Below are 115343 nucleotides of genomic sequence, written 5' to 3' on the forward strand. Positions count from 1 at the left end.
GTTTCATCATAATTTCTGAACTGCTCTTCTTTTTTGTCAGCATTGATGTTTTTTGGATCTGGATAACGGATCAAAATATCCTCTTCCCACTGATCAAGGTTTTGCAACGGATTTTGGTTATCCTTTGAAGATGCGCTTTGGTTTCTCATAAGGCTAGAAATTGATTAGTTTAAAAATTTTAGTTGGTTAACTAGGTTAAAGTTGAGTTTTTGAAAGCTTAAAATTTTATGTTTTGCCAACTTTATTTACTTAAACGATTACGTAAATCCTTGTCTAGAATTGCGGAATATGAATTAAAATGTTTAAATTTAAATAGTTGATATAGGTTTTTGATCTCGCAGATGGCCCTTTTCTGCCTAAGGTGTTGGCGAGAGAAATACGCAAAAGAAAAAAAATAAACGTTGATATTACGATTATTTCATATTTTCGTTTGCGGCCTGATATTTATTCAAATAGGAGAAGATATCGGCTTGCTTAATCAGCTAAATGTTTTGAACATCAACTTCGATGGTTATATCCGTATAGCCAAAAAGCTGCTGTTTTTGATTAAGATGCTGGTAAAAAAGAGGAAGGCTTTGGTATATCGCATTCTCGCGGTAAAGGCCAGGTAAACCTCAAAAAACTAACAAACAAATTTTAAAGACATGGCAGAAGCAGTTAATATTAAGCGGTTGGCTCAAGAGTTGAATATTTCAATTGCAACCGTTTCTAAAGCTCTTAACGACAGCTATGAAATCAGTTTAAAAACTAAAAATAGGGTGTGGACCTTGGCTAAGGAACTGAATTACACGCCAAATCCGGCCGCCAGTAACCTCCGGAGCAACAAAACCAAAACTATTGCGGTAGTTATACCCTGCGTAGCAAATAATTTTTTCTCCTTATCCATAATGGGAATTGAAGAAATAGCCAGACAGTATGGTTACCATGTGCTTATTTATCAAACCCACGAAAATATAGAAGCAGAAAAAGCCTTTACCAACAGTTTGTTAAACGGGCGGGTAGATGGCATTCTTACTTCAGTATCGAGCAGCGAATATAACAGTGAATATTATGCCAATCTGGTTAAGAAAATCCCTTTGGTGTTTTTCGACCGGGTATATGAAAACCTGGATGCAGTTAGGGTAACTACTGATGATTATGAAATTGCTTTTCAGGCTACAGAACATTTAATTGAATGTGGCTGTACCAAAATTGCCTATTTATTTGGACTCGAAAATCTTCCGGCGGGCAAGGCAAGGTTTGCAGGTTATCTGGATGCACTGAAAACACATGGAATAACTTTTATGGAGCAACTTGTTGTTAAATATCATGACGGTGAAGAATTTAATCTGCAGCAGATAAAGGAATTGCTTGGGAAGCATAAACCAGATGCACTTTTTTCTTCTATTGAAGAATTTATTATTCCTGCTTACCGCGCCTGCAGGGATTTGAGTTTACAGATTCCAAATGATGTTAAAGTACTCAGTTTTTCTAACCTGAGTACCGCTGAGCTTTTAAATCCTTCGCTCACTACAATTTCGCAACCTGCTTTCGAAATTGGGCGTGAAGCAGCAAAATGTCTCTTCAAAATCCTTAACAACAAACAACTGGATGACGAACAGAATATCATATTGAAATCGGTGCTGACCAAGCGCGAATCTACAGGCGGTTAAGCGGATAAATCTATATTATTGTTGCCCGATGGGCGAAAACGTTTACGTAATTAAATAATCGAATTAAACCCTCAACATTGGGATTTTTTCTGATTTTTAGAAAAAACCAGATGTAAAAAAAACCTTATGAACCACTTGTCTGCATTCGATTATGCTGTTTTTTTGATGTATTTTATTATTGTTTCGGCATACGGCTATTGGGTTTATAGGAGTAAGAAAAAAAAACGTACGGATACCAAAGATTATTTTCTGGCAGAAGGCTCACTCACCTGGTGGGCAATTGGTGCATCCATCATTGCTTCTAATATTTCTGCCGAACATTTTATTGGTATGTCGGGTTCGGGGTTTGCCATGGGGCTTGCCATAGCCAGTTACGAATGGATGGCTGCCGCCACGCTAATTATTGTAGCTATATTCTTTCTGCCTATTTACATTAAGAACAAAATTTACACCATGCCACAGTTTCTGTCTAACCGTTACAATAATACGGTAAGTACATTAATGGCTGTTTTTTGGTTACTTGTTTATGTATTTGTAAACTTAACTTCCATTTTCTTTCTTGGTGCCATCGCTATTGAAACGATTACAGGCATTCCTTTTAATATATGTATTATTTTCCTGGCCATTTTTTCTGCCATTATCACCCTGGGCGGCATGAAGGTAATAGGTTATACCGATGTAATACAGGTTTTTGTTTTAGTGACAGGCGGACTGATTACCTGTTATATGGCGCTTAAACTTGTATCTGAGAAGTTAGATGCACCCAGTGTTTTAGCCTCGCTTCCTTTATTGCGCAGTGAAGCATCTGACCATTTTCATATGATATTTTCGAAAGGAGATAAATTTTATAGCGAATTGCCAGGTATTGCCGTACTGCTAGGCGGTTTGTGGATCAATAATTTAAATTACTGGGGCTGTAACCAATATATTGTTCAAAGGGCATTAGGAGCTGATTTAAAGACTGGGCGCAATGGCTTAATATTTGCCGCATTTTTGAAATTACTTATTCCGGTAATTGTTGTTATTCCTGGTATTGCGGCTTATGTGCTTTATCAGCGCGGTTATTTCCAATCCGAAATGCTCGATGCAGCCGGAACCGTTAAACCCGATCATGCTTACCCGGTACTCATGAATTTATTGCCTGCAGGGATAAAAGGACTGGCCTTTGCTGCGCTCACAGCCGCCATCGTAGCTTCGCTTGCTGGAAAATGTAATAGCATTGCCACTATTTTTACACTGGATATTTACAAGAAGTTTATCAAGCCCGAAGCTTCAGAAACACGATTGGTTTCGGTTGGTCGCTGGTCTGTAGTTATTGCATCTTTAATTGCTATTGTTATTGCTCCGGCATTGCGTAGCTTCGATCAGGTTTATCAGTTCATCCAGGAATATGTTGGCTTTATTTCGCCAGGTGTTTTTGCTATCTTTTTACTAGGCTTTTTCTGGAAGAAAACCACTTCGCGTGCAGCGCTTATCGCTTCTTTATTAACTATCCCTTTATCAACTTTTTTTAAATTCCTGCCTACTATAGCCAGTGGTGCTATTGCGCCGATTCCTTTTTTGAACAGAATGTCGTGGGTATTTGTGATTATACTGGGTTTAATGGTTCTGGTAACATTAACCGATCCGAAAAGTAAAGATAATCCGCAGGGACTTGAAATTGACAGCAGCATGTTTAAGGTTACTCCGGCATTTACCATCGCTTCGGTTATTATCTGCGGTATTCTTGCCGCACTTTATACCGTTTTTTGGTAAGTGAATCTTTACTTAAGTCAGTTTATTGTGTTTATTATTAATGAATTTAAAAAAAATGAAGGTTAAAATTTTACTCTTTTTTGCGCTGTTGATTTCTTTCGGTGCGCTGGCCCAAAATAAATTATATAATATTAAAAACTATGGTGCGGTTGGCGATGGTAAAACCAACGATGCAGTGGCTATCCAGAAAACTATTGATGCCTGTTCGGCAGCTGGAGGTGGACAGGTAGTTATACCAGCTGGTTATGTGTTTTTAACTGGCCCGTTTAACTTGAAATCGTTCATTGATTTAAGGGTGGAAGGGGGTGCCAAGTTACTGGCAATTCCTGACGAAAAGCTGTATACCCAAAGTGCTTTTAGAGAAAATAAAGGCGAGGGTACCATCTGGATTGGTGGAGAAAAACTTGAACAGGTAAGCATTAGCGGAAGCGGTGTAATTGATGGAAATGGGATTTCGTTTATGGGGGAGGAGCTTAGCGACTCCTATGTATTAAAACCCTTTAATATTGTAGATCCCCGGCCACATCTGCTTACTTTGATCGGTTGTAATAAATTGAATATAGATGGGGTAACTTTTCAGAATTCAGCGTACTGGACAGTTCATTTGGTTGGCTGTAATGATGTATCGATATCGAATATAACGTTATTAAACAGTATAAAGATCCGTAATAGTGATGGCATTGATCTAGATCACAGTAAAAACGTCCGGATTACCAATTGTTTTATCGAATCGGGCGATGATTGTATCTGCTTAAAGAACAGGCGCGAGTTTGAAGAATATGGTGCCTGTGAAAATATTGTGATCAGTAACTGTACCATGACTTCCAGTTCATGCGCCATCAAAATAGGTTCTGAAAATATGGACAGGATCAGTAACGTACTTATCAATAATTGTAATATCAGGAAGAGCAACCGAGGCATTGGTATTCAAAACCGTGATGAGGGTACAGTAAATAATGTGATTTTCTCCAACCTATTTATCGAGTCGAAACTCTTTTCGGATGTATGGTGGGGCAAGGCAGAGCCGATTTATATTACCGCTTATCCAAGAGCAACCAGCAACAATAAAGACGCTGGCTGGCGTTTGCCGAAGGGGCAAACCAAAGGCAGGGTTGGAGCAGTTAAAAATATTTATTTCAGTAATATCCGGTGTACGGGTGAAAGTGGTGTGTACATCAGTGGCGAAAGTCCTGATAAAATTTCTGATATCTATTTTGACCAGGTTAGTGTTTACCTTGATAAAACAACAAAAGAAGCAGGTGGGGTATATGATCGTAGGCCAAGCAATGTTGAAGGACTCGTTAAAAGTGCAATTGCAGGATTTTATTTTGAAAATACCGGGTACATCAGCTTACTTAACAGCAATGTAGTATGGGGTACAAATAAGCCAGACTATGCTGGGAAAGCCTTAGAGAGAAAGAATGTTAGTAAAATTAAAACAGTTAACTTTAGCGAAACTACAGTGGGTAAATAAAAAACAGAGGCTTAATTTATTAGATAAAAGCCAATATATGTAGCATAAGAAATGTATGTTAAAAAGGATAAACGTATTGGTTGATCTACCCGATTTTGGCACTATAGAGTTGCCCTTGGTTTATACAATGAGCATGGAAGGAAGTAAAAAAGGTACTTGTTTGGTCAACTGTAAGATAGTGCTTAGTGCCGAAAATTTGCCTGAATGGTTATTAACCACAACTTTTAGTATTGTTTATAGTCGGGCGGAGGCTGAAAATGCAAACATTGTTTCAGTGAGTGCCGATAGCGGAACCACAAACCGCTATCATGAAATAATGCTGAGCATTGTATCGTCGTATATTAAGCTTAAAGAAGATCGTGTTGGTTTAAATTAGTTTCTGGTGGTAATTTAAGGTGTAATTACTTAATTTATTGAAATTCAGCTTGTTGTTTAGTGTTCTTGGCCGGGATTTCAGCCAATGCAGCATTAATTTCATTGATGGTTTTAATACTGAAAATATGTCGGCCCATAAACCATCTTTTGATTTCATCTGGATTAATATCCAATATATAAGCAAGATCGTTTTCTGTCGAATTCTTTTCTGCAAGTACTTCTATGGTTTTATTAGCAACCTCGAGGTTTAGTTGTTCTAGTTTCTCAATTGCAGGATTTCCGGTTTCTTCCAACCAGATAGAAACAAAATCGTTTTCTTTCATTTTATTCTTTTTTACCATTTAGCACAACAGCATGCTTAACCAGCGATTATCCGTTTGGGCGGCAAATTTAATGATTAGGCCCATTATTACAAACCAGAATCAAAAGAAAGATAATAAGGCCGTTATTAATGGTGTATCCTTAATTAACTGGATGATTGTACTTATCTTAGTGCTTAGTACAGCCAAAATTTATCCTAAAATAGGCTTCCTTTTCGATTATTTTTTTGGCCTTGCTTATATTTCTAAAGTTTAAATTAAATCAATTGTAAATGGCATCAGATCAGAAATTCGTAGACTTTATAATCGATCAGATCGATTATTCTGAACATGTTATCTATAAGAAAATGTTTGGCGAATATGGTTTGTATTTTGATGGTAAGCTATTTGCACTTGTGTGCGATAATAAGCTGTTTGTTAAGCCAACTTTAGCCGGCAGGGCGTATATAACAGATGTTGTAGAAGCACCGCCTTATCCGGGTGCAAAAAACCAATTTCTAATCGAGGAACGGTTGGAAGATCGCGATTGGCTAAAAAAACTGGTAAACATCACAGTAGCTGAACTGCCTGAACCCAAACCCAAGAAAAAGAAATAAAGGCAGGGTTTAACTTTGTTTCTAATGCAGAGATGACTAAAAAACTGGTTAGTTGTAGTAGTGGTACTTAAATTAAGTAACAAGCTTGTTTTATTGCCCTGAATTAACGGCTGCAGAGCTGACACAGGATTACTGTAGTATATATTTTAGCTATATTGGAACTATGAAAAATTTATTCCTGTTTCTATTATTATCACTTTCTCTTCGTCCTTTATTTGCACAACAAACGCAAAAACCGATGCTTTATGGCAACAGTTGGATGGCCATTACCGGAAAGCCAATGGCGGCCACAGCGGGGGCAATGGTTTTTCAGCAAGGAGGAAATGCAGTTGATGCGGCATGTGCTATGTTGGCAGCCACTTGCACCATGTGGGATACCCTGAGCTGGGGAGGAGAAACACAAGCGCTGATTTATAACCCGAATACAAAAAAGGTGATTGCCATTAATGCAATGGGGGTTGCCCCAACCGGAGCTACCGTAGCCTTTTTTAAAGCTAAAGGTTATAGTTTCCCACCAGAATATGGCCCTTTGGCCGCCACTACACCAGGTACTCCCGGTGGGTTAATCTACATGTTGAGCAAATACGGGAGCATGAGCCTGAAGCAGGTTCTGGCGCCTGCCATGCACATGGCTGCAGGTTATGCCATAGAAGCACAGGCGGCAAACAGTATGGAGCGCGATAAAGAATTGATTAAAACCTGGCCTTACAGTAAAAAAGTGCTGTTGCCGCATTTTGGCGAAAAACGCGAAGCGCCAGAAGCAGGTGAGGTTTTTATTCAGAAAGATTTGTTGGCCACGTTAACCAAAATGGTTGAAGCAGAACAAGCGGCGCTGAAGAAAGGTAGTTCCCGAAAGGAGGCATTAATGGCTGCTTATGATCGTTTCTATAAAGGAGATATCGGGCAAGAATTTGTTCGCGGAAGTAAAGAACAAGGTGGTTTAATTACCATGGACGACCTTGCTAAATGGAAACCGCTTGAAGAAGAAGCACTACGTACCGATTATAAAGGCATTGAGGTATATAAATTAAAACAATGGACACAGGGACCGGTTTTGCTGCAAGCTTTGAATATACTAGAGAATTTTGATCTAAAGGCAATGGGGTATAACAGCTCAAAATATATTCATACTGTTTATCAGGCAATGAACCTGTCTTTTGCTGACCGTGATTTTTATTACGGCGATCCAAACCAAAATCCTGCTGAACCAATAAAAGGTCTGTTAAGTAAAGATTATGCCAAACAGCGTGCATCACTTATCCAGTTTGATAAAAATGATGCAAACATAGGTCCTGGCGATCCTTACCCATATGAAGGGAAGAAAAATCCTTACTTAAATCTGTTAAAAAGTAGAGGTTTTAACCTTGATACAGCTAAACGTAATTTTGCCCCAAAGCACGACCTGGGCAACAATACGTCAAAAGAAATTTATGAAGACCGTTTATGGCGGGGAACAACATCCATCGAAGCTGCAGATAAAGCAGGTTGGGTGGTATCGGTTACCCCAAGTGGTGGCTGGCTTCCGGCCTGTATTGCTGGTAATACCGGTATTGGAATGAGCCAGCGTATGCAAAGCTTTGTACTCGATTCTGCCTTAAACCCCTTTAATGTTGTTGCACCGGGCAAGCGGCCAAGAGTAACCTTGTCGCCTTCATTGTTTATCAAAGATGGTAAACCTTTTGTATCTGCCGCAGTTCAGGGTGGAGATACCCAGGATCAGAACTTACTGCAGTTTTTTTTAAACATGGCAGAGTTCGGTATGAATGTTCAAAGGGCAACTGAAGCAGCGAACTTTAACACCAATCAGCTCTGGCTTTCTCTCGGTGGCACAAAAACGAGCGATAGAGAACCGAAGCCTGGTCAGATCTTGTTAAATGCCAATACTAAAGAGGAGGTGCGTACTGAGCTGAAAAAAATGGGTTATACACTTAGTTTCTCAGAACGTACCAGTGGCCCCATTAATGCCATTTATTTTGATTGGAAGCACAATAGTTTGCAAGGTGGCTCAAGTAACCATGGCGAAGATTATGGTATTGCCTGGTAGTATATTGGTTTGATGAATAATAGGCGCTACATTTTTTATTCATGCCTAAAAATAACACTTTGGTCTTCGGCTCTTTTTGGTTTCGATATAGTAGCCAACTGAGATTTCGTGTGAGCCATAGTCATAATTACTCAGTTTGTTAAGGCTGTAATCATAACCATAGCCAATGCGCAGATTAGATCTTATAAACAATTCGCTGATGAAACCAACTGCAGCCCTACTGGTTAATCCAGACTGCAGGTTATCTTTTGGATAAATTTTTACTGAAGTGCGGTAAACTGCACCGAGCCAGAAACGCTCTTTCACAAGTAAAAAGGCATTTAAATCTAATGAGGTTGGTCCATGTAAATCGTCTTTAATTAAAAAGGTTGGTTTAAAAACAAAATCTTCATTTACGGGTAAGGCAACTCCTGCACTTAAATAAAAATGAGGCTGAATTTTAACGTTTAGCGAATTGTAATCGTCAAATACAGATAAGGTTTTTGATAAGAGATTATTTGCTGAAAAACCGATAAAAAATTTCTCATTTGAATAATGAATACCAGCGCGTATATCGGGCATGGTCTGGCTTATTGATCCAATTGGGATACGGTTATCGCCAGTTTCAATCGGATCTAACAAATTGCCGTTTAAGGCTGTCTGTATTACACCTATGCCTAAACCAAATGCGAGGATATTGGTTTCAGTACGATCGAGTTTTATCCTGTAAGCGAAGTTAGCTGATGCATTTAAAGTATTTTGTGCACCTATTTTATCTTTGGTTACAATCATCCCGAGGCCAATACTTTCGTCATTTATAGCTTCATCCGCTGATACAGACAAGGTTTGTGGTGCTCCCCGGACACCTGTCCATTGTGCTCTGGCAAAAGCCTGCAGATAAAGCTCTTCCTTATAACCCGCATAGGCAGGATTGATGTACATGCCATTAAAAACATATTGTCCAAACTGGGCATCCTGCTGTGCAAAAACTTTAACAGATGATATCGTAATGATCAAAACAAGAAATATCCTTTTTAAAATGTTCATGTCTGTATTTTGTTTTATTTACCTGATTACCGTTACATAACCTTTGTAATCTTGCCAGTCAGTTGTTCCATTTCTAACTTTAACCACATAGAAATAGGTTCCATCTGCTAATCCCGGAGCCGTCCAGTCGTTCTTGTAATGATTAGATTGATAAACCGTGCTTCCCCAGCGGTTAATGATCGTTACTTCGTTCGATTCAAAAGATTCCAGATGTTCAATATAAAAAGTGTCGTTCTTGCCATCCCCATTAGGCGTGAAAACATTTGGTATTCTTAAACCTGAAATCTCTTTTTTATCGGTTGATGTGTTATTGGCCAGGTTAGGGTCAAATTCTGTTGCAGTGACGGTTGCAGTATTGGTTACCATGCCCGATTGTTTGGATTTTACTTTGATGACCAGTTCGGCAAACTTGCCATTGGGCAGTAAGGGAATGCTCCAGTTAATGGTTCTGCTTAGCTGATCGTAGCTTGCTGCTCCATCAGTTGGCTGGGCCAGGCTTTCTAAAGAGAGGTTATCCGGAAGCGCATCCTTAATCGTTAGTTGGGTGGCATCATCTGTACCATTATTTCTAACGTTTAGGTAATATTCAAAAACCTGGTCGCTTACTACAATTTTCGATTCTGATCGTTTTGTTATGGCTACATCAGCAATAAGTTGTGGTAGTACAATAACTTTTATTTCGTCGGAGATTTCAGATACACAGCCAAATTGATTTTCACTAGCCACTTTATAAATGCCAGCCGTTGCAGTAATGAGGGTTGATTTCTTTTGCCCTTTTATTATCACATCATCCTTATACCATATATATGAAGCTGCCCCAACCGAATTTGCACGCAAAACCACTGACGACCCTTGCCTGATCGTAATGGTTTGCTGCCCATCGGAAGCAATATGGCACATTGCTGTTTGAATAAAAAACAACATCAAGGCCAATGACAGAAAGGAGGATATCCTTAACCTCATTTATATAATAATCAGAAAAATGAAAATCAGCCTAGAAAGTAACTGCTGTTGCTGTACCAGTAATGGTTCCTGGCGTAATGGTTGGTTTTACAGGCTTAGCCGTTACCGTAACATCATGATCTGCCCACTGTGGACAATATTTATTGCCATTAATTACATAACCTACTTTTAACCTATGTGTTTTTGTTCCAACAGTTGCCGGAGCCGATGGCGTATAATCTTTTGATGTAGCACCTGTTATAGCCGTTTCTACGCCTCCTGTTACCGTATACCATTGGTAGGCCAAATCTGGAATGTTGGTGGCATCAGGATTGGTAACAGCACCAACTTGAGCCAATGGACTTTCCAGACAGAAATCAGCAGGTGTAAAATTAACCACCAAAGGTTGAAGCACATATACCGGAATTTCCTGTAATTCAGACTCGCAGGATCCTGGCGTACTTGATTTAGAACTTAAATAGTAATAGCCTGTGTTTAAATTTGCAGCTGGAATTTTTCCTGCAATAAGAGGAACGCCTAGACTTGGTGATGTCGTTTGTGTTGCACTATATTTCACTATCCAGTCTGCACCAGCTGGAGGAGTGGGCAATGTAAGGTCTGATCCCTGGCAAAATAAATTAACGCCACTTGTGGTGGGTAATACCTGGGCCGATACGGTTGAAAATGTGCAGATTACCAAGAATGTAATGGCTAAAATTGCTTTTGTAATTGAATTGTTCATGGGGACGATTTTTTGTTTGATTAATATTGTGAACTAGTTTGTACCAGCACATGCGGTGCTGATGGTTTTGGATTTATTTTAATGTTGAAATTAATTTGAGTACTGCAACCCGCTGCATTTTTAATGGTCAATACACCAGAATGAACACCTAATGCAGCATTGGCTGGAATATTAAGCGGAATATTTCCGGTCGGTAAAGGTTGATTGTTAACCGGATCAAAATCTAATGCATTCCAGGTAATGCTATATGTTGTTGGGTTGTTTAAAGCGTTGGTATACGGGAGAGATAATGTGGTAAAACCCTGGCATACTTCGGGATCGGCACCCAATGTTAAAGCTGGAAGCGCGTTTACGATTACAATAAAATCTGTTGTTTTCTCCGCGCAGCCCTTTGCAGTGGCCGTTATGGTGGCTGTTCCTGTAAATGTATTATCCCAGGTTACTTTACCACTGTTTGCGTCAATAATACCCGCCGATAAGGGTAATAGGGAGTAAACTATGCTTGTGGCATTTGTTGCTGTTGCTACGTAGGTGTCGGTTCCCGTACCAGCACAGCGTTTATCGGTTAATCCACTATTAAAAACCGGAATACTTACATTTCCATTTACCGTTATTGAACCGGTTGTAGTAAATGAAGCTCCTGTAGTATTGGAAACAGTATAAGTTTTTGGTGGGCCTGCAGTAGTTGGCGTACCTGAAATGGTAACTTTTTTAGGAGATGAGCTATTGGTGTAGATTATCCCGGCTGGTAAACCTGTAACTTGAATACCGTTTGAACCTGATGGAATGCTGATAATAATATCGTTCATGGCTGTACCCACACATACTTCTCTATCTTTAGAACCAGTTATGGTACTCACCGAGCTCTGATCGTTAGTGGTTACCTGATCGGGCTGCGAACCCGTAATCGTTGCGGTGTTAATATTAGTTCCTGTTGCTACAACTTTTGCTGTGATGCTTAAGGAGATACTGGCATTACTGGCTAAATCGCCAATAGTCCATATACCTGTAATAGGATCATAACTCGTGCTTGATGGCACTATGCTCGATACATAAGTAAAACCGCTGGGAAGCAGATCCGTAACCGATACCCCAACTGCATTGCCATCGCCCAAATTTTCGGCCTTAAGCGTAAATACCACATTGCTGTTTAACTCCGGATAAGCGATATCAACTGTTTTGGTAATGGCGCGGTCGATATTACAAAGTGAAATCTTTAAGGGGAGAGAAGGTGCACTCAGCCCGCAATCTAAACTATAACTCACCGAATAATTGCCAGATGTACTAGCCACATAAGTATTGGTATTTGCGCCACTTATCGGAACTTCGTTAAGATACCATTGATAATTGGAAGCATTTGGAGTTGCTGTAAGTGTTGCTGATGCACAGTTGGTTTGTGATACTACTGGCTGAGCGCCCTTTTCGGGAAAACGTGAAATGAAATTAGACATCGAAAAAGCACTACTTTGCTGTACCATAGAAACAGTGAGCCTGCTGGAACTTGTTATTATAATTGTACTTGGCGATCCAATATCAGCACGTGTAAAACTAACTAGAGATAAGCCTGTACTACCTAAGGATTTACGGGTACCAATACCTGCTATAGTTTCTATATCCGTATTGTTGTAAAGCGGAGTGCCATTTGCATTAAGATAAATTCTATCTGCACTACTGGTAATGATATAGCCAAAGTAATCGAGGTTGGTAGTTTGAACGTAAGCAGTAAACTTTGAGGTTTCAACTCGCTTTGATCCCGAGCAACTGGATATTGGGACTAAGGTAGCCACATCTACTTCACAACCTGCACCGCCAGAAGCGCCCGCTGTGCCTGAAAAAACTTCAATATTTTTTGTTGCTGAAATCCAGGTCGAAGAATATCTTCCTGTATTACTTGCGGGGTCATATGGGCTACTCAGATAGCCATGATTAAAGGTTTGTTTATCTCCCGCTTGCGCCAAATTGTAGGTTGTGGTACCTTTTTGAATGCCATTTTGATCAAAGTGTATCACTGTAAAGCTGGTGTTTGCCTCAGTTGCAATTACGGTAGTTTGCTCTGCAGTCATATTACCCTCACCTCTAACCACCACATATTCCTTACCTAAGGAGGCAATAGGCGGAATTGGATTGTAGGCACCATCTCCACAGCCTCCGGGAGCATCCAGATCGGCTGCGGTATTCATTACCGCCGATCCTGACGATTCTACCAAGGTTCCCATTGGGGCATTGAATAAATAACTTTGTCCGGCATTTAATGTTGCCTTTGCTACACCAGCTATTTTAACAATCGTATTATTTTCGATGGCCATAATGCTATAGATCGGTGGATGAGCATTATTGGCAAGATCACCGTCCCGATAATAACCTACACGAAAAGACGTTCCAATTGCGGCATCACCAAAACTAAAAAGAGAGGCATTACCCTTAATATCTGTATCCGTACCGTCAGTTCCTAAATTATCTGAAGCAACGTTTCTTAAATTAACTGAAATAGATCCGGTGGCTTCTATAATTAATCCGGCTCCGCTTATAACGGTATTCAACGGGTGCGCAGGTACATCTTTAGGTAATCCGCTAAAGCGTTGTACGTAGGGCGTGCCTTGCACACAAGTAAAGTTAAATAATATGGTACCATCACTTTTTTTTATTGTTCCGGTAACAGTTCCAATATCTGATGTAATTACAATCTCGTTGGCTTTGCTCCAGTATTGCCATGGTGCAGGGGCGATATAATGTTTAGAATAGCTGCTCGCAGGTAAACGTTTTGTGGTGTTTATGTAGGCTTTTGAAGAAAAAGTGAAAGGTAAATTGTTAAAGCCAGTATTTGTTATGGTTTTAATTTCATTGCGCGCAAATGCAATATTTGCTGAGCAGAGCAATATTAATCCCAATAATCCGTTAAATAAAAATAGCAGAAAAGCCTTAATCATAAATAACCTGTTAGAACCCATACATGGCTTAAACATGGAACTTTAATTTATTAAAGGCGGAGTGCGTTTTAATAAATTATAGCATAATAAACCACTTACCTATGTAGGTCAGGTTTTGGTTTACTGTGTATTCTAATGTGTCAGTTTGTAGGGCTCTTTTGGTCGAAAGTAATTAAAAAAATGCACTAAAAAATACCCTTAATATTAATTTTTAATGCGCTTTAAAGCTGTTTAAACGTAGTTTTTGCATAAATTAAATTGCCTGTATTTCTACGGATACGCCTTTAATTAAAAACTGATTATCTTCTTTCCGGATATTTGAATTTTATTAGTATGCAATTTGTTTGTAATCAATTAATTATGACGTTTTTTGAGGGGCTAGGATTATAATAAAAAGCGTTTTAAAGAGAAAAAATGATTTTTCTATAAAAATGATACAATTGATGTGAAAATATTAACCTTATCTGTAACTTAAAATCTATATATCATATTGTTTTGATTTTCATTTAAGCCATGTGGTTGCTATTTGCTGTGAAAATTAAAAAACGGTTAACTATGGATAATATCATTGAGCACAATAATTTTCATGGTAAGGTAACGCCCGATAGAGTTAAGACTGGTGCTGAAAATATTTTGTAAACGATTGAACCCAAAATCTTTGAACTCGAAGGTTTTTGGACTTATCACTATATTCAGCATTAAATTTGCATTTCGAATAAACTAACTGGCTTATGGTGATAATGTGCCGGAAGCTGATCGGTATTGCTTAGCTCATATAGTCCCAAAAAATCAAATCCAAATTTTTGATAGTGTTGAATAAGTCCCTCATTTTCACCAACGGTATCTAATCTAACAAAGCGTTTAGCATTTGCTTTGGCGTACTCTTTTGCCCAGCTTACAATCGTGCCAACCAGGTTCTGCCCCCTGAAATCAGGATTTGTGGCTATGCGGTGAATATAGATGGCTGGGTCGAGGTTCTTTTCTTCCCATATCTGCGGATCGCTAAAAGTAGTGGCCCAAATACAGGCTACCTGTCCGTTAATCATGATTTTCCATTGCCTGTTTTCCTTAATTTCTGTTTCGATCAATGAAAGTTCAAATTTGGGCCAATGAACGCTATATTTCGTTTTCTGGAAATCGGTTGCGATTTCGTATAAGCGGAAAATTTCTGCTATATCGTGTATTGTACTATTTTCTATCTTCATGTTTATGGCTATAGGTTTTTAATGAATGGAGCCAGCTCTCTTTCAACAGCATTGTTGCTATTTTCTAGCTGGGTTACAATGTTTTTTCGTTCCTGTTCTGATTTGTTCTCGCTTAATTTTTTAACTCCCTGAAGATTGCTTACCTCTATCTCGAAAGCTACAATTCCCTGCATCATACCTCGTTTAAATTTTTCTGAAAGACTATCCCATTGTACGAGATATTCTTTTTCATAGTACGTAATCATTTCTTTTAATGCCTGTTCTTTAGCTTCTTCATCGCTAATAATATCGGCTTTTCCATAAGCATGCACGCTAATATAATCCCACGTTGGTACACTTTCATATTTTTCGTAATGGCTAGGAGAGATATAAGCGTGTGGCTCGGCGAATATAATAAGTGAAGTATACTGTTCAATATATTTCACTTGTTCATTAGCTTTTGCAAAGTGACCACTAATGAACACTTTCCCGTTTTTCTCGCTTACAACAAAAGGTAGTTGAGTGGCTATGGGTAAATTATTGTAACTGGTAATGATCGTGGCAAAGCTATATCTCTTCATAAAGGCAATTTGCTCACTTTGGTCATCAAACTTAAAACTATTGGATATCAACATTTTTATTAAATTTTGAAGGATAGATTATGATTATTTAGCAAACTTTTTTGAGCCTGCAACACAGAGAATTACGCCCATTGTAATGGCTAACATACCCATACTTACTTTTTCATGGAGCAGGGTGGTGGCAAGGGCCAATCCAAAAAAGGGCTGAAGGAGCTGGAGCTGTCCAACTGCTGCGGTTCCGCCCTGTGAGAGACCTCTGTACCAGAAAATAAAGCCAATGAACATGCTAAAGAGCGAAATATAGGCAAGGCTTAGCCAGGCAGCGGTACCTACCTCGGCAAATGAAACTGGTTGATAAATGAACATTAATGGTAACATTAATGGGAACGAGAGCACCAATGCCCAGGAAATTACCTGCCAACCGCCCAATGTTTTAGATAATTTTGCACCTTCAGCATAACCAAGTCCGCATAGGACTATTGCCAATAACATTAAAATATCGCCGATTGGTGCAGCATTAATCCCTTGATAAATGGCATAGCCAATCACCAGAAAGCTGCCCACAATTGAGAAAAACCAGAATATAGGTTTAGGACGTTCGCCTCCCCGTAAAACGGCAAAAGCGGCTGTAACCATAGGTAAAAGGCCTAAGAATACCAGCGAATGTGCCGAAGTAATGTGCTGCAAAGCAAGAGCACTTAACAGCGGAAAGCCAATTACTACACCCAGCGCTACAATTATCAGCGAGATTAAATGTTTGGTTGATGGTCGTTTTTCTTTAAATGCAATTAATACACCAAGTGCGAGCAGTGCAGCTATAGAAGCACGGGCAACGGTTACAAAAATAGGGCTCATATCCATTACTGCCAATCTTGTGGCTGGCATAGAACCGCTAAATATAATTACGGCGATAAATCCGTTAAGCCAACCACTCGAAATATGACCTTTATTTGGGTTAATTACTGCTTCTTTCATGTTTTTTGATTTCTTAATTCAAAGGTGCAAAGGTAAAAGCGATAAATACAGTATCAGTTTTGTACATTTGTATGGGTACAGTTTTGGTGATTATGGAAAAGGTTTACAGGTATAATGAAATAGTAAGTGGAATTGCCACACAGATTAAAGACGGTATTCTAAGAGCTGGAGACAAACTCCCCTCTGTTAGAATGCTCTGCAAAGAATATGCAGTAGGCATGAATACGGCAAAAAGGGTATTTTTGGAACTCGAAGCCCAGTCGCTGGTTGAGGTCAAGCCACAATCGGGTTTTTTTGTAAGTAACCATAGGGTAGAGCGGCTTCCACTACCTGCAGTTAGTAAGCCGTCGCTAATTGCAAATCATCATGAACCGAGCGAGCTGAGTAGCCAGGTTTATTCTAGTATTGGTCGGAATGATTTAACCCTTTTTTCAATTGGTGTCCCATCGGGTAGCTTATTGCCATTGGCAAAACTCAAAAAAGAGATAATTTATGCCACACGGGCGCTTAAAGAAGGAGGGACAGAATATGAACCACTTCAGGGTAATGTTAAGTTGCGTAGAATGGTTGCAGTACGGTCACTAGCTTGGGGAGGAAATCTTCATGAAGATGACTTGATTACTACTGCTGGAGGAATGAATGCACTAGCTTTTTGCTTGATGGCCTTAGGGAAGCCAGGTGATACAGTGGCCATAGAAAGCCCTTGTTATCCCGGAATTCTTCAACTGGTGATTAGTTTGGGTTTAAAAGTACTCGAATTGCCTACGCATCCGGTTACAGGCATTGAAATAGATGCGCTGAGGAAAGTGGTATCTAAAATTGATATTTGCCTTTTAATACCTAATTTTAATACGCCATTGGGCAGTTGTATGCCTGATGAACACAAAAAAGAAGTCGTTCAGCTTTTGGCTGCAAATGATATTCCGCTCATTGAGGATGATATTTATGGTGATCTTTATTTCGGTACACAACGGCCAAGATGCTGCAAATCATTTGATACAGCAGGTAATGTGTTGTGGTGCAGCGCAGTTTCGAAAACCTTGGCGCCAGGCTACCGCGTGGGTTGGGTAGCACCCGGAAAGTATAAAGAAAAACTACTTAAGCTAAAACTGGTACATGCCATTGCCTCAACTTCTGTTATTCATGAGGCCGTTGGTAATTTCCTCAAGACTGGGCGGTACGATCGCCATTTGCACCAGCTCCGGCGTACCTTACAGCACAATTATCAGCATTTTATAGATGCAGTTACTGAATATTTTCCAGAAGGTACAAAAACAACCCGACCGCAAGGCGGACTAGCCATATGGATAGAATTTAATAAGGAAGTTGATACTGTAAAACTGTATGAATTGGCAATGAAACAAAAAATCAGTATTGCTCCAGGCCCTATGTTTACGCTGCAAAATCAATATCAGAACTGTATGCGCTTATGTATTGGCCTTCCATGGTCAGATGAGCTTAAATTTAAGCTGAAACAGTTGGGTAATCTGGTAAAAATGATGTGATCTAATACGATATTTGTATGCTTGATTAAGAATTTGCACTTTCTGGTTCAGGAGTGTTCGGTGTTTCGCCTAAGGGCGCTATGCCACAAGCTGCCCATATAAATTTAAAAATATTTAGAAATTCGCATTGAATATCCCTGTCAGATTGTATTTCGTTTTCCATGTTGTGCCGCTTTAATCTGATTATAAAACAAAGAAAGGCTAATTTTGTGTTAGCGAAGATAATCTCTTAATGTAAGTATACTGTTGCGTAAATGTTAAGGATTTAGTTGTTGGTTTAAGAACATTAATGTTTAATTTTAAGAGATGTTTGTGCTTGAAGAGGTAAGAATTATAACGAATAACAACGATCCGCTCCGGTTTTCTTTCTGCATTCTTCACAAGTAGTATAGGTTATACCTGTTTCGCTCCATCCACCGTCTTTTCTTTCGAAAACACAAAATTCTCCATCAATTTTTACACATCTTAATGTAGGTAAGAAAAATAATTTATCTCTCTTAGCCTTTTTTTTTCTCAATTTTTTCATCATTAATATACTAAGGTTTCAAAATAATGGTGTCTTCATATCTCATAATAAGCGATACCTTATCTCCTAATACATCGTCAACTGATATCACTAATGCCTTGTTGTCGCTTAGCTGATTGTCTTGGGGGAGTACAACTTTTTCAATCCGAAGGCTGTCTGATTTAAAGTTGGAGCCATATTGTTTATCCAGTAAAAAATATAGCTTGTTATTTTTCCTATTCGAGGGGGTATAAGTTGTGCCTTCAGTAGTGATACTAAAAGTTTCATCCGCAAGGAGATAGGGGCCAGATGCACGGTTGTCTAAAATTCCGTAATAAAAAGGGCTAAAACCTGTGGCAGTATCGGTGTCTAACCATGGCCGCTGTACTGTGAAAAATAAAAAACTATTCTTGTTTCCGCTTTTTGCATCAAATAAAATGAGGTAAACATCGTACTCGCTTTTGCCTCCACGATTATAAGAAGTAAACTCATTTTTCCGCTGTTTACTTAGCACCGCCCAGTCTACAAAATGATTCTGCTCCATCCATCCTTGAAGAAAACCTGCTTTATATACTCTGGCACTGGTGGCATTTTTTTCGGTGGCCAGTATAGATTTGCTTTTGCTGATCACATTTTGCAAAAACGTGTTATCAATATTTTTATTAAAGTTAAACGGATGTTTCCTGACTGTGCAAGAAGAAACCACGGCCGCCAATATAAAAATAATGAACCTGCTACTATTTAACTTTAACATAATTGATATTATTAAATGATCCACCAATAAAAACCCTGTTCACATCGTTATTTGGGTGCAAAGGCATTTTGCCAATTACGTGTATAAGATCTTGAAAAGAAAATATAGTTCCGTTTTCGCCTACCCTTAACGAACCCAAAACACCCGCATCAACACTAAAATGTTCGTTTAGTCCAATCCTAAGATGATATTGAGAACTGTTGTAATTCGAATCTTTTTTTCTCCTCGAATGGTCATCGGTAGACTGAGAATATGGGGGGACATCTATACCGATAATTTCAGAGAGTTCGAACAAAAACGGCTGGTAACCCGTAAACTGATCGAAACTTAACTCGCCATAGTTAAAACCTTTGCGGGAATGTACGAAGAACGAACCACCACCTGTCCACCAGCGATCAAAACCATCACCAATGCCAAGCCATTTTACAGGCGCAGCACCATCATTATAATAATTAAAGCTAAGTCCTGGTCCCGAAAGGGTAATCGAACCCACAACCTGGTTACGCCGATGGTTATTGAATACAATATTGGTAGAGAGCAGGCCGAAATAATTGTTGTTTAGGTTGATGTTGTAGAAAGCTGAATTCTGCATCGTTCGTATCAGTTTCTTATAACTCAGCGGATTGCCGCCATATCCGGCAGATATAGCGTTGGTAAAGTCGATTTCAATATTATCAATCAATGGATTCAGATTGGTACCTACAGTTCTTCTGTATATAGATATACTGCCACCATAATTGGCAATAAAGCTATTTTTATACTCAGCACTCACTGCAAAACCGCCATAGAGGTTTACGCCAGGAAAAGTTTGCTTTTTTCCGTAATTAAGATTTAAATTAAGTCCGAAACTGAAATATGGTGCATAAACCCAATCTTTTTGAGCATAGGTATTACCATTAAAAAGGACTAAAAAGGCAAGCGTAATTAGGTATTTCATGGTAGAGCGGCTTAGATAATCAAGTTGTCAATATGGTAAGTTATCTTTACTTCCTTTAATCAGATCGTATCTGACTTAATTTAGGTTGTAACAGTAGTTTGTATCGGTTACGCAATTTAATTAATGTGGTACAGAATACAAATACCCAATGGTAGGTATTTAAGGTTTTTTTGTATTTATAATTAGATTTTATACCCATTATTGGGTATTGGAATCTATCAGGGGATCCGTTATATTTACGTATTCGATAACAGTAAGCGCTGTAGGTTAAAGCGAACTGTTATTTTCGATTGAGTGCTGCATATTTTTCAATTGATTTAATATTACCAGTATATCCCCATGCGGATTTTGTGCTGTGCCTTAGGGTATTTCATCTAAACCTTTCAACTCATGAATATCTCTGTTGCAGATTTACATTGCCACCCTTCTATGAAGCCTTACGGGCGTAGTTTTCCTGATAGGGTACCTGGTACTGATCCATTAATAAAAGACTGCATTTATTTTTATGGTAATCCACCATTTGTAAAAAAGATTCTCAATAAAATTTTAGGTATTACCAGCTTTCCTCAGGCAGGTATTCAAGCGCTTGAAAAAGGAGGTGTTGGACTTATTTTCTGTTCACTTTATCCTTTCGAAAAAGGTTTTGTCAGAAAAAATGCTTTACCGGGTGATTTAGTTGCCGATAGTGTAAACCTAGTTACTGGCATCGGAAAAGAGCGTATACATTATATTCAGGATCCAAACAATGGGTATTTTACCGACCTGGAAAATGAATATGCTTTTTTAAGAGCTTTAGATGGAAGAGTATTCACCATTGGGTCGAAGAAAATCAGGTATGTATTGTTAATGGATTTTCAACATATGGCTCAAAGCCAAAATGATGAGGTATATACCGTATACATCGGATTGTCTTTTGAAGGGATGCATGCGCTTTACAATCGCTTTGAAGATGTAGGGAGCGTTGATCCTTTGGTAAAACAAAGTTTAACGGATAACCTGGCTAAGGTAAAAGCCTGGCCACACTGCCCGTTGTTTATCACTTTTGCCCATCATTTTTATAATGGATTATGTGGACACGCTGCTAGCTTAACTGATTTTTCTGTGAAGCTGATCACCAATCAAAGTGTGATGCTTGGAAAAGGACTTAATGCATTGGGTAAGGATATGATCAGGGCATTGTTATCCAAAACAAATGGAAAGCGAATCCTTATCGATATCAAACACATGAGCATTGCAGCCAGAAAAGAATATTTCGAGCTTTTAGATCAGGAATACAGCCATGAGCATATACCAGTAATTGTTAGCCACGGCGCAATATGTGGCGATGAGCATGCTTACAACTGGTTCTTAAGTGCCGATATCAACTTTTCTGATCGGGAAATTGTACTTATTGGACAAAGCGAAGGGCTGTTTGGAATACAATTAGATGAAAGACGTATTGCCAGTAGCCATGAAATTGCGCTATTTAGAAAGCACCTTGGGAGCGAGGCAATTTTACTCCATGCAGCACTATTTGTTTGGAGACAGATCCGTTATATTGCAGTGTTGCTTGATATTAATAGGCTTCCGGCCTGGGATATCCAATGTTTAGGGAGCGACAACGACGGTATTGTTAATCCGATTGATGGGATATGGACCTCTGCTGACTTTGGATTGCTAAAAGACAGACTTCTTATCCATGCAAATGCCTTTGTTGAAAATCCTGATTACAACATGTCGATGCCGGCCAATTTGATATCAGGAGAAGAAATTGTAGAGAAGTTTATGAGCAAAAATATGCTCAGTTTTATGGAGAAAAATTTCAGATAAGTCTAAAAGCACTATTAACCTAAAGAAAAATGATATGAACCACGATCGTGAAGCCATGGATCCGGTAATAAAAAAAGATCTTATCGATAAACTGCTCAATAACACAATTACAGTTAACGAGCTGATTAAACTCAGGCCAGAAATTAATGAGTTTGACCTTTCTGATATTATTCAGCACATCTACGATCTTAATCTGGAGCAAGTGCGAAAAATAGCAGCGTTAGCACCTGTTATGGCTAAAGTAGATGCATTAAAAAACAGCCAGCGTAATACCCGTTTTATAAAAAAGGTGAAAAATAATTTCCGTAAACACACGGCTAAACATAATGGCCTTAAAAATAGGGTAGTGGTAGTAGAGGGCGATTCGTGGTTCAATTATCCTATTCTTTTAAGCGATGTAATAGACTGGGTTGCTATGGAAGAGAATATGGCTGTTTATAGCCTGGCTTCGGGTGGTGATTGGCTGATGAACATGGTTAGTGCCAAAAAGTATGTAGAACAACTTTCTACGCTTCAACCCGATGTATTTATCATTAGCGGGGGAGGAAACGACCTGGTTGGAAACAGGAGGATAGCAGCCATGGTTACACATAAAGGAGATTCTAATGAGTTTGAAAATAGTGCTTTTGCAAAATATCTCTATGAAAAGGCGGCTAAGGCACCCGATAAACCAGAAGATTTTAAGCGGGGCACCCAGTTTATATCCAAAGATTTTTATGCTTTGCTGGCCTTTTTTCAGCTCCAGTATTACTTTATTATAAATGGGATTCTTACCGGAGGTAAAGGCAAAGGTGAAAACGGTAAATTTCCAGGAATACAGATTATTACACAAGGTTATGATTATGCCATTCCAAGCGATAAAAAAATAGCAGGATATAATCCACTCAAATGGTATCGGTTGTTTGCACGAACCTTTCTCGGACATGGAGGATGGCTAAAAACGCCCCTGCAGCTCAGGGGTATTTATGATCCCGAAGATCAGCGCAAAATTGTTTATGCCATGATTTACCTCTTTAACGAAATGATGATTGATATTGGGCGCATTTTTAGCGAAATGTTAGGTGAGAATCGGGTATTCCATATCGATTCTAGAGGATCAGTTGGTAAAAACGGCTGGACAGATGAATTACATCCATTACCCCAGCATTTCAAAAAAACAGCAGCAGCCTTTATCCACTGTATTAACAACCCTAATAAAAATGGAACTGCAGTTGTTGAAGTTCTACAACACCAGGAAGGAGGCAAAAAATGAAAAAGATATTAATTTTAGTATTTATCATCATTTGTGGGGTGATGTCTTTTCAGGGAAAGATACTTCAGCAATTCAGTGGAAAAGGAATCATCAACCTAGAGCTTGCCAAGAAAGATACAGGAGTGGAAATTATTGCGCTTTGGAGTGACACGCTTTACGGAGACCAAACACTTTTAAACCTGGCACAAAAGAATACACACTTCGATTTTCTGTTTATTTTTGTATACGTAGTGCTTATCATGACGCTGTCTAATGCACAAATGCAAAGAGAAAAAGCAAGTTGGTTAAATGAATTGCTACGGCTTAATTTATTTCTGGCATTCTTAATCGGCTCACTCGATGTTATTGAGAATATCAGGCTACTGCACAGTTTTCATCACCCTAGAGATATAGCCGAATTTTGGAGAACAGATTTTATTGCCTGGCCAAAATTTGTGATAGCAGGTTGGGTAATTTTAGTCTATGTTTTCTCGATAATTAAAGGGTATTTTAATAAGTGATTTTGTTTGTTATGAGTGCTAGGTGTTCTACTGATTATCTCTTATACAGAAGCCCTTCTTCAGTTCGGAATGACGAAGTTAAGATTCAAAATTATCATTAAAGGATTATTAGGAGATAGCAGATATATCTTTGATTCTATATAGAATGACCAATCAATAGTTAAATTTATGTTAGTTTGTCGTCATAAATCAGATTTATACATCATCCTGAAAGTAATTAACAAAAAGCGTAGGAAGAAGCTTTTGTGTTAAAAATCGTAACTTACTTATCTTAATTCTAGCGGTCAAATGATAATTTGCTCAAAAAGCTAGGCTAAATGATCTGTTTATTGCAATAAATCATCTTCTTTTTACCAAAACACAATTTCTCCAATCCAAATCTGAAGTTCAACTTCATTATAACTTCATAAATCTGTATTTATTTCGCTTTCGAATTAAATCATTGCGTAACCATAATTTATTGAAATCAATTAAGTATCTACAAATCTATTGTAGGCTGCTTTTCATTATAAATTGGTTGCCAAGGGAAACTAATTAGAGAAAAAAATAAATCAGATTAAAACCACTCAACAAAAAAAAATGAAAAGAGTTGTCATGTGCTTAGGCTTGTGTACTTTGCTTTACGTAACGGGTTGTACCTCGAAGAAAGAAGAAAAAGAAGAAGTAGCCACTTATGCGGTAACCACACCGTTAAGAATGGATACTTCGTTTACCAAAGAATATGTTTCGCAGATTAAATCTGTTCGGAACATCGAAGTTAGAGCCCAAGAAAAGGGCTATCTCCAAAATATTTATGTAGATGAAGGTCAGCATGTAAAGGCAGGCCAGCTATTGTTTAAGATTATGCCAAAAGCGGCACAATCTGAACTGGCAAAAGCACAGGCCGAAGCCAAATCAGCAGAAATTGAGCTGGAAAACACCAAATTGCTGTCTGATAAAAATATTGTTTCTAAAAATGAACTGGCTATGGCTAAGGCGAAATTGCAATCAGCAAATGCCGAAACTTCATTGGCCAAATTCCATTTATCCAATACGGAAATCAGGGCACCTTTTGATGGGACCATTGATCGTATTCCTTTAAAGCTGGGTAGCTTGGTTGATGAAGGTGCTTTGTTAACCAGTCTTTCAGATAACAGCCAGGTTTTTGCTTATTTTAATGTTTCAGAACCGGAATACCTGAATTACCAGAGTGCAGCAAAAGTAAAAGGACAGCAAGAAGTGAGCTTATTATTGGCGAACGGCGAATTTCTCAAATCTAAAGGTAAGGTAGAAGTTATTGAAAGTGAATTTGATAATGAAACCGGGAATATTGCTTTCAGAGCAAGGTTTAATAATAGCGATAATCTGCTTAGGAATGGCGAAACTGGTAAAATCCAGATGGTTGTGCCTTTAAAAAATGCCATCATTATCCCTCAAAAGGCCACTTACGATATTCAAGACAAAACCTATGTTTTTGTGGTTGATAAAAACAATAAAGTACACTCAAGGGCGATTACCATTGCTGGAGATATTTCCGATTTATACATCGTAGGCGATGGCATTACCGTTGAAGATAAGATTTTGCTTGAAGGTGTACAGAAGGTTAAAGATGATGATAAAATTGCCTTTAAATTCCAGCAACCTCAAGAAGTGTTGAAACAATTGAGATTGAAAACAGAATAATCTAAACCCTTCTATACTTAATTTATGTTTAGTAAATTCATACAAAGGCCTGTCCTTTCTATCGTAATATCACTTGTTATTGTGTTTTTGGGTGTGCTGGCCATTAGCTACCTGCCCGTTACACAGTTTCCTACTATATCCCCTCCCAAAGTAAATATAACTGCAGAATATCCGGGAGCGAATAACGAATTGTTGATTAAATCTGTAATTATTCCACTTGAGCGTGCACTTAACGGTGTACCGGGAATGAAATACATTGCATCTGATGCAGGTAATGATGGTGAAGCATCTATACAGGTGGTATTTAACCTGGGTACCGATCCCAATCAGGCCTCGCTTAACGTGCAGAACCGTGTAGCAGCCGTTACCAATAAACTTCCTCCTCTGGTAATCCGCGAGGGTGTAAAAATCACGCGAGAAGAGTCTAACATGTTGATGTACATCAACCTGTATAGTAAAGACCCTAAAATGAACCAGAACTTTCTGTATAACTATGCCGATATCAACTTGCTTTCGGAGCTTAAAAGGGTTGATGGTGTAGGTTTTGCCGATATTTTGGGTGATAGGGATTATGCCATGCGTATCTGGTTAAAACCCGATCGTATGCAGGCTTATAAAATCTCCGTTGATGAAGTAATGAATGCCCTTGAAGGGCAAAGCTTAGAGGCCTCGCCTGGTAAAACAGGAGAGAGTTCGGGTAAACGCTCGCAGGCTTTTGAGTATGTATTAAAGTACTCAGGCCGTTTCAGTACCAAAGAGGGGTACGAAAATATCGTGGTTAGAGCTACACCTAATGGGCAATTGCTCCGCTTAAAAGATGTGGCAGATGTAGATTTTAGTGCTTCGGCTTACAATTTATATTCTACTTTAAATGGAAAAGCATCTGCGGCTATCGTGTTAAAACAATCGTATGGTAGTAATGCAAGTCAGGTTATTAAAGATGTGAAGGCTAAAATGGCCGAAATTAAATCTGCTTCATTTCCAAAAGGTTTAGATTACGAGATCAGTTACGACGTTTCCAAATTTCTGGATGCATCTATAGAAAAGGTAATCCATACTTTGGTAGAGGCCTTTATCCTAGTGGGTTTAGTGGTATTTCTGTTCCTTGGCGATTGGCGTTCAACTCTTATCCCAGCCATTGCTGTACCAGTATCGTTGATCGGAACGTTTGTATTTATGCAGTTCTTTGGCATTACACTTAACTTAATTACCTTATTTGCATTGGTGCTTGCCATTGGAGTTGTAGTGGATGATGCAATTGTGGTAATCGAGGCAGTGCACGCTAAGATGGAGCACGATAGGCATCTATCGGTATTAAAAGCTACACAACAAGCCATGAAAGAGATTGGTGGTGCCATTATCGCTATTACCTTTCTAATGGCATCGGTATTTATTCCGGTAGCTTTTATGTCGGGCCCGGTAGGTATTTTCTACCGTCAGTTCTCTATTACCATGGCAACGGCGATTATCCTTTCAGGTATTGTAGCCTTAACACTTACACCTGCATTGTGTGCCATTATGTTGAAGAATAACCATGGATCGAAGAAAAGGAAGACTCCTATTGATCGCTTCTTAGACGGTTTTAATAATGGTTTTGCCAAACTTTCGGGTAAATATGAACTGGTGTTAACCAAAGTAGTAAGCCGTAGGATATTAACTTTTGGTATACTAGTAGCCTTTTGTTTAGGTATTTGGGGATTAAGTGGAAGTGTACCTTCAGGTTTTATTCCGAACGAAGATCAGGGAATGGTTTATGCCATTATCCAAACTCCTCCAGGGTCTACTTTAGAACGTACCGATCAGATTGCTGAGAAACTGCAGAAAATGTGCGAAGACATTGATGGCGTAAAGTCGGTTTCATCTTTGGCAGGATACGAAATTCTAACAGAAGGTACAGGATCTAACTCTGGTACCTGCTTAATTAACCTTAAAGACTGGAGCGAACGTAAACACTCTGCGCAAGAAATTATTCAGGAACTGGAGGAAAAATCAAAATCTATACCAGGTGCAGCTATCGAATTTTTCCAACCACCAGCGGTTCCGGGTTATGGTGCTGCGGGCGGTTTCGAACTCCGTTTATTGGATAAAGCAGGTAGCGGCGATTACAAAAAAATGGAAACCGTTGCCAATGATTTTGTACGCGAGCTGAACAAACGCAAAGAGTTATCATCTGTGTTTACTTTCTACAGTGCCAGTTTCCCTCAATATATGTTGGATGTTGATAACGATCTTGCCCAACAAAAGGGGGTAAGCATCGATAATGCGATGAATACCATGTCTACTTTTGTAGGTAGTGATTATGAAACCAGTTTTATTAAGTACGACCGTCAGTACAAGGTAATTGTACAGGCCTTACCTCAATACAGGGCTTTACCAGAAGATATTTTAAAACTTTCGGTTAAAAACAACCGCGATGAAATGGTGCCTTTCTCGGCCTTTATCAAAATGCGGCGGGTTTATGGTTTGTCGGAGATAACCAGACACAATATGTACAATGCTTCTGAGATCAGTGGACAAGCGGCTCCGGGTTATAGTTCTGGTGAAGCGATTAAAGCCATTACAGAAGTAGCACAGAAAACATTGCCAAGAGGATTTGGTATCGATTGGGCTGGTATCTCTAAAGATGAGGTATCGAGAGGTAACGAAGCCATTTATATCTTCCTGATCTGTTTGGGATTCGTTTACCTGGTGTTGGCAGCACAATACGAAAGTTTTATTTTACCTCTTTCGGTTATCCTTTCTTTACCAGCAGGTATTTTTGGGGCTTTCTTATTCTTAAAATTATTAGGATTGGAAAATAACATTTATGCACAGGTAGCCATGGTAATGTTAATCGGTTTGCTGGGTAAAAATGCGGTGCTGATTGTGGAGTTTGCTACGCAGCGGCATGCCCAAGGCGCGTCGGTACTAAAAGCGGCAATGGAAGGCGCAAGCGTGCGTTTCCGACCAATTTTAATGACCTCTTTTGCTTTCATCGCAGGCTTGATCCCTTTGATGATCGCAACCGGACCAGGTAAGATCGGTAACCGCACCATTGGTTCGGCTGCTGCAGGGGGTATGCTTTTCGGTACCATTTTCGGGGTAATTGTAATCCCTGGCTTATATTATATATTCGGATCAATTGCAGCAAAACACAAGCTGATCAAAATTGAAGAAGAACATCCATTAACTGAAGAAATTGAGAATAATGTTTAAGAATAATCTTTATAAAGGCCTTGGACTGGCATTAATATGTGCTGCATATACCGCCTGTAAGTTACCTGAAGTAGCCCAACGCGCCGAAAATAAAAATGTACCTGTGAGCTTTAACGGCTCACAGGATACAGTAAGTACAGCCACTATCCAATGGCGTAAGTTTTTTACTGACCCCAATCTGGTAAATCTGATCGATACTGCATTGAAGAATAACCAGGAGCTGAATATTACCCTGCAGGATATCGAGATCGCGAAAAACGAAATCAAAGCTAAAAAAGGGGAACTTTTACCAAGTGTAACCTATGGTGTTGGTGCAGGCTTTGATAAAGTGGGCCGTTACACCAGTTCGGGTGCTGGCGATGCTTCTACAGAAATTACACCAGGCAAAGGGGTACCAGAGGTATTACCCGATTACCACTTTGGTTTACAGGCCAACTGGGAAGCCGATATCTGGCACAAATTGCGCAATGCCAAAAAAGGAGCCATCAGTCATTATTTAGCAACAGTAGAGGGCAAAAACTTCGTAGTAACCAATTTGATAGCTGAGATTGCAAATTCATATTATGAACTGTTGGCCGCTGATAATCAATTGGAAACGGTAAAAAAAACTATTGAGCTGCAAAGCAATGCATTGGAGTTGATGAAAATCCAGAAACAAGCCAGTAGGGTTAACGAACTTGCAGTGCGTAAATTTGAGGCTGAGGTATTAAGCTCTAAGAGTTTGGAATTTGATATTCAGCAGGATATTACCGAAACAGAGAATAAAATTAATTTTCTGTTAGGTCGTTTTCCTCAGCCCATTATTAGGGATAAATCTAGCTTTATTGATCTGGTGCCGGCAACTGTAAAGTCGGGTTTACCTTCGCAATTATTAGCTAACCGTCCTGATATTAAACAGGCTGAGTTAGAACTCGCTGCCGCTAAATTAGATGTTAAAGTAGCTAAGGCACAGTTTTATCCATCATTGGGTATTTCTGCAGCAATTGGTTATCAGGCTTTTAATCCTTCATATTTATTGAGAACGCCAGAATCGTTAATATATTCTTTAGCAGGAGATCTGGCAGGACCGCTCATTAATCGCAATGCCATTAAGGCCGAGTATTTAACAGCAAATGCAAAACAGTTGCAGGCTGTTTACGATTATGAAAAAACAATCCTAAATGGTTATATCGAAGTGGCCAACCAGCTATCGAAAATCAGTAACCTGCAAAAAAGCTACGATCTCAAATCGAAACAGGTTACTGCACTTACCCAATCAATCGATATTTCTAACGATTTGTTTAAATCAGCCAGAGCAGATTATTTTGAGGTATTAATGACCCAACGTGATGCTTTGCAATCGAAGTTAGAATTGATCGAAACTAAAAAACAACAGTTAAATGCTGTAGTAGATATCTATCACGCCTTAGGTGGGGGATGGAATTAGGTAATAGTTTAAGTTCATTACCGTAATAGTATAAATAAGAATAGTAATCAAGCAATTCTTATTTGCACGGGCTGCTTCAATTTTTTGGAGCAGCCTTTTTTGTTATGCTGAATGGCGTTAGAAATCTCTTTTATTTCTGACCAAGGATACACAGAACGCACGGATTTGACTCCATGATATTAACTATTGTGCCAGATGTTACCGCTTGACACTATAAAAGCTATTCCATTTGTAAATAAGCCATGACCGGATCACTTTTATTACCAATATTCGCATTTAAGTATGATATTTAAACATGAAACAAATCTTCCTAACCACTGCTATTCTATTTTCTCTTATTTTTCAAAAAGCCATGGCGCAAAACAATACCCCAGCCGTTTTAAATCACATTGCGGTTTATGTAAGTGATTTAAAGCAATCGACCGTTTTTTATGAAAGCGTGTTCAACCTTAAAATCATTCCCGAACCTTTCAAAGATAATCGCCATACCTGGTTTACTTTAGGTCCAGCCGGACAGTTGCATTTAATCCAGGGTGCAAAAGGAAATGAAGTATTTGATAAAAATGGACATTTATGTTTCAGCGTTCGTTCTGTTGATGACTTTGTAAAAAAGCTAAACGCCCAAAATATCAGCTTCGAAGATTGGGCTGGGAAAGAAAAAGGAATTACCTTGCGGGTTGATGGCGTAAAGCAGATTTATTTTAAGGATCCGGATGGACATTGGCTGGAAGTAAACGACGCCAGGTAAATTTTTTGGTACGTCAGAACTTTGTTTTACCACATCGTTTATATTTATTTCTTATCCCATAAGTCTATGAAACTTAAATATTTTTATGCATTTTTTTTGATCGTTGGTTTAATCACCCAATCAAAAGCACAAAACGAAAAAGTTGAAGCGGATTTTAAGCAAATAATGGAGAAGTTTAGCGCAGTAGGGGCTGCAGTGGCTGTAGTTAAAGATGGCAAGATCATTTATACCCATGCTTTTGGCTTAAAGGATTTAGAAAATAAAAAACCTTTAACAAATCAGGATATTTTCAGGATTGCTTCGATTTCTAAATCTTTTTCCGCAACATCCATTATGCAACTTGTAGAAGCTGGTAAAATTTCTTTAGATGATGATTTTGGTGATCTGGTTGGTTTTAAAATCAGAAATCCAAAGTTTCCCGATCAGAAAATTACATTAAAAATGGCTTTGTCGCATACCTCCGGTTTAAACGATTCGCAAGGTTATTTAAATCTGGATGTGATCAATCCGGATAAAAATCCAAACTGGGCCAAATGTTATAACGATTATGCCCCAGGAAGCAAGTTTGATTATTGCAATCTTAATTTTAACCTGATTGGTGCAATCATCGAGAAGAAATCGGGAGAACGCTTTGATAATTATGTAAAAAAACATGTGTTGAAACCCTTAGGGCTCTATGCAGGTTATTGTGTCGACTCTTTAGATAGTACCCGTTTTGTTCATTTATACGAATATCATGCCGATACAAAAACCTATACCCCCTCACCAACAGCTTATGCACCTCGGAGAACTGAAATTGCAAATTATATAATGGGTTATAGTACACCTGTTTTTTCACCAACAGGCGGGATGAAAATTTCGGCTACTGATTTGGCCAAATACATGATCATGCACATGAATTATGGCACATCAAATGGTGTTAAGATAATTAATAAAAAGAGTGCAAAAAAAATGCAGACTGCCTTAACCGATGATGAAGGGTATGGCTTGGCCATCCGGACTGCGGACCACCTGATACCTGGGGTAAAGATGAAAGGACACACCGGTTCAGCTTACGGTTTGTTTAGCACCATGTTTTTTAATCCGAAAGAAAAATTTGGCTTCGTAATTATTACTAACGGAATAAATGCAACCTATACTGATGGTTTTCCCGATTTCAGCCGTGCTGCTATTAATACTTTATACCAATCTTTTTTTAAATAGGTTAAAGCAGGTTAGACAAACCATTCTTATGAAAGAAAACAGTTAAAGTGCTAATGCCGGCTTTTGGATGGTTTACATTATTTCCTTTTACTTTTTGGTTGAAAACACTTTTAACCGGTAGCAGATCAATTAAATGTGCAGAATCGGTAATAGGTTGGTCAACCGCTATCGCATTTTTGCATTCATTTTTATCATCCATATTGTTATTGTTGATTCACAAACCTTTGATAAGTACTTCCAGATTTAACTTTTTCCATCATAAAATGTTCCTTTAGTTTGGAAAATTCCATGCTATGCAGCGCTTTTACTGCTGATTTAAGTGTTTCAGTGCTTATGCCCAATCTGGCAGCCCAATAATTGCGGTCTTGTTCATCTGCAATGTCGATAAATTCTTTTCTTGCATTCATCGAATTAAGTTGATATTCCATTTTTATAAATTTTGGTTAGTAATATTTATAGAAACAGAATTTATCCCTTTTGGTTTTCGGGTTTTGTCAACAAATTCTCAAAAAAATATATTATAAAATAATAATAAACTTAGGTTTAATCAAAAATTGGTTTTTAAACCTTTAAACTGCAGTTTAAAAGAGATTTAGGTGCTCAATTAAATCTCTTTAATATTCAGAAATTACCCCCAAAAAGAGTAGTATTTTCCTTACAAAATATTAGGAAATATCAATTAGCATTTTTATTATTGTATTGTAATGTAATTTTTACAAATGCTGAATCGTTTTCAAACCAGAACTACAGATCTGTCTCAACGCCCAAAATTTTATCAGGATAACCGTTTTGTCTTATTTCTTTGGGTATTGATTACGCTTATTTTTGTGATCGATTCCTGGGCAACACACCGGTATAATAACTACCTCATTTTTGAGAATACTTTCAGGAACCTTCTACACGAAAAATCTCTTTATGCACTATACCCTGCTTATCACGATGATGCCAATCACTATGGACCTGTTTTTAGTGTTTTAATTGCACCGTTTGCCTTAATGCATAACTGGATTGGCTTATTATTTTGGAACTTATTTAATTGTTTCCTGCTTTTTAAAGCCATTCAAACCTTGCGTTTAAGTGAAGATAATAAGGTCGTTATCGGTTATATCGCCATACCCTGTTTAATAGAATCGATGCTTAACCAGCAGTTTAATGCAGGTGCAGGTGCATTGATGATATTGAGTTATACGCTAATAAATAAAGATAAGGGGATATGGGCAACACTTTGTATTGTACTGGGTACATTTATTAAACTTTACGGTATTGTGGGGTTAGTATTTTTCTTTTTTGCAAAGAACAAGCCAGGGTTTATTTTATGGTTGATTGTGTGGTCTGTGGTATTATTCTTACTGCCCATGCTTATTGCTTCTCCTGATTACGTGATACATTGTTACGTAGATTGGAAAAACTCTTTGGTAGGTAAAAATATGGTCAACGTGTTGGGTGGAGGGATCGATATTTCCATTATGGGTTTCTTTAGGGAACTGTTTGGTGAGAAGAAAATACCGAATTCTCTATTTCTGATCCTCGGTGCTATATTGTTTATGTTGCCATTTATAAATGTATCGCGTTTCAAAAAACACAGATTCCAATTAATGATCCTGTCTTCGGTATTGATTTTTCCGATATTATTCAGCACAGGAGCAGAAGACTGTACGTTTATTATTTCTATTGTGGGGGTAGGCGTATGGTATGTTAAAGAAAGTAACCAGGCTATGAAAAAGGTATTATTACCTATTTTACTTGTTATTACATGTAATTTCCCACTATTATTATTTCCAGTCTTTGCCAAATCACACCCGCTATCTTTGGCTATCATCAGTTTGCCTTATTTCCTGGTATGGTTAAGGGTTATTTATATGGCTACCAATAATAGGTTCGCCTATGCCGAAGAAACAGAATCAGATATGGTTACTGCGCTAATAGATTAAGTTTTAAAATTTTATTTTTTAAAGGTTTTAACGCCCGTTTGAAAAAACGGATGTTAAAACCTTTTTTGTTATCGGGCTGTTTTATAACTACCTAATCAAAAATAGTTATGGATGATAAACAAAAAAAAGGTGGTGCTGATCGGGCAAGGATCAACATTAACGAAGGTTATGAGCTAGATTATTGGTCTAACAAATTTGGTGTGAGTAAAGACAAACTAAAAGCCGTAGTAGAAACGGTAGGTACTTCAGCCGATGCAGTTCAAGATTATTTAAAAAAGTAAAATACTAATTATGAGTCTGAAAAAGTATGTTTCCAAACGCGATTTCTCAAAAACTACCGAACCAAAATCGGGTAAAAGCAGCGATCGGAATAAATTACATTTTGTAATCCAAAAACACGATGCTTCGAGATTACACTACGATTTCAGACTCGAAATGGAAGGTGTTCTGAAAAGCTGGGCCGTACCGAAAGGACCGTCAACCGATCCGAAAACCAAACGCTTAGCTATGATGGTAGAAGATCATCCATACGATTACAAAGATTTTGAAGGCATTATCCCACAGGGCGAATATGGCGGCGGAACAGTGATTGTATGGGATGAAGGAACTTATGAGCCTATAGAAGAGATTAAAGGCAAAAAAGCGCAGGAAAAACATTTATTAAACCAATTAAAAGATGGTTCTTTAAAAATCAAGTTGAACGGAGAAAAGCTACATGGTGAGTTTGCACTTGTTAAAACACATGGTATGGGTGAAAATGGCTGGCTGTTAATCAAACATAAAGACAATTACGCATCTACAAAAGACATTACCAAAGAAGATAAATCTGTGCTTTCTGGAAAAACTATTGAAAAGATGGAAAAAACATCCGATAAGATTTGGAAGGCCGGAAAAGAGCAGGACTTAAAAACTGGAAAAAAAAGCCTGACGCAAAAAGTAAAGAAGGAAATCAAGCCTGTGCGCGATGAAGTAACCGTAGATATAAAAAATATATTAAAAAAAGCACCCAAAACTACTATTCCAAAGGGCATAAAACCAATGTTGGCCACCCTGGTCGACGAACCTTTCGACGATGCAAACTGGCAATATGAAGTAAAATGGGATGGTTATCGGGCGCTGGCATTTATCAATAAAGGAAAGGTTGACTTGTTATCAAGAAATAATAAATCCTTTAACGAAAAATTCTATCCCATCTACGATCTGCTTTTGGGTTGGAAAATAAATGCGGTATTTGATGGTGAAATTTTGGTGTTAAATAACAAAGGTATATCTAATTTTGGTTCACTGCAGAATTGGAGAAGCGAAGCGGATGGAGAACTCGTTTTTTATGTGTTCGATATCCTCTGGTACGAAGGTAAGAACGTAATGGGGCTTCCTCTTTATCAGCGCCAAGCCATATTAAATGAAGTTCTGCCAATTAATGATGACCAGGTACGCTTAGGGAAAGTTTTCAAAGCCAGTGGTGTCGATTTCTTTGATGCAGCAGAAAGGATGGGCCTGGAGGGGATTATTGCAAAAAAAATAGATAGCACCTATACCCCAAGTTATAGATCAAAAGAGTGGCTTAAAATTAAGGTGCAGAAACGGCAAGAAGTAATTATTGCTGGTTTTACTAAAAATGCTGATACTACGAAACCTTTCAGCTCTTTGCTCTTGGGGGTGTACGAAAAGGAAAAATTACAATATGTAGGCAAAGTAGGTACAGGATTCTCAGATAAACTTCAAAAAACAATGATGGAGCAGTTTAAGCCTATTATTGTGGATAAAAGCCCCTTCGAAATTATACCCGATGTAAATAAACCTTCGCGCTTCAGACCAAATCCACCAAAGGCAAAAGCAACCTGGTTAAAGCCAGAATTGGTATGCGAAGTTGCTTTTGCTGAAGTAACTAGTGATGGCGTTTTTCGTCACCCTTCTTTTCAGGGGATGCGTGAAGATAAAAGCGCTAAAGAAGTTGTTAGAGAAGTGGAAATGCCAATAGAAAAAATTGTTGACGATGCTAAAGAGCAAAATCCACACGCACAGGCAATAAAAGCACCAGAAGGTAAAAAAACTAAAACTTTGCTGAACCCGAAAGATGAAACACAGGTGAGGAAAATAAAAGGCCACCAACTTAAATTTACCAACCTGAGTAAAGTATATTGGCCTGAAGATAAAGTAACTAAAAGGGATATGTTCAACTACTATTACCAGGTTGCTGAATATATTTTACCTTACCTGAAAGACCGTCCGCAATCGCTTAACCGTTTTCCTGGCGGAATACATGGCCCTAGTTTTTACCAAAAAGATGTAAAAGGAAAAGCACCAGATTGGGCCGAAACTTTTCCTTATGAAAATGGCGAAGGTGAAAAAAAAGAATACCTGGTTGGCACAGATGAAGCTTCCTTACTCTGGATGGCCAGTTTAGGCTGCATAGAAATGAATCCATGGTTTAGCCGCGTACAAAAGCCCGATTATCCCGATTACTGTGTAATTGATTTAGATCCTGATAAACATACCTTCGACCAGGTGGTTGAAGCTGCGTTGGAAACTAAAAAAGTATTAGATGCCATAAACGTTCCAAGTTATTGTAAAACATCAGGCTCAACCGGGATGCATATTTACATTCCCTTAAATGCCAAGTATAATTATGAACAAAGCCAGATGTTTGCCAAAATAGTAGTTAACCTGGTGCACAATCAAATACCTGAATATACCTCACTTGAGCGTATGATAGCTGCGAGAAAAGGAAAGATGTACCTCGATTTTTTACAGAATAGGCCAGGGGCAACCATAGCCGGACCTTATTCGTTACGGCCAAAAATTGGTGCAACCGTATCAATGCCCCTGCATTGGGATGAAGTTAAACCTGGCTTAAAAATGAAAGATTTCAATATTTTTAATACCATAGATCGCTTAAAAGTTGAAGGTGATCTGTTTAAAGGGGTATTGGGCAAGGGAATCGATTTAACAAAAGCGATCGATAAAGCTAAAAGTGTTTTTGGATAAAGCTCACGATCTTTTCTTAATTCATTATATTTGGAAAAAATTAAAAAATGATTGCGCACCACGTTTTATTTTGGCTAAAAGCCGACACCACCGATGAGCAGAAAGTTGCTTTCCGCAACAGCTTACAAACATTAGAAAACATTGAAGTTGTGAAAACTTTTCACATTGGCGTACCAGCACCGATTGAGCGTGCTGTTGTAGATACTACTTATACCTTTAGCCTTCTTTTATTTTTTGACGATTTGGCCGCACACGATATTTATCAGGTACATCCTTTACACAAAGCTTTCTTAGATGAATTCAGGGTTTACTTCGAAAAAGTTATAATTTACGACGCAGAATAAAAGAAATACCTCCGGCAAAATCGGAGGTATTTCTTTTTATGGCTTATTTTATAAATCAAATTACTGCGTTTGGTACTTTTTATATGGTTATTAAAAGAATTGATTAAGATGGTTATTTAAAAAACAGTTGATAGAGAAGAAGGTTATTATTTTACCAGACCATGGTATATTTTTTTGCTGGAATAAATGAATTTTATTCATGAGTAGGATTTATGTAATTATGTTTCGCTAATTAACACTACAATTATGTATATTCGTTACTTATTTATATGTAATTTATAGTACTACAAAACAAAAATGTTTATTTTTACGTAAATACGCTAAACTGCAATCTTATGGAAAAAACAGCTACATTAATTAAAAGAGCATCGCTTAACGTAAATCAGTTAGATAATATTAAAATTGGTGATTTATTGTCTGATGAATACGGTAAATCGGGTAAAGTATGTGAAATCGAGAAAGTTAATCGTCATGGCGAATTTCACTATTACTTTAAATTATTTAAATCGGGCACAATCTTAATTATCCTTTAGTTCCTTTGTCGGTCTAAACAACTCTGCCATTATTCTTGTTAAGAAACAAAGAGTGGTGATGGACGATGTACAAGCGATTGTCTATTTTTTAAAAAACAAAAAGCTCCAGATTTACCAATCTGGAGCTTTTTGTTTAAGCAATTCTTATAATTAGAATTTATAAGATAATGTAGTTACAAACTGGCGTGGAGCAATAGGATTTACACTGTAGTTTTCATGAACGAAATAGTTTAACTCATTAGTGATGTTTGAAACTTTGGCAAGAAGCGAGAATTTTTTCCAGTTGTATCCTGCAGAAAAATCAACGGTGGTGAATGCGCTTAACGGAATCAGCCTCAAAACTGGTGCATTTTTAGCATCGTTCCAGCCTCCGTTACGCTTGCCTGTATAAAATGCAGAGGCTCCCAATTTTAAACCTTTTACTGCACCTTCCTGGAAAGTGTAAAATAAAGTAGCATTTGCGGTATTTTTGGTAGTGCCTACTAAACGCACATCCTCAATCATTCCTATAATATCAGGAGTATTGGTGTAGCGCATAAAGTTGTAGCTATAACCAGCAGTAAGATTTAATCCTGGTAAAATAGAGCCCGTTAAATCAATTTCGACACCATCACTCGATGTAGTTCCATTTAATTGTTTTATGTTGGTATTTGAGTTAAGATTACCATTTTGGTCAAACATTGCAGTTTGTGCAGTGTTGCTGTTCTTAATTTTATAATAAGTTAAATTAGCTGATAGCCTACCTCCAAAGAAATCATTTTTTATACCAGCCTCGTATTGGTCTACCAACGATGGTGGTAGCGCGGCATAATAAATGTCGGTACCGGTGTTGGTTATAAAGTTGTTAGCATAACTTATATACAACGAAGTAGTTTTAAGAGGCTGATATATCAATCCCAACTTAGGAGAAAAAGCATCATCAAACTTTGTAGCACCTGGTGTTGTAACCCCAGTTTCTAAGTTTAACGCCCTCGAACTTGCATTTTTTTGATCTGTATAACGCAAGCCTGCCAATACTTTAAATTGTTCAGTTATTTCTATTAAATCCTGAACAAAAGCACCATATCTATAAGTTGGAGCAAGTGTACTTGTTATCCCAAATGCTTCAGGCATTATCCCGGAGCCATAATAGGTAGTTGGATCGAATACATTAACATTACCATAATTTAAGATAGTGATGTTAACCCCCTTAGCATCTTTACCATATGCAAAGGCATTGCTGGTTACCCTCGATTGATCTGCATCTACGCCAAACAAAACAGTATGTTTAATGCTTCCTGTATTAAAACTTCCATTAATATTAATCTGTTGATTGTAAGTATATTCTTTACTTAGTGCTCTCGAAAGATTTCGGGTAGAAATACCTGCTGCATTCGCTTGGATACGTTCTGATCCATAATAATTTCGGTTATAGGCCTGGAAAGATCCAATTGCATTTAATTTCCAGTTTTCGTTAAATTTATGCGTTAAATTCGCTTGAGCAGTAGTGGTATTCGTTTTATTGTAAGCCCATGGTGTATTGATGAATTTATCGCGGCCGAAATCTACAATCTGATTATTCACGGACCCTACCCCAAAATCTGGAGTGAAATCACTTTTCAAATAATCTCCTTGAACCAAAACCTCAGTCTGTTCACTTACCTTATATAATAACGATGGGTTAACGTAAAAACGTTTTGATTTTACAAAGTCTCTAAAACTTCCAGCATTTTCGTAAGTACCAATTGCTCTAAAAGCAAGTTTCTTTGATATTGGACCATAAAGATCAACTGTCGGTTTGTATTGATCATAACTACCGGTTCTCATGCTTACCTCACCGCCATTTTCAAATTTAGGTTTCTTAGTAACCATATTCACAACAGCTCCACCCGTTACACCACCATAAAGCAAAGCAGCACTTCCTTTTAAAACCTCTACTGATTCTAGTGTACTCGCCTCCGGACTACCACCAATAGTTGTTCTTGCACCATTTTTGAAAATGTTATTGCTACCTAGACTATAGCCCCTTGCGAAGAAGTTTTCACCAACGGCCCCGCGATTAGCACCTAAAGCTACTCCATTCACATTCTTCATTACGTCGCCTAAGCTATTTACCTGTTGGTCAGTAATTATCTGTTTGCCGATAATTTGTACTGCCTGTGGAAGATCCATAGGCGCAATGGCAATTTTGCCTAAGTTGACTGGCTTTCTGTTGGGTGTTTTATAACCATTAATGGCTACTTCATCTAATTGCGACAAAGACTCCGCAATAGTGAAATCAGCATTTACAGTCTCACCTGCAACCACTGTAACCGATTTTTCCTGAGCAGAAACACCAACAGCAGATGTTTTGATTGTATAAGTACCAGGAGTTATATTTTTAATCGTGAAATTACCTTTCTCGTCTGTTTGTGTTGTTTTGCCAGTGTTTTTTAAACCAACGCTTACATAACTGGCAGGATTACCATCACTCGTTTTAATCGAGCCAGAAACAGACCCATTTTTACTTTGTGCCATAATATTTCCCGTTAAAAACAGAAAAAAAGCTATAAAATTTAAGAGGAAAGTAAAATTTTTATTCATCTTTATTTAGATTAATTCTTATTTGGCGCAAAGAAAGTGTTTTTGTGTCGCAATAGCAAAATAATTTTTATTTATTCTAAATAAGGTTTGTAAGCATGAAGGTGACCCTGTTCATTTTGTTGATGGAGCAGATGGAGGATATACACAAGCCATAAGAATCCTTAAACAGAAAATATGCGGTTGTACGATAAATTTAATAATTTAACAGCTTAAGCAAACATTTGCCAAGGCCAGGTTGTATGATACTTAGTATAATTAATTTTATCAAAAAGATCAGCATAATCGGTTTTTAACATTTAAATGCAAATGGGAAGTTATTCAAAGGTTTTAAGTCATAATCAACTTTTAGAGGTTCTTTCCTTATCAAAAGCTGCAACAGCAATATACACTTCAGAACAAATTGTAATCGAAATGGCCAACGATGCCATGATTGCTTTTTGGGGTAAAGACCGCTCCGTTATCGGCAAACCTTTAGAAGATGCTGTGCCCGAGTTAAAGGGGCAGCCTTTTATCAATATGCTGAAAAATGTGTTGTTAACAGGCATTACAGATAAAGGTGATGCCATTCCGGCTGAAACTATAAGGGATGGGAAGTTACAAACCGCTTATTATGCCTATGAATACCGGGCCATTAAAAATGAGTCTGGAATACCTTATTGTATTCTTCACACTGCCAGCGATGTTACCGATATGGTAAATGCGAAAAAAGCCATTCAAGAAACTGAACTACAAAGAGAAGCACTAGATCAGGAACAAATCTTAATCGCTGTAAAGGAAGAACAGCAAAAGAATGATTTTATCAGTATGGTAAGCCATGAGTTAAAAACACCCTTAACTTCTATTAGTGCTTACATTCAATTGATGCAGAATCGACATTTAAGCGATCCTTTTGTTGTAAGTACCTTAGATAAAGTTCAAAAACAGATCCGGAAAATGAGCTCAATGATTGGCTCTTTTTTAAATGTATCACGTTTAGAATCCGGAAAAATACACTTGAACCTATCTCATTTTGACCTCGATAAGCTCATTAGTGATGTTGTAGAAGATCTGAGATTGATTCACTCCACTAATCAAATTACTTTTGTAGAAGGGGAATCTAAATTAATCCATGCAGATAAAGATAAAATTGGTTCTGTTATTTCAAATTTGATTAGCAACGCTGTAAAATATTCAGATTGGAGCAGTACTGTTTTGGTTCAATCGGTAACCAGAGGTAATAAAGTGTGTGTTTCTGTAAGCGATCATGGCATTGGCATCCAAGCGCATGATATGGAAAAGCTTTTTGATCGGTTTTATCGTGTCGAAAACCAGCAAACTAAAACCATTTCGGGTTTCGGGATAGGTTTATATCTGAGCGCAGAGATTATAAACTTGCACCACGGTAAAATTTGGGTAGAAAGTAATTATGGCGTTGGTTCTACCTTTCACTTTTCGCTTCCTATTAAGCCCTAATCACAAATTAAAAGCCTAATCCCGCCTGATTAACCGCTGCTGAGGTTTCGGCTAGTTTAAAAAACAAATGATAGAGTGACAAATTACGATGAATCGTTATTTCGACAGGAGCAAAGCGAAAAGGAGAAATCTTTGAACTATGTTTATTGGATTGTTGAAAGATTTCTCCTCCGAAGGAGTTCTTTTGGAACACTCTGTCCAAATTGGGATTGATTTTAACTATTTAAAATTTCATCAATCAGTTTTATTTCAGTATCACTAAATTCTATATTATCTAAAGCTTTAATTGAATCAGTAATTTGCTCTGGTTTACTGGCTCCTATCAATACTGTGGTAATTCTATTGTCTTTCAATATCCATGATAAAGCCATATGCGCTAATTTTTGTCCGCGAGATTTAGCAACATCATTTAGTTTAGCAATTACAGCTAATTTCTCTGGTGTAATATTACTTTCTTTCAAAAAAATACCACTTGTAGCTACTCTCGAATCGGAAGGAATGCCATGTAAATATTTATCAGTAAGTAAACCTTGGGCCAATGGCGAAAATGGAATACAACCCACACCATTTTGTGCCAAAACATCAAGTAAGCCATTTTCAACCCAACGTTCAAACATCGAATATTTAGGCTGATGGATTAAACATGGAGTACCGTTATCTTTAAGGATTTTGATCGCTTTTGCCGCTTCTTCTGCTTTATAATTCGAAATGCCAACATATAAAGCCTTTCCCTGTTGAACCAAGAGACTTAAAGCCCCCATAGTTTCCTCAAGTGGGGTTTCAGGATCTGGACGGTGGTGGTAAAAAATATCAACATAATCCAGTTTCATACGTTTTAAGCTTTGGTCTAAACTAGAAACCAGGTATTTTTTCGAACCCCAATCGCCATAAGGACCATCCCACATCGTATATCCTGCTTTGCTTGAAATAATCATTTCATCACGATAGCCCTTAAAATTTTCATGAAGGATTTTTCCAAAAACTTCTTCAGCCGAACCAGGAGGCGGGCCATAATTGTTTGCCAAATCGAAATGAGTAATTCCATTGTTAAAAGCGGTATAAATTAAGTTTTTGCTGTTTTCAAAAACGTTAACATACCCGAAATTATGCCATAAACCCAACGATATAGCAGGCAGTTTTATGCCACTGTTTCCACAACGGCGATATAGCATTTTGTCGTAACGATCTGTTGAAATGATTTGATTCATATTTGGAATTTGATTGCCGCAATAATAATCAGTTTTAGCGGATTTTAATCGATATTGGTTAATATTATCTTCTTCAAATAAACAAAACGCTGAAAGTTTAATTAAGCGGTATAGCAATCCTCATGCTGAGACTGTTTCAATATGTAATATTTAGCTCGTCTTTTAAAAAGATCCTGAAATTTAGAAAGGCGATTAAAATAAATCAAAGATTTTTAATCGTTCTACGTTTTGTTATCAACACTTCTACAAATTGTATCATTGCTGATTTCTAAAGCAAATTATTGTTAATATATACTTCTGCTAACTTCTAAATCGTTTTATTTGTAAAGATAAGTGATATACTTATATTTAAAATTATTATTAAAATCTAAACCAAGTATCCATTTTATGAAACTACAATCATTAACGAGCCTGGCTGTGCTAGTGGCTATTAGTATTGCATCGTGCCAATCCGGAACCAAAAAATCTTCATTTTCAGATAGTTTAAAAAGCGATTCAGTAGCAGTTGTAAAACTTGCTGCCGATTCTTTTAAAAAGGAAATTGATGGTAAACCGACAGCATTGTATACCTTAAAGAATAAGAATAATGCAGAAGCCATTTTTACTAATTATGGTGGGCGCCTGGTTAGCTTACTGGTACCGAATAAAAATGGTAATTTGATTGATGTGGTAGTGGGTTTTAAGAGTGTTAATGATTACGAAAAATCAACCGAACCTTATTTCGGCGCAACTATTGGCCGGTATGGCAACCGTATAGCAAAGGGCAAGTTTACGCTTGAAGGTAAAACCTATTCGTTATTTACCAATAACGGACAGAATACGCTTCATGGCGGAAAAAAAGGTTATCAATATGTGGTTTGGGATGCCAGTCAGCCCAATGCCAATACTTTAATGCTTCATTATTTATCAAAAGATAGAGATGAAAATTTCCCCGGTAATTTAGATGTTAAGGTAACTTACACATTAACAGATGATAATGAACTAAAAATGGATTATGAGGCTAAAACAGATAAAACTACAGTCGTAAATTTAACAAATCATGCATTTTTTAATTTAAATGGCGAAGGAAGCGGTGAGATTTTGAACCACGAGGTACAGATTTATGCAGATGAATACACACCTGTTGATTCTACTTTGATTCCGACGGGAAAAATTGAAAAGGTTAAGGGAACCCCGTTCGATTTCACCACTGCAACCACTATTGGTGCTCGGATAAACGATAAAAACCAACAGTTAAGCTTCGGTAAAGGTTATGATCATAACTATGTGCTAAATAAAACCAAAGCGATGGGCATGTTTCATGCGGCTACTGTTAAAGGAGATAAGTCGGGAATAGTGATGGATATTTATACACAGGAGCCGGGCCTGCAATTTTATAGCGGCAACTTTATGCAAAGCAAAAATATCTTTAAAACTGGTGCTAAAGATGATTTTAGAACAGCACTTGCATTAGAAACACAACATTTTCCAGATTCACCAAATCAACCCGCTTTTCCATCAACGGTTTTAAAACCTGGGCAGGTGTATAAAACAAGCTCGATATATAAATTTACCAAATAATTGTTTTGGCAATTGCTACAATGATCAATAAATACGGTCTGCAGAAATGGAGGCCGTATTTACTTTAGAAAAATTCTTGTAAAACGGGATCTGTATAATCTTCTATAAAAGAAATAATGTTGTTGTAAGCTGCAAATTCTTCATTAGTGTGCATAGTGGTGAGTACAACACATTTCATTCCGGCATTTTGAGCTGCTTCAACACCTTTTGGTGCATCTTCAAAAACTATACATTCACTGGCTGCAACGCCTAAAATTTCAGCTCCCTTACTAAAGGTTTCCGGATCTGGTTTACTATTTACCACATCTTCGGCGCTAACTATGGCTTTAAAAAAAGAACGGATATTTAAATTATCAAGTACAAAATTGATATTGAAGGGAATAGCTGCCGATCCAATAGCCATTTGAATGCCTGATTGTTTTGCCTTTTCCAAAAAATTGCCTAAGCCAGCTATTAATGTTAAATGTTTTTTATAAGCTGCTTGATATCTGTGTTCTTTTTCGATAGAAATCTGATCAATCTGTTCTTGAGAGAAATGACCAACACCAAAAACACGTTCTAACAGATCTTGGTTTTTTCCATACATCTGTTTTTTAACTGCATCGAAGCTAATGCTTGCTCCTAAATCTTTTGTAAGTATGTTATGCCAAGCCTGATTGTGGAAAGCCATATCGTCAATCATGGTGCCATTAAGATCAAAAATAAAGGCTTTGGGTTTATTGTTCGTCATGGCGGCAAAATTATCAGATTTTTTTTATGATTTAGTTAAAATATTGTGATCAAAACGAAAATTTAATGAATAACTTATTCCTTAAAGTGGTGCCAAAAACGGATGATGTGAAAAATAAATTTTATAAAACTGTAATTTTTGGGCTGGTACACTCGTTTTTATATTTGAAAATCCGATATTCAGGTAATAACTTATATAGTTTTAAAATAGGGGGATAAATATTATGACCGCTGTACATTATGACATTGATCCTCTTCTCAAATATTTAAATGAACTACAGCCATTAAGAAAAGAAATAATTGAGCGGGTAAAGACCGAAACATTCAAGATTTCTGTGCGTAAGAATGAGCTTTTGTCTAACCTTAGCGATATTAGTGGCGATTGTTTGTTCTTTATTGTTAAAGGGGTAGTGCGGGCTTTTGTGCTGGATGAAGGAAAAGATATTACCGCCTGGTTAGCGGATGAAAATCACCTGATCGGGAGTATTCGAAATCCAGGGACGCTTATCCCGACTTATCAGGAGCAATATCAGGCGCTGGAAGACTCAGAACTACTTATACTCTCGTACCGTTTTATTGACGATATGTACACACAATTTCCTGAAACCAATATTTTAGCCAGAAAATTATTGGCTATAAATTACCATATGTCGCAAGAGCGATCTATCTTATCGCGAATCCCTTCAGCCGAAATGAGGTATAAACAGTTTAAAATCGGATATCCTACTATAAAGTCTAGGGTTCCGCTAAAATTTTTGGCGAGCTATCTGGGGATGCGAATCGAAACTTTAAGCAGAATCAGAAAGAAAGAAAAACTAGGAGAAAAGAATTAGTTCGTTTTCTTTTTAAAGTAAAAATAGCAAAGCGGGAAAAGGCAGATTAAGCCTAACAAAAAACCACCAACTGTATCGGTAAACCAATGTGCACCCAGGTAAATTCTGGAAGGGGCAATGGTAATTATCAAAAACATCGATAAATAAGTTACCAGATTTCTGGTTAGCTTTGGCACATCTTTCAAAGTAGTCATCAAAATAATTAAGAACCCAAAAAAGAGTGTGTAAGAAAGAACATGCCCACTTGGATAACTTTGAAATCGGTTTACTTCCACCAGTCGTACGTAAAATGCAGTAGGGCGTGGCCGGTTAATTACATTTTTTATACCCAGAATAATTAATCCAGATAGTAAAACTGAAGAAATGAATAGTCCCTCGCGTTTATATTTTTGCTGATAAAATATGATTGCCACTACCACTACCGAAAGTAAAGAATAGGGGAGTTCGCCAAAAAAACTGATAGCCAACATTAACTTATCTAACCAATCTGCATGGTACCGTTGAATAAATAACGAAGTTTTAATGTCAAAATCAAGTATGGGATGCTGCGCAATAAAAAAACTTAGATAAGCAAAAGCAGCAACTAGTACAAAGAGTATAAAAATTAGCGTATTTCGTTTTAAAAGCATGTGTGTAGGTTGATGGAAGCCTAAAACTATGGATTTTATGCCAATAGAAATAAAAAAATCCAAGCTTTTTAAATTAGATGCGCTTAATAGCCGAAATTGTTAAAAAATATTATCTTTATGACTTTAACGAATCTCACATGGAGGAAAATCATTCCACAGCAGGTGCGCCACAAAGCCATTTTAACGAAATCCTGTGCGCAAACTGTCAGGTAAACGTATACGAGCCTGGTTATACCATTAATTTATGTGCTGATTGCCGGAAAAGTTTAATTAAGTATCCCATACCCAAATGGATTAAATTTTTCGCACTTGGCATCTTAGCGGTTATGGTGATCAGTTTGGTGCGTACGCAGCAATATATCTCTGCTGCAGTCCATTTAGGTAAAGCTGAGAACGCAATAGATCAAAAACATTTTGTAACGGCACAACGTGAGTTGAGTTTAGTGTTGAACAAGTTCCCGAAAGATTTCAATGCCAATGCTTATATGATGGTTGCAAGTGCCTATAATTTTGATTTTGAAGCATACCAGATCGCTTTTGACAAGGTAGCAGATATAAAAACAGAGGATCAAACTTTATTGAGCACGGTAAATGCGGCCTCTGAATATATTGCCCAATCGTTCCCTAAGGATACGTTGATGTATAAACGTATTGTTGCCGTTGCAAAGGATAAAGAAAAATTATTGGCACTGGTAGATAGTACCGACGAAATTGTATTAAAAACGCATATCGCCAATTTTTTATTCGAAACAAAAGATTATGATCGGGTTGATAGGATTGTAAACAAGGTCTTGGAGGTTGATCCTAATTTTTATCAAGCTTTGAGTTTGAAAACTGCTGTTAAAAGAAATACAGCCAAATATGATGAAGCTTTGGCCCTTTGCGATCGATTATTGGCATTTAATGCTGAAGATATTTATGTTTTATCGCAAAAGGCAAGGATTGAACTTAAACGAAAACATGATAGAGAGGCTGCCGTTTTTGCTTCAAAAGCCCTGACCCTCGATCCTGAGAATGATAGTGCTATTGAAGCTACGGCAATGGTAGACTATTTTGCCGGCAGGAAAAAGGAAAGTTTAGCGAGTTTGGCAAAAATAAAGGCCCACGAAACCCACTCGGGCGATAGTACTATATCGAAGCGTTTATCACCCATTATTTTGGGTTCAGAAATTTATAGGTAATTAGAAGATAAGATTATGTTTGTTCCAGGTATATTAATCAGTATCGTTACTTTTCCAGGTGTAATTGTGCACGAGCTTGCTCACCAGCTTTTTTGCAGGTTATTTAAGGTTCCAGTATTTGAAGTTTGCTATTTTAGACCCGAAAATCCAGTAGGTTATGTTTTACACGAGCCCGCAACAAAGGTTTATCAAACAGTATTTATTTCTGTGGGGCCTTTTATTATTAACACGCTCCTATGTTTTATTATTGGTTTTTCGGCTTCGCTGCAATTTAAATTCGATTCGGCCAATGTTTTAGATTATTTGCTGATGTATCTGGCCATTTCGATCGGTGCGCATGCATTTCCAAGTACAGGTGATGCAAACAGTTTATGGAATGCGGTTGTAAAATCGAAAACTACTTCCTGGTTGTCTAAAATTGTGGTAACCCCTATAGTCGGTTTTATATACGCCGGTGCTTTGGGATCTTTCTTTTGGCTTGATATTATCTATGGAGGTGCCGTAGCTTTAGGCTTACCTTATCTAATCATTAAATTTTTAGTGTAAGAAAAACTACAAGACTAAAAATATTCATCAAGGAAATAAAACTATTCATCAAGGAAATACGCCTATCCGTATAATTCGTTATGATATATTAAAATGATTTTTAATCTTCGAACCAGATAATAAGGATATCTATGCTTACGAGGTTGGCAGGATTAATTTCCTGCCAGCTGAAGGAGCACCCCATTCTACAATTTACTCATAAATTATACTTTTTGTATTAACGCTCCGGCCGAAGCTTACCTCCTTTAAATTAGGAGGTGCTTAGGTTGATAGGTATTGTGTGCCTCAGCCATCTTGTTTTTAAACAATTTACAGCCATTGATGGTTTTCTTAAGTATGGGGCCTAAGCCATATAAAGAAGAGGATATTAAAGTTCCCCGCTTTGAAGAAAGTGCTGGTTTTTACACCACTACGCAACGAAGTAAGAACATGTCTAAAATTAGGGCAAAAAATAGCCTGCCTGAGTTGAAACTTCGTAAGGCGCTTTGGGCTAAACAAGTTAGGTTCAGAATCCATCCTAAAAATTTCCCTGGTAAACCAGATTTGGTTATCAATAAATACAGGCTCGCCATATTTGTAGATGGCGATTTTTGGCATGGATACAAATGGGATGAAAAGAAGTCGACCTTAAAAACAAATGCTGGTTTTTGGATTCCAAAGATTGAACGAAATATACAACGCGACAAATATATTAACCAACAGCTAAGCGCTAATGGTTATACCGTAATGCGGTTTTGGGAACACGAGGTGAAAGAATGTTTAACTGCCTGCGTTAATCAGATTTTGCTTTATATAGAGGCAGCTAAAACGGCAATAATACCACAATCTGATGATTAAGCTGTTTATTTTACAATAATCTGCTTCGGATCAGTAACTAAAATCTGTTTTTTACCTTTAAAATCTGATACGATGCCAGTAACACAAATTTTATTTCCCATAAACATACTTGAAGGTTCTGAAGGGAATTTATGCTCATCTTCTTTATTTATGACTACTGTAAGCAGTTCTTTTGGATAAGCACCACCTAAATTAATTAGCGTTAATTTATCTAAAGCCTTTGCACTATATACTGAATCGCAAATGGTTACATTTTTACCGATGTATTGTGCGGCATCTTTAGCTAATACCAGTGTTTGGCTCTTTGCATAAAATGCCATGGCCATTGGCAAAAGAAAGAGAAATAATTTTTTCATAGATGGGATGATTTTAAATGAAAATTTAACAACGCCAAAACCATTAGTTTAGCCTTTGCAAAGGTAAGGTGAATTTGATAGAATTAATAACTAAAAGCCTAACAAGCGCAAATATTACATGGAGTAGATTTTATGTTGAGCCGGAAATTTGCTAAATTGTAAGATAAATATTGCTAGCCAAATATTTTTTCTGTTTATATGAAAGTAGACTACATTGCATTATCTGTACCGATATTTTTTATTCTGATCGGAATAGAATTGGCCTATAACTTTTATAAAAAACTAAATTATTATCGGTTTAATGATAGTATTGCCAATTTAAGTCAGGGTATAGGGCAGCAACTTACCGGTATTTTTATGAAAACCGCATTGTTTTTTGGTTATAAATACATTTTTGAGCATTGGCGTTTATTTGAATTACCCAAGACAATATGGGTTTGGATCCTGTTATTTATTGGTGTCGATTTTTTCTATTATTGGTTTCACCGGATGAGCCATGAAATAAATGTTTTATGGGCTGCACATATTGTACATCACCAATCAGAAGAATACAACTTAACCGTAGCGCTACGGCAGAGCTGGTTTCAGGGCTGGTTTAGCTGGATATTTTACCTGCCATTGGCTTTCGTTGGTTTTGATCCCATTATGTTTTTAACATTGAGCGCTTTCAATACTTTGTATCAGTTTTGGATTCATACCAGGGCCATTAAAAGCATGGGCTTTTTGGAGTATGTTTTAAATACACCATCACACCATCGGGTACACCACGGCTCTAATCCAAAATATATTGATAAAAACCATGCCGGTACACTAATTATCTGGGATCGCTTTTTTGGAACTTTTCAGAAGGAAGAAGAAGCGGTTTATTATGGTATCACCAAACCTTTAGCCAGTTGGAATCCCGTTTGGGCAAATCTTCATTATTGGAATGATTTGGTTAAAACAGCAAAGCAATCGCCTAAATTAAGTGATAAGATTAAAGTTTTTCTTAAACCTCCGGGCTGGTTTCCATCACACCTGGGTGGATTTCAACCTGCACCTGAAATAAATATAGAAACCTATAAAAAATATAATCCAGGATATCAATCAAAGTTAACAGGTTATGTTTTATTCCAGTTTTTGATCGCTTTAGCTGCAGGCGCTACAATATTGTTTTCTTATCATAAAATGGAAAACGTTCCTTTAGTTTCTGGAGCGGTTTTTACACTATTCACCTTAATTAGCTGTGGCGCGCTGTTAGAAGGAAAGGCATGGCAAATTAGGTTCGAATATTTTAGGCTGCTATTAGGTGTTCTGCTGATTTTGTTTTTGAATTTTCCGGTCGGATATCAAGTAATTTTTGTGGCTATCCAGTTAATATCCGTAATTTGGTTTTTTAATTTGCAAAAGGCAAATCCTGATTCTAATGAAGACTAAACTATTTTCATTTATATTTTTCCTCGTATTTGTAATTCAGCTATATGCAGAATATGCCAATAATATTGAGCTACGTAATTTCTCTAAACCACTAATTGTGGTGGTACTTTTGGTGTGGCTTTATCTCAGTACAAATTTGAAGGGGCGTTTTCACAAGAGAATTTTTGTCGGATTAATTTTTGCATGGATTGGCGATATTTTGCTGATGTTTCAAAGCGATAAATCAAGTTTTTTTATATACGGATTAATTGCCTTTGTAGCCTGCCATATTTTTTACATCAGGGCGTTTACACTCGATCATAGATCGAATCCTAACCACAAAACGCCTTACTTTTTGTGGGCAGTAGGCGTTTTTGCCATTTTTTGCTCTGGCCTGTTTTTCTACCTGCAGCCAAAACTAGGCGCAATGCAGTTCCCTGTTTTAATGTATGCTATTATTATCACAGTTATGGCTATTATGGCCGTTAACCGATATGGGAAAGTGAACATTTTCAGTTTTAAACTCATTTTATACGGCGCCTTGTTTTTCTTATTGTCAGATAGTGTGTTGGCTGTGAATAAATTCGCTCAGCCCATTCCGCAGAGCGGAGCTTTAATTATGGCAACCTATATGATTGCACAGTATCTAATTGTTTATGGAACAATTTCGCGGCAGCTAGTAGTTACAAGAACTGAAGTATAATAAATTTACGTAAGCCATTTAAAGCGGTATCATCCTGCTCCGAAACTTCGAGATCAGGATCTTTCTTGCCATAAAAGATGCTGAAACAAGTTCAGCAAGACGTTGATATCCTTTGAGGTATGCAATTTGTCGAGTATCATGTAAATCTGAGGTTTACATTTGCAGTTACTTCTTTTCTCTATCCAAAACCGTAAAAGTTTGCACCAGCCTTTCTCCGTTTTCATCAACGAGGGTTAAAGTATGTTTACCAGGGGGCGGACTAATAGCCAATTGATGGAAATTAGTGGTAGTGCTTACATATTCATTATCAATATGCCAATATATTTTAGCACTTGGATTTCTATGTGCTGCATTAATCACAATTTTACCTCTTGTTCCATCTAGCTCTAAGGGAATGTAAACTATTGCATTGTTTTTCGGATAAATTACCTCCATTGCACTATTTCCACCGGAGAGGTCACAACCAGCCTTAAAAGGAGGGAGGGATTTATAATCACTATTTTTTATTTTGTAATAATATTCCATTGCTGGTGGTAAAATAAACCAGCTTTTGTGTTGCATATGTGTTATACTTTCACATTGGTCGGTAACCCTAAAAGTGCCTGTTCTATCTAAATGAACCAATTTGTGAAAAGGACAAACAGCAGTCTTTTCTCCTGAAACTGGTACAAGTTCTTGTGCTACTTCAGTACAGTATTCCCCTGCTTTGTAACCACTTTTTTTACATATATTAAGCTTTTTGAGTTTAGTTGTGGGCGTTTCGAACCATTTTCCATTGGGTAATAACCTGAAAATATCAAAGAGTACTGGTGCAGCTGCTTCTATTCCAACAAGACCAGGTCTGCCTTCGCCATCGGCATTGCCTACCCAAACGCATACTACATAATTTGGGTTTAGACCTATAGCCCAGGCATCGCGGAAACCAAAACTTGTACCTGTTTTCCATGCTATCCTTTGCGATGAGGAAAATTGTTCCCACAAACCTTCATCACCCGGGCGCATCACTTCTTCCATGGCATTAAAGGTTGCCCATATTGCACCATGATCTAAAAATGAATTGCGCTGATAGTCTTTTTCTTCTTTGGTTTTATTATTAAAGTAGCTTGCCTGTTTATAATCTTCAGGATTATAAAGGCCTTTATAGGTGTTAAAATGGTTTAGCGTACGTACCATGCCCATGTAGGTGTTGGCCAGATCCCACATCGTAACTTCACTACCACCCAAAATTAGCGATAAACCATAATGATCTGCTGGCTGATTCAGTGTTCCTATCCCAAGTTTTTTTAATTTATCGTAAAAACGTTCGTATTTATATTGCTGCAACATTTTTACTGCAGGGATATTTAAGGAGCGGCTCAGCGCTTTATCAGCAGCAATGGCACCGTCATAACCCAGATCATAATTTTGTGGCGAATAGCCCGCTATTTGAGTCGGAATATCTGGAACCAGGGTGTGCGGCAATATAAAGCCATCACTCAGCATACTGGCATAAAGCAAAGGCTTTAGGGTACTGCCAGGACTTCGTGGTGCTTTAATCATATCCACGTGGCTTTGCAGTTCGGTATTTTCTGGCTGATAGATATTTCCTACATAACTTACTACATGACCTGTTCTGGTATCGAGCACCAAGGCAGAAATATTGTTGATGTCGTTTGCCCGATAGCGGTTATTGTACCGTTTTAATGTGGCATTAACTTTTAGTTGTATATTTTCATCCAATGTAGACGTAATTTTTGTAGAAGAGATTTTAAGACTCGCACGTTCTACTTTAAAACGGTTCAATAGATGTGGCGCATTTTGAGGTAAGGGCATGGGTTTGCCTGGAACCGGTTCTAACTTAGCTAAATTTGCGGTAGCCTGATCGATATATTTTAATTTAGCCAGCTTATCTAATAAATCATTTCTTTTTTTAATCAATCTCGTTGAGTTTTTACCAGGATGGACCAACGACGGACTGTTAGGAAGAACGGCCAAAGTGGCCATCTCACCCCACGAAAGTGTTTTAGCATCCCGACCATAATATCGCCAACTTGCAGCCTCCAGGCCCACCACGTTACTTCCAAAAGGAGCGTTGGCAGCGTATAGGCCAATAATTTCTTCTTTTGAATATTTTATTTCTAAGCGTAAAGCTAAAATCGCTTCCAATAATTTTTGCCAAATCGTTCGGTCTTGTTTTCGTGATAAACGGATAACCTGCATGGTTAATGTACTGCCGCCACTTACTACACTTTTTGCCTTCCAGTTTTGCCGCATGGCTCTGCTCATGGCCAATATATCTATGCCAAGGTGGTTATAAAAGCGTTTATCTTCAAAAGCAATAATACAATCCTTAAATTTTATCGGAACGCTATCAGCTACTGGGAAACGCCACTGTCCATCGCTGGCAATTGCAGCACTTAATAAATTACCATTGCTGGCCTCGATAACATAGGAGGTGGGCGTTTTGAAAAGTTTTGATGGTAATGAAAAAAGGAAAGCCAAAAGCAGTGCAAAGCAGGTGAAATCGGAAATAAGGAAAGCTTTTGGGATTTTATTCATTTAATTTTTTAAGAATAAGAAACCTTGCAGGTTTTTAAAACCTGCAAGGTTTAAACTAATTTTTTATTCTACTTCACCACCTGCACCCATTTACCAGCTTCAGTTGCCGAAATATCGTTATTGTACATTGCTTCACATTGAACAGCCGATAAATAATATTTGCCGAGATAAGATGCGTTAAGCAATACCTTATAAACCAAGCTTTCGCCTTCCCTTACATTAAAATAAGTGAAAACGCGATCATCCCTAATATCCTGATAAGTAAAAGGTGATGAAGCTAAAATACTCTGGTTGTCATTTACACGGGTATTGATAATTTCCCAACCTGAAGGGAAAATCTGTGTTAGCGCCATTTGTTCATAATAGCCCATTCTGCCAGGATTTTTTACAGTTACTTCTGCATAGAAATCTGTTCCTTGCTTTAAAGTTGTCGGGTCCAGTACTTTACCGTTTAAACGTTTGTAAGTCACGCTCATATCCAATACCTCTGGTCGGTTTGGCAAAAAGTTATTCTGACCTGCAACTGGTTGTCCTTCTAAAACCAAACGAACAAACAGTACATTATTGCCATTGTTGGTAACTGAAGCCATATTTCCTTTAAAGGTTACAGGTGTACTGTTGATGTATTGATTTGAACTTACAGGTGCCGATTTTCCATCCAGTATATACTGATATTGCAGTTTATTTGCCGATTGATTTGAACCACAGAATTTAGCGATAGCCAACAAGCTATAAGCGGTTGTTTGTGTGCTGTACCAGGTATTTTCGCCTAATTTTGCAGCTAATGGCTGTAATAAACTTGCGGCTTTTGCTTTCTGACCAAGTAGGGTTAGGGTTTCTAAAATCATAGCTTCATCACGTACATTCGAGCCATAAGTTCCACCCAATTGTTTGTAAGCCTGAATGGATGTATCTAAACCTCTGATCATATTTTGGGCAACATCATTTTGACCAGCCAATTTATAAGCAGCAGCCAACCGCCATTTTGCAGCGATTGATAAGTATTCAAAAGCTTTTAAACGGTTCATTGCTGCCATTTCAGGTTTTTTAGCTAAGGCAAGCATATACAAACGATAGGCCTGGGATAAGTCTCCTCCATAAAAATTATTACTGTTCGGTGCCCAGTTTGCTGCTTTTGATTTTTGATAGCGCAATAGCTCATCTAAAAGACCAACAGGAAGGGTATAACCAGCATTTTGTGCTTCAACCAAGAAATGACCGGCATAATTGCTTCCCCATTCATCAGAAGTGCCTTCTCCAGGCCAGTAAGACAAACCACCATCTGTAGTCTGGAAGCCTTTAATTCGGTTTATTCCGGCTTTAATGTTTTTCTCTGTAGTTGCTTTTTGTTGTTCATTCAACGGACTTAATCTATCAAGGAATAATTGGGGGAATATACCCGAGGTAGTCTGCTCTATACAGCCATGCGGGTATTGAATAAGATAACTCAACCTTTTGCCAAGGCTGATTGCAGGGATAGAAGAGACCTCTAGTGAACCAGAATTTGTTCCCGTCATACCGATTGGTAAATAGTTAACAGCCCATATGGTATGCGGTTGAACAGTTGCTGATACCACATTAGTTACGTAAGGATTTGGATTTCTGATATCCATTTCCACATCATAAACTGTTTTTTCAGCGCCACTTTGCGCAATCACTTTTACTTTGGCAATACCTACTGTGTTTGGTGCTTTAACTTCAAAATAGGTCATTTGTTCACCTGTTTGTTTGTAGTAAAGCTGCTGTTTGTTAGTGCCTTGAACAATTAAATTACTTGCCTGAAGTTGTACTGATACATTTTTTAGGTTATTCTCTGTGGCAAAAACGGTTACTGGTAAGGTGAAACTTTCTCCCGGACCGATAACCCTTGGCAAAGTAGCCAAAACCATTAACGGCTTTTTAACCTGAACCGACTTTTCGGTAAAACCATATGCGGCATCCTGTCCGGCAACTACCATAGCCCTTACCGCACCAATATATTGTGGTAATTTAAACTTGTGTGTTTTACTTTCGCCTTTGCCAATGGTAAATGGCCCCATAAATTTAACCACTGCTTTAAAACGGTTGGCTTTTGCTGGATTTAAGTTCTTGTTGATACTACCATCACCACCAATGCTTAAAATGCGTTCTAAATTCCCTCCCCATGCGCCTAACACATAGTCGAATAAATCCCATGTTTTTACACCCAAACCTTCGCGGGCATAAAATGCACCATGTGGATCAGGTGTTTTAAAACGTGTTAAGTCTAATAAACCTTCATCTACGAGGGCAATGGTATAGGTCATTGCTTTGCCGTTCTGTTCACCAACTGTGATGGTGTTTTCGGTTTCAGGCTTGATTTTATCCAACATTTTTATGGTTGGTTTTAGGATGGTTTGCGGGTCTTCTACCGAAAGAGGAATAGCGCCGTACATCCTGATTGGTAAATCGTTTACCGTTTGTGCATGCGGCTGTAATAAAGTGATATTGGCAAAAACATTAGGTGCCATCTCTTTCTCCGCTTTGAACTTAAATTGCGTTTGTCCGGCTTTGGTATCTACCCAGAAGGTTTTTAATACCCGGCTTCCATTTTCAATGGAGATTAATGCTCTTCCATTTTTGCCTGTTGGTATGGTTAAGGTAATATCTTCTCCAACCGTGAATTTTTCTTTATTGGCAGTGAAAGATAACATAGACGCCTCTGTTGGGTTGCTGCCCTGTTCGCGCTGTGCCCAGCCCGGCCAATCTATATAAACAGATTTTCCGGTAACATGTCCACCATTTACATCGCGTACTAAAATCAGATAACGGCCCCATTCTGGTTCGTCAACACGTAAGTTCCAGCTTCCCTTTCCGTTGAATAAGTTTACCTGATGACTTTCTACCAGTTTGTTATATTGGTTTTGGGTAAAGTTGGCATAAGTATACTGGTCATCCTGTTCCCACCACCAGCGCCATTGCGTTTTATATAATTCAACCTGAACGGTTTTGGTACCGCTTAACAGTTTTCCATCGGTATTTACATTTACAATTTCAACTTTATGCTCTTTCCCAGTAACTAACATACCGCTTAAACGGTCGCCTTTTTCGGGCCGAATACCTAAATAACTGTTATACACATGATAAGGTATACTAAAATTATCGATACTGAAATTACCCCCTGGTTCGAAAACTTTGGTGGTAAAGTTTGCCCTTAATACACCAGGAGCGGTATTGTTTTCATTGAGGTTGGTGTTAATCTGAGCTGTACCGTTCTGGTTTAAAGTACCTTCGAAAATGGTTTTAACCTGCGATTGGAAGTTAACCGTAGGGTTATCAAAACTAAAACCTTCAAAGCCTTTAAATTTGGTTTCGGTAGTGTTTAAGTTTACATCAACCTTTGCTTTTAAGTTTTGTGCAACGGCACCGAATAACCATTTGGCAGATAGTGTAGCGGCTGATGTTCCAGCGCTTAAATATGTTCTATTACCAACGTTGAAATCAATTTTCAAGCGGTTTGGCATTACGGTTTCAATTTTTAAGGTTTTGGTAAAAGTAGCTCCACCTGCTTTAACTTTGGCCATCCAGTTGCCGGTAGGAGCAGTACTTTCTGTAGCGGTTTTAAAGGTATAGAATCCATTTAAAGGTTTGCCATTGATCAATCTTTTGTAAAGCTGACCTTTGGGATTATAGAACTCCATGGTTACAGGATAATTGGCAGGAAGTTTTTTTAGTTTATCTTCCAGAACGAAAGAAACAAATAAACTATCTCCTGGTCGCCAAACGCCGCGTTCTCCATAAATAAAACCTTTTAAGCCACTTTGAACTACATCGCCACCCACATCGAACCTGCTTAAAGGCAGTGAGCTTCCATCGTCTAATTTAAGATAGCCACGTTCTGAACCATTTTTTGCGATCAATAAGAAAGGCTGGCGTTTTAGGTCAAAACTTGCAAAACCATCACCATCAGTTTTTGTCGTAAAAATGATCTGTTTTTGGTAATCCATCAATTCAAGGTTTACACCGCTTAATGGTTTTGCGGTTAATAAATCGGTTGCCACAATGAGCATGCTGTTATCGTTACCGCGTTTGGCTACCAAACCTATATTTGAAGCAATTAAGTTTCTGCTGGCCCAGCGCTGGTTGGTGTAAAACGATGGTGTACATGGATTATCTTTATCATTCCACCTGTAATTTGGTGGGTAATAATTATTGTAACGCTGCCAGAAATCATCGTCCTCATCAATTTTTTCACCATAACCTTCATAATCTCCATATTCAGCATCATCATCACTACCATTGGCTTTTTCTTCTCCGGTTTTACAATTGTAGGCATTGTATTCCTGCCTGAAAGCAATGGTAACCCTGTACATTGCACCAGGCTCTGTACGGATCATCTTGTCAAGATCGAGGGTGAAACGGTTCTTTTTATGGAGGTTAAGTGCCTTATCTTCATCTAATCGCACTGTTTTTTGCAGAATAGGTTTAGCTACCCTACGCAGTTCGTTACCATCTTTATAGCTATTGGTTTGGAAAAACTGCGGTATGTTGTTTTCGTAAATTTTAATTACCGTAACATCAACAGCCTTTAAATTAATCGCTTCGAAAGGTAAAACCAGCTTTCCGGAGTTGGGTAAAATCGTACCTGCACCAGCTATGGTAACCGATGGTAATTTATCTTCGAAAACAAGGTTGGCCATTTTGCCATTAGCCAGTTTTTTGGCATTAATATTCTCAACGCCCGCATTTACATTCAGCGCATAATTGCCCTTAAGTTCTTCTGCTGCATAAACTTTAACCTGACTGGCATCAATGGTGTATCTTAGATCGCTCAGATTGCCGAGTGTTATCATGCCCGTTAAATCCTGGCCAACGCCAATCGGTTCAGAAAACTGTACCAATGCGTAATCTTCTTCGCCCTGAATAGCCTTCATGTCCAGGATTTCGAATTTATTTATTGCCGGAACACGCACTTCTACGGTTCCTTTTTGTTCAGCATCAATAGCATCGCCGTCCCAATCTATTTTTAAAGTTTGATCGTTTCCGGTTTTTTTAATACTGTCGATAGTAAATTTCGAGGTGTTTTTTGCCGGATCATGCTGCCATTTGATTTTTAATTTTTGGTCAAAATCCATTGAAACCGCTTTCTCTATTTTGCTGGTTTCTTCCACATCGGCAGTGGCCACTTCGCCAGTTAATTTCATGTAGTCTAGCGCAGTATTATTCTGCGAAACCAATCCGTTTTGAGAAAGCATTAACCCCGGGGTAATTACTTTAAACTCAAAGTCGAAATCTTCAAGACCTTTTTCTGTGGCAGATACTTCCGAAAGTTTAAAGGTAGCCTCGTAGTTTTTGCCCGGCTTGAGGTTTTCATCAGGTCGAAATTCAACCGTTTGGGGGTCTATCCAATAGGTTTTGCCTGAGATAGAAGGAGAGAAGTCGAAAAGTTCGCGTGTATCTGCTTTGCCCAGATCCTGCATACCTGTTGCCGCATTGGCGAGGTGAACTCTAATAAAACTCTTTTTAGAAATGGTTCCAGAGGTATAGGCTTCAATGTATTTAGCATAGGCCTGATTTTCTTCATGATTTTTTTTCTTTCTATTGAAATAGATAAATACAATCGCCGCTATAGAAACAGCAAGTAATCCGATGAAGATAAATTTCTTTTTGGAGGATGACTGGTAGGTAGATGGTTGTTCCATGTTTGAAATTCGTTAATATAAATGGGAATAATGTTGCGGTAAAAGCAATAGATGTGCCGCAATTATCATTTGTAACCCCAAATGGTATATTCCATCCGAAAATTAACTAAAATTCACCTTAAAATAGATTATGTTGAAAATTAACGTTTATGGTTTGTTCCTTTGCATGGTTTTGGATAAGTTTACAGCGTCAACCCCAATACAACCAGATATGATAAAGAAACTTTTGATTTTTTCGGGCCTATTAATTTCAACTAATTTTTGTTTTGCACAGAAAGCTGAAGTAGAAAATGCAGTTACGCTATTGACCAAACTGATGGTAAGCCCAGATAGTGCAGCTCTCGATAAGATTGTGCTTAATAATTTAAGCTACGGCCATTCGAGTGGAAAAATACAGACTAAACAGGAATTTATGCATTCGTTACTTTCTGGAGAATCTGATTTTGTAGATATCAATTTAACGGATCAATCTGTTATTATTCAGAATAAAACCGCCTTGGTCAGGCATACCCTAAATGCTAAAACAAACGATAAAAATGTTCCCGGGAATGTGAAATTGTATATCCTTTTAATATGGAGCAAAGAAAAGGCAGGCTGGAAATTGCTTGGCAGACAGGCGGTTAAAGTGCCTTAGTTCAGATCCCAGTCTTGAGTCTTAAGTCGGTAATCAAATACTAGTGATTTAAGATTATTTGATCATTACCCCAGGTCTGTTTACCAATGGGATTTTGATCAGATTAGAATCGATGATGCTTTCGGGCAGGAATATAAATTTTTTGTCGTAAATGGTATTGCCCATGTAATAGCTTAGCCAATATTCGTTGGTTAGGCCAAAAACTTCAGGATCAATGGCTTCCACGCCTGCAAAAGAATGTGCTTCCATATCACCAACGAAGTGCCTTAACACAGAAGTTTTTACCTGCTTTCCATCTTTTTCGCCATAACCTTTAGAGCTGATTAAAACATTGGTTATGGGTTCGTTTTTTAAATTAACGAGATAAACCGTCCAGCTTTTTACTTCAGGTGTTTCGCCCATTAATACAACAGCCATTGCAATATCTTCAACTATATTTTCAGGTAAATCTGCTTTCATAATTACTATTTGTCGTCACGCTTAATTTATTTCAGCGTCTTGTATTAAAAGATGCTGAAACAAGTTCAGCATGCCGACTTTATTTTTATTTTTTCTTAGCTACAGCCTTTTTAGCAGGCGCTTTTTTCTTTGCCGGTGCTTTTTTCTTCGTTTCAAAAGCATTAGGAACCTGCTCTACAATCATCTTTTTAACTACTTCCAAATCAATATCAGCCAATTCCTCTGGTGTATATTTTTGCTTGGTAGCCTCGTTATTCCTCAATTTGAGCATCAGTTTACCAAAGCGGATAAACGGTCCCCAACGGCCATTTTCAATAGATATTTTTTCGGTTTCCCAGGTTTTAATGTACCTGTTGGCCTCTTTCTCTATTTTTTTGCCAATTAATGTATTGATATCTTCCTGTGTTAAATTATCGAAATCGTATCCTTTTGCAGGAATATTGATAAATAGATCGTTCCATTTAATAAATGGACCAAAGCGTCCTTTGCCTTTTGTAACGCCTAAACCTTCATAAAAGGCAATAGGTGCATCGGCATCCATTTTCTCTCTGATAATTTCAACTGCTCTTTCATAAGTTACCGATAAAGGCTCCTCATTTTTAGGAAGCGAGATAAAACTTTCGCCCCATTTCACATAAGGTCCGAAACGGCCAACACCGATCACTACTTCTTTACCTTCAAAATCAGGTAACTGGAAAGGAAGTTTAAACAGCTCCAGGGCATCATCTAAAGTAATGGTTGCAACAGACTGCGTACGCATTAAACTGGCATATCGAGGTTTTTCCTCTTCGTCAAGTTCGCCTATTTGTACCAATGGTCCAAATTTACCAACCTTGGTGTATACATTTTTACCTGTAGCAGGGTCAGTACCCAATAAGCGTTCGCCAGTAGCGCGTTCAGCAGTTTCTAAGGTTGTTTCTACCTCACTGTGGAAAGGATTATAAAACGAGTGCAGCATTTTAGTCCATTCTTGTAAACCTTGGGCAATTTCATCAAATTCTTTCTCCACCTTTGCTGTGAAGTTAAAATCAACAATACCTTTGAAATGTTCTACCAAGAAGTCGTTTACTACCTCACCGATATCAGTAGGGAAGAGTTTTGATTTCTCCGCACCTGTAATTTCCGATTTGATTTCTTTTTTTACCTGTCCATCGGCTAAAGTGATAGCCGTAAAATTACGCTGTTTGCCATCTCTATCTTCTTTAACCACATAACCACGGTTTTGTACTGTAGAAATGGTTGGTGCATAAGTAGACGGACGGCCAATGCCCAGCTCTTCTAGTTTTTTAACCAAACTAGCCTCTGTATATCTTGCTGGCGGGCGCGAATAACGCTCTGTTGCCTGCATTTCTTTTAAAAATAGCTCTTGTCCTTTTGTTAAAGGAGGCAAAATTGCACCACCTTCTTTTTCATCAGTTTCTTCATCATCAGTAGATTCCAGATAAACTTTTAAGAAACCGTCGAACTTTAATACTTCACCTTCGGCCACTAAGTGTTCTTTTCTGGTTGAAGCAGTAATCTGAGCAGTTGTTTTTTCAAATAAAGCCTCACTCATTTGCGATGCAATTGAACGTTTCCAGATTAAATCATATAAACGTTTTTCTGAAATATCTCCATCTACAGTATGCCTGTCGAAATACGTCGGGCGGATGGCTTCGTGCGCTTCTTGTGCACCTGCTGATTTGGTTTTATATACCCTTGGCTGATGATATTTATCGCCGTAAGCAGATTTAATTTCGGTAGCAGCAGCATTAATCGCAGTTTCTGATAAGTTTACAGAGTCTGTCCTCATGTAAGTAATCTTACCCGCTTCGTACAGCCTTTGTGCAACCTGCATGGTTCTGGCCACCGAAAAACCTAATTTTCTCGAAGCTTCTTGTTGCAGGGTTGAGGTGGTAAATGGGGCTGCCGGATTACGTTTTGAAGGCCTTGTTTCTAAACTGGTAATATCGAATCTTGCATTTACACAGTCTTGAAGAAATTTTTCAGCATCAGCCTCATTTTCGAAACGTTGTGGCAGTTCTGCTTTTACAATTTCTCTTCCTTTGCCAGTAGAAAACTGAGCCGTGATTTTATAGGCTGCAGCTGCATTAAAGTTTAAAACTTCTCGCTCTCTATCAACAATTAAACGTACAGCAACTGATTGTACACGGCCTGCAGATAATGATGGTTTAACTTTTTTCCATAAAACGGGAGAAAGTTCGAAACCCACCAAACGATCTAGTACACGGCGTGCCTGTTGGGCATTTACCAGATTATAATCAATTCCACGCGGATTATCAATTGCTTTTAAAATGGCTGGTTTGGTAATTTCGTGAAAAACGATACGTTTTGTTTTCTCCACTTTTAGGCCCAAAGTTTCGAATAAATGCCACGATATTGCTTCCCCCTCGCGGTCCTCATCGGATGCTAGCCATACCATTTCGGCTTCTTTAGCTAGTTTTTTTAGTTCGGCGACAACATTTTTCTTGTCAGTAGGTACCTCGTAGGTCTGCGCAAAATTATTCTTGATATCAATCGCCATATCGCCCTTAACTAAATCACGGATATGGCCATAGCTAGATTTCACCAGGAAATCTTTGCCTAAATAGCCTTCTATAGTTTTAGCTTTTGCGGGTGACTCGACGATTAATAAATTTTTGGCCATGAAATACGTTTTTGTGCAAATAAAGCTATAATTAAAGCATAAATCCAAACCTGAAGAGAATTTAATACATTTTTTTTATTAGATGAAGGTTAAATATGTCTATTTATAAGAAGTTTTTAATTCGGTTTTAATTTTTTTGTTTTTGAAAAACAACATCAATGCGATTGGGTTAGGGTTAATCCCGCTCTCGTTTCTGCCGGAGAAAATCGGTATCTTACTTTGGTCGGGTTTAAGCGGCCTGGCTGATGCTATTATTGAGGTTTTAATAGCTTTGTGCTATACTGAAGCTACAAAAGAGGAACAGGTGTTGTTAATTAAACCGGATAGAGCGGAATAGCCCACAGCGCAGCGAGGACTATAAGCGATAGCCGGGCTGTAACTGCCAAGAATTGCTGCACTTGCATTTTCTGAAAAAAAAGAATTGATTATTTTGAATGCAGTTAAATCTAAATTTCATTAAAAAGGTGGTGAACAGGATTTTTTGATGAAACCATTCGTTTTCTTACCGCTGCAAAACTTTAAACGCTTTAATTATTGATATCATATAATTTACAGGCACATTACATCAAGGCAACCGATTTGTGACTATATTCGTATATAAAAATAAAAAACGATGATCAGCACAATTTTAATCCTATTAAACTTATTGGTGTCGCCACCAAAAAATGTTTACGATTTCAGCTTTAAAACCATTGATGGTAAAGAAATTAAGCTATCGAAATTTAAAGGCAAAAAAATCTTAATTGTTAATACAGCTTCCAAATGTGGTTTTACCCCACAATACGAGGATTTAGAAAAACTGCAGAAAGAATACGGCAAAAAAGTGGTCTTGATTGGCTTTCCTGCTGGTAACTTTGGTGGGCAGGAGTTTTCTACCAATGCTGAGATTAAAGAATTTTGTACCGGGAAGTATAATGTTTCATTTTTACTTGCCGAGAAAAGCAGCGTTAAAGGTGATGATATCAGTCCTTTGTTCAAGTATTTAACTTCTCAGACCAATACTGAAGAGCAGGGCGATATTAAATGGAATTTTGAGAAATTCTTAATCAACGAAAAAGGAGAGTTAGTACACCGTTTCCGTTCTAAAACAAAACCTACTGACGAAGCGATTGTTAAAAATTTATAAAGCTTAGCGTTTAGGGGTTAGCATTTAGATACTAACCTCTAAACCCTAAACTATTGCATCTTTTTATTTAACCTAGTTTTTCTCCAAAACGGTTTTCCAAACTAAAGCACTAAGTGCTGCACCAATAATCGGCGCTACTATAAAGAGCCAAACTTGGCTTAATGCTTGTCCGCCAACTAACAGTGCAGGGCCAATACTTCTGGCAGGGTTTACTGATACTCCGGTTACCGGGATACCCACGATGTGGATGAGCGTTAAACTTAAGCCAATTGCTAGTCCGGCAAAGCCGCCATTGATATTTTTAGTAGATGTTGAGCCAAAAATGACCAATAAGAAAATAAAGGTGAGTACAATTTCCGCAATAAAACCAGCGTGTAAACTGTAATGCTGTGGAGACAGTGCTTCAAAACCATTTTGGCCTAATCCATTTGCTGCTAAAGAATATTCTGGTTTTCCTGAGGCAATCTGTAACAAAATAAATGCGCCAGCAATACCACCGAGCACCTGGGCTACAATATAATAGGCAGCTTCGCTAATTTTCATACGGCCTGCTATTACCATTCCGATTGAAATGGCAGGATTAATGTGACAGCCTGAAATATGTCCTATGGCATAGGCCATTGCTGTAACTGATAAGCCAAAGGCAAAAGATATGCCCAATAAGCCAACTCCGGTTGTGCCATTTGCGCCAGCTATAACCGCGCTACCACAACCCATTAAAACCAGTACGAGTGTGCCTAGAAATTCGGCACTGAATTTAGAAAGTTTACTTGTCTCCATATAACTTATTATTTAAAGGTTTAAATATTATATCCGGATGATTGTCAATCGAATATAACTAAAAATTTAGAATATTAAATGGAATAAAGTGTTGGCGATTTTAGCCTTTTTAAAATTGAAAAAATAGTTAAGAGAAAGGGGCTTAAATCCATAAGCCCCAATAAACCAAACAAACTATTTATGAAGTTTATATAAAACGCCTGTTTAGATAAAAAGTTTTTGTAAAAATTAAATTATTTGCTGTTAATTATCGCTTCGCAAAATCAGTAAGGGTTTGTTGCTTAAAACAGGCTATTTTGTAGCCGAATTGATAAAGCGACAAGTTATTTTTGACTTTATTATGTTAAAACAAGTTGAGTTGTGCTGCTTGGTGTAAACTTGGGTCGAAACTGTAGACTTCAGATGTGTTTTGGGTATTGCTTACATAATATAGCGCTGTTTCCTCATACCTTGAGGCTACTTTAACAAATGTATCGCCGGCAACATTTTTAAAAAGATTTTCAACCAGCTTTGGGTCGTTATTATCTTTTGATAAGTGGCTTAGTAATAAGTGACTCATATACGAGGCTTTATGGTTGACGAAAAGCTCCAGCGCCTGTGCATTACTTAGGTGGCCGTGGCCACTTGTAATCCTTCTCTTTAAAAAATAAGGGTACCTGCCATTTTCCAGCATCTCTGTATCATAATTTGCCTCTAGGAAAGCGGCATGGCAGTTTTTGAAATGCGTAATTAATCGGTCGCATACCTTTCCTATATCTGTAAAAACACCAACTCTTACTTCGTTACATTCAACAGTAAAACTATAAGGATCAGCAGCATCGTGAAATTTAGAAAAGGCAGCAATTTTTAGGCCGCCAATCTGAATGTGCTGCAGATGAGTTAATGAAAAGGTATTGTCTGCATCCAAAACTAACCGACTGCTTTTTAGGGTTGCTGTGCTAATGTAGACTGGGAGTTTATATTTTTTAGCAAAAACCGCTAGCCCTTTAATGTGGTCGCTATGCTCGTGCGAGATAAAAATTGCCTTTACTTTACTTATCGGTAAACCCAAACGGTTCATCCGTGTTTCAACTTCTTTACAGGTTAAGCCAATATCAACCAAAACAGCTTCATTATCATTACCTATATAGTAACAATTGCCATTACTGCCCGAATTAATTGATGTAAAATACAGTGCCATTTTCAGCCTGCAAGATAAGGCTTATTTGGCGAAGGAAAAAAGAAAACTATACTCTCGTACCGTTGTGTTCTACCAAGCGGGAAAGAAGGGGGAGGAAAGCCTGTATGAGGTTAATTTCTTCTGAAGAAAAGATTTTTTCCATGGTTTGTGCCAACCATTCTTCTTTTATTTTTCTACTGGCAATAATGTGTTTTTCGCCAAGTTTGGTTAAGCCAATAAATACCTTTCGTTTATCCTCTTCGCTGGGGAAACGTTCCACGCATTTGGCATCGAACAGGCGGTTGATGATCTGAGAAATAGCCTGTTTTGATACTCTTTCCATGTCTGCCAACTCTGTAGACAGCATTTTTCCGTGTTGTTCGAGTAACGACATTGTCAATAATTCAGCGTTACTAAAATCTGAACTTACATTCTGCTTGCGTAACTGCCTGGTTAAGCGGGTAACGGTGCTTCTTAACTTTGCAGCAATTTCTTGTGTTTGAGTAGGCATCTTATTGGTAAATAAACTTTACAAATATAGGATTTTAATTTTGTAGATAAACTAATGTTGGTTTCTGTTTTGTTTGAATTATGATTCTGAAGTGATAAAACTTTCTATTTTATGTTTTTTGGTTTGCTGTGAGTTTTGTACTTTTGTAAAGTTACTTTACTATTTTAAACATGAGTATTTTTCGTTCGCTAAGGCACTACAATTACAGGTTATTTTTTACAGGTCAGGCTATTTCATTAATTGGTACATGGATGCAGCGTGTAGCTGTTAGCTGGTTGGTATACCGTTTAACGGGATCGGCTTTTTTATTAGGGTTGATTACCTTTTTGAGTTTAATTCCTTCACTGGTGTTAGCGCCATACGCAGGTAGTTATGTAGATAGGCATAATAAGTATAAGATATTGATCATTACCCAGGTGATCCTGATGCTACAAGCTGGTGCTTTGGCCTTGATGATCTGGTTTAAAGTGTATGATATGTTCTGGATTGCAGCGCTTTCGCTGGTTCAGGGTTTGGTAAATGCTTTTGATGTTACCGCCCGTCAATCCTTAATGGTAAATTTAATTGATGATAAAGAAGATTTACCAAATGCAATTGCACTCAACTCTTCAATGTTTAATGCCGCCAGGTTAATCGGTCCGGCGTTAGCAGGAGTAATTTTGAGTACCTGGGGCGAGGATATCTGTTTCGTGATCAATTTTGTAAGCTTTATAGCAGTATTAGGTTGTTTGGTGATGATGAAACTAAAACTCACTGAGCATCAAAAATCGACAGAAAATATCTGGATCGACCTAAAAAAGGGTTATGATTACCTTAAATCATCTCCAGATTTGGCCTCTATGGTATTAATGATGGCTGCATCGAGTTTATTGGTAATCCCTTTTACTACGCTATTACCTGTTTTTGCGAAAGATATTTTTAATGGAAATGCCACAACATTTGGTTGGTTTGAAAGCGCCGCAGGACTTGGAGCTTTCTTTGGAGCCATTTATATGGCTACCTTAAAGGTGGGGCAAAACCTGCAGAAAATCGTAATGATGTCGGGCATTTTGCTGGCTATTTCGGTTGTGGCACTGGCTATATCACCATCACTTATTCTGGCTTTAATTTGTACCAGTTTGGCTGCATTAGGCTTAATGGCTCAAACTTCATCTATTAATACCTATTTGCAAACCCACGCCGATGATGTGATGAGGGGTAGAACGCTAAGTTATTATATTATGGCTTACCAAGGGGTATTGCCAATCGGTAGTTTGTTAATGGGGTATCTGGCACATCTTTTTGGTACGCAAACTGTAGTTGCTTTTGAAGGTGTTGCAGGCTTGTTGATTGTTGCAGCGTTTGTGTATAATGAAAAACATAGGAATCAATTGAAGGGCAGTGCAATGTCGTTAAATTAATATGTGCCTTAAATTTTCTTTAGTATTTCTATTAGGAATCGTCATGCTGAATTTATTTCAGCATCTTTCTTACATGATAGACCCTGAAATAAATTCAGGGTGACGATCGCTTGGATAAGACGTTGCACATACCACGCTAAACGCCTCCTACTAAACACTTGTTAGTGTACAATCAGCTTACAATCGACCATTATTTTTTGGTAATTCTGAATATCGATTTCTTTATTAATTAATTGTATCAATAATTTAATCGCATTTTCACCTACCGATTCGGGGTTTTCTTCGATAGAAGCAATAGGGGGTGAATCGAGATAACTGATGAAAGAAGTGTTTCCAAATCCTATACATTCAATTTTGTTAAAGTTAGGGTAGTTTATCGATCTCAGGTACTTTATTGCATCGAATAGGATAAGCTCTTTAAAAGCCACGAGCGCAGTGGGCATATTTTCTGGATTGGCAAATAAATTCTTAATTGCTGAGATGGTATTTTCTTTATCAAAATCGGTGTAGGCAACCAATTCTGAGGAAAAAGGCACTTGATTATCTTTTAATGCATTGATGTAGCCATTAAAACGATCGTGCGTAAAATTAATCATTTTCGGACCGCCTAAATAAGCAATCTTTTGATGTCCCCTGTCTATTAAAAATTTTGTGGCCTGGTAACAGCCCTGGAAAGTATTGCCCAATACTTTGTGGCAGCTTAGGTTAAAGCTCGGATTTCGGGTGTAATACACCACCGGAATGCCCATATTTTCGAACTGGTCCAGATGTGCAAAATCTTGTGTGTGTTTCGAAATGGCCACAATTAAGCCATCCACCCGGCTTCGTAATAACATATTTGCAGATTGGATTTCTTTTTCCAGATCATCGTGAGATTGACTGATGATTACGTTGTATCCATTTTGTGTAGCAAATTGTTCTACACCATAAATACTTCTGGTAAAAAAGTGATCTAAAAGGTTGGGTAAGATAATGCCAATAATGCGCGATCTCTTTTCCTTTAAATTAATAGCTGATTTATTGGGTGTAAAATGTAAATCGCGGGCCATTTCCTGAACACGTTGTTTTGTGTATTCGTTAATGGTGGGGTAGTTGTTAAGGGCTTTTGATACTGTTGATACTGACATCTTTAACTTCTCAGCTAAGAATTTTAGTGTAACAGGTGTATTGTTCATCATCTTTTCCAATCTCCATGCATAGTTAAGAAAAAAACACAATTATTTCAAACGTTTGAAATGAGTCTCAGTGGATTTTGTTGCGTTTTGACCTGTTTTAAAAAGGTTTAATTTTTTGAGCTTCTCTAAATTCGTAATCACTAGCGCAAACTATCCAAATAAACAGAATGAAATCATTACTTGCTGCCAGCAAATGTTGCCAAAAACCAGGCTTATGCTTTTGGGGCAAATCCATCGTTATTAATGAAAAACTTAATTTTGCTCAAATTTAAGTGGGTGGTACATCGTCAGCTAATTAATTGTTAGTTTTGAAACGATCAATTAATATTAAAACTTAAGTTATGCTAAAAACAATCTATAGCGTATTTTTAATCTGCTTTTCACTCTTTCCATCAGTCAATTACGGTCAGGTTACCGCTATACAGAACATTCAGGGACGAAAAATCGAGAGTCTTAATGGTAAATGGAATTATATTATCGATCCTTACGAAAACGGTTATTATGATTATCGTCACGATCCATTCGATCAGTCGAAAACCGGAACCGGGGGGTATTATGATGATAAAGTTCAGAAAGATAAGTCGGAGCTGATTGAGTATGATTTCGATCATTCGCCACAAATGAATGTTCCTGGTGATTGGAACTCGCAATCGGAAAAATTAGAGCTTTACGAAGGTAATGTTTGGCTCCGCAAAAAGTTTGATGCAAAACCCGAAAAAGGGAAAAAATATTTCGTGTATTTTGGTGCAGTAAATTATGAAGCACATGTTTACCTCAATGGTAAAAAACTAGGTGTACACAAAGGTGGTTTTACACCTTTCCAGTTCGATGTAACCAATAATTTAAAAGTTGGCGAAAACTCCCTTGTGCTTAAAGTTGATAATATCCGTAAACAGGATGAAATTCCAACTGTAAATACCGATTGGTGGAACTACGGAGGCATTACACGAGATGTTTACTTAGCCGAATTTCCTGAACATTTTATCAGCGATTACAAGCTTCAGCTCGTTAAAGGAAACAATAACCTGTTAAACTTTTCGGTAAAACTTGCTGATGCAACCGCTGGACAGGAAATTACACTTTCCATTCCAGAGCTAAAGCTGGAAAAGAAGTACAAAACAGATAGCGAAGGTAAAATTGTAGACGAATTTATCTGGAACAACTTAAGCTTATGGTCGCCAGAAACACCAAAATTATATGCGGTAAATATTAAAACCGATAAAGAAAATATTAACGATAAAATTGGTTTCAGAACTATCCAGGTTAATGGCGATAGCATTCTGTTAAACGGTAAATCTGTTTTTTTAAGAGGAATCTCACTACATGACGAAAACCCGCTTTTAGCTGGCCGTTTACGTTCAGAAGGCGATATGCGCATGATGCTGCAATGGGCAAAAGATATGAACTGTAACTACGTTCGCCTGGCACATTACCCGCATAACGAAGAAATGATCCGTCTTGCTGATGAAATGGGGCTTTTGGTTTGGGCCGAAGTTCCTGTTTACTGGACAATTAGCTGGACCAATCCGGCAACCTATGCCAATGCAAAAAAACAATTAACTGATTTAATCATACGCGATAAAAATAGGGCAAGTGTAATTGTTTGGTCAATCGGGAATGAAACGCCACTTAGCGATGCCCGTTTGAGTTTTATGAGCAATTTGGCAGAAACGGCCCGTTCTTTGGACGATACCCGTTTGGTAGCTGCTGCGTTAGAGGTGCACCGCGAAGGAAATAATATTATTTTAAACGATCCTTTAGGCGAAAAAATCGATCTGGTTAGTTTTAACGAATATGCAGGCTGGTACTGGGGTGGTAACCCTTCTGAAATTACCAAATACAATTTCGATATCAAATATAAAAAACCTGTCGTAATTACTGAATTTGGTGGCGATGCTTTGGGTGGTTTCCACGCTGATGAAAATACCCGCTGGAGCGAAGAGTACCAGGAGGCATTGTACAAAAACCAGATTATTCTGTTGAGTAAAATCGGTGCTTTACGCGGAATGACTCCATGGATTTTAACCGATTTCAGGTCACCAAGAAGACAACATCCAATTTATCAGAATTTCTGGAACCGTAAAGGATTGATCAGTGAAACAGGCAAGAAAAAGAAAGCCTTTTTTGTGCTGAAAGATTTTTACGACCAGATGCAGGTAAAATATAAATAAACTAAAAAAGAACTAAATAAATGGTAAAAGAAGTAGAAGGCCTGTTTTCGCTAAGAAACAAGGTGGTAGTAGTTACTGGTGCTACAGGTGTTTTAGGCGAAGCTTTTATTAACGGTTTGTGCGCAGCGGGGGCTACAATCGTTGTAATTGGAAGAAACGAAGAAATAGCTAAACAAAGAGTTGCTGATGTGACTGAGGCTGGTGGTAAAGCAATTTATATAATTGCCGATGTGTTGAATGAACAGCAACTGATTGATGCAAATTCAACCATCATTAAAGCGTTTGGCCGGATTGATGCATTGGTAAATGCGGCTGGCGGAAATGTGGCCGAAGCGGTAATCCAACCGGGCAGCGATATTTTCGATCTTAATATTCCGGCATTAAAACAGGCTTTCGATTTAAACCTGTTCGGAACAATTATGCCAACACAGATTTTTGGTAAGGAAATAGCCAAGAATGGTGGCAGCATTGTAAATATCTCATCTGTTTCGGCAACCCAGGCGCTCACCCGCGTATTGGGCTATTCGCTGGCTAAAGCAGCTATTGATAGTTATACCAAATGGATGGCTGTTGAGCTAGCTAACCGCTACCAGGATAAAATTAGAATGAATGCCATTGTACCTGGCTTTTTTATCACGAACCAGAACAGGGCATTATTAACCAACGAGGATGGTTCTTTAACTGCGAGAGGGCAGGCCATTATTTCTAAAACACCATTTAAACGGTTTGGGGCCCCGGAGGAATTAATTGGCGCTTTAGTATATTTGTTAAGTGATGCCTCTAAATTTGTAAATGGCGAGAATATTAAAGTGGATGGTGGATTTACCGCATTTTCTGGTGTTTAAAATTAACTGCTATTCTGTATAATCATTAAAATCAAGGCAATCAAATATAATGAAATATAAAAAATTAGAACAAACCTGGCGTTGGTATGGCCCGAACGATCCGGTGAGCTTACAAGATGTTAAACAGGCTGGTGCCACCGGCATTGTAACGGCACTGCATCATATTCCACACGGCGAAGTTTGGCCATTGCACGATATCCAGGAAAGAAAAGCAATTGTAGAGGCTGCTGGTTTAACCTGGTCAGTAGTAGAAAGCGTTCCCGTACACGAAGCAATTAAAACCCGTAGGGCAGATGCCGCGCAGTATATAGAAAATTATAAAACCTCTTTGCGTAACCTGTCAGCCTGTGGAATTAAGATCGTATGTTATAATTTTATGCCGGTTTTAGACTGGACACGTACGCAACTGGATCTGGAAATGACCGATGGATCGAAAGCGCTTTATTTTAATTGGATCGATCTGGCTATTTTTGATCTTTACATTTTGAAACGGGAAGGGGCAGAAGCAGATTATTCGAAATCTATTTTAGACAGAGCTGCAGCTAAATATGATACTTTAACAGAACAGGATTTAGTAGATCTTCGTATCAATGTATTAATGGGTATTCCTAACGAAAAAGAAATCGAGCTGGAGACCTTGCGTAACAGTATTAATGAATACAAAGCCATTGGAACACAGGGTTTAAAAGAAAATTTGAAATTTTTCTTGTCATCTATTGCCGAGGTTTGTACAGAAGAAGGTATTAAAATGACCATCCATCCTGACGATCCTCCCTATGCTATTTTAGGTTTGCCAAGGATAGCAAGTACACTTGAAGATTTTAATTATATCATTAAAGAAGTAGACCAGGCTTTTAACGGTGTTTGTTTCTGTACAGGCTCTTTGGGTGCCGGAATGGGAAATAATGCTTTAGAGATCTTCAATGCGGTTAAGGAACGTGTTTACTTTGCGCATTTGCGTAACGTTAAAAAAGATGAGGACGGTAGTTTTTACGAAGCAGATCATTTAGGTGGCGATGTGAATATGTACGAAATCATGAAAGCCTTATCAGAAGAAAATGCATTACGCGATAAGTCAATTCCTTTCCGTCCAGATCATGGCCACCAAATGTTGGATGATTTGGCCAAAGTAACCAATCCGGGTTATTCGGCCATAGGCAGATTAAGAGGGTTGGCCGAATTAAGAGGGTTGGAAATAGGAGTAACGGGCAATTACTAATTTAGATCGCAATTGCGAGGAGGAGCGACGAAGCAATCTCATTAATTGTCTTTCTTCGTTTTGTCAATCCTGAGCTTGTTGAAAGATCTTTTTAACCACATATGCGCACAAATAAAAACTGATTTATTTGTGCGCATTTTTTGTAATGGCTAGGCTTGTATCCGTCTTTCGTCAACCACCAAACACTTACATAAATACACATCAATTCCCGAAATTTTAACCCACCTTTGCTTGTGGCTTGAAATTTGAGTCTCTTAAAATTATGGAAAACAGCAACAACCCCAAGAAAAAGATCTTAACACCTTCTGTTGTACATGACGATTTACCTGAGGTTAAGAAACCTGAGCATTTACGGAAGGTGCCGCTAAATCACGACAGTGGATTGCCAGAAAATCCTGAAAGAAATTATCATCATGAAGAATTAAAGAATGTAACCGCCAGTCACGAGAAAATTCGGCATGCCGATGATGATATTTGGAACGGGGAAGACGCATAAATTAAATTTTTGATCATATTTTTTGTAACTTATTCTATGTTTTTAGCATAGAATATGGATCTTAATATTGTTTTTTGTGATTAGCAATCAAATTTTTTAACCTGAATTAAATTTTAATTGCTTCGTTCTTAAATACTTATTTGAAATAGAAAATTACCTTTTAAATAGTTTAAAATATATTTTTACATATTAAATAGAACTTCTATATTTGCAGCTCATTAAAAAATGAGCCTCGGTAGCTCAGTTGGATAGAGCAACGGTTTTCTAAACCGTGGGTCAGGGGTTCGAATCCCTTCCGGGGTACAACCGGACTTTGAACACTTCAAAGTCCGGTTTTTTTTTAATCTAGCTTCTAAACTATGCCGGTACGATCTTTTGCACCAAATCGATAATTACGATCGCACATGTTTTTTATCTATTCTAAAGCTATTCCTTACTTTTGCCATGAATAACGGCTAAATAGCTTAATTAAGAAATGCATAATAGATTTTCTAACAGTAAACAGATTGTGGTTGTTTCCACTTTTTCTCATCTCTTAAATGCGAATTTTAAGGGAGATATAAACGCAGTTTGCTGGCAGAGAGACCTGGCTGGTGACTTTAATGAAGTCGTGTCCAAACTTGAATTGAAAGCAGACCTGACAGAAGTTTCTATGGAAGATCTTCAGGCACTTAAGCTATCAGAAAAAGGTAGTGCCGCAAGGGAGCTTATCTTGAGTGATTTCAAGCTGTTAACAGATATCGGAGCATCGCCTTCGCTCAATTTGATTAAAAGTTATGACCGGGATGAAGAGTTCGATTTCATTTCAACAGATGTATATTCTTTTCATGTAGACCGTTCGCCCATTGGTACCGATACCTTTTTGTGTACCTATTATGGTGCCGCCAGTGAAATTTTAGCCAATAACGAGGCTGAACAAAAAGTCAGGGTACCGGAGATCAGGCAAAAGCTCAAAGAATTGCATAACGGTACGGAAGCAGAATTTGAAAGCTTTTTGACTGAACATTATTTTGATCTGCATTACCAAGCTAAACCAGGTGCCATACCTGTAAATCTGGGAGTAGGCCATTTATGGAGACTGGCAGTAGATCATCCTGAAAAACAGTGTTTGCCTTGTGTTCACCGGGCACCTATTGAAAAAGATGGAGTGTATAGATTGTTGCTTATCTGCTAATTGGTCTGGTTAATTTTTTAAGAGGTATAAAGATAAACTTATCTGTTTTTTCATCAATATAATTCAAATATATTTGTGATATGTTCAATAGCGGCATCTTTTTGCCTGTCATCATCATTGCTGGCATTGCTTATAGTATCCTGGCCAAAAAACTAACGGTTCTGGCTGCTCTTACGGGTGGCATACTAGCCTGTCTTATTTATATCGCTGCTGGTTATGCAGGTGTTGCAATGATGAGCGTGTTTTTTATTCTGGGTTCTGCAGCTACGTCTTGGAAAAAGCATAAAAAACAGGCCTTTACCACAAGAGAAGAAACTAAAAATGGCCGCAATGTGTTGCAAGTACTGGCTAATGCCGGTGCCGCTGGTATTGCGAGTGTAGTGATCCTATTTTATCCCCAGTTTGCCTATGTAATGTTTCCCGCAATGGCGGCAGCTTTTGCTTCAGCTACTGCAGATACCCTGTCCTCCGAGCTTGGGATGGTTTATGGGAGGCGGTTTTTTAATATTATTTCTTTCAGGCCCGACTATTGTGGACTAGATGGGGTAATCAGTCTGGAAGGAACGTTGATCGGTATTGGGGGGAGCTGTACCATCGCTGTTATTTATGCACTGGGATATGGATGGGATTTTAACTTTTACTTTATCGTTATTGCAGGGACGGTAGGAAACCTGACCGATTCTATACTGGGAGCCATACTCGAGCGCAAAGGGATAATTGGCAATGATATGGTCAATTTTTTTAACACGCTGACAGCAGTGCTGATGGTGTTAATATTAGAGGGAATATTAGGTTAAACGTATCTCAGTAACTCCCCTTTGGAGCCCGTCATTTTTGTATAATCAAAATTTATTTTTGGTTAATTATAATAAGCTTTTTGCGATATTTATGCTATTGTTTATTCCTTATAAAATCATGAAAAAAATCATTTTTGTTTTACTGCTGGCAACTTGTGGGTTTTCAGGTTACGGGCAAACCTATCAAAATATTACCAGCAAGAATAAAACTTATCTGGAAACGTTGAGGGGAGTAAGTTATACTTATAAACAGGGCGTTATTACGCTGAAGAATAATGGTAACTATGCTTTGGGCACTGTGAGTATTGTGGCCTCGTCGAAGGTAGACAGTAGCCTATTTGGAATTGCTTTATTTGAGGATGGGCTTGAAAAAGGGGAGACTGCCAAAGCTGAAGTTTATTTTACTACAGGCCTGGGTAAAAAGGTACATGAAGTACCTTTAAAGCAGGTTGACCAAAAGAACCTGGTGCTGTCTTTTGATAAGGCAACCAGGGCTGTAAAATAATCGTTTACTGATTGGCTATGAAAATATAAGCCTTACCATCCGTATTTATAATTATTCGGGGGGGCATTAGATAACACATGATGAATATTTAACACTGAATTAATAATCGGCCATTAGTTTTGCAGCATAAATATTTGGTTAGTATTTATAAGTTTAGGTTAGTTGATTATAAAAGCCCAGATGGATATCGGGGCTTTTAATGTTTTAAACCAAGCGATAGAAGAACTCGTTAGCTATGATTTTCCCGTCTTTAACTTGATAAACGCAGATCTCACTCATGACCATTCTTGCCATTGTAGTTATTTAGTTCTGCTTGGTTACCATGGCCAAGACTTCCATTAAATTGTCTATTACTGCATCAGGTTTAGCTTCTTCTAATTGTTTCTTTGTATGCGCGCCTGTGGTAATACCAATGCTTAGGCTGCAACCTGCATTTTTACCTTCTTCGATATCGATACTTGAATCACCAACTTTAACCACCGATTTACCGTCGGTAATGCCATGATGGCTCATGGCCAACAAAATCATATCAGGTTCTGGTCTGTTTTGGCCAACTTCTGATGCGGTAACAAGTGTATCGAAATCAGTACCGGCCTTCCAGCCAAGTTTGTTCAAGATAGACTCGGCAGTTCCCCTATCATAACCGGTGTTAAGTACTGAAATTATTCCTTCTTTTCGAAGTTTTTCAAAAAGCTCAATTGAACCAGGTTGAGGTAATATTTCTTCATTTTCATAGGCAAGCTTCAGTTTGCCAATAAATTCTTCGTATATATCGAATACCATTGCTTCATCAAAAGAGCCCTCGTAGGTCTTAAGTACCGATCTGATGGCTTCTTTCTTTTCCTTTCCGGCTGCAACAGCAAGAATCTGATCAAGCGTATAAGAAAAACCAGCGGTGTTTATAGCATTCATTAGCGTTTTGTAAACGAGGTTGTTTTCGTTCACTGTAGTGCCGGCCATGTCGAATACTACCATTTTAATTTCAGGGTACATTGCTTTCTTTTAAATTAGATAATTTGTTTTTTTTTTGAACTGTGTCGTCAAATATACAGGCAGTATTTTTTATAAACAAATGTTTAGCAATAGTTAACATTTAAATTAACATTTGTTTACTTAAGCTAAACATTTAAAATCTGATCTTGCTTAATTTTCACTATTTAGAAAGGATTTCTTGAATGAAATAAGTAGCTGATAATTAATATTTTGTTATACTTTATATGAAGTTGTTTGCAATAATTCAAAAGTTAGAATGCTAAATCAGATTCAATAAAACCGATTTGACAGATCTTAAGTCCACTAGGGCGAAAACCAACAGGTAATTACCTTGCGAAATTGGACGATATTAGATAAAATGATACAAGAATACTACATCACCAACATATGCTGGCTTGGGTTGGTCTTTAATCACCAGTGTAGCTTGAATGGTGACTTTAGTTATTCCCCTTAAATTGCTGATGCAATTTAATTTTGCTTTTAACTGCACTTCGCTGTCCACTAAAATTGGCTGACCGAATTTAAAGCGTTCAATGCCATAATTAATTTCCATTTTAATATTACGTACGTCGGCAATCTGCTTCCATAAATAAGGAATTAAGGATAGGGTTAGGTAGCCATGTGCAATTGTTGCCTTAAACGGCCCTTCATTTTTAGCTTTTTCTGCATCGGTGTGTATCCATTGATGATCCAAGGTTGCATCGGCAAATTTATTGATCTGCTCTTGGTTTATAGTATGCCATTGCGAAACACCTAGTTCTTTACCAAGGTGCGATTCATATTCTTCAAAATTGTTGATCACCAACATATATTCTGTTTAAAGGATTAGTACTGTTTTAACAACTCCTTTAGGTACAACAATCCTTCAGGTATTATAGTTTCATTAATGCTTCTGTACCCAATGATAATCATAATAACTGTGTGTTTAACCGTATACAGATTAATTATTTTAAAAAAACTTCGTCCGGTTTTACTTTAATTTTTTAGACCATTTATAATCAGCTAGATAAGAAACATCGCTGTTTATTCTAAATTGATTAAATTTTTAAAAGAAGAAGCAACTGGAAATGAAGGATGCTAACCTGAAAACATAGGATAGGAGATATAAATTGGATGATAGAATACCTTCAAGCTATTATTTGGGTTCGAAAAAAAATGCCTTTCACCTATCACTAAGTGTTTTTCTATTTTATTTAAATGATTTGATTTTAAGTGTGTTAAATATTATCTAAATATTTAATTTGATATATTTAAATTTAAATTTAGATTTGTCTAAAATTAAATTTAGATAAATCATTTTTATATTCATGAAATTCCTGCTGCTATATTGTTTCTGTTTTTGCATATCGTTAAATACCATCGCCCAAAAGGTTATGATTAAGGGATTGGTAACTTCTCAAAATCAACCTGTAGAAAATATTACCATTAAAATTTTAGGAACTAACAGATCAACAAAATCCAGCAGTTCAGGTATGTATCAATTAAGTGGAGTCCCTTCTGGAAATTGCGATCTCGTTTTTTCAGGTGTCGGTTATCAGCCAAAACGAATTAGGGTAATACTAAAGGGAGATACTGCCCTGGTTAATGCCGATTTATTAGGTTTAGCCTCAGACTTAAATGATGTGGTGATTACTGGCGTAAACCGGGCAACACAATTACGTAAAAGCCCTGTGCCTATTGCCGTACTTTCTAAAAAAACAATGGACCAAAACGTAAATACCAATTTAATAGAGGCTATTGTTAAAGGAGTACCAGGAATTACAGCCGTTACTACCGGCCCGAATGTTTCTAAACCTTTTATAAGAGGCTTAGGTTATAACCGAGTATTAACTTTATATGATGGTTTAAGGCAAGAGGGGCAACAATGGGGCGATGAACATGGAATTGAGGTGGATGAATATGCTATTACCAGGGCCGAAGTTGTAAAAGGGCCAGCCAGTTTAACCTATGGTTCTGATGCATTAGCCGGGGTAATTAATATGATTCCTTATACACCGGATTTTGAAGATGGAAAGTTTAAAGGCGATTTTACTGCTAATTACCAAAGTAATAATGGGATGATCGGTTCGTCCCTCGGATTGGCCTACATTAAAGATGATTGGAAATACACATTTAGGGCAACCGGGAAAACAGCACATAATTACCAAAACAAAATTGATGGACTGGTTTACGGAACAGCTTTTAGAGAATACAATTTATCTGCCAGCGCCAGGGTAGATAAAGCCTGGGGCTTTTCTAAAACTGCCATTACCTATTACGATAATTTAATGGAAATTCCCGATGGTAGCAGAGATTCTTTGTCAAGGCGATTTACCAGACAGGTGCTGGATGACGGAGACGATATTAAGAACAGACCAATTGTACCTGAAAGTGATTTGAATACCTACTCCATTAACCCCTTACATCAACACATTCAACATTATAGGTTTTACAATACCAGTCAGTTTAAATTTGGAACAAGTGATTTAAATTTATTAATTGGTGGACAACAAAGTGTAAGGAGAGAATATAATCACCCAACATTGCCAAGTCAGGCAGGGCTTTATGTAGTGTTGAACACTTTTAATTATGATCTTAAATACAACCTGCCCGATTTTGCCGGTGTAGAAAGTACCGTCGGACTTAATGGTATGTATCAGGGAAACAGGAGCAAAGCTGCTACCGATTTTCCCATTCCCGATTATGATCTCTTTGATGTTGGAGCTTTTTACTTCGCGAAGAAATCGATGGGTAAAGTAGATGTTTCCGGAGGCATTAGGATAGACAGAAGAAATATACACTGGAGTGATTTTTATGTAGGTACCGATGCACAAACAGGTTTCGGCAAACAAGTGAGTCCAGCCGATGCCACTGGAAAACTGCAGTTCCCATCTTTTGATAAAAACTACTATGGCTTGTCAGGAAGTTTGGGCTTAACTTACAATATTTCTGAAAAGTTATTAATTAAAGCCAATATTGCGAGAGGATATAGAGCCCCAAATATTACAGAAATCGGTTCTAACGGATTAGATCCTGGCGCACATATTGTATACTTGGGTAACAGAGCCTTTAAGCCTGAGTTTAACCTTCAGGAAGATATTGGCATTATTGCCTATTTGAAAGATGCTGATATTAGTATGGAACTGTTTAATAACAACATTCAGAACTATATTTACCAATCACGTTTAACTGATGCCAACGGAAATCCGGTTGTTATTGTTCCTGGTAACTTAACCTATCAGTATCAACAATCAAAAGCCAGATTGTATGGCGCAGAAATTTCGGTGAATCTACATCCTGCAGCTATGAAATGGTTAAGTTTCAACAATAGTCTGGCTTATGTGGTTGGGATAAACCAGAATCAGGAGTTATTGAATAAACATGGCCGAGAGGCTAAATATCTACCTTTCATTCCTCCACTACAGGTGAGAACAGAGGTTAAGGCAACTGCACAAAAACCATTCGGCATTTTTGATAAGCCGTACATTAAAATAGATGCTGCTTTTTTTGCTGATCAGGATAAATTTTACGCGCTGGATAATACCGAAACTTTTACACCGGGTTATACCTTAATTAATGGAGGGGTAGGATCGGCACTGAAAACTAAAAAAGGGAAAACTTTATGTGATATTTTTCTCCAGGCCGATAATATCTTCAATATTGCCTATCAGTCAAATTTAAACAGGTTAAAGTATTTCGAATACTATAGCGGCGTACCTAATGGCCGATCAGGCATTTACAACATGGGCAGGAATTTAAGTTTTAAAGTTATAATCCCGATTTAAGAGCAGAAAATTATTGGTTGTTATAGCCTTTCTTTTTTCATCATTTCGAGGAGGAATGACAAAGCAATCTTTTAGTTGAATTCAGGTATTGGGCAATGAGCGGTTTGTGGTTCTTGGCAATTACAGCCCCGCTATCGCTTATAGTCCTCGCTGCGCTCCGGGCTATTCCGCTTGATCGGGTTTAGAAACAAGAGTTTGTGCACCCTGCAAACCCCACAATGAAATATTGCCTAAGCCAATTAGCCGCGGTTGCAGCGTTACCCTGCAGCAACGAGGTACGAGGAAGCGAAGCGTATAAGCGGAAAACGGGACGAAACTTTATGTTTAGTACAAGCCTTGCGCTCCAAATGTGAAAAATATTTTAGTGTTAACCCAAATAATAATTGTATTCAGGTGATTTGGAAATGAGCGTTTTGTGGTTCGTGGAGGGCGCTGGTCCCGCTATCGCTTATAGTCCTCGCTGCGCTCCGGGCTATTCCGCTCGATCGGGTTTAGAAACAAGAGTTTGTGCACCCCGCAAACCCCACAATGAAATATTGCCTAAGCCAATTAGCCGCGGTTGCAGCGTTACCCTGCAGCAACGAGGTACGAGGAAGCGAAGCGTATAAGCGGAAAACGGGACGAAACTTTATGCTTAGTACAAGCCTTGCGCTCCAAATGTGAAAAATATTTTAGTGTTAACCCAAATAATGATCATTTCAGCTTATTAACCTTCCATTCTATAGACTGTTCCTCATTTTTCCTACTTTTACTTCCATCATCATACATTTACATTAATGGAACCCTCTTTAAGCGAACAGCGTTTAACTTTTTTAAGGCAATCAATGGGCAAGGTAATTACCGCTTCGCCTTCTAACTTTATGAATTGGCTGGCCCCGGTTTTAATCAAAGCAGAGTACGGTATATTGGTTTGCCAGTATACTATCCGTAAAGAAATGACCAACCCTTATCAGATTTTACATGGCGGCGTAACGGCTGGTATTATTGATGATTTAATTGGTGCAACTGTTTTTACGATGGGATTAAATGAACGGTATACCACTGTAAATAATTATATCGATTATTTTGCCACAGCAAGCGAAGGCGACGAAGTTATTGCAGAAACAGCAATTGTAAAAAGAGGGCGAACGATATTAAATCTGCAATGTGAGATATTTTTACCTTCAAAAAATCGTTTAATAGCTAAAGGCTACTCAAACATGTTAAACATAGGTTAAGCCTTTTCCGCTAGCTTAAGAATTAATTGTTAATTCCTTTAAATTAACGAAACATTCTCATTTATAATTTGTTGTAAATTAACCTAAAATATAATGAGCCATGTTAGAAAATTATTCCACCCTGCAGTTCATCGTGAGAGGCAAAATTTTTAAGGGATTTTGCATGCGTATTCAAGATGATTTTCACGAAACTTATGCCGTTGTTTTAGACGGTTACCACTCTTTCTGTATCTGGTTAGATAACAAAACAGAAAAATGGTGCGCTTCCAAAAACGTAGCAATTGATCCTGATGCTATTGATGAAATCATTAACAGGATATCTGTACCCCAAACCTCTTACTAATATTAAGTAATAAAAATGTTGCAGCATAAATTCTGTTACTAAGTTGCAGGATTTTGCTGTTTTGTGCAGTATTTTCTCTTTTTTTGTTTAACAACACCTCTAAAACGAAGTTCATAATGGGTTTTGGTGCGTTAAATTGTGTATTTTAACAACAACTTAACAAATCGGTTAACCTAAATCTTTCATTATGAACAAAAAAATACTAATACTATTAGGGATTTTAACTTGTTACGTGGTTTCGTATGCCCAAACGACAGTAAAAGGCAAAGTAACCGACGGAAACAACGTTGGTATTCCGGGCGTAAGTGTACTGATTAAGGGCAGTACAACTGGGGCCTCAACAAGTGGGGATGGCACTTACAGTATTGTCATTCCATCAAATAATGCTACGCTGGTATTTAAATCAATAGGCTTTGTTACAAGAGAAGTGCTTGTTGGTGGACGTACGCAGGTGGATATTATTTTATCCAATGATGAAAATAAGCTTGATGAGGTAATGGTTGTAGCTTATGGTACTGCCAAACGTGGTAGCTATACAGGTTCTGCAGCTGTAATTGATCAAGATAAAATAAAAGATGCCCCCTCTACTTCTTTTCAAAATGCTTTAACTGGCAGGGCAGCTGGTGTGCAGGTTACCGCATCTTCTGGACAGGCTGGATCAACACCTAGCATACGTATAAGGGGCATTGGTTCTATAAATGCATCTAACGATCCACTATATGTTGTAGATGGTGTTCCGGTTGTTTCAGGAAATATTGGACAGGGAAGTGATTATACCCAGGCCACCAATAATATTATGAATACGATTAATCCGGCTGATATTGAGAGTATTACCATATTGAAAGATGCCGCTGCATCTTCCTTATATGGTTCGCGTGCGGCTAATGGAGTCGTGTTAATCAATACAAAACGTGGAAAATTGGGTAAACCTAAAATTGAGTTCAGAACATCTCTGGGCCTAACGCCAACCTGGGCTACGGATAATTATGAAACCGCTAATGTACAGGATCAGGTAAATATGTTGTACCGTATTTTTCATGATGTACGTACTTCAGCAGGACAGAGTGAAACCGCGGGAAATACCTATGCTTTATCTCAACTAAATAACAAGTTTAACAAACATGGTTATCGCTTTACTACTGATGGAACAGGCTTAAATGCTAATGTAAATATTCTGGGCATGACAGACGGGATAGAAAATCGAGAAGGGAAGTATTTTGATTGGGATGATGCGCTATTTAGAATGGCGAAATACCAAACTAATGATCTGGCAGTAAGTGGTGGCGATGAAAAAACAAAATATTATTCTTCTTTTTCGTACACTAGAGACCAAAGCCGGATTAAAGTAAACGATTTTGATCGCTATTCTGGAAGGATTAACTTAAGTCAGAAAGTAGGCAGATACGTAGAAATTGGTTCTAATGTAAGTATTACCAGATCTGCGCAGAGTGGTTATAATGATACCAGAAATACAGGTGCTAACAGCTACTTCCAAACGAGAAACTTGCTGTGGCCACTTTACTGGCCAACTGATTATAAAACGGGTCTGCCATTTACTGCCAGATATGGAAGTTTAGCACAGAATAATATCTATTATGATAATCAATGGGATAATAAATCAGTTACAAAAAGATTTGTAGCCAATCCTTATATTCAGGTGAATATATTACCAGAGTTAATTTTGAAGTCTGTATTCTCTTATGATAATTCTCAGGTTGGTGACCATATTTATTATAGTGCGCTTCATTTTAATGGCCTAACCAATAATGGAAGTGTAAATGAAATTACAACCAACTACAATAAAATGGTTTCTTCTAGCACAGTGAACTACAGTAAACAATTTGGATTACATTCTATCAGTTTATTGGCTGGTTTTGAAGCTGAAAAAAATGTGATCGATTTTCAAAGGGCTACGGGTGTTGATTTGGGCAGCAGTGAGTTACAAAGTGTTTCAACTGCTGGTACTACCTCATCTTCAGCGTATAATTGGGGTAATTCCATTGTTTCCGGCCTTTCGCGCTTGGAATATAATTTTAATCAAAAATACTTTATTACTACCTCTTTGCGAAGAGATGGATCATCAAGGTTGGGTGATATTAATAGATGGGGCACATTTTGGTCGGTTGGTGCCTCATGGAAAATAAATAGTGAAGATTTTTTAAAAGAGGTATCATTTCTTGATAACTTAAGATTAAGGGGATCATACGGCACCAACGGTACTTTGCCTTCAAACAACTACGACTGGCGTGAGCTGACATCATTTTCTAATAAATACTTAGGCCAGCCTGCTGCATTGTATGCTTCGCTTTCTAATCCTTTGTTAACCTGGGAAAATAGTTATTCCACAAACATAGCTTTAGAGTTTGGTCTATTTAAAAGAATTAGGGGTACAATTGAGTTTTTTAACAGAGATACCAAAAACCTGTTATTGGGTGTTCCTGTATCAATGACCACAGGTTTTAGTTCAACGCTGAGAAATATCGGAGAAATTAATAACAGGGGTATTGAATTCGATCTGAACGCTAATTTGATGAATAAGAATGGATTTAAATGGGATTTAGGCATTAATGGATCCTTTACAAGATCAAAAGTAACCAAATTGTATAAGCCCGAAGGAACAGCACGTGGAAATGATATTATATGGAACGACCCTACAGGTGGAGATGCAAGGGCACAGTTTCTTTATAGTGAAGGTTTATCAATGCTTAGTTTTTATGGTTTTGAGTGGGCTGGTGTAAATCCCGCAAATGGTAAAAATGTTTGGTACTTAAATGGTAATACCCCTGCTACGGGCAGTTTTGATTTTAATGGCAGACCAGCGACTTATAATTATAATGATGCGAATAGGGTAGTGATTGGTGACGGTAATCCTGATGTTTTTGGTGGAATTAATACTGATGTAGAATATAAAGGATTTAGCTTAGGCTTAAATTTTATCTATAAATTGGGTGGACAAATTTATGATGGAGCTTATAAAGATGTTGCAGATGACGGCTACTATTGGGAGAGGATTAGGGCACAAAGCTATTATGATAATATGTGGACCCCTCAAAATACTTCAGGTACGCAACCAAAACTTGATGGTAATGATCTTACTGATGCCATGCAATACAGTTCGCGTCAGTTACATAGCGCCAGTTTTTTACGCTTGAAAAACGTCTTATTTGCTTATCGCTTTCCAGAAAAGATAACATCTAAACTTGGCGCTTCAAATATCAGAGCATATTTTAATGGCTCAAACCTGCTTACATTTTCCAAATACAAAGAAGCAGATCCTGAGGTAGGAAATTACGGTACCAGAGGTTGGGAAACCCCATTCGGAAAGACCTACACTTTTGGTTTAGAAGTTAGTTTTTAATATAGGAGATTCAAAATATGAAAAGAATAAATATACTACTGATCTGTATCTTCATGTTAAGCATACTATCATGTAAAAAGTTTTTAGATATGACGCCGAGTAATTCGGCAGATTCGAATAAGGCCATTAAAACACCAAGAGACGCACAGATAGTAATTAATGGTATAATGAATCAGATGACAGATGCCTCTTATTATGGAAGAAATTTTTTTCTGTACGGCGATGTTAAAGGAGGGGATATGACTGTTTATTCCCAAGGTCGTGGTTTAGATGCTTTATATAATTATAATCAAAACGCCAATACTAATAGTTTTTCTGGCTATTGGTCGCAAATTTACTTTTGCGTATTACAAACCAATTACCTATTGGAAGAAATAGCGAAGCAAGAGGCTTTAGGAGCAACTGGTTTCGGTTCGTACAAAGGGCAGGCTTTAACCGCTAGGGCATTAATGTATTTTGATTTAGTTAGGTTGTATGGAAAAGCTTATACGGATAACAAACAAGCTTTTGGAGTCCCTTTAATATTAACCAGACAGGGCTATGAGGCACAACCTTTGCGTTCAACAGTCGAACAGGTATATAGTCAGATTATTAAGGATTTAAATGATGCTGCACCTTTGCTGCCAAAAACAAAAACTAATGGTTACATTAACTATTATGCTAATAAAGCAATCCAAGCTAGAGTATACTTGTATATAAACGATATGCAGAATTCACTTTTAGCCGCAGAAGAAGTTATCGGAGCCTCTGCTTTATATACTTTGTATACTAATGCGAATTGGGTTGATTCATGGAAAAGTCAGTATGGATCGGAATCTATCTTTGAATTGGGTGTTAATCCACTGGAGAACGATCTTGGAGCGGCTTCATTAGGTGTTTACCAACGAAACAAAGGTGTGGGTACTACAGCAGCGTTAGGTTTTTTCTATTCCAGTACCGACTTTTTAACACGTCTAAATCAAGGATCCAGTGATATACGTCGCGGAATAATGGGCAGGGATGAAAGTTCGGCTACAAGATTAGGTGCCTTGTATAAATATAGTGGTAGCACAACCTTAGCCGGCGATAAAAGCACAGCGAATAATACAGCGGTTAACATTAAACTAATCCGTTTATCTGAAGTTTATTTAATTGCAGCAGAGGCCGCCCTTTCTGCAAACACAACAAAGGCAGCTAATTATTTAAATGCAATACGTCAAAGAAATCCTTCTTCAGTACTGGCTACACCAGCTACAGTTACTCTTGATATGATTTTAGATGAAAAAAGCAAAGAGTTATATGGTGAAGGCCATCGTTTCTTTGATTTGATACGGACCAATAAATCAATTACGTACAATGATGAATTTGGTGGGTTAACGATTAGTACCCGCCCAAAAACAATTGACAGAACCTTTAATAAAACACTTCTTCCGATTCCACAAACAGAAATAAATGCGAATCCAGGAATAAAGGCGCAACAGAACCCTGGTTATTAATTATTAGGTTATTTACTGAGAAAACCCTGTCAGATTAATTTCTGACAGGGTTTTTTTATCTGTTCAACTGGTATCAAAATAGATTGCTTCGCCCGATGAAGAATCGGTCTCGCAATGACGATAGAAAGGCTAATACACTAGTGACTAATGAACCACTTTACGCAAAAAACATATAACTAAGTGCTATGGCTGTACAAACCCCAACTAAATCAGCCAATAACATCGAACCAATAGCATAACGTGTATTTTTTATTCCAACAGAACCAAAGTAAACCGCTACTACATAAAAAGTGGTATCGGAAGCACCCTGAAAAACACCCGATAATTTACTGGCAAATGAATCTGGTCCGCTGGAAATCATGGTACTTACCATCATTCCGCGTGCAGCACCACCGCTTAAAGGCCTGATTAAAGCTGTGGGTAATGCATCAACAAATTTGGTGTCGGCTCCAAAAAAAACAAACACGTTTTTAATTCCGCTCATTACAACATCAAAAGTTCCGCTGGTTCTCAGCATGCTTACGGCAACTAAAATCCCAACCAGATAAGGAATAATTTTCAGTGCAGTTTCAAATCCGCCTTTGGCTCCGTCAATAAACGCATCAAAAACATCTATTTTTTTATACAGTGCACCCAATACAATCAATAAAAAGATCAGCAAAATTATCCCGCCGCTTAATAATCCAGAAAACGATTTTATACTGTCTGCATTTAATTTGCTTACATACCAAACCAATAAACCCACTACAGCCGAAATGCTGAGTACCCAGGTAATAATAACAGGTTGAAGTAAGTTTATCTTTTGTTTAAAGGATACAATAAACATGGCGGCCATGGTACCCACAAAGGTTACAATTAAACAAGGAATGAAAATATCGGTAGGGTCTTGCGCATTTTGAGTTGATCTGATGGCGATTACACTAACGGGAATTAAACATAATCCTGCAGCATGCAAGCATAAAAACATAATCTGCGAATTGCTGGCAACATCCTTATTTGGATTAAGCTCCTGCAAACTTTCCATGGCTTTTATACCAAAAGGAGTGGCTGCATTATCTAAACCTAATAAATTGGCCGAGAAATTCATGATCATATGGCCCATAGATGGGTGTCCTTTAGGGATTTCAGGAAAGAGTTTTGAAAAAAAAGGGCCAATAATTCTGGACAATAAACGGATACCGCCCGCTTTTTCGGCGATGCTCATTAAGCCCATAAATAAAGCCAGTGTCCCGATTAATTTAATACATAGGTCAACCGCAATCCAGCAGGTTTCAATAATACCATCCAATTTTAAAGGGTTCAATGGATCGGATGATTTCCCGATTACCATCCAGTTAAAAATATCGCTATGTCCGAAAAAGAAACATTTAATACTGGCTACTACAATAGCTACGATAATAAATGCTGACCATATTCTGCTTAATGCCATTAGGGTTGTTTAGTTTTATTTTGAATGGGTTAAAATACCTTTTTTAGTCGAAAGTTCATAGAGGGGAGTCCGGAGTCAGAAGTCTTTAGTCCAAAGCCAGCTTATGCAAGCTAAATAATAGTTTATGGTCAATAGTTTAATGCTTGTTTGCTATGGTTTTTAAACAATATGCTATAAACTATAAAACCATCAACTATAATCTATCAAACCATTGACTAAAAGAAAAGTCCATGGCCAATAGTTTATTCACTATTAACTATGGACTCCGGACTCCCGACTTCGGACTAACTAAGGTTTATCATCTGTTAGTTCAAAACCCCAGGTTTTTCCTTTTTCAGTTGCAGGTACTCCACTTGTCATCCAGACTGGCGCCTTTGCACCTTTTAAATAATAATCGAAAAACTGTTGTTCGCGGATTTGAATATCCTTACGGTTCTGGCGTTGAACCAGGTTATGTGCTTCACCGTTATAGTTCAGCATCCAAACGGGTTTACCTAAACGACGCAGCGCGGTAAACATTTCAATACCCTGATACCAAGGCACAGCGCCGTCTGCGTCATTAGCCATCACCACAACAGGAGTATTTACTTTCGGGAACATAAATAATGGTGAGTTCTCGATATATAATTCCGGTTTTTCCCAAAGTGTTGCGCCGATACGGCTCTGTGTTTTTTCGTACTGGAACTGACGGTTCATACCAGTTTCCCAACGGATACCGCCATAAGCAGAAGTCATGTTGGCTACAGGTGCGCCGGCCCAAGCGGCAGCATACATATTATTTTGTGTAATGAGGTATGCTACTTGATAACCACCCCAGCTTTGCCCCTGGATACCGATTTTGCTACCATCAACCCAACTATTTTTCTTAAGGCTTTCTACACCTGAATTTATAAATTCAACAGCAGACTTACCTGGGTGACCTATTTCGTAGCTAATATCTGGTGCAAAAACCAAATATCCGTTACTCACAAAATAAGAAATATTTAAGCGCGACGGAGTAGGAGCTGGCGCTTGATAGGTATATAAACCATCCGTTAGTTTTTCATAGAAATAAGCAATCATTGGATACTTCTTATTTGGATCGAAATTTTCTGGCTTGTACAAAATACCTTCGGCTTTGTAACCTTTTGGTGTAGTCCATTTTATCAGCTCGGCCGTACCCCAATTGTAGTTTTTTTGCTGAGGGTTGGTATTGCTTAATTTAGTTTCAGTTTTAAAATCGGCAGTGATATAAACATTTGGCGATTCTACATAGTTGGCTTTATCGTAAATGTAAACATCAGCGTCTTTAGCTTTTACCAGGTTGGAGTATTTAACTTTAGCCATTACGACTAACTCAGGTGCCTTAGCCGAACCTACATTGGTGCGATAAAAACCATTTTCTTTAGTTAAATTGTTAAAACCATCTAACCAAACTGTTTCATTCGCTTTTACAAATTTGCTGTCCGCATTGCGCTCAAACCTGTTATCCTGTTGTACTCTTTCATAACGGAAAGTAATGTTGTTAGCTCTTCCAAAGCCAGCAGTAATATTTTTTGGTGCCGATTTCCCATCTGGTGAGAACGACCAGATATCATATCTATCGTTAATTAGAACGGCTTTATCCCCTTCGGTCCAGGTAGCTAAGCCATAAGCAGAAGGTAAGTCTGGAACATCATTCTCCTCGTCAACAAATTTTTCACTTAAACCTGCAGTTAAAACGGTAACCTTTGCTGTAGCTATATGGTAAGTATTCCAACTGCCTGATTTTCGATCGAAATATAGCACATAATTCCCTGCCGGAGAAGCCATTGCATAACCATTCAGGTTGTCGATAATTTTCTTTTTCTGGCCAGTCTTTGTATTAACCAAATAGTAATCTTTTGTGGTAGAACCGCTCCATTGCGATTCTATCCTACGACCATAATCAGTAGAAGCCAAAACCTGCTCTGCATCACCTTCGGCTATGATGTTTGCATCAGGTAGTTTTAAATCTGTTAGTGGAATTACTTTTGGATCACTGCTATAAACGTCAATAACCGATAAATAACTTTTCTTACTGTCTCTATCAGCATTTTTAAGCTGCATAGGTTGCAAGTAATCGTCTTTGTAATTCCAAACATCAACTTTAGCCACTTCAAAATCTACAATAGTGGTATCTTTTGGTTTTTTAATAGGAGAGATGCCAAAAAATAATTTTTTACCATCTTTACTAAAAGTTATTTTACCATCGCCGTTAACTGACCATTTTGCAGGTAGCCCTGGCATATCAAAATCAACCAGTATCTGCGCCGTATCAAGCGTTAAAGAGTTGTAATAAATATTGTAATCTTTTATTTCTTGTTTCTCCGGACTTTGCTCCCCCACAAAAGCCACATGTTCACTTTCCTCATCAAAAGTGAAGTTTTTAAAACTTCCTTTGCCTTTTATAAGGGTTTTTAGTGTGCCTTTTTCAGTGTTTAGCAAGAATACGCCTTGTGGAGCTGTTTTATCTTTTTTAGACCCGCTACAAGCAAAAACCAACTGTTTGCCATCTTTACTGAAATAATAATCGGTAACGAATTTATAGGTTTTATCTGTGCCTGTTAAAAGGTTTTTTACCACTAAATCGGTTCCTTCTTCAGTTTTACCTTTTCCGGCAGGTTCATCATCCGCAAAATCCATTTCACCATCCTTTTTCTCAGCCGGTTTTACTGTTTTCTTGGCTGTATCTGGCTTTTCAGTTAGATAGGCCATTACACCAGCACCTTCTTCAGGAAATTTGAAAGATTTTACCCTTGCCACTTTTGTAACGGCACTGGTAGTAAGGTTGGCAATGCCCAATGAATCCTTTGGCAATTCATCTGGCTTTTTCTTTTTAATTTTAGCCTGACGTAAATCTTTATTTAATGGACGGATATTAAAAGCTGCAAACTTAGAATCGTTACTAAACTGCGAGTTCATCCCTCTTGGGATATTAATCTTCGCATTTGTTTTAATATTGATAAGGTACAATTGTGCATCTCCTTCTTGCTGTAAGATGCTGTACATGGCCCATTGACCATTATTTGATAATTGCTTTGTTCCTATTGATTCCCAAGTATCATATACCGAATGATCCAAAGGTTTCTTTTGTGCATAAGCAAAGCTGACAATGAAAAACAGAATAATAGTTAGTCTTTTTTGCATTTTTAAATTGATTAATTTGTTGGTTGAGATTTAATCTTCTAAAATTGGATTTTTTTAGCTTATTAGGAAACTTGTATGCCAAATATTACAATTAAAAGGTGTTTTTATTATTTGCTAAATGGTTTTTGTACTTGATCAAATATTCATTAAGATAATGCTGATTAAGCAATTTTCTTGTGAAGTCGAGTCCTTAATCCATCTCCGTGGTCTGTGCCCTCACAGATCACAAATAAGCAGTCATTTCAGTTAATTTCTGTCAAAACTAAAAACCCTCGGTCGCTTTAAGCAATCGAGGGTTTTTAGATCATTAGGCTAAATTATTTTTTAGCTTGTTGTTGTTGACGCATATAATCATCTAAACGCTGCTGGAATTTAGATTTTTTCTTTTTCTCATCAGCTGGTCTGGCTTTGTTTTGCTGGATTAGCGCATGTATTTTCTCATCATCAACCATTTTACGGATTAAGAACTGCTGTCCGAAAGTCATTAAGTTGGCTAAGAAATAATAATAGTTTAATCCGGCAGGATAGCTATTTAATACCCCTAAGAAAATGATCGGCATAATATAACCGATGTATTTCATCTGACCAGTTGCTCCAGAAACCTGGTTGTTGAAATAAGTCATAATCAAGGTAGAGATGGTCATCAATACACACATTAAACTTAAGTGGTCGCCAATGAATGGAATTTTTACGCCAAATTTGATAAACTCATCATAAGTAGACAAATCTTTCATCCAAAGGAAACTATGGCCACGTAACTCGAACAAGTTAGGGAAGAAAAAGAAGAAAGCCATTACCAAAGGCAACTGTAATACCATTGGCAAACATCCACCCAGTGGGTTTACACCTGCTTTCTTATATAATTTTAAATATTCCTGTTGAACCAAGGTTGGATTATCTTCACCTACTTTAGCTTTAATTTCGTCCATTTCCGGTTTTAACACACGCATTTTAGCCATTGATAGGTATGACTTGTAGGTAAGCGGCGATAAAGCAACTTTTAGTAAAATGGTTAATACCAGAATAATTAAACCGTAGTTCCAGCCAAAGCTGTTTAAGAAATTAAATACAGGCAATACAATAAAACGGTTAATGTATTTTAATGGCCAGTAGCCCATATCAATCTGCTGCTCTAAATCATAACCCTGTGCTTTTAGGGTAGAGAATTTGTTGGTTCCGAAATAAAATTCCATTTCATAAACCTGGTTCGCTGTATGCGCATATGGTAATTGCATATTGGCATCATAAAACTTCACCTGGCCAGGAGCTGTTGGGATTTTAACTTCTAAACTTCCTTTTTCGAAAGCTTGTTTTGAGATTAAAGAAGCTGAGAAAAAGTGTTGTTTGAAAGAGAACCATTGAATTTTACCTTTCGATAAATCTTCTTTCTCATCTTTCGAAACACTTAAGTGGTTTACATCACCATCCAAATATTTATAGTATGGTGCAGAGTAACGGTGTTCGCTTTCGATCGATTTTTCTTGCTGTAATAAAGTAGTTTGCCAGTTTAAGCCAATGGTATTACCGGCAATTACTTGCTGTAACCCAACTAAATTGATGTTGAAAGCTACTTTGTTACTTAGTGCTTTTAAATCGTATACATATTCTACATATGCGTTAGCACCATAATTGGCACGCATGGTAACCGTATTCCCGGTTTTTGTTGGTGTAAAATATAAATCGTTGGTATTAATTACTTTACCGGCAGCATTTAGGTTTAAGCCAAATTTATTCTCGTTACCGTCAAATAAAATAAGTGGTTTACCGGTAAAGGTTTTCTGTCCTTTAACTTCAACTGATGTAATTTTACCGCCTTTATTACTTAAAGTAATTAATAACTTCTCGTTTTCCAGAACCGTATTAGCTTCTGTACCAGTTATAGCGGTACCAAAAGGACCTTTTAAGGCTAAAGAATCTACCGCTGGGTTAGCAACGGCAGCAGTTTTTGTTGTGTCTTTTTGATTTGGACTAACGCCAATCTTTTTTAGCGAATCGGCTCTTTTAGTAGAGTCGATTCTTACTTGTTCTCTTTTTACTTCAGCTTCATTTGGCTTCAAAAAGTAGAATGATCCTGCCAAAATGATCATGATCAGGAACAGTCCTGTGAAGGTATTTCTATCCATTATTTATGTTTATACTGCTTTTAATTCGTTTTCTTTTTCGCAAACTCCATTGCAGCGGCGACAAATTTAACAAAAAGTGGGTGAGGATTAGCAACTGTTGATTTTAATTCTGGGTGAAACTGTCCGCCGACGAAAAATGGATGATTTTTAAGCTCCACAATTTCAACTAAATTGGTTTGTGGATTCATACCCGAAGCAATCATTCCTGCTTCTTCGTATTGCTTTAAATATGCGTTGTTAAATTCGTAACGGTGACGGTGGCGTTCATTAATATGCGATTTACCATAAATAGAAAAGGCTTTTGTTCCTTTTTTAATATCGCAAGGATAAGAGCCCAAACGCATTGTTCCACCTTTATTGGTTATTTTTTTCTGCTCTTCCATCATATTGATTACCGGATTTGCCGAATTTTCTTCAATTTCTGTAGTATGTGCATCTTTTAAACCTAAAACGTTACGTCCGAATTCGATAACAGCACATTGCATACCCAGGCAGATTCCGAAGAAGGGAACATTGTTCTCGCGAACGTATTTTATGGCATCAATTTTACCTTCAATACCACGGCTACCAAAACCTGGTGCAACTAAAACACCTTGTAAATGGCCTAGTTTCTCTTTTACGTTATCAGGGAAAATACCTTCAGAGTGGATATATTCTACCTTAACCTTACATTCATTTTTCGAACCTGCGTGTACAAAAGATTCGATAATTGATTTATAAGCATCTGGCAACTCTACATATTTACCAATCAAGCCAATTCTTACTTCTGCCGTAGGATTTTTTAAACGGCCTAAGAAATCTTTCCAGCTTTCCATATCCGGATCGTTTTTGGTAGGCAGTTTTAATTTCGATAAAACAGTTTTATCCAATTGTTCTTTTAACATCAACAATGGCACATCATAAATAGTAGATGCATCCATCGATTCGACTACCGCATTGATGTTAACGTTACAAAATAATGCAATTTTTTTTCTTAAGTCGGCGCTTAGGTGGTGTTCGGTACGGCAAACCAAAATATCTGGTTGTATTCCGTATTCCAATAAAGCTTTAACAGAGTGTTGTGTTGGTTTGGTTTTTAATTCACCTGCAGCGGCTAAATAAGGAACCAGGGTTAAATGGATTACAATAGCATTGGTGCTACCTTCTTCCCATTTAAACTGACGAACAGCTTCGATAAATGGTAAAGATTCAATATCACCAACTGTTCCACCAAGTTCGGTAATCACAATATCGTATTCACCACTATCACCTAAAATACGCATGTTGCGTTTAATCTCATCGGTAATATGTGGAACAACCTGTACCGTTTTACCTAAATATTCACCTTTACGTTCTTTGTTAATTACGTTTTGGTAGATACGGCCGGTAGTAATGTTATTTGCCTGCGAAGTTGGAACGTTAAGGAAACGCTCATAATGACCAAGATCCAAGTCGGTTTCAGCACCATCTTCAGTTACAAAACATTCGCCATGCTCGTATGGGTTTAAAGTTCCTGGATCGATATTAATGTACGGATCGAATTTTTGAATGGTTACACGGTAGCCACGTGCCTGTAAAAGTTTAGCTAAAGATGCGGAAATGATGCCCTTACCTAAAGAGGAAGTTACACCGCCCGTAACAAAAATATACTTTGTCATGATTGATAATTTGTGAAATTAACCAAGCTTTTTAGACCTGTTTAATTGTTTTTGTACGGGATACAAAGGTACAAAAAATTATCGCTCGTTTAGATACTTGCCAGAATATTTTTTAATTGTATTATATCTCTGATATTGAATATTTTAAGGAGAAATGTTGGTTTAAAGTATCAGCGTGTAAAGTTCTTTTTTAATATCTTCTATCTTTCTGGGATTCTTTTTATCATCGTAACGCGTATAAAGGTCGAGCATTTTCTTGAAATCTTTTTCCGTATCGGTTCTCTTTCCCTTTGCCGGTGGCGTGATGGTTAAGATCGGAACATTCTTCGCTTCAACCTTGGTTGCAAACCAGGTAGTGTTGTAGCGTGGTATAGCCAAACCCAATATCATTCCCGGTAAACCGGTAAATCCCTCCGGGCCACCTTTTAATAAAATCTCATCGGTATAAAAGGCCACTACAGTAACAGAATCGTTTATTACGGCTGTTGCTTTACGGCATTCGTAACCTGCAATTTGGCGCACATCATTCATAATTTTCCAATGGAGATGGGGGATAGTGTCTTTTAAAATAAAATCTTCACCCCTTATTGGTTTTCTGATTACCCTTGTTTTTTTGCTAAAGTCTGTATACAGTTCATTCGTATTCTCACCGGCAATAAAGAAGAAATTATTGTCGTTTAAGGTTTCCTTCGGTTTAATTTTATAAATGGAGCTACTGTCGTTAAAACTATAATCCCAATTGGAAATCCTGTATTTGCTCATTTTATCCCTGGCATCGTCTGATATCCAGGTGTTAGATGCCAATTGCTGCTTTTGATTAATCTTTTTTTCGAAAGTTATTTTAGCACTTTTGATGAAAACAGTTTGTGCTTTAATCATTGTAACTGTAAAGAACAGCATCATTGTTAATCCTAAATGTTTCATCTTCAGTTATTTTTTGTCTTGTTTAATGAAGTTTCCGGTTAAATTATAGGTAAGCCCGATTAGAACATATCGTGGTATAAAGGTATTGGTGTATTCGCTAATATTATTGCCGCCAACATAACGGTTATAGCCATTTTTTTCGGCCAAAATATCAGAAATTGATACTTTTAGTTCTAATTCTTGCGCTTTAAGCATCTTTTTTGATAAATAAGCATTCCATATTGCAATGTTTACAGGCCTGCTAAAAGAAGCGTTGGCAGGTTGGTACGATAATGATATGGAGGTATTAAATTCGGTATTATAAGGGAGTTCTATATTGCCAGAAATATCATGGTTGTGATAAAAGTTTTTGCCATTATTAATAGAACCGATTGATGATTGGCTATTTGAAAAAGTGATTGATGGATTATACTGTACCTGAACTTTATTGCCATAATAGCTAAATCGAGGTCGTATATTAATGCTATTGTTTACATTTTCATTCAGTTTATTATTTAAAATAGAAACCGAGGTAGAATGATTAAAATTGGCATTTAAACCTGCATTAAAGTGGATTTTGCTAAAACTTTTATTAAAACTCGCACCTGCGTAAAAACTGTTATTACCATTTAAATTGATATAACTACTAGTGGTTTTGTTTACTTCATCTACCGTTCTCACACTCACAACAGCATTTTTGGTAAAGCTATAACCTCCGTAAAGATAGGCGTACATCTGCGATTTTTGCTGATAGATGTTAAAATTAAAACCAAAATTATTGTTGAACGATGGTTTTAAGTTTGGATTACCTTTTATTTCGTAAAGCGGATTGTTTATTTGCCTTATAGGCTGTAGTTGATCTAAGCTAGGCTGTCGGGTATTTCCGTTATAGTTTAACGATACGCTTGTACTTTTACCAAGTTTATAGTTAAAATTGCTCTGCGGTGCCCAGTTTAAATAGTCTCTATTGAATTTATTGTTACGGTCTAAATCATTAAGTTCGAAAATGGTTTGTGTGGCTTCTGCACCGCCAGATAAGGTGAATTTCTTTGCCCTATATTGTAATACCACCTTGCCAATATTCGAAAAATTGTTGAAATCGAAATTATTACTTAGCGAATCAACCCGTTTGTTGTTCAATGATTTATCGAATACTAATTTATGGCTATTTGAGCTTACCGTTTTAAAGCTATAGGCGGTTTGTAATGAAAATTGTTTTCCCAGTGGTTCAGTATAGGCTATTCTTGTGCCAAGAGAACTTTCATGACCGGAGTTGTCGTTTAAAAAATCTTGGGTTATCGGCAGTCCTTTCGGTATACCATTGTCATCATAATAATTGGTTACACTTCGGCTGGTACCCAGACTGGTGCTGTTCTTGGTTTCAGGCTGTAAATCAATGGAAAGTGTTCTTCCTTTTTTTACAAACTTTTTGGAGTAATTAATATTGCCGTTAAATAGGTTATTGTCGCCATTGTTATCATTAGATTGATTACTATTATTTACAAATATCCCCTCACCATTTTTAGTTTCATTTGTACTTATATATTGGCTACTGTTTTTACGTTTACTGCCTGCAAATGAAATTTTCAAAGTTGAAAGTGAATCTAATTTAATATCAACACTTCCTTTTAAACTCTGTCCGGTATTTCGGGTTTCACTGTTTGAGTTACTTTCGCTAAAGAAATTTGTTCCGTTTGGCAGTAGCGACTGGTTTTTCGATGTTGTGCGGTCTAATATGTTTCTGTCACTACCTTTATAATTAAGTTTTAAACCGATTTTGTTTTCGTTCCACTTGTTAGAAAAATGTGCTCCATATCCAGTTACGTCAGGTAGCCCGCTCGATGGTGAAAAATCGTCCTCATCACGGCTGCCACCATAGCTGATCATCACGGTACTGCCATCATCGCCAACTTCAATTACATCATAATCATTGCCTTTTAGCTTACTCATGGCAGCACTTGCCTTCGAATCCTGATTGGTGTTGGAATTGGATCCAAATACGGCGGTTTTTAATTTGTTCTTGTAAATACCTGCCATGCCGCCAATGTTTTTATAGTGTTTAAGGTCGCTATTGGCATCCAGCGTGCTGAGGTAACCATTTTTTGCATTTTCCTTGAGCTTGATGTTCATAACCTTTTCCTTGGCGTCGCCCTCTTTAATGCCCGATAGTTCTTCTGTCTTTGTTTTTTTATCGTAAATCTGAACTTCGCTAACCGCATTGGCTTTCAGGTATTTTTGAGCTAAAAGCGGGTCGTCGCCAAAAAATTCCTCACCATCAACCAAAAGTGTATTTACATCTTTTCCTCCGGCTTTTATTGCACCATCTTTATCAACCTCAACTCCAGGCAAACGTCTTAGCAAATCCTGGAGGTTCGCATGTGGTTTAACGGCAAAGCTATCTGCCTGGTAGGTAATGGTATCGCCTTTTATACTAATGGCTTGTTTTTGGGCTTTAATTACAACTTCATTCAAAAGAGTGGCTTTACTGTCCATCGCAATATGACCGAGGTTAAATTTTGATGAATCAGATAGTTGGATATCTCTGATATAATCGGCCATTTTTGGAAAAGTAACCACCAGGGTGTAATTGCCCTTTTTTAAATTCGATAGCTCAAATGCACCATTAGCTTTTGCGCGGGTATCTTTTACTAAGATAGAATCTTTACTCCTAATGAGCAGGATAGTGCTGTTTTGTAATTTGGTTTTCTCAACGGTATCTACCACAACGCCTTTTATACTTGCGTTTTGCGCCAAGACAGGGAAAAATAGCAATGAAAAAATAAGAACCGAGAAAAGTTGTTTGAGCATGTATGTTGTTGAAGAAGCGTTAATAAAATAGTGTATTTGGTTAAGTGCCTGAAATTACAACTATTTATTTAGTTATTAAAAATAATTCAAAAATATTTTTTTCAAAAAGAAATATACTGCTGGATGTACAGAATATATCCTTAAAAAAGTAGAGGTGGGAAGAAGAAGTACAATGATGTGTTTAATGAAAGTATTTTAGATTGATGTGCCTTACATCGGTAGCAGCATTTATTTTGTTGCTGCTAAAATTAGTTTTTTAATCAGTACAATCTGCCCAAAATGGTAATAGCTATGTTCAATTACAGCCTCTATATTCCGCAGGTAAGTGCCATACTTTTCATTTACAAATACCTGATCAAATTTTTCGTCTGGCATTTGTGCTACTTCATCGGCGAAAGCGGCCGAATTAGTCAAAAACTCTTCTAACAGTTTTTTCCAATCGGCTTCAGAATGTATAGGCGGAAGATCGAAACTGTATTGATCTTTAATTTCCAGCAGACCGCCATTAAATACATTTAAAATCCCCGACAAATAGTAATTGATGTGGTAGGTTAATGCAGCAATCGTATTTAAATCTACTATTTGATGAATGGCCTGTTCCCAACTAATGTTTTCCAGGTGGTCTTTATAGTTGGTGTTGGCAATCCAATACCCATTTAGAAAAACCTCTCTTAAGCGCTTTGCAATTAAATCTGATCTTTTCATCACTAACTTTTCATTATTTAGATTAGCAGCAATTATAGTAAATCTTCACTTTTTGTTCTTTTTCGCTCCAGGCAATGTAAATATTGTTTTCCTTTCCTAAACGATACTTAAAGCCATTTAATCCTGATTTCTTTAATTCTTCGTAAAGGGCTTTATCGGGGGTGTAATTATCAGCCTTATCTTCTGGCATTACCGCAGGCTCTAGAAAATTATCATCACTAAAAAAATCGTCGGCAATGGTTTTTAAGAAAATAATCTGGTCTTTTTCTTGTGAAAGATCAACATTTGGATCGGTACTACCCAATAATTCGGTTCCTTTAATTTTGGTATTATAAATCTCTTTTCCATCAGCATTTTTGATTGTGAAATTCAATACCATTTCTTCGGGTTTTCGGCCGGTAAGTTCAATCTTAAAGGTGTCCAGACGTTTTAAATCTGAAAAAGATTTAGCGATGCGCTGGTTAACATTTTTAAACTCAATAGTATTGGTTTCCTTTTTGTCGTTAGAATTACAGGCGGCAAGCGCTAATAAACAGATAACAGCGAAGAGCGATATATTTCTCATATTCAAAACTACAAATTTTATGTTTTAGTTCATGTCCATATTTTATGATATCCTTTTAAATTTAAAAGGAATACCCAATGGATAACCATAGTTGAAACCTTGTGAGAAGGGTAATGGAAAAAACTTGATCGTAAGTTAGGTTTCCAAAAAGTGGCAGGCGAACCAACACCGTATACACAATGTAATATTCGGGTGGGGAATTAGCGATTAAATAGGTTAGCGGTTAGGATTTAGCGTTTGACTAAATGAACTAACTACTCCAATTTAAGTGCTTTAAGTAATTTATTCAGCTTTAATAAGTCTTCTGGTGTATCTATCGCAACTGTTTCTAAGTCAGTTACTTTTGTTTGGATGTAAAATCCATTTTCGATCCAGCGAAGCTGCTCTAAACTTTCTGCAATTTCTAAAGAAGATGGTGGTAATTTGGTAATGGCTTTTAACGATTCTGTGCGGTAACCGTAAATACCGATATGTTTGTAAAACTGGTGCTTCTCTGCCCATACACCCGGTTCGCCATTTCTGATAAAAGGAATTGGGCTACGACTAAAATACATGGCCCGGCCATTTACATCAATCACTACTTTGGGACTATTTGGATTGTATATACTTTCTTGGCTTTGGATCGATTTGATTAATGTTGCCAATTGTACTTTTTCTTCGGTAAAGCAGCTTGCCAATAATTCAATCTGTGCAGGTTCGATAAAAGGTTCATCACCCTGGATGTTGATTACAATGTCGTACCCCGTTAAAGTTTCAATCACTTCCGCACATCTGTCTGTCCCACTTTGATGATTAGAAGAGGTAAAGATAAATTCTCCACCAAACCTTTTTACTTCATCCGCTATCCGTACATCATCGGTGGCAATTACCACTTTCGATAAACTTTCGGCTTTCGATGCCTGTTCGTAAACCCTTTGGATCATACTTTTTCCTGCAATATCCACCAAAGGCTTTCCCGGAAAGCGGGTAGAGGCATAACGCGCAGGAATAATTCCGATAATTTTAGACATACTATTTATTTAAGGTTCTCAATAAGACAACCGCACCAATAATAAGTGCCATAACTATATAAGAAATTGGATGAGCAAAGTTAAATGTCCAGCCCAAAATTTTATTGCGTTTCGGAACTAAAACCCTGGAATCTGATTTATTGAAATAAATAATTCCCCATTTCCAGTTTAAAGGGTTTTCGTGCTGAAAATCTTTGCCCATCTTATTCGTTCAAGTTAAAATAAACCGTTAATCTCTGCTTCTATAGATTGAATTACGGTACCTAAATCCTCGGGGTTGTTGGTGAAATCTAATTTATCTTTATCCAAAATCAATAATTTACCCAGGTTATATCCTTTAATCCAGGCTTCATATTTTTCGTTCAGTTTAGAGAGGTAATCGATACGGATACCCGCTTCATACTCACGGCCACGGCGCTGGATATTATTAACCAACGTAGGTACCGAAGCACGCAGGTAAACCAATAAATCGGGCGGTTTAATAAAAGAGGTGATATTATCAAAAATAGCCCTGTAATTGTCATGATCGCGGGTGGTCATTAAAGCCATATCGTGCAGGTTTTCTGCAAAAATATGTGCATCCTCATAAATGGTCCTATCCTGGATCACATTACGCTTATTTACTTCAATATCAGTAATTTGCTGAAAACGGCTGTTCAGGAAATAAATCTGAAGGTTAAAGCTCCAGCGTTTCATGTCGCTGTAAAAATCTTCAAGGTAAGGATTATTGTCCACAGCCTCGTATAAAGCTTCCCATCCATAATTTTTGGCCAATAAACCTGTTAAGGTGGTTTTACCGGCACCTATATTTCCTACAATTGCTATGTGCATATTTTCTTACGTTTTGCGTTGGGCGTTTTGCGGGAGGCGTTGTTTTCGCCAAACGCTAAGCGCTTATCGCAATATTAATTAAAAACTTTTAAATCCGATTAAACTGCGAACTTCTCTGATGGTTTTTTGCGCGCTTTCGCGTGCCTTTAATGCACCATGTTTAGCTACTTGCCTTAAATAAGCATCATCTTTAGCGATATCCAAAATACGCTCGCGCATAGGTGCAGTTGTAATAATCATATCTTCTGCCAGTTGTTTTTTGAAATCGCCATAACGGATCTGCATTTTGCTATACAAATCTTCAAAATGTGCAAGTGTATCAGCACTCGATACGACTTTCATTAAATCGAAAAGATTCTGGATAGGCTCAGGCTTCGGTTGGTTTTCTTCCGTTGGGCCGCCGTCACTAACCGCTTTCATTACTTTTTTACGAATGGTTTCAGGATCATCAGACAGGTAAACAGCATTGGCTTCGCCTTCTGATTTGCCCATTTTACCTTTACCATCTAAACCAGGTACTTTAACCAATTTGTCTGAGTAGCTAAATGCGTATGGTTCAGGGAAATATTCTGTATTGTATAACCTGTTAAAACGGTTTCCGAAAGTACGGGCCATTTCTAAATGTTGCTCCTGATCTTTTCCAACAGGTACTTTGGTCGCTTTATGGATTAAAATATCGGCAGCCATTAATACTGGGTAGGTTAATAAACCTGCATTTACATTATCAGGGTTGGCACGTACTTTATCTTTAAAAGAAGTACTACGTTCCAATTCACCCATGTAAGCATTCATATTTAGGTATAAATATAGTTCCGCAATTTCGGGAACGTCGCTTTGTATATAAATGGTGCTGTTTTCTGGATCAATTCCACTAGCCAAATATTCAACCAGAACATGTTTAATATTTCCATGTAAATCGGCAGGAGTAGGATGTGTAGTTAAGGAGTGTAAATCGGCGATAAAAAAGTAACAGTTATAGTCGTTCTGCATTTGAACGAAATTTTTAACTGCACCATAATAATTACCCAAATGTAATTTTCCTGTTGAGCGAATGCCGCTCACCACTGTTTCTTTCATAATGCCACGAAATTAAAAATAAAATACAAGCAAATCATAAATCGCTTCAATTTTAATGGTAAGATTTTTTTTGTGACCGTTGTCTTATCAGGAGTTGTATCCAGCGATCGTTTGCTCAACCGAAGCAAAGTGATCTATTACAGTGACTCCCTTGGTGTCGGTTGTCTCACCGACCAATAAAAGCTTTAGACTGCGTAATCTTATGGCCCAATGCAATCAGTTGTTTGAAATATCAAACTATTTTATATTTTTGGTTATCTATGATTTATTTTCTAAGACAAGTACACCGGATATGGTTTCTATTCTGGATACTGTTTTTTTTCACTCTATTCTATCCTTTATACTACGTTACTTCACGTAATGAGAAATATTATAACATCCTGAATTTTTTCAGGAAAGCCAATAGCTTTTTATGTAGTTTGTTTTCAGGTGTTTTTTTTCGTTATCAATACGAAGAAAAGCTCAATCATGACCAAACTTACATCTATTGTGCTAATCATACTTCTAACCTGGATATCATGATTTTCTGTATCATGGGGCATGGTAAATTCCACTTTATGGGAAAAGATGAGCTGCTGAGTAATCCGGTATTAGGCATTTTCTTTAAAACTATCGATATTGCTGTGAACCGCGACAGTAAGATTTCAGCTTTTAAAGCCTTTAAAAAGGCAGGCGAGAACCTTGAAAAGGGGATGAGCCTGATTATTTTTCCTGAAGGTAAAATTGATGACCATTATCCACCAAAGTTAGGAGAGTTTAAAAATGGCCCATTCCGTTTAGCTATCGATAAAAATATCCCTTTGGTGCCGGTTAGCATTACCGACGTTTGGAAAATTAATTGGGATGACGGCGCAAAATATGGAAGTAAGCCAGGAATTTGCGATATTTACGTCCACAAACCAATCAATACCTTAACTTTGGCCGATATTGATTCGGATGTATTAAAAGAAAAGGTTTACAGATTGATTGATAGTAAGTTAATATAGATATGAATTTAGACGCAAAAACCATCCATAAAATAGCAGATCTGGCCCGAATTCATATTGATGAAAAACAGGTAGACACTTTGATTCCTGAAATGAACAAAATTTTATCGTTCATGGAAAAGTTAAATGAATTGGATACTTCAGATGTAAAACCATTGGTTTACATGAACGAATCGGTAAATGTTTGGAGAGCGGATGTAGTTAAGCAGGAAATAGCTACGGCTGATGGCTTGAAAAATGCAGCGAAGCATACCGACCAATTTTTTATGGTGCCAAAAATTATCGAAAAATAATGGCGTATCGTCATGCTGACCTGTAGTGCAGCGGAAAGCTATGCGGTAAATTTAATTCAGCATCTTTAAGATTTAACATTTGTGTTTAATTTTTAAACTACTTGTAACATCTTACCTGCTATGCTTGTCTAAAAAAGAAAAAACATGGAGAAACCACTCATCACTATAAAAGAAATTGGCCGTAAATATGTTATTGGATCTGAGGTGATTCACGCTTTAAAATCAGTTTCTTTAGATATTAATAAAGGCGAATTTGTAGCATTGATGGGCCCATCTGGTTCAGGTAAATCAACCCTAATGAATATTTTAGGTTGCTTGGATACACCTTCAAGTGGAACTTATATTTTAAATGGAACAAATGTGAGCCACATGAGTGATGATGCCTTGGCAGAAGTGCGCAACAAGGAAATCGGTTTCGTTTTTCAAACCTTTAACTTATTGCCGCGTTCAACATCTTTAGATAACGTTGCTTTGCCTTTAATTTATGCCGGTACAAGTAAAAAGGACAGGGATACAAGAGCAGCTAAAGCATTAGAAAATGTAGGTTTAGGTAATCGTATGGATCATAAACCCAACGAGCTTTCTGGTGGCCAACGTCAGCGTGTGGCTGTAGCCAGGGCTTTGATCAATAACCCTTCTATTATTTTAGCCGATGAGCCAACTGGTAATTTAGATACCAAAACATCAATTGAAATAATGGGTTTGCTGGAAGAAATTCATAGTAAAGGGAACACTATTATCCTGGTTACACATGAGGAAGATATTGCACAGCACGCCCACCGTATTGTACGTATGCGTGATGGTTTGATCGAAAATGATTATTTAAATACAGATATTAAAAATGTATCGCCACGTTTGCAAGCTTTGAAAGAAACTGGCAGCGATTGGGAGAAAATTAACTAACACCTAAATTCCCTAAAGGAGACTTTTTAGGGCTAACCATATTATTCCCCCTTAAGGGGCATAGGGTATGAAAATCTACACTAAAACCGGCGATAAAGGCCAAACATCACTCATTGGTGGTACCCGTGTACCTAAGTATCATTTACGTATCGAAACCTATGGAACTGTAGACGAATTGAATTCGTACATCGGTTTAATCATGTGTCAGAATATTGATACGTACGATCAGAAACTGCTAAAAGAAATTCAGGATAGGTTGTTTACCATTGGTTCATCACTTGCGGCCGACCCAGAGACCTCTAAAATGAAAATTCCCGATCTGCACGATGCTGATATTACCTTGTTAGAAAACGAGATGGATCTGATGAATGAAAAGCTGCCGGCTTTAAAGCATTTTATTTTACCTGGAGGAAATACTGTAGTTTCTTACTGCCATATTGCGCGATGCGTTTGCAGAAGAGCAGAGCGTTTGACAGTGGCGCTTGCAGAAAATAGCTTTGTAGATGAGCGTGTAACAGTTTATTTGAACCGTTTAAGTGATTATTTATTCGTTTTGGCACGAAAACTGACCGTGTATTTTAAGGCGGAAGAAAACATTTGGATTCCTAGGGTTTAATAGTGGAAAAATAAGTTTGTTTTGCTCAAAAATTTTAATATACTTTGCGCAATAATAAGAACAAGAATTTAATTGAATTGACGATATGTATTGGACATTAGAATTAGCATCGCACTTGGAAGACGCACCATGGCCTGCAACTAAAGACGAATTAATTGATTATGGTATCCGCTCTGGTGCCCCTGTTGAAGTAATTGAAAACTTGCAGGCATTAGAAGATGATGGCGAACCTTATGAAACGATTGAGGAAATTTGGCCTGATTATCCAACCAAAGAAGATTTCTTCTTTAACGAGGACGAATACTAAACATTAGAAACTACAAAAAAGAACCTTCCAACAAAATTGGGAGGTTTTTTTATCTCCATATTATCCGGTGGTATAAATAAAATAATTACATTTTTTAAACAAAACCAAAAAGCCGAGTGTTAATACATCAATAATATAACATTGCTAAAAAATTAACACTATGGGAAATTTATTGTATTTAGTCGCAGTAGTATTAGTAATACTATGGGTGATCGGATTTATATTTCACGGCTTCGGCGACGTTGGCGGTATAATCCACGTTTTATTGGTAATCGCAGTTATTGCAATTCTGCTTAAAGTAATTGGCCGGGCTGCGTAAAAAAAATATATCGCACCGATATTCACTGATTTAAAAGTAAGAAACACTTTGAAATTGATGAATTAAAAAAGGAGTTTCATTTTTGAAACTCCTTTTTTATTTTATAATCGATGTTGATTGATTTTTTGCTCTTTTAACCAGTACGATTGTTATGCTGAATTTATTTATAAATAGAAGTTGCATCTTCGATTGTCTTGTAGCTACTACATGGTTAGCATCTTTCCGGCTATTAAGCCCCTGAGCACGTAGTAGCTATTAAACCTTTAAAAAACATAGAAACAACTAATAAAATGAATTCAGCGTAACGACGCTATGTTTAAATCGCTCCAGATCTTTGTATAGTGTCTATTATTAGACGAAACTAAGCTTTTAATTCTTCAATAATAACTCTGCTAGCTCGAGGTCAATAGGATAAGTAATTTTAATATTTCCCCTTTCTCCTTCAATAATATTAATCTCATAACCGATAGATTCTACCACGCTTGCATCATCTGTAAAATGAGTATTGAACTCTTGGTTATAAGCTTCTTTAAGGATATGAAGGCTAAAAGTTTGTGGCGTTTGTACTAAATAAATTTCATCGCGTTTTAATGCCGTTGTTTTATCGTTTCTCAGCATGCGCACACTGTCGCTTGATTGTACCGCTGCAATAACGTTCCCCTGTAACTCAGCTTCTTTAAAACAATTGTCGATAAGAGATTTTGAAACCAGCGGACGAACAGCATCGTGAATGGCAACATAACTTTCTTCTCCAATGGTATGGATTGCATTTTTTACCGAGTGAAAACGCTCTATACCGCCATCAATAACCTGATGTGGTATATGAAAATTAAATTCTTCACATAACCTAGCCCAGTAAGCCTGTTGATCTTTGTTTAGAACTAATAAAATTTTAGGTTGAGTATCGCTTTGTGCAAAAGCTTTTATGGTGTGCATTAAAACCGGAAGGTTTTTGAGCAGTAGAAATTGTTTTGGGGTTTCTGTTTGCATCCGATTTCCAGAACCGCCTGCTACAATTATAGCGTAGTATTTCATAGTTGAGCGTTTAGGGGTGTGGCATTTAGCGTTAAACCGCCAAATGCCAACCGCAAAACTTATATAATTAGCATGGCATCACCATAGCTGTAAAATTTATATTTTTCTTTTACTGCAACCTCATAAGCATTCATAACGTTCTCATAGCCACCAAATGCACTTACCATCATCAATAAAGTAGATTCTGGTGTGTGGAAATTGGTAATCATGGAGTTCGCAATACTGAAATCGTAAGGAGGAAAGATAAATTTACTGGTCCAGTCGTTAGCAGCTTTTAATGTTCTGTTAGCAGAAACAGCCGATTCGATAGCCCGCATTGAGGTAGTTCCTACCGCACAAATTTTTCTTTTATTCTCTAATGCTTTGTTTACAATGTTTGCATCTTTTTGCTCGATGATAAACTGCTCAGAATCCATTTTGTGTTTGGTTAAGTCTTCAACCTCAACAGTCCTGAAAGTTCCTAAACCCACGTGCAAAGTTACTTCTGCAAATTCTACACCTTTAAGTTCAAGACGTTTCATTAACTCGCGACTAAAGTGTAAGCCTGCAGTTGGAGCAGCTACTGCGCCTTCGTGTTTAGCGAAAATAGTTTGGTAACGTTCTTTATCCTCGGCGGTAGCTTTACGTTTAATATACTTAGGAAGAGGAGTTTCACCTAGAATTTCAACGTTTTTTCTGAATTCTTCGTCGCTACCTTCAAATAAGAAACGGATGGTACGGCCACGCGATGTGGTGTTATCTACAACCTCAGCAACCAATAAATCGTCGTCGCCAAAGTATAATTTATTACCTACACGGATTTTACGTGCCGGATCTACCAAAACATCCCATAAACGTAATTCCTTGTTTAATTCACGTAGCAAGAAAACCTCGATGGTTGCACCAGTTTTTTCTTTGTTGCCATATAAACGAGCAGGAAAAACCTTAGTGTTGTTTAATATCATTACGTCTTTGTCATCGAAATAACTTAAAACGTCTTTGAAAATTTTATGTTCAATTTTACCGCTGTCTTTGTGTAAAACCATTAGACGAGCTTCGTCGCGTTGTTCTGCCGGATTGTTGGCTACTAATGATTCAGGTAAGTTGAATTTGAATTGTGATAATTTCATTCTTGATGAATTTTTTGAGGTGCAAAAATACGAATTTAATTTTTCTTTTTCGTATTTTATCAAACGCAATTTATGTATATTATGTTTTAATCATTTTAAATCAAATAATACAGCGCGATTAATGCATTGTAGACATAAAATTAATTAGTTTTGAAGATAAGCTGTAACCTTTTGGAAAGCTTTGCATCTAATCTTTAATTATGATAATCTTTAGGCTAATAGGCGAAAGTTTCCGTTTTGCATTTGATGCGTTGCGCCAGAATAAATTACGCACCATGTTATCGCTTCTGGCTATAACAATTGGTATTTTTACGATTATTGCTGTATTTTCGGCAGTTGATACCTTTCGCGGTAAATTGCAGGCCAGTGTAGATAAACTGGGCTCTAATACTATTTATATTCAAAAATGGCCCTGGAGTTTTGGCGATAATTACCCTTGGTGGAAATATATGAACCGCCCTCAGCCTTCATTGCGCGATTTTGAAGCGCTCCGAGAGAGAATCGAAAATGCACAAGGCGTGACATTCGAAATATCAACGAACGATAGAACGATCAAATATAGAAGTAGCTCGGTTGAAGGGATTTCGGTATGGGCAGCATCACACGATTTTAATAAGACCTGGAATTTTGAGCTTCAGGATGGCCGGTATTTTACTGAAACTGAAAGCAAAAATGGTTCACCTGTTTGTATTCTAGGTTCTGATATTGCGGATGGACTTTTTGACGGCGATGCACCCGTGGGTAAACAGGTACAGATTTTAGGAAGAAGATTAACAGTTGTTGGCGTTTTCAAAAAAGAGGGAGAAGATATGTTAGGTACCTCTCTTGATAAAAACGTAAATATTCCAATTGCCTTTGCAAAAGGCGTGTTAGACATCCAAAGTGAGCGTTATGGTCCGCAAATTACTGTTCGCGGCAAGGATAATGTGAGCTTGGAAGAGGTAGAAAGCGAATTGAAGGGTTTAATGCGTTCGATCCATAGGATCAGACCAGGCCAGGAAGAAGATTTTGCCCTAAATAAAACCACCATTATTTCTAACCAATTAGATTCGATGTTTAAAATGGTCAATATTGCTGGTTGGGTAATTGGTGGATTTTCGATTTTGGTGGGTGGATTTAGTATTGCCAATATCATGTTTGTATCGGTAAAAGAACGTACCAATATTATCGGCATCCAAAAGTCGTTGGGTGCGAAAAACTATTTTATATTGCTTCAATTCATTTTCGAATCAATCTCACTTTGTATTTTAGGTGGTTTGCTGGGCTTATTACTGGTCTTTCTGCTCGCCTTGGTTATTGGTGCAGCCACAGATTTCCATATTATATTGGGTTTGAATAATATTGCCTTAGGAATCGGAATATCGATCATTATCGGTACCATCTCTGGTTTTTGGCCAGCATATTCCGCATCAAGGTTGGATCCGGTAGAGGCGATAAGGAGTTAGTTCCAGTTGGCAATTTTTAGTTCGCGATTTGCAGTTATCTGCACCTAACGTAGTGAATAAACCTTATTGCAGTGGATAGCCCACAGCGAGGTACGAGCGAGGACTAGTAACGGAAAGAAGGGCTGAGGCCTGCAATGAAATGCTGGCTTTCATTTCCAAATTGTTTTGTGGTCGGTGTGACACCAACCACTAGGGAATATCGATCATTATCGGTACCATCTCTGGTTTTTGACCAGCATATTCAGCATCAAGGTTGGATCCGGTAGAGGCGATAAGGAGTTAATTCCAGTTGGCAGTTTTTAGTTCGCGATTTGCAGTTATCTGCACCTAACGTAGTGAATAAACCTTATTGCAGTGGATAGCCCACAGCGAGGTACGAGCGAGGACTAGTAACGGAAAGAAGGACTGAGGCCTGCAATGAAATGCTGACTTTCATTTCCAAATTATTAAGAAATGTTTTGTGGTCGGTGTGATACCAACCACTAGGGAAATAAACTACCTTCGGAGAGCTCGCTAAGGCTCGGTTCAGGGTGATGGTTATAGAAGACGAAAAAAATAAAAATCCCTCGCTAAATTTAATTAACGAGGGATTTTTTTATAAAGTTAACTGAAAACCGGTTAGGCTAATTTACCTAAAGCTTCTTTTATTCTTCTTAATGCTTCAACTAAACTTTCGTCAGAAGCTGCATAAGATAAACGGATGTAGTTGTTGTTACCAAACGAATCGCCACCTACAGTTGCCACATGACCAACGTTTAATAAATACAAAGCCAAATCTGATGAATCTTTAATTACGTTTCCATCCGCATCTTTCTTACCGAAGAAAGAACTGATTTCAGGGAAAAAGTAAAATGCCCCATCAGGAAGATTTGTTTTAACACCCTGAATTTCATTTAACAAATTGTAAACCAATTCTCTACGGCGTAAAAATGCTTCTTTCATTTCTAAAACACTTGCTAACCCTTGCTCGTAAGCAACAATTCCAGCTCTTTGTGCGATAGAACAGGTTCCAGAAGTTGTTTGCCCCTGTAGTTTATCGTTGGCGGCTGCAATTTCTTTATTTGCGGCAATATAACCTAATCTCCAGCCCGTCATGGCGAAAGCCTTAGAGAAACCGTTAACAATGATTACACGGTCTTTAATGCTGTCGAATTGAGCAATAGATTCATGTTTATCAACAAAATTAATGTGCTCATAAATCTCATCAGATAAGATATAGATATTAGGGTATTTTTCGAAAACGGCAACCAGGGCTGCTAATTCTTCTTTGCTATAAACCGAACCTGTTGGGTTACATGGCGAAGAAAACATAAATAATTTCGATTTCGGCGTAATGGCTGCTTCCAACTGCGCAGGTGTGATTTTGAAATCACTTTCTATATCCGTATCTATAAAAACAGATTTTCCTTCAGCCAGGGTTACCATTTCTGAGTACGAAACCCAATAAGGTGTTGGGATGATTACCTCATCGCCCGGATCGATCAAAGTTAAAATAACATTCGATAAAGATTGTTTTGCACCTGTTGAAACAACGATCTGGGAAATATCATAATCCAGGTTGTTTTCTGTTTTTAGCTTGTTTACAATCGCTTGGCGAAGGTCAGGATAGCCCGGTACCGGCGAATAGCGTGTATAGTTTTCATCTAATGCCTTTTTAGCGGCATTTTTTACGTGATCGGGTGTATTGAAATCGGGTTCACCAACGCTTAAACTAATGATGTTAATGCCCTTAGACGCTAATTCGCGGCCAAGTTTGGTCATTTTAAGGGTTGCAGATTCAGATAAACTGTTGATTCTTTTAGATAAGGTGCTCATGGTTAATTACTTTGAGCGCAAATATATAAACCAAATATTATTCTGCACTAAAAAAGACATAGTTTTTCTCATTTAATTTATTCGATAAGCGTATTTTTGAAAAAAAATAGCCTTGTGTCGGTAAAAAAGAAAGCGATAATAATTTCCCTGGTGGTGAGTGTGGTGCTGATGTTAGCTAAGTTTGTGGCGTATTTTATTACGGGTTCAAATGCAATCTTAACAGATGCGGCAGAAAGTATTGTAAACGTAATAGCAGGGAGTTTTGCTTTTTATAGCATTTACCTTAGTACGCAGCCCCGAGACGAAAATCATCCTTATGGACATGGAAAAGTTGAGTTTTTCTCGGCTTTTGTAGAAGGGATATTGATTTTGATAGCGGGAGTGGTTATTATTTTCAAATCATCGTACAACCTGATCTATCCTCATGTGGTGGGGGAGCTATTAACCGGAACATTAATTATTGGTATTACAGGTTTGATTAATCTGATTGTTGGTCTCTACCTTATAAATGTAGGTAAAGATGAGCATTCAATTACGCTGCAAGCCGATGGCAGACATTTATTAACTGATACTTATACCAGTGGAGCGATTGTTATTGGTTTAATATTAATTCAGTTAACAAATATTATTTGGCTAGATAGCTTACTTTCTTTTTTAGTAGGCTTTTATATTGTTTATTCTGGTTATAAACTTACCCGTGGTTCGGTGGGCGGCTTAATGGATGAAAGCGATTTTACTCTTGTTGAAGAAGTAGTTGAGGTACTGCAAAAGAACAGGCACAAGCCCTGGATCGATGTGCATAATCTGCGTACTCAGCAATATGGCCCCGAATTTCATATCGATTGCCATGTAACATTACCTTATTATTTTGATTTAAATAAGGTTCACCGCGAAATATCGCAGATTGATGAACTGATCAATAAAAATGGCGTTCGCAAAGCAGAACTCTTTATTCACGCAGACCCTTGCTTGCCCGAATGCTGTAATTATTGCCACATGAGTGAATGCCCTGTTAGAACAGAGGCTTTTAAAAAAGAAATTGTGTGGACACCTGAAATAGTAATCAAAAATAAAAAGCATTTCGAAAATGAGCTACTTTAATGTTAGGGTTTATGGATTGTTAATTAACCAGAATAACGAGGTTTTGGTAAGTGATGAAGAAGAATATGGTTTTCGCTTTAGTAAATTTCCGGGAGGTGGATTAGAGTTTGGTGAAGGCTTAATTGATGGATTGAAACGTGAGTTTGTGGAAGAGTGCGATGCGGAAATTGAAGTATTGTCACATTTTTATACCACAGATTTTTTTGAAAAATCGTCATTTAACGATAGCCAGGTAATTAGTGTTTATTACATCGTTAAAGAAAAAGCCCCTTTGCAGTTGACCTTTAAAGATACCATTTACGATTTTGATGGGGAAGGTGAAATTCTTCAGGCTTTCAGATGGGTGAAAATTGAGGATTTAAGTATAGAAGATATCACCTTTAAAACAGATAAAACCGTAGGCCAGCTTTTAAAAAATCAATATTCAGTTAAGTTATAATCATGATGCCCGATTCGTCCAAACGCCATACTACAAGCTCCCAATTAAATTTAACTGAACGCGATAAAAAGGTAATCTGGCATCCTTATACCCAAATGAAAAATGCATTGCCACATATCCCGATTGTAAGGGGAGAGGGCGTGTACGTTTTTGATGAAAACGGTAAACGGTATATCGATGCGGTTTCATCCTGGTGGGTGAATATCCATGGTCATTCTCACCCTTATATTGCACAAAAAGTAGCAGAACAGCTCACTGTGCTGGAACACGTAATTTTTGCAGGCTTTACACACGAGCCTGCGGTATTGCTTGCAGAAAGGCTGTTGCCAATATTGCCTGGTAAACAGGATAAAGTTTTTTATACCGATAACGGATCAACAGCGGTAGAAGTAGCCTTAAAAATGTGTCTGCAATACTG

At 37.7% G+C, this 115343-nt stretch carries 100 protein-coding genes and 1 tRNA gene (2 of these 101 running past the window's edge); 56 read left to right on the forward strand and 45 right to left on the reverse strand.

The window, feature by feature from the left end; genetic code table 11:
* Window positions 1-149, reverse strand: the start of a protein-coding gene (locus tag FHT21_RS06940) for an inositol oxygenase family protein (RefSeq protein WP_167293993.1). Its footprint begins 739 nt before the window's first position; 149 of the gene's 888 nt are visible here — the first part of the coding sequence; the start codon lies at window positions 147-149; its stop codon lies off the left edge, out of view.
* 495 nt (window positions 150-644) lie between these two features.
* On the opposite strand from FHT21_RS06940, the gene FHT21_RS06945 reads away from it, so the two are divergent.
* The 4 genes from FHT21_RS06945 to FHT21_RS06960 all read left to right on the forward strand — a co-directional run bounded on the left by FHT21_RS06945 (window position 645) and on the right by FHT21_RS06960 (window position 5257).
* The gene (locus tag FHT21_RS06945) at window positions 645-1652 is read left to right on the forward strand and encodes a LacI family DNA-binding transcriptional regulator (RefSeq protein WP_167293994.1); all 1008 of its coding nucleotides are present in this window, start codon (window positions 645-647) and stop codon (window positions 1650-1652) included.
* A 126-nt stretch (window positions 1653-1778) separates the two neighbouring features.
* A complete protein-coding gene (locus tag FHT21_RS06950; protein WP_167293995.1) occupies window positions 1779-3407 on the forward strand; it encodes a sodium/sugar symporter in 1629 nt (542 codons plus the stop codon).
* 55 nt (window positions 3408-3462) lie between these two features.
* On the forward strand, window positions 3463-4881 hold the full coding sequence (locus FHT21_RS06955) for a glycoside hydrolase family 28 protein (protein ID WP_167293996.1): 1419 nt from the start codon (window positions 3463-3465) through the stop codon (window positions 4879-4881).
* A 55-nt stretch (window positions 4882-4936) separates the two neighbouring features.
* Window positions 4937-5257, forward strand: a complete 321-nt coding sequence (locus FHT21_RS06960; protein ID WP_167293997.1) for a hypothetical protein — start codon at window positions 4937-4939, stop codon at window positions 5255-5257.
* Window positions 5258-5291: 34 nt separating this feature from the next.
* Here FHT21_RS06960 and FHT21_RS06965 read toward each other — a convergent pair whose 3' ends face one another.
* Window positions 5292-5579: a hypothetical protein gene (locus tag FHT21_RS06965; RefSeq protein ID WP_167293998.1), complete on the reverse strand. Its 288-nt coding sequence runs from the start codon at window positions 5577-5579 to the stop codon at window positions 5292-5294.
* Window positions 5580-5610: 31 nt separating this feature from the next.
* On the opposite strand from FHT21_RS06965, the gene FHT21_RS06970 reads away from it, so the two are divergent.
* From FHT21_RS06970 to FHT21_RS06980, 3 genes are all read left to right on the forward strand, one after another.
* Window positions 5611-5832: a hypothetical protein gene (locus FHT21_RS06970; protein ID WP_167293999.1), complete on the forward strand. Its 222-nt coding sequence runs from the start codon at window positions 5611-5613 to the stop codon at window positions 5830-5832.
* A gap of 16 nt (window positions 5833-5848) precedes the next feature.
* Window positions 5849-6172: a TfoX/Sxy family protein gene (locus tag FHT21_RS06975; protein ID WP_167294000.1), complete on the forward strand. Its 324-nt coding sequence runs from the start codon at window positions 5849-5851 to the stop codon at window positions 6170-6172.
* Window positions 6173-6335: 163 nt separating this feature from the next.
* Window positions 6336-8216 (forward strand): gamma-glutamyltransferase, encoded by a 1881-nt coding sequence (locus FHT21_RS06980; protein ID WP_167294001.1) that lies wholly within the window; start codon window positions 6336-6338, stop codon window positions 8214-8216.
* Window positions 8217-8261: 45 nt separating this feature from the next.
* On the opposite strand, the gene FHT21_RS06985 is transcribed toward FHT21_RS06980, so the two are convergent.
* The 7 genes from FHT21_RS06985 to FHT21_RS07015 form a co-directional block, all read right to left on the reverse strand.
* The gene (locus FHT21_RS06985; protein ID WP_208398882.1) at window positions 8262-9242 is read right to left on the reverse strand and encodes a type IX secretion system membrane protein PorP/SprF; all 981 of its coding nucleotides are present in this window, start codon (window positions 9240-9242) and stop codon (window positions 8262-8264) included.
* A gap of 18 nt (window positions 9243-9260) precedes the next feature.
* Entirely contained in the window at window positions 9261-10205 is a 945-nt protein-coding gene (locus FHT21_RS06990) for a gliding motility-associated C-terminal domain-containing protein (RefSeq protein ID WP_167294002.1), read from the reverse strand.
* Window positions 10206-10236: 31 nt separating this feature from the next.
* Window positions 10237-10926, reverse strand: coding sequence for a hypothetical protein (locus FHT21_RS06995; protein ID WP_167294003.1), 690 nt, complete (start codon window positions 10924-10926; stop codon window positions 10237-10239).
* Window positions 10927-10946: 20 nt separating this feature from the next.
* Window positions 10947-13853: a DUF11 domain-containing protein gene (locus FHT21_RS07000; RefSeq protein ID WP_167294004.1), complete on the reverse strand. Its 2907-nt coding sequence runs from the start codon at window positions 13851-13853 to the stop codon at window positions 10947-10949.
* 698 nt (window positions 13854-14551) lie between these two features.
* On the reverse strand, window positions 14552-15058 hold the full coding sequence (locus FHT21_RS07005) for a GNAT family N-acetyltransferase (protein ID WP_167294005.1): 507 nt from the start codon (window positions 15056-15058) through the stop codon (window positions 14552-14554).
* A gap of 8 nt (window positions 15059-15066) precedes the next feature.
* Window positions 15067-15672 (reverse strand): FMN-binding negative transcriptional regulator, encoded by a 606-nt coding sequence (locus FHT21_RS07010; RefSeq protein ID WP_167294006.1) that lies wholly within the window; start codon window positions 15670-15672, stop codon window positions 15067-15069.
* 30 nt (window positions 15673-15702) lie between these two features.
* Entirely contained in the window at window positions 15703-16593 is an 891-nt protein-coding gene (locus FHT21_RS07015) for a DMT family transporter (RefSeq protein WP_167294007.1), read from the reverse strand.
* A 71-nt stretch (window positions 16594-16664) separates the two neighbouring features.
* Here FHT21_RS07015 and FHT21_RS07020 point away from each other — a divergent pair, with 71 nt between their 5' ends.
* Window positions 16665-18098, forward strand: a complete 1434-nt coding sequence (locus FHT21_RS07020) for a PLP-dependent aminotransferase family protein (RefSeq protein ID WP_243853889.1) — start codon at window positions 16665-16667, stop codon at window positions 18096-18098.
* 25 nt (window positions 18099-18123) lie between these two features.
* Here the strand turns inward: FHT21_RS07020 and FHT21_RS07025 are convergent, their stop codons facing one another.
* The 4 genes from FHT21_RS07025 to FHT21_RS07040 all read right to left on the reverse strand — a co-directional run bounded on the left by FHT21_RS07025 (window position 18124) and on the right by FHT21_RS07040 (window position 20294).
* Window positions 18124-18261, reverse strand: coding sequence for a hypothetical protein (locus FHT21_RS07025; RefSeq protein WP_167294008.1), 138 nt, complete (start codon window positions 18259-18261; stop codon window positions 18124-18126).
* A gap of 168 nt (window positions 18262-18429) precedes the next feature.
* Window positions 18430-18627 (reverse strand): hypothetical protein, encoded by a 198-nt coding sequence (locus FHT21_RS07030; RefSeq protein WP_167294009.1) that lies wholly within the window; start codon window positions 18625-18627, stop codon window positions 18430-18432.
* A 7-nt stretch (window positions 18628-18634) separates the two neighbouring features.
* A complete protein-coding gene (locus FHT21_RS07035) occupies window positions 18635-19357 on the reverse strand; it encodes a hypothetical protein (RefSeq protein WP_167294010.1) in 723 nt (240 codons plus the stop codon).
* Window positions 19341-20294, reverse strand: a complete 954-nt coding sequence (locus FHT21_RS07040) for a hypothetical protein (RefSeq protein ID WP_167294011.1) — start codon at window positions 20292-20294, stop codon at window positions 19341-19343. The genes FHT21_RS07035 and FHT21_RS07040 overlap by 17 nt, the downstream gene beginning before the upstream one ends.
* 390 nt (window positions 20295-20684) lie before the next feature.
* Between FHT21_RS07040 and FHT21_RS07045 the strand changes: the two genes are divergently transcribed.
* The 8 genes from FHT21_RS07045 to FHT21_RS07080 all read left to right on the forward strand — a co-directional run bounded on the left by FHT21_RS07045 (window position 20685) and on the right by FHT21_RS07080 (window position 32089).
* Entirely contained in the window at window positions 20685-22103 is a 1419-nt protein-coding gene (locus FHT21_RS07045) for a membrane dipeptidase (RefSeq protein ID WP_167294012.1), read from the forward strand.
* A 34-nt stretch (window positions 22104-22137) separates the two neighbouring features.
* Complete coding sequence (locus FHT21_RS07050) at window positions 22138-23355, forward strand: hypothetical protein (protein ID WP_167294013.1); 1218 nt, start codon at window positions 22138-22140, stop codon at window positions 23353-23355.
* Complete coding sequence (locus FHT21_RS07055; RefSeq protein ID WP_167294014.1) at window positions 23352-23855, forward strand: hypothetical protein; 504 nt, start codon at window positions 23352-23354, stop codon at window positions 23853-23855. Before FHT21_RS07050 ends, FHT21_RS07055 begins: the two co-directional genes overlap by 4 nt.
* 579 nt (window positions 23856-24434) lie before the next feature.
* The gene (locus tag FHT21_RS07060; protein ID WP_167294015.1) at window positions 24435-25517 is read left to right on the forward strand and encodes an efflux RND transporter periplasmic adaptor subunit; all 1083 of its coding nucleotides are present in this window, start codon (window positions 24435-24437) and stop codon (window positions 25515-25517) included.
* A 24-nt stretch (window positions 25518-25541) separates the two neighbouring features.
* Complete coding sequence (locus tag FHT21_RS07065) at window positions 25542-28712, forward strand: efflux RND transporter permease subunit (RefSeq protein WP_167294016.1); 3171 nt, start codon at window positions 25542-25544, stop codon at window positions 28710-28712.
* Complete coding sequence (locus FHT21_RS07070) at window positions 28705-30138, forward strand: TolC family protein (protein ID WP_167294017.1); 1434 nt, start codon at window positions 28705-28707, stop codon at window positions 30136-30138. Before FHT21_RS07065 ends, FHT21_RS07070 begins: the two co-directional genes overlap by 8 nt.
* A 295-nt stretch (window positions 30139-30433) precedes the next feature.
* Complete coding sequence (locus FHT21_RS07075) at window positions 30434-30886, forward strand: VOC family protein (protein ID WP_243853891.1); 453 nt, start codon at window positions 30434-30436, stop codon at window positions 30884-30886.
* Window positions 30887-30952: 66 nt separating this feature from the next.
* On the forward strand, window positions 30953-32089 hold the full coding sequence (locus FHT21_RS07080) for a serine hydrolase domain-containing protein (RefSeq protein WP_167294018.1): 1137 nt from the start codon (window positions 30953-30955) through the stop codon (window positions 32087-32089).
* Between the two features lies 1 nt (window position 32090).
* On the opposite strand, the gene FHT21_RS07085 is transcribed toward FHT21_RS07080, so the two are convergent.
* Both FHT21_RS07085 and FHT21_RS07090 read right to left on the reverse strand, forming a co-directional pair.
* A complete protein-coding gene (locus tag FHT21_RS07085; RefSeq protein ID WP_167294019.1) occupies window positions 32091-32288 on the reverse strand; it encodes a hypothetical protein in 198 nt (65 codons plus the stop codon).
* Between the two features lie 4 nt (window positions 32289-32292).
* The gene (locus FHT21_RS07090) at window positions 32293-32517 is read right to left on the reverse strand and encodes a DUF3606 domain-containing protein (protein ID WP_167294020.1); all 225 of its coding nucleotides are present in this window, start codon (window positions 32515-32517) and stop codon (window positions 32293-32295) included.
* A gap of 291 nt (window positions 32518-32808) precedes the next feature.
* On the opposite strand from FHT21_RS07090, the gene FHT21_RS07095 reads away from it, so the two are divergent.
* From FHT21_RS07095 to FHT21_RS07115, 5 genes are all read left to right on the forward strand, one after another.
* A complete protein-coding gene (locus tag FHT21_RS07095; protein ID WP_167294021.1) occupies window positions 32809-34020 on the forward strand; it encodes a glycosyltransferase family 87 protein in 1212 nt (403 codons plus the stop codon).
* 107 nt (window positions 34021-34127) lie between these two features.
* Complete coding sequence (locus FHT21_RS07100; protein WP_167294022.1) at window positions 34128-34301, forward strand: DUF3606 domain-containing protein; 174 nt, start codon at window positions 34128-34130, stop codon at window positions 34299-34301.
* 10 nt (window positions 34302-34311) lie between these two features.
* On the forward strand, window positions 34312-37008 hold the full coding sequence (gene ligD, locus FHT21_RS07105; protein ID WP_167294023.1) for a DNA ligase D: 2697 nt from the start codon (window positions 34312-34314) through the stop codon (window positions 37006-37008).
* A 47-nt stretch (window positions 37009-37055) separates the two neighbouring features.
* Window positions 37056-37352, forward strand: coding sequence for a Dabb family protein (locus FHT21_RS07110; RefSeq protein WP_167294024.1), 297 nt, complete (start codon window positions 37056-37058; stop codon window positions 37350-37352).
* Between the two features lie 335 nt (window positions 37353-37687).
* Window positions 37688-37885, forward strand: a complete 198-nt coding sequence (locus FHT21_RS07115) for a hypothetical protein (RefSeq protein WP_131531076.1) — start codon at window positions 37688-37690, stop codon at window positions 37883-37885.
* Window positions 37886-38035: 150 nt separating this feature from the next.
* On the opposite strand, the gene FHT21_RS07120 is transcribed toward FHT21_RS07115, so the two are convergent.
* Window positions 38036-40381: a TonB-dependent receptor gene (locus tag FHT21_RS07120; RefSeq protein WP_243853893.1), complete on the reverse strand. Its 2346-nt coding sequence runs from the start codon at window positions 40379-40381 to the stop codon at window positions 38036-38038.
* Window positions 40382-40753: 372 nt separating this feature from the next.
* Here FHT21_RS07120 and FHT21_RS07130 point away from each other — a divergent pair, with 372 nt between their 5' ends.
* On the forward strand, window positions 40754-41899 hold the full coding sequence (locus FHT21_RS07130) for a PAS domain-containing sensor histidine kinase (RefSeq protein ID WP_167294026.1): 1146 nt from the start codon (window positions 40754-40756) through the stop codon (window positions 41897-41899).
* Between the two features lie 215 nt (window positions 41900-42114).
* On the opposite strand, the gene mgrA is transcribed toward FHT21_RS07130, so the two are convergent.
* A complete protein-coding gene (gene mgrA, locus FHT21_RS07135) occupies window positions 42115-43107 on the reverse strand; it encodes an L-glyceraldehyde 3-phosphate reductase (protein WP_167294027.1) in 993 nt (330 codons plus the stop codon).
* Between the two features lie 387 nt (window positions 43108-43494).
* On the opposite strand from mgrA, the gene FHT21_RS07140 reads away from it, so the two are divergent.
* Window positions 43495-44667 (forward strand): aldose epimerase family protein, encoded by a 1173-nt coding sequence (locus FHT21_RS07140; protein WP_167294028.1) that lies wholly within the window; start codon window positions 43495-43497, stop codon window positions 44665-44667.
* A gap of 64 nt (window positions 44668-44731) precedes the next feature.
* Here FHT21_RS07140 and FHT21_RS07145 read toward each other — a convergent pair whose 3' ends face one another.
* Window positions 44732-45397 carry an HAD family phosphatase gene (locus tag FHT21_RS07145; RefSeq protein WP_167294029.1) on the reverse strand — a complete coding sequence of 222 codons (666 nt, stop codon included), beginning with the start codon at window positions 45395-45397 and terminating at the stop codon, window positions 44732-44734.
* A gap of 223 nt (window positions 45398-45620) precedes the next feature.
* Between FHT21_RS07145 and FHT21_RS07150 the strand changes: the two genes are divergently transcribed.
* Window positions 45621-46229, forward strand: a complete 609-nt coding sequence (locus tag FHT21_RS07150) for a Crp/Fnr family transcriptional regulator (protein WP_167294030.1) — start codon at window positions 45621-45623, stop codon at window positions 46227-46229.
* Here the strand turns inward: FHT21_RS07150 and FHT21_RS07155 are convergent.
* On the reverse strand, window positions 46226-46858 hold the full coding sequence (locus FHT21_RS07155; RefSeq protein WP_167294031.1) for a phosphatase PAP2 family protein: 633 nt from the start codon (window positions 46856-46858) through the stop codon (window positions 46226-46228). The two genes, FHT21_RS07150 and FHT21_RS07155, sit on opposite strands and share 4 nt — an antisense overlap.
* Before the next feature lie 77 nt (window positions 46859-46935).
* On the opposite strand from FHT21_RS07155, the gene FHT21_RS07160 reads away from it, so the two are divergent.
* The 3 genes from FHT21_RS07160 (at window position 46936) to FHT21_RS07170 (ending at window position 49422) form a co-directional block, all read left to right on the forward strand.
* Window positions 46936-48039, forward strand: a complete 1104-nt coding sequence (locus FHT21_RS07160) for a hypothetical protein (protein ID WP_167294032.1) — start codon at window positions 46936-46938, stop codon at window positions 48037-48039.
* A 15-nt stretch (window positions 48040-48054) separates the two neighbouring features.
* Window positions 48055-48585, forward strand: a complete 531-nt coding sequence (locus tag FHT21_RS07165; RefSeq protein WP_208398883.1) for a metalloprotease family protein — start codon at window positions 48055-48057, stop codon at window positions 48583-48585.
* Between the two features lie 321 nt (window positions 48586-48906).
* Window positions 48907-49422, forward strand: a complete 516-nt coding sequence (locus FHT21_RS07170) for a very short patch repair endonuclease (RefSeq protein WP_243854016.1) — start codon at window positions 48907-48909, stop codon at window positions 49420-49422.
* 5 nt (window positions 49423-49427) lie between these two features.
* On the opposite strand, the gene FHT21_RS07175 is transcribed toward FHT21_RS07170, so the two are convergent.
* Window positions 49428-49778, reverse strand: coding sequence for a hypothetical protein (locus FHT21_RS07175; RefSeq protein WP_167294033.1), 351 nt, complete (start codon window positions 49776-49778; stop codon window positions 49428-49430).
* Between the two features lie 198 nt (window positions 49779-49976).
* Here FHT21_RS07175 and FHT21_RS07180 point away from each other — a divergent pair, with 198 nt between their 5' ends.
* Window positions 49977-51194 carry a sterol desaturase family protein gene (locus FHT21_RS07180; protein WP_167294034.1) on the forward strand — a complete coding sequence of 406 codons (1218 nt, stop codon included), beginning with the start codon at window positions 49977-49979 and terminating at the stop codon, window positions 51192-51194.
* Window positions 51184-51876, forward strand: coding sequence for a lysoplasmalogenase (locus FHT21_RS07185; RefSeq protein ID WP_167294035.1), 693 nt, complete (start codon window positions 51184-51186; stop codon window positions 51874-51876). The genes FHT21_RS07180 and FHT21_RS07185 overlap by 11 nt, the downstream gene beginning before the upstream one ends.
* Before the next feature lie 165 nt (window positions 51877-52041).
* Here the strand turns inward: FHT21_RS07185 and pbpC are convergent, their stop codons facing one another.
* Together pbpC and FHT21_RS07195 are read right to left on the reverse strand one after the other, a co-directional pair.
* Window positions 52042-54414, reverse strand: a complete 2373-nt coding sequence (pbpC, locus tag FHT21_RS07190) for a penicillin-binding protein 1C (RefSeq protein ID WP_167294036.1) — start codon at window positions 54412-54414, stop codon at window positions 52042-52044.
* Between the two features lie 68 nt (window positions 54415-54482).
* On the reverse strand, window positions 54483-60074 hold the full coding sequence (locus FHT21_RS07195; RefSeq protein ID WP_167294037.1) for an MG2 domain-containing protein: 5592 nt from the start codon (window positions 60072-60074) through the stop codon (window positions 54483-54485).
* A 130-nt stretch (window positions 60075-60204) separates the two neighbouring features.
* Here FHT21_RS07195 and FHT21_RS07200 point away from each other — a divergent pair, with 130 nt between their 5' ends.
* Complete coding sequence (locus FHT21_RS07200) at window positions 60205-60708, forward strand: nuclear transport factor 2 family protein (protein WP_223833650.1); 504 nt, start codon at window positions 60205-60207, stop codon at window positions 60706-60708.
* Window positions 60709-60762: 54 nt separating this feature from the next.
* On the opposite strand, the gene FHT21_RS07205 is transcribed toward FHT21_RS07200, so the two are convergent.
* Complete coding sequence (locus FHT21_RS07205) at window positions 60763-61167, reverse strand: hypothetical protein (protein WP_167294038.1); 405 nt, start codon at window positions 61165-61167, stop codon at window positions 60763-60765.
* An 85-nt stretch (window positions 61168-61252) separates the two neighbouring features.
* Window positions 61253-63814 carry a type I DNA topoisomerase gene (gene topA / locus FHT21_RS07210; RefSeq protein WP_167294039.1) on the reverse strand — a complete coding sequence of 854 codons (2562 nt, stop codon included), beginning with the start codon at window positions 63812-63814 and terminating at the stop codon, window positions 61253-61255.
* Between the two features lie 142 nt (window positions 63815-63956).
* Here topA and FHT21_RS07215 point away from each other — a divergent pair, with 142 nt between their 5' ends.
* Both FHT21_RS07215 and FHT21_RS07220 read left to right on the forward strand, forming a co-directional pair.
* Complete coding sequence (locus FHT21_RS07215) at window positions 63957-64151, forward strand: hypothetical protein (protein ID WP_167294040.1); 195 nt, start codon at window positions 63957-63959, stop codon at window positions 64149-64151.
* 276 nt (window positions 64152-64427) lie between these two features.
* Window positions 64428-64940 (forward strand): glutathione peroxidase, encoded by a 513-nt coding sequence (locus FHT21_RS07220; RefSeq protein ID WP_113947247.1) that lies wholly within the window; start codon window positions 64428-64430, stop codon window positions 64938-64940.
* A gap of 72 nt (window positions 64941-65012) precedes the next feature.
* Here the strand turns inward: FHT21_RS07220 and aqpZ are convergent, their stop codons facing one another.
* The 3 genes from aqpZ to FHT21_RS07235 form a co-directional block, all read right to left on the reverse strand.
* A complete protein-coding gene (gene aqpZ, locus FHT21_RS07225) occupies window positions 65013-65720 on the reverse strand; it encodes an aquaporin Z (protein WP_167294041.1) in 708 nt (235 codons plus the stop codon).
* Between the two features lie 343 nt (window positions 65721-66063).
* Complete coding sequence (locus tag FHT21_RS07230; RefSeq protein ID WP_167294042.1) at window positions 66064-66900, reverse strand: MBL fold metallo-hydrolase; 837 nt, start codon at window positions 66898-66900, stop codon at window positions 66064-66066.
* 46 nt (window positions 66901-66946) lie between these two features.
* Entirely contained in the window at window positions 66947-67390 is a 444-nt protein-coding gene (locus FHT21_RS07235) for a MarR family transcriptional regulator (protein ID WP_167294043.1), read from the reverse strand.
* A gap of 170 nt (window positions 67391-67560) precedes the next feature.
* Between FHT21_RS07235 and FHT21_RS07240 the strand changes: the two genes are divergently transcribed.
* The gene (locus tag FHT21_RS07240) at window positions 67561-68790 is read left to right on the forward strand and encodes an MFS transporter (RefSeq protein WP_208398884.1); all 1230 of its coding nucleotides are present in this window, start codon (window positions 67561-67563) and stop codon (window positions 68788-68790) included.
* Between the two features lie 161 nt (window positions 68791-68951).
* Here the strand turns inward: FHT21_RS07240 and FHT21_RS07245 are convergent, their stop codons facing one another.
* Complete coding sequence (locus tag FHT21_RS07245) at window positions 68952-69968, reverse strand: LacI family DNA-binding transcriptional regulator (protein ID WP_317169942.1); 1017 nt, start codon at window positions 69966-69968, stop codon at window positions 68952-68954.
* Window positions 69969-70306: 338 nt separating this feature from the next.
* Between FHT21_RS07245 and FHT21_RS07250 the strand changes: the two genes are divergently transcribed.
* The 8 genes from FHT21_RS07250 (at window position 70307) to FHT21_RS07285 (ending at window position 77172) form a co-directional block, all read left to right on the forward strand.
* Window positions 70307-72136, forward strand: coding sequence for a glycoside hydrolase family 2 TIM barrel-domain containing protein (locus tag FHT21_RS07250; protein ID WP_167294044.1), 1830 nt, complete (start codon window positions 70307-70309; stop codon window positions 72134-72136).
* Window positions 72137-72156: 20 nt separating this feature from the next.
* Entirely contained in the window at window positions 72157-72981 is an 825-nt protein-coding gene (locus FHT21_RS07255; protein WP_167294045.1) for an SDR family oxidoreductase, read from the forward strand.
* A 49-nt stretch (window positions 72982-73030) separates the two neighbouring features.
* Complete coding sequence (gene uxuA / locus FHT21_RS07260) at window positions 73031-74200, forward strand: mannonate dehydratase (protein WP_167294046.1); 1170 nt, start codon at window positions 73031-73033, stop codon at window positions 74198-74200.
* A 262-nt stretch (window positions 74201-74462) separates the two neighbouring features.
* On the forward strand, window positions 74463-74696 hold the full coding sequence (locus tag FHT21_RS07265) for a hypothetical protein (protein ID WP_167294047.1): 234 nt from the start codon (window positions 74463-74465) through the stop codon (window positions 74694-74696).
* Between the two features lie 229 nt (window positions 74697-74925).
* Window positions 74926-74999 (forward strand) — tRNA-Arg (locus FHT21_RS07270).
* Between the two features lie 172 nt (window positions 75000-75171).
* Window positions 75172-75870: a DUF1826 domain-containing protein gene (locus FHT21_RS07275; protein WP_167294048.1), complete on the forward strand. Its 699-nt coding sequence runs from the start codon at window positions 75172-75174 to the stop codon at window positions 75868-75870.
* Window positions 75871-75950: 80 nt separating this feature from the next.
* Window positions 75951-76667 carry a DUF92 domain-containing protein gene (locus tag FHT21_RS07280; protein WP_167294049.1) on the forward strand — a complete coding sequence of 239 codons (717 nt, stop codon included), beginning with the start codon at window positions 75951-75953 and terminating at the stop codon, window positions 76665-76667.
* Between the two features lie 118 nt (window positions 76668-76785).
* Window positions 76786-77172: a hypothetical protein gene (locus FHT21_RS07285; protein ID WP_167294050.1), complete on the forward strand. Its 387-nt coding sequence runs from the start codon at window positions 76786-76788 to the stop codon at window positions 77170-77172.
* Between the two features lie 303 nt (window positions 77173-77475).
* On the opposite strand, the gene FHT21_RS07290 is transcribed toward FHT21_RS07285, so the two are convergent.
* Both FHT21_RS07290 and FHT21_RS07295 read right to left on the reverse strand, forming a co-directional pair.
* On the reverse strand, window positions 77476-78165 hold the full coding sequence (locus FHT21_RS07290) for a phosphonatase-like hydrolase (RefSeq protein WP_208398885.1): 690 nt from the start codon (window positions 78163-78165) through the stop codon (window positions 77476-77478).
* 349 nt (window positions 78166-78514) lie between these two features.
* Window positions 78515-78973: a MaoC family dehydratase gene (locus tag FHT21_RS07295; protein ID WP_167294051.1), complete on the reverse strand. Its 459-nt coding sequence runs from the start codon at window positions 78971-78973 to the stop codon at window positions 78515-78517.
* A gap of 565 nt (window positions 78974-79538) precedes the next feature.
* Between FHT21_RS07295 and FHT21_RS07300 the strand changes: the two genes are divergently transcribed.
* The 5 genes from FHT21_RS07300 (at window position 79539) to FHT21_RS07320 (ending at window position 88322) form a co-directional block, all read left to right on the forward strand.
* Window positions 79539-81929: a TonB-dependent receptor gene (locus FHT21_RS07300; RefSeq protein ID WP_243853895.1), complete on the forward strand. Its 2391-nt coding sequence runs from the start codon at window positions 79539-79541 to the stop codon at window positions 81927-81929.
* Between the two features lie 776 nt (window positions 81930-82705).
* Window positions 82706-83146 carry a PaaI family thioesterase gene (locus FHT21_RS07305; RefSeq protein WP_167294053.1) on the forward strand — a complete coding sequence of 147 codons (441 nt, stop codon included), beginning with the start codon at window positions 82706-82708 and terminating at the stop codon, window positions 83144-83146.
* Between the two features lie 163 nt (window positions 83147-83309).
* Window positions 83310-83489, forward strand: a complete 180-nt coding sequence (locus FHT21_RS07310; RefSeq protein ID WP_167294054.1) for a hypothetical protein — start codon at window positions 83310-83312, stop codon at window positions 83487-83489.
* Window positions 83490-83676: 187 nt separating this feature from the next.
* Complete coding sequence (locus tag FHT21_RS07315; RefSeq protein WP_167294055.1) at window positions 83677-86847, forward strand: TonB-dependent receptor; 3171 nt, start codon at window positions 83677-83679, stop codon at window positions 86845-86847.
* A 17-nt stretch (window positions 86848-86864) separates the two neighbouring features.
* Complete coding sequence (locus FHT21_RS07320; RefSeq protein WP_167294056.1) at window positions 86865-88322, forward strand: RagB/SusD family nutrient uptake outer membrane protein; 1458 nt, start codon at window positions 86865-86867, stop codon at window positions 88320-88322.
* Window positions 88323-88479: 157 nt separating this feature from the next.
* Here FHT21_RS07320 and FHT21_RS07325 read toward each other — a convergent pair whose 3' ends face one another.
* The 12 genes from FHT21_RS07325 to trpS form a co-directional block, all read right to left on the reverse strand.
* Entirely contained in the window at window positions 88480-89751 is a 1272-nt protein-coding gene (locus FHT21_RS07325; protein ID WP_167294057.1) for a nucleoside recognition domain-containing protein, read from the reverse strand.
* A 288-nt stretch (window positions 89752-90039) separates the two neighbouring features.
* Window positions 90040-92898: a prolyl oligopeptidase family serine peptidase gene (locus FHT21_RS07330; protein ID WP_167294058.1), complete on the reverse strand. Its 2859-nt coding sequence runs from the start codon at window positions 92896-92898 to the stop codon at window positions 90040-90042.
* A 317-nt stretch (window positions 92899-93215) separates the two neighbouring features.
* Window positions 93216-95021: a membrane protein insertase YidC gene (gene yidC / locus FHT21_RS07335; protein ID WP_167294059.1), complete on the reverse strand. Its 1806-nt coding sequence runs from the start codon at window positions 95019-95021 to the stop codon at window positions 93216-93218.
* 20 nt (window positions 95022-95041) lie between these two features.
* Window positions 95042-96658, reverse strand: a complete 1617-nt coding sequence (locus FHT21_RS07340) for a CTP synthase (protein ID WP_167294060.1) — start codon at window positions 96656-96658, stop codon at window positions 95042-95044.
* Between the two features lie 162 nt (window positions 96659-96820).
* A complete protein-coding gene (locus FHT21_RS07345) occupies window positions 96821-97582 on the reverse strand; it encodes a GLPGLI family protein (RefSeq protein ID WP_167294061.1) in 762 nt (253 codons plus the stop codon).
* A gap of 6 nt (window positions 97583-97588) precedes the next feature.
* Window positions 97589-100369 (reverse strand): outer membrane beta-barrel protein, encoded by a 2781-nt coding sequence (locus FHT21_RS07350; protein ID WP_167294062.1) that lies wholly within the window; start codon window positions 100367-100369, stop codon window positions 97589-97591.
* 228 nt (window positions 100370-100597) lie between these two features.
* Window positions 100598-101074, reverse strand: coding sequence for a DinB family protein (locus FHT21_RS07355; protein WP_167294063.1), 477 nt, complete (start codon window positions 101072-101074; stop codon window positions 100598-100600).
* A gap of 22 nt (window positions 101075-101096) precedes the next feature.
* Complete coding sequence (locus tag FHT21_RS07360; RefSeq protein ID WP_167294064.1) at window positions 101097-101639, reverse strand: hypothetical protein; 543 nt, start codon at window positions 101637-101639, stop codon at window positions 101097-101099.
* Between the two features lie 254 nt (window positions 101640-101893).
* Entirely contained in the window at window positions 101894-102649 is a 756-nt protein-coding gene (gene kdsB, locus FHT21_RS07365; protein ID WP_167294065.1) for a 3-deoxy-manno-octulosonate cytidylyltransferase, read from the reverse strand.
* 1 nt (window position 102650) lies between these two features.
* The gene (locus FHT21_RS07370; protein WP_167294066.1) at window positions 102651-102851 is read right to left on the reverse strand and encodes a DUF5808 domain-containing protein; all 201 of its coding nucleotides are present in this window, start codon (window positions 102849-102851) and stop codon (window positions 102651-102653) included.
* A gap of 14 nt (window positions 102852-102865) precedes the next feature.
* Window positions 102866-103480: a deoxynucleoside kinase gene (locus tag FHT21_RS07375; protein WP_025144984.1), complete on the reverse strand. Its 615-nt coding sequence runs from the start codon at window positions 103478-103480 to the stop codon at window positions 102866-102868.
* A 78-nt stretch (window positions 103481-103558) separates the two neighbouring features.
* The gene (gene trpS, locus FHT21_RS07380) at window positions 103559-104557 is read right to left on the reverse strand and encodes a tryptophan--tRNA ligase (protein WP_086545938.1); all 999 of its coding nucleotides are present in this window, start codon (window positions 104555-104557) and stop codon (window positions 103559-103561) included.
* A 260-nt stretch (window positions 104558-104817) separates the two neighbouring features.
* Between trpS and FHT21_RS07385 the strand changes: the two genes are divergently transcribed.
* The 6 genes from FHT21_RS07385 to FHT21_RS07410 all read left to right on the forward strand — a co-directional run bounded on the left by FHT21_RS07385 (window position 104818) and on the right by FHT21_RS07410 (window position 107981).
* Window positions 104818-105543 (forward strand): lysophospholipid acyltransferase family protein, encoded by a 726-nt coding sequence (locus FHT21_RS07385; protein ID WP_167294067.1) that lies wholly within the window; start codon window positions 104818-104820, stop codon window positions 105541-105543.
* Between the two features lie 2 nt (window positions 105544-105545).
* Window positions 105546-105836, forward strand: a complete 291-nt coding sequence (gatC, locus tag FHT21_RS07390) for an Asp-tRNA(Asn)/Glu-tRNA(Gln) amidotransferase subunit GatC (protein ID WP_167294068.1) — start codon at window positions 105546-105548, stop codon at window positions 105834-105836.
* Window positions 105837-105980: 144 nt separating this feature from the next.
* Entirely contained in the window at window positions 105981-106739 is a 759-nt protein-coding gene (locus FHT21_RS07395; RefSeq protein WP_167294069.1) for an ABC transporter ATP-binding protein, read from the forward strand.
* Window positions 106740-106806: 67 nt separating this feature from the next.
* On the forward strand, window positions 106807-107355 hold the full coding sequence (locus tag FHT21_RS07400) for a cob(I)yrinic acid a,c-diamide adenosyltransferase (RefSeq protein ID WP_167294070.1): 549 nt from the start codon (window positions 106807-106809) through the stop codon (window positions 107353-107355).
* Window positions 107356-107440: 85 nt separating this feature from the next.
* On the forward strand, window positions 107441-107662 hold the full coding sequence (locus FHT21_RS07405) for a DUF2795 domain-containing protein (protein WP_010603503.1): 222 nt from the start codon (window positions 107441-107443) through the stop codon (window positions 107660-107662).
* A gap of 160 nt (window positions 107663-107822) precedes the next feature.
* Window positions 107823-107981: a lmo0937 family membrane protein gene (locus FHT21_RS07410; RefSeq protein WP_139180130.1), complete on the forward strand. Its 159-nt coding sequence runs from the start codon at window positions 107823-107825 to the stop codon at window positions 107979-107981.
* A gap of 369 nt (window positions 107982-108350) precedes the next feature.
* Here the strand turns inward: FHT21_RS07410 and FHT21_RS07415 are convergent, their stop codons facing one another.
* On the reverse strand, window positions 108351-109016 hold the full coding sequence (locus FHT21_RS07415) for a 2-C-methyl-D-erythritol 4-phosphate cytidylyltransferase (protein WP_167294071.1): 666 nt from the start codon (window positions 109014-109016) through the stop codon (window positions 108351-108353).
* A gap of 59 nt (window positions 109017-109075) precedes the next feature.
* Window positions 109076-110125, reverse strand: coding sequence for a tRNA preQ1(34) S-adenosylmethionine ribosyltransferase-isomerase QueA (gene queA / locus FHT21_RS07420; RefSeq protein ID WP_167294072.1), 1050 nt, complete (start codon window positions 110123-110125; stop codon window positions 109076-109078).
* Between the two features lie 200 nt (window positions 110126-110325).
* Here queA and FHT21_RS07425 point away from each other — a divergent pair, with 200 nt between their 5' ends.
* Complete coding sequence (locus FHT21_RS07425) at window positions 110326-111570, forward strand: ABC transporter permease (protein WP_190328446.1); 1245 nt, start codon at window positions 110326-110328, stop codon at window positions 111568-111570.
* 618 nt (window positions 111571-112188) lie between these two features.
* On the opposite strand, the gene FHT21_RS07430 is transcribed toward FHT21_RS07425, so the two are convergent.
* Window positions 112189-113385, reverse strand: coding sequence for a pyridoxal phosphate-dependent aminotransferase (locus FHT21_RS07430; RefSeq protein ID WP_208398886.1), 1197 nt, complete (start codon window positions 113383-113385; stop codon window positions 112189-112191).
* Between the two features lie 114 nt (window positions 113386-113499).
* Here FHT21_RS07430 and FHT21_RS07435 point away from each other — a divergent pair, with 114 nt between their 5' ends.
* The 3 genes in view from FHT21_RS07435 to bioA are tightly spaced (at most 2 nt apart) and all read left to right on the forward strand, a layout consistent with a single transcriptional unit that may run on beyond the window.
* Window positions 113500-114486, forward strand: a complete 987-nt coding sequence (locus FHT21_RS07435) for a cation diffusion facilitator family transporter (RefSeq protein ID WP_167294073.1) — start codon at window positions 113500-113502, stop codon at window positions 114484-114486.
* On the forward strand, window positions 114473-114925 hold the full coding sequence (locus FHT21_RS07440) for an NUDIX domain-containing protein (RefSeq protein ID WP_167294074.1): 453 nt from the start codon (window positions 114473-114475) through the stop codon (window positions 114923-114925). The genes FHT21_RS07435 and FHT21_RS07440 overlap by 14 nt, the downstream gene beginning before the upstream one ends.
* A 2-nt stretch (window positions 114926-114927) precedes the next feature.
* Window positions 114928-115343: the start of an adenosylmethionine--8-amino-7-oxononanoate transaminase gene (bioA, locus tag FHT21_RS07445; RefSeq protein ID WP_243853897.1), read on the forward strand. It continues 889 nt past the right edge of the window; 416 of the gene's 1305 nt are visible here — the first part of the coding sequence; the start codon lies at window positions 114928-114930; its stop codon lies off the right edge, out of view.

The organism is Pedobacter sp. SG908 (genome assembly GCF_011759615.1).
GTDB lineage: Bacteria > Bacteroidota > Bacteroidia > Sphingobacteriales > Sphingobacteriaceae > Pedobacter > Pedobacter riviphilus.

Excerpts from the sequence above, each read along its gene's own strand:
- FHT21_RS06945 (WP_167293994.1), top strand. The coding sequence starts at position 645 with ATGGCAGAAGCAGTTAATATTAAGCGGTTGGCTCAAGAGTTGAATATT.
- FHT21_RS06950 (WP_167293995.1), top strand. The coding sequence starts at position 1,779 with ATGAACCACTTGTCTGCATTCGATTATGCTGTTTTTTTGATGTATTTT.
- FHT21_RS06955 (WP_167293996.1), top strand. The coding sequence starts at position 3,463 with ATGAAGGTTAAAATTTTACTCTTTTTTGCGCTGTTGATTTCTTTCGGT.
- FHT21_RS06960 (WP_167293997.1), top strand. The coding sequence starts at position 4,937 with ATGTTAAAAAGGATAAACGTATTGGTTGATCTACCCGATTTTGGCACT.
- FHT21_RS06965 (WP_167293998.1), bottom strand. The coding sequence starts at position 5,579 with ATGAAAGAAAACGATTTTGTTTCTATCTGGTTGGAAGAAACCGGAAAT.
- FHT21_RS06970 (WP_167293999.1), top strand. The coding sequence starts at position 5,611 with ATGCTTAACCAGCGATTATCCGTTTGGGCGGCAAATTTAATGATTAGG.
- FHT21_RS06975 (WP_167294000.1), top strand. The coding sequence starts at position 5,849 with ATGGCATCAGATCAGAAATTCGTAGACTTTATAATCGATCAGATCGAT.
- FHT21_RS06980 (WP_167294001.1), top strand. The coding sequence starts at position 6,336 with ATGAAAAATTTATTCCTGTTTCTATTATTATCACTTTCTCTTCGTCCT.
- FHT21_RS06985 (WP_208398882.1), bottom strand. The coding sequence starts at position 9,242 with ATGAACATTTTAAAAAGGATATTTCTTGTTTTGATCATTACGATATCA.
- FHT21_RS06990 (WP_167294002.1), bottom strand. The coding sequence starts at position 10,205 with ATGAGGTTAAGGATATCCTCCTTTCTGTCATTGGCCTTGATGTTGTTT.
- FHT21_RS06995 (WP_167294003.1), bottom strand. The coding sequence starts at position 10,926 with ATGAACAATTCAATTACAAAAGCAATTTTAGCCATTACATTCTTGGTA.
- FHT21_RS07000 (WP_167294004.1), bottom strand. The coding sequence starts at position 13,853 with ATGATTAAGGCTTTTCTGCTATTTTTATTTAACGGATTATTGGGATTA.
- FHT21_RS07005 (WP_167294005.1), bottom strand. The coding sequence starts at position 15,058 with ATGAAGATAGAAAATAGTACAATACACGATATAGCAGAAATTTTCCGC.
- FHT21_RS07010 (WP_167294006.1), bottom strand. The coding sequence starts at position 15,672 with ATGTTGATATCCAATAGTTTTAAGTTTGATGACCAAAGTGAGCAAATT.
- FHT21_RS07015 (WP_167294007.1), bottom strand. The coding sequence starts at position 16,593 with ATGAAAGAAGCAGTAATTAACCCAAATAAAGGTCATATTTCGAGTGGT.
- FHT21_RS07020 (WP_243853889.1), top strand. The coding sequence starts at position 16,665 with ATGGGTACAGTTTTGGTGATTATGGAAAAGGTTTACAGGTATAATGAA.
- FHT21_RS07025 (WP_167294008.1), bottom strand. The coding sequence starts at position 18,261 with ATGGAAAACGAAATACAATCTGACAGGGATATTCAATGCGAATTTCTA.
- FHT21_RS07030 (WP_167294009.1), bottom strand. The coding sequence starts at position 18,627 with ATGATGAAAAAATTGAGAAAAAAAAAGGCTAAGAGAGATAAATTATTT.
- FHT21_RS07035 (WP_167294010.1), bottom strand. The coding sequence starts at position 19,357 with ATGTTAAAGTTAAATAGTAGCAGGTTCATTATTTTTATATTGGCGGCC.
- FHT21_RS07040 (WP_167294011.1), bottom strand. The coding sequence starts at position 20,294 with ATGAAATACCTAATTACGCTTGCCTTTTTAGTCCTTTTTAATGGTAAT.
- FHT21_RS07045 (WP_167294012.1), top strand. The coding sequence starts at position 20,685 with ATGAATATCTCTGTTGCAGATTTACATTGCCACCCTTCTATGAAGCCT.
- FHT21_RS07050 (WP_167294013.1), top strand. The coding sequence starts at position 22,138 with ATGAACCACGATCGTGAAGCCATGGATCCGGTAATAAAAAAAGATCTT.
- FHT21_RS07055 (WP_167294014.1), top strand. The coding sequence starts at position 23,352 with ATGAAAAAGATATTAATTTTAGTATTTATCATCATTTGTGGGGTGATG.
- FHT21_RS07060 (WP_167294015.1), top strand. The coding sequence starts at position 24,435 with ATGAAAAGAGTTGTCATGTGCTTAGGCTTGTGTACTTTGCTTTACGTA.
- FHT21_RS07065 (WP_167294016.1), top strand. The coding sequence starts at position 25,542 with ATGTTTAGTAAATTCATACAAAGGCCTGTCCTTTCTATCGTAATATCA.
- FHT21_RS07070 (WP_167294017.1), top strand. The coding sequence starts at position 28,705 with ATGTTTAAGAATAATCTTTATAAAGGCCTTGGACTGGCATTAATATGT.
- FHT21_RS07075 (WP_243853891.1), top strand. The coding sequence starts at position 30,434 with ATGAAACAAATCTTCCTAACCACTGCTATTCTATTTTCTCTTATTTTT.
- FHT21_RS07080 (WP_167294018.1), top strand. The coding sequence starts at position 30,953 with ATGAAACTTAAATATTTTTATGCATTTTTTTTGATCGTTGGTTTAATC.
- FHT21_RS07085 (WP_167294019.1), bottom strand. The coding sequence starts at position 32,288 with ATGGATGATAAAAATGAATGCAAAAATGCGATAGCGGTTGACCAACCT.
- FHT21_RS07090 (WP_167294020.1), bottom strand. The coding sequence starts at position 32,517 with ATGGAATATCAACTTAATTCGATGAATGCAAGAAAAGAATTTATCGAC.
- FHT21_RS07095 (WP_167294021.1), top strand. The coding sequence starts at position 32,809 with ATGCTGAATCGTTTTCAAACCAGAACTACAGATCTGTCTCAACGCCCA.
- FHT21_RS07100 (WP_167294022.1), top strand. The coding sequence starts at position 34,128 with ATGGATGATAAACAAAAAAAAGGTGGTGCTGATCGGGCAAGGATCAAC.
- ligD (WP_167294023.1), top strand. The coding sequence starts at position 34,312 with ATGAGTCTGAAAAAGTATGTTTCCAAACGCGATTTCTCAAAAACTACC.
- FHT21_RS07110 (WP_167294024.1), top strand. The coding sequence starts at position 37,056 with ATGATTGCGCACCACGTTTTATTTTGGCTAAAAGCCGACACCACCGAT.
- FHT21_RS07115 (WP_131531076.1), top strand. The coding sequence starts at position 37,688 with ATGGAAAAAACAGCTACATTAATTAAAAGAGCATCGCTTAACGTAAAT.
- FHT21_RS07120 (WP_243853893.1), bottom strand. The coding sequence starts at position 40,381 with ATGGCACAAAGTAAAAATGGGTCTGTTTCTGGCTCGATTAAAACGAGT.
- FHT21_RS07130 (WP_167294026.1), top strand. The coding sequence starts at position 40,754 with ATGGGAAGTTATTCAAAGGTTTTAAGTCATAATCAACTTTTAGAGGTT.
- mgrA (WP_167294027.1), bottom strand. The coding sequence starts at position 43,107 with ATGAATCAAATCATTTCAACAGATCGTTACGACAAAATGCTATATCGC.
- FHT21_RS07140 (WP_167294028.1), top strand. The coding sequence starts at position 43,495 with ATGAAACTACAATCATTAACGAGCCTGGCTGTGCTAGTGGCTATTAGT.
- FHT21_RS07145 (WP_167294029.1), bottom strand. The coding sequence starts at position 45,397 with ATGACGAACAATAAACCCAAAGCCTTTATTTTTGATCTTAATGGCACC.
- FHT21_RS07150 (WP_167294030.1), top strand. The coding sequence starts at position 45,621 with ATGACCGCTGTACATTATGACATTGATCCTCTTCTCAAATATTTAAAT.
- FHT21_RS07155 (WP_167294031.1), bottom strand. The coding sequence starts at position 46,858 with ATGCTTTTAAAACGAAATACGCTAATTTTTATACTCTTTGTACTAGTT.
- FHT21_RS07160 (WP_167294032.1), top strand. The coding sequence starts at position 46,936 with ATGCGCTTAATAGCCGAAATTGTTAAAAAATATTATCTTTATGACTTT.
- FHT21_RS07165 (WP_208398883.1), top strand. The coding sequence starts at position 48,055 with ATGTTTGTTCCAGGTATATTAATCAGTATCGTTACTTTTCCAGGTGTA.
- FHT21_RS07170 (WP_243854016.1), top strand. The coding sequence starts at position 48,907 with ATGGTTTTCTTAAGTATGGGGCCTAAGCCATATAAAGAAGAGGATATT.
- FHT21_RS07175 (WP_167294033.1), bottom strand. The coding sequence starts at position 49,778 with ATGAAAAAATTATTTCTCTTTCTTTTGCCAATGGCCATGGCATTTTAT.
- FHT21_RS07180 (WP_167294034.1), top strand. The coding sequence starts at position 49,977 with ATGAAAGTAGACTACATTGCATTATCTGTACCGATATTTTTTATTCTG.
- FHT21_RS07185 (WP_167294035.1), top strand. The coding sequence starts at position 51,184 with ATGAAGACTAAACTATTTTCATTTATATTTTTCCTCGTATTTGTAATT.
- pbpC (WP_167294036.1), bottom strand. The coding sequence starts at position 54,414 with ATGAATAAAATCCCAAAAGCTTTCCTTATTTCCGATTTCACCTGCTTT.
- FHT21_RS07195 (WP_167294037.1), bottom strand. The coding sequence starts at position 60,074 with ATGGAACAACCATCTACCTACCAGTCATCCTCCAAAAAGAAATTTATC.
- FHT21_RS07200 (WP_223833650.1), top strand. The coding sequence starts at position 60,205 with ATGTTGAAAATTAACGTTTATGGTTTGTTCCTTTGCATGGTTTTGGAT.
- FHT21_RS07205 (WP_167294038.1), bottom strand. The coding sequence starts at position 61,167 with ATGAAAGCAGATTTACCTGAAAATATAGTTGAAGATATTGCAATGGCT.
- topA (WP_167294039.1), bottom strand. The coding sequence starts at position 63,814 with ATGGCCAAAAATTTATTAATCGTCGAGTCACCCGCAAAAGCTAAAACT.
- FHT21_RS07220 (WP_113947247.1), top strand. The coding sequence starts at position 64,428 with ATGATCAGCACAATTTTAATCCTATTAAACTTATTGGTGTCGCCACCA.
- aqpZ (WP_167294041.1), bottom strand. The coding sequence starts at position 65,720 with ATGGAGACAAGTAAACTTTCTAAATTCAGTGCCGAATTTCTAGGCACA.
- FHT21_RS07230 (WP_167294042.1), bottom strand. The coding sequence starts at position 66,900 with ATGGCACTGTATTTTACATCAATTAATTCGGGCAGTAATGGCAATTGT.
- FHT21_RS07235 (WP_167294043.1), bottom strand. The coding sequence starts at position 67,390 with ATGCCTACTCAAACACAAGAAATTGCTGCAAAGTTAAGAAGCACCGTT.
- FHT21_RS07240 (WP_208398884.1), top strand. The coding sequence starts at position 67,561 with ATGAGTATTTTTCGTTCGCTAAGGCACTACAATTACAGGTTATTTTTT.
- FHT21_RS07245 (WP_317169942.1), bottom strand. The coding sequence starts at position 69,968 with ATGATGAACAATACACCTGTTACACTAAAATTCTTAGCTGAGAAGTTA.
- FHT21_RS07250 (WP_167294044.1), top strand. The coding sequence starts at position 70,307 with ATGCTAAAAACAATCTATAGCGTATTTTTAATCTGCTTTTCACTCTTT.
- FHT21_RS07255 (WP_167294045.1), top strand. The coding sequence starts at position 72,157 with ATGGTAAAAGAAGTAGAAGGCCTGTTTTCGCTAAGAAACAAGGTGGTA.
- uxuA (WP_167294046.1), top strand. The coding sequence starts at position 73,031 with ATGAAATATAAAAAATTAGAACAAACCTGGCGTTGGTATGGCCCGAAC.
- FHT21_RS07265 (WP_167294047.1), top strand. The coding sequence starts at position 74,463 with ATGGAAAACAGCAACAACCCCAAGAAAAAGATCTTAACACCTTCTGTT.
- FHT21_RS07275 (WP_167294048.1), top strand. The coding sequence starts at position 75,172 with ATGCATAATAGATTTTCTAACAGTAAACAGATTGTGGTTGTTTCCACT.
- FHT21_RS07280 (WP_167294049.1), top strand. The coding sequence starts at position 75,951 with ATGTTCAATAGCGGCATCTTTTTGCCTGTCATCATCATTGCTGGCATT.
- FHT21_RS07285 (WP_167294050.1), top strand. The coding sequence starts at position 76,786 with ATGAAAAAAATCATTTTTGTTTTACTGCTGGCAACTTGTGGGTTTTCA.
- FHT21_RS07290 (WP_208398885.1), bottom strand. The coding sequence starts at position 78,165 with ATGTACCCTGAAATTAAAATGGTAGTATTCGACATGGCCGGCACTACA.
- FHT21_RS07295 (WP_167294051.1), bottom strand. The coding sequence starts at position 78,973 with ATGTTGGTGATCAACAATTTTGAAGAATATGAATCGCACCTTGGTAAA.
- FHT21_RS07300 (WP_243853895.1), top strand. The coding sequence starts at position 79,539 with ATGATTAAGGGATTGGTAACTTCTCAAAATCAACCTGTAGAAAATATT.
- FHT21_RS07305 (WP_167294053.1), top strand. The coding sequence starts at position 82,706 with ATGGAACCCTCTTTAAGCGAACAGCGTTTAACTTTTTTAAGGCAATCA.
- FHT21_RS07310 (WP_167294054.1), top strand. The coding sequence starts at position 83,310 with ATGCGTATTCAAGATGATTTTCACGAAACTTATGCCGTTGTTTTAGAC.
- FHT21_RS07315 (WP_167294055.1), top strand. The coding sequence starts at position 83,677 with ATGAACAAAAAAATACTAATACTATTAGGGATTTTAACTTGTTACGTG.
- FHT21_RS07320 (WP_167294056.1), top strand. The coding sequence starts at position 86,865 with ATGAAAAGAATAAATATACTACTGATCTGTATCTTCATGTTAAGCATA.
- FHT21_RS07325 (WP_167294057.1), bottom strand. The coding sequence starts at position 89,751 with ATGGCATTAAGCAGAATATGGTCAGCATTTATTATCGTAGCTATTGTA.
- FHT21_RS07330 (WP_167294058.1), bottom strand. The coding sequence starts at position 92,898 with ATGCAAAAAAGACTAACTATTATTCTGTTTTTCATTGTCAGCTTTGCT.
- yidC (WP_167294059.1), bottom strand. The coding sequence starts at position 95,021 with ATGGATAGAAATACCTTCACAGGACTGTTCCTGATCATGATCATTTTG.
- FHT21_RS07340 (WP_167294060.1), bottom strand. The coding sequence starts at position 96,658 with ATGACAAAGTATATTTTTGTTACGGGCGGTGTAACTTCCTCTTTAGGT.
- FHT21_RS07345 (WP_167294061.1), bottom strand. The coding sequence starts at position 97,582 with ATGAAACATTTAGGATTAACAATGATGCTGTTCTTTACAGTTACAATG.
- FHT21_RS07350 (WP_167294062.1), bottom strand. The coding sequence starts at position 100,369 with ATGCTCAAACAACTTTTCTCGGTTCTTATTTTTTCATTGCTATTTTTC.
- FHT21_RS07355 (WP_167294063.1), bottom strand. The coding sequence starts at position 101,074 with ATGAAAAGATCAGATTTAATTGCAAAGCGCTTAAGAGAGGTTTTTCTA.
- FHT21_RS07360 (WP_167294064.1), bottom strand. The coding sequence starts at position 101,639 with ATGAGAAATATATCGCTCTTCGCTGTTATCTGTTTATTAGCGCTTGCC.
- kdsB (WP_167294065.1), bottom strand. The coding sequence starts at position 102,649 with ATGTCTAAAATTATCGGAATTATTCCTGCGCGTTATGCCTCTACCCGC.
- FHT21_RS07370 (WP_167294066.1), bottom strand. The coding sequence starts at position 102,851 with ATGGGCAAAGATTTTCAGCACGAAAACCCTTTAAACTGGAAATGGGGA.
- FHT21_RS07375 (WP_025144984.1), bottom strand. The coding sequence starts at position 103,480 with ATGCACATAGCAATTGTAGGAAATATAGGTGCCGGTAAAACCACCTTA.
- trpS (WP_086545938.1), bottom strand. The coding sequence starts at position 104,557 with ATGAAAGAAACAGTGGTGAGCGGCATTCGCTCAACAGGAAAATTACAT.
- FHT21_RS07385 (WP_167294067.1), top strand. The coding sequence starts at position 104,818 with ATGATTTATTTTCTAAGACAAGTACACCGGATATGGTTTCTATTCTGG.
- gatC (WP_167294068.1), top strand. The coding sequence starts at position 105,546 with ATGAATTTAGACGCAAAAACCATCCATAAAATAGCAGATCTGGCCCGA.
- FHT21_RS07395 (WP_167294069.1), top strand. The coding sequence starts at position 105,981 with ATGGAGAAACCACTCATCACTATAAAAGAAATTGGCCGTAAATATGTT.
- FHT21_RS07400 (WP_167294070.1), top strand. The coding sequence starts at position 106,807 with ATGAAAATCTACACTAAAACCGGCGATAAAGGCCAAACATCACTCATT.
- FHT21_RS07405 (WP_010603503.1), top strand. The coding sequence starts at position 107,441 with ATGTATTGGACATTAGAATTAGCATCGCACTTGGAAGACGCACCATGG.
- FHT21_RS07410 (WP_139180130.1), top strand. The coding sequence starts at position 107,823 with ATGGGAAATTTATTGTATTTAGTCGCAGTAGTATTAGTAATACTATGG.
- FHT21_RS07415 (WP_167294071.1), bottom strand. The coding sequence starts at position 109,016 with ATGAAATACTACGCTATAATTGTAGCAGGCGGTTCTGGAAATCGGATG.
- queA (WP_167294072.1), bottom strand. The coding sequence starts at position 110,125 with ATGAAATTATCACAATTCAAATTCAACTTACCTGAATCATTAGTAGCC.
- FHT21_RS07425 (WP_190328446.1), top strand. The coding sequence starts at position 110,326 with ATGATAATCTTTAGGCTAATAGGCGAAAGTTTCCGTTTTGCATTTGAT.
- FHT21_RS07430 (WP_208398886.1), bottom strand. The coding sequence starts at position 113,385 with ATGAGCACCTTATCTAAAAGAATCAACAGTTTATCTGAATCTGCAACC.
- FHT21_RS07440 (WP_167294074.1), top strand. The coding sequence starts at position 114,473 with ATGAGCTACTTTAATGTTAGGGTTTATGGATTGTTAATTAACCAGAAT.